This is a genomic window from Marinilabilia rubra, assembly GCF_003121985.1.
Classification (GTDB): Bacteria; Bacteroidota; Bacteroidia; order Bacteroidales; family Marinilabiliaceae; genus Marinilabilia; species Marinilabilia rubra.
This window is the reverse complement of record NZ_QEWP01000014.1, coordinates 1-115343: the sequence shown is the minus strand read 5'-3', so window position 1 is coordinate 115343 and position 115343 is coordinate 1. Positions and strand designations below refer to the sequence as shown.

The following is a 115343-nucleotide window of genomic DNA, read 5'->3' as shown; positions in this document are numbered from 1 at the left end:
CAATGCATTCTCTGCAATATCAAAATATTCGTCAGGTGGCGCAGGACAAACCGGGGCAATAGCGGCAAACAAATCAGCATAAGCCATTCCCATGAAAAGGGTGCCTCCGCCTCCCATTGAAAGTCCGGTGAGGTAAATCCGGTTCCTGTCAATATTAAAGTCTTTCCGGCATTTATCAATCACCTGAATCACGTCATCCTCCGGAATTCCTACATAGCCCATCGTGCCACGGGCATAAGGCGCTACAACGATGTACTGAACATTGTCCCACTCCGGAAAATAACGCGAAGCTTCAGCATCGCTTTCACCGGGCAGATTGGTTTTGCCAAAGACTCTTTTCAAAGCCAAACGGTGATTTGACATGGCACCATGAAGCATCACCAACAATGGATAAATTTTATCAGGATCAAAATCTTCAGGCAGATAAAGTGCGTAAGGTTGTTCCGAATCATCAATCTCCGAATAGAAAGTTTCTACCTGGGGACCAGGTTGGTAGTATTGCGCATTTGTTGCCATGAAGGTGCTGGCTGCTAAAAGAAATGAAAAAAGAAGTTTTTTTAAAGACATATCTGAAGGTTTTTGTTGTGTTTATTGAACATCCTTTCAAAAATAGTGAAAGTTTTTTAGTAAGAGTTTTATTTTGTTAGCTCAACATTCTTTTATTACACAACCCGAAACACAAAAACTTGCAACATGCCCTATTTATGGTAATTTTGTTCTCATGACAAGCCACAAACACATAGTTCCCTCGGTAGCAAAATCACAACGACTAAGCGACTACGGCCCGGGAATATTCCCCAATTTACCCACCAAATCTGCTTTCAAGAAAGCAATCAAAAAACAGGAGATTTATGTCAACGGACAGCCGGAAACCACCGGCCATTTAGTAAAGCCCGGAGAAGAAATTGCATGGCACGAACCTGACAAAAACCCGGGAAAGGTATTTCATATAGAGCTGGATGTTGTTTATGAGGACGAGCATCTTGCCGTTGTCAATAAGCCATCAGGGGTTGTAGTCAGTGGCAATCAGTTCCGCACCCTTGAAAATGCCCTTCCCGAACATCTGCAAATATCTTCACTGGCTGATGCACTGTCTTTTCCAAAACCCATTCATCGTTTGGATGCCCCAACCAGTGGACTGATCATAATTGCCAAAACCAGCAGCGCAAGGGTATATCTCAGCCGGCAAATGGAGAAAAAAAAGATTCAAAAGTCTTATCATGCCGTAGTTATGGGAGAAACGCCAGATAACTGGGAATCTGATCTGGCGCTTGAGGGTAAACCTGCAAAGACACTTTTTTCTAAAAGGTATTCCGTTCCATCCCTGAGAAGTCAGGCTTTAACTCTTACAAAAGCCATTCCTGTTACGGGCCGCACTCACCAGATACGCAAACACCTGGCAGCTGATGGTTTCCCCATACTCGGGGATAAAATCTATGGAAATGAAGGTCACATTTTAATGGGTAAAGGTCTTTTCTTATGTGCCACCGAAGTAAAATTTCTGCATCCCGAAACACATCAAATCATGCACCTCAACATCGATACTCCTCCCAAATTTCAAAAATTCATGATTGGTGAAGAAAAACGTTTCCAAAAGTACACTGATCGCTGACCACTGATTACTGACTACCGATCACTGACCACTGCCCAGGCACCTTATGGTCTCTACAACTTCCACATCGGGCTTAAAACCACAATCATAAATAGGCACCTTAGAGGCAATATCCAAAATTCGATCCAGATGCCGTCCGGTCATTTCTTTATCGTAAAAATGCTGAATGGCATTGGCCATAAATCGCATGGCAGCATTGGCACCATTCAGTTGCTTCAACTCATTTTGCAGTGACTGGCGTATCAGAAAAATTTCATTCAACTCAACAAATGATGGAGTTTGAGCATAATAAGGCATGGGGGTATTGAATATGTACCACTTATCGTTACCCTTATGCAACCAGAGCCGGTCATCATTAATCACTTTCGCCCCTTTTTCTTTCCATATACCTGCCATGGTACTTTTCCCGGTTCCTGAAACGGCTGTAAACAATCTCCCAACTCCATCATCATCAACACCTGAAGCATGAATTATAACGTCATTTTGCTGATGAGCCATTACAACCATCAGAATTGAACCCATTGGTTGAAACAGTGGATCAACCTTAATAACATTCCCTGTAACCTTAGGAACGAGAGATATTTCAAGAGTGTTTTTGTGGAAATCGATCAGACAAAAAGCCCTCAACAGGTGGGGATCATCATAAAACTCAACATGTATACCTGAATATCCGTCTCTACTTAAAATAGCCCATTTATAAGGAATTTCAGCACCTTCAAATGATTTTCCGGAGAGGACTTCCGAAAACCCCGTCAAATCTGTCTTTTCTGTTAAATAATAGAAGCAATGAAATTCCACATAATTCTCTGTCAGAGGAAAATCATACAGCGCACTGCCCAAAGGCTCCAAAAACAGCTTGGTGGAGCGTAGTGAAAAGTTAAGTTTTATGCCTGGCAGATATACATTCATAACATCTCTTTGTAAGGTGCTCTATAACTTTTAAATTGAGACCTTATCAATCACGCCTCGAGCCATCGCTTTCTCAATAAATTCCTCTACATCCAGCTTTAGTGTTGGTTCATCCACATCATAGCTCTTGAGCAGTTTTGCAATTACCTCGTCAACTGTTGCTGCTTCCACAAATGCTTTCAGAATGTCACCACCCACCTCATTAAGAGTGAGCACACTGGTCATATCGGCAACATTGTTGCTCAAAGGCACCATTACCATCTCACTGCCCATTTGGCGAGTCACAAATTTGTCTGAATTAAGTCGATAAAAAATCTTTTTCTGCTCCATATTTTTCTACTATAAAGCCATCCTGGCAAAAGGTGCAACCTCCTGACCAACAAATTCCTTTTTTTGATATTTAAACAATCCGGTAATAGCAATCATGGCGGCATTATCAGTGGTATAACCAAATTTTGGAATGTAGATATTCCAGCCATACTTCTCTTCCCCCTCCATAAAAGCCTGGCGCAAGCCCGAATTTGCCGATACCCCGCCTGCCAAAGCAATTTCCTTAATCCCAGTCTTTTTTGCAGCTGCAATTAACTTATCCATCAGAATATCAACAATGGTTTTCTGCAGGGAAGCGCACAAATCGTTTTTATGCCGTTCAATAAAATCAGGATCTTTTTTCACATTGTCACGCAAGAAATATAGAAAGGATGTTTTAAGTCCGCTAAAACTGTAATCAAAATTGGCAATTCGGGGTTTGGAGAATTCAAAAGCTTCCGGGTCTCCTTCCTGTGCCAGTTTATCAATCAGCGGACCTCCGGGATAGGGTAACCCTATTACTTTGGCACATTTATCAAAAGCCTCACCGGCGGCATCGTCAATGGTTTGGCCGATAATTTCCATATGCAGAAAATCATGAACCAGAACAATCTGACTGTTACCTCCGGATACCAAAAGACAAAGAAATGGAAATTCGGGAACTTCATGTTTTTGATCAGGTTCCTGGATAAAATGAGCTAAAACATGGGCCTGAAGATGATTCACTTCTATAAGTGGAATATCGAGCGCCAATGCAAATCCTTTTGCAAAGCTGGTGCCTACCAGCAATGATCCCATAAGACCCGGTCCCCGTGTAAAGGCAACAGCAGAAACATCTCCTGATTTAACGCCGGCATCCTTCATGGCTTTGTGTACAACCGGAATGATATTTTGCTGATGAGCCCGGGAAGCAAGCTCTGGCACTACACCTCCATATTCTTCATGCACCTTCTGCCCTGCAACCACATTGGAAAGTATGATATCTCCTTTGATGATGGCAGCCGAAGTATCATCACACGAGGATTCTATGCCTAGTATTATGGGATTCATATTGATGTATCATTTAATTTGGGTGTAAAGATACAATAGATCGATAGATTTTTGGATTTTTAGGTAATGGAATCTACCATAACCAGGTATCCTGATAGTCTATTTCGAAAAAACATTAACTGAAGGCCAAATAAAAAATGAAAGCAACTACCACAATACAAAAAATCAGTCACGTTAATAATGCATAACACTTAACGACATCTGATATAAACCCGGCGCTTCAAAAAAATTGTAACAAAAACCATTTCTCAAATTTCAAATTCATTATCTTTAGACCTCACAGAAAAAACATTCTTAATTATGCGATTTACGAAAAAGCCTCGATATGGGAGGGTTATTACAGGGCTTTCAATCGTTTTAACAGCACTAATTGCTACCCATACCATTAACGTGCATTTCCTGTGGTCAGCTATATTTATGGGGCTGGGAATCGTTCATTTCACCACGGGTTTTTTAATTGCCAGAAAAGAGCACAAAAGGGCCGGGCTGATAACAAAAAGATTGTTTAACAAATAGCCAATTTCTTGTTTATGGAAGTTACATTTGAAAAAGCAACCCTTAATGACCTGGTTGCTATAAAGGAAATTTATGATTATTACATCACTGAAACCACTGCTACTTTTCATACCCACCCCATAAGTTTTGAGGAACTGAGGGAGGTGATTCCTTTCTATGATAAAAGATATCCTTCTTTTCTTGTTAAGGTTGAGGACAAGACAGCAGGTTATTGTTACCTCTCTTCTTTTAAGAAAAGACAGGCATACGACCGCACTGCGGAAGCCACAGTTTATCTGAAGCCCGAATTTTGCGGACAGGGGATTGGCTTTAAAACAGTAACTTTTCTGGAAGAGGTTGCTAAAAAGAAAAACATCAAAGTACTTGTAGGTGTTATTACCGGAACCAACGAGAACAGCATTGCGCTCTTTGCAAAATGCGGCTTTGAAAAGTGTGCACACTACAAACAAGTTGGACAAAAGTTTGACGAGTTACTGGATGTGGTGGCGTACCAGAAAATTCTGGAATAGCAAAACATTTTGACCATTCATGGTCTGTCTGGCTTAAAGGGTAAAGGCAGACAAGTGTTTTTCCCCTTCACAATAGTTTAACGGAGTATTGAGATCATTTTTTTCACAAAAGATCACTCTGCTTTTTTGTCTTGTAAAAAATTATTGCATAAGGTACTTGTCAAATAGTCGAGAAAGTGATTTGGGTTCCCCAATTAAAGTTAGAACATCATGCTCCTGTAACACTGTATCTCCATGAGGGGCAAATGTTTCAGAGTCCCGCTCAATCAATGCCACCAGGACGCCGGAAGGCCATTCAACGGCTTTCAGGGGCTGCCCTATCATTCCTGCCTGCTCGGTACCGGGCAACAACCGAATGGAAAAAAAACGCTCATTATGAAGGAGATATTCTTTAATTTTCCGATGGCTTTTATGATCGAACATCTCTTCTACGAACTCCTCTCTTTCAATTACATCAACCAACCTGGACAACATTCTCAGCTGCTGCCGGGACTCAGCCGGCGGATTTACCAGGAAGAAAAAGACCCTGATGTAATCCTCGGAAGAAATGCCTCCTTTACCTACCGGCTTGCGTATGCCCCGGCTGGATAATACAATATGCAAAGAAGGATGATCCACCCCTTCACACTTACCATAAAGAATAGATACCTCTGGAATAATCAGGGCTGGTTCAATGGCCGATGTGGTCAAAAACTCATTCACCAGTGCTTCTTTACTTACATGCATTTCTGTTGAGAAAGTCTCGGATACAAAATCCACCAAATGTTCAAAATTCATCTCCCTTTCAATATTCGATATTCTTGCCCGCGCAATGGTTTCATCGAAAGGATCTCCCTGCCTGAGTCCTTTTTCCTTAAGAATGACCATGAATTCATTCTCCAGCTCTGAATACTGATATTTTCCTAACAGGGCAAACCAGTGAAAGATCGCTCCTTCACGTTTCACCTTCTCTCTGGCATAATAATAATACCACAAGAAAGAAACAGTCATTACAAAAAGGACAAACAATACTGAAATCCACCCCATATAAATGATCAGCACCAGTGAAATAAATATACCGGCTACCTGCATCCACGGATATAATGGTGACTTATAACCAGGATCGTAAGATTCAATATTGCTTTTCCGGAAAACAATGACAGAAAAATTGATCATCATAAAAATAAAAAGCTGAAAAGCACTGGCTATTTTAGCAATACCCTCTTCAGAAACTGTCAGAATAAGAATAAGGATAATGCCAGTAGTTAGCAATATTGAAAGATAAGGAGTCCCTGACTTCCCCACTTTGGTAAACTTTGGTGGAAATAACCTGTCCCGGCCCATAGCGAAGGGATATCTGGAAGAAGATAATAACCCCGCATTACCTGTGGAGGCAAAAGCTGCCATGGCTGCCCCTACCATCAGATAGGTTCCTGTATCGCCAGGCAACCATTTAAAAAGCAGTTTTGTGGCTGTCGCAGCAGGAGCCAGTTCATTGGCAAACTGAACGGGATCTATAAGCGCAACCATGATAAAGACCCCCAGAAAATAAACTGCACTGGTAACAACCAGGGACAACAACATGCCCATTGGGATATTTCGCTCAGGTTTTTTTATTTCCTCTGCCACGCTCGCCACTTTTGTTAATCCCAAATAGGATACAAACACAAAGCCTGCTGTAGTTATAACACCTTCGATACCATTGGTAAAGAAAGGGGTAAAATGTTCATTCATGGATGGGCCTTCAACTTTTTCAGTAAAAAAAACAGTATAAAGCCCATCGAAAATAAACATTCCCAGAACCACCAATAAAAAAACTATAAAGAAATTCTGCAGACCGGATGTCTTTTTTGCGCCAATCAGGTTAAGCCCCATAAATACCATGGTTGCAGCAACAGCAACCATTTTCACCGGGACATCCCAAAAAATGGCGGCATATGCACCTATACCAATAATGGCAAAAGCCGTTTTAAAAACCAGGGACAAATAGGTTCCAAGCCCTCCTATGGTGCCCATCAACGGACCCAAACTTCTGTCCAGAAAAAAATAGGCTCCTCCTGAACGAGGCAAAGCAGTTGCAATTTCTGCAATGCTGAACATCGCCGGCAAAATAAAAATTCCGGAAACCAAATAGGCGAAGAAGACCGAGGGACCAGTGTACTGCGAGGCCAGTCCGGGCAATAGAAAAAAGCCGGAACTAAACATAGCCCCGGTACTAATGGCAAAAACATCAAATAGTCCCAATTCCTTTTTTAAACGACTGTTTCCTTGCATAGGCGATACTTAAACTCTTTTAACCGCTCAACAGAGTCTTTTGTTTTAAAAAGACCCTGAGGAACAGCAACTGATCGTTCACTTTTGGCCAATAGACATATAATGCATACAATAAAAGAGATCAAACACTCAACTCCTTAATTAAATCAGAAATTTTGTCAATCACTTCATTTGACATCCTTTCCATTTTACCTCTAAGATCCATATGCTCTTTTACATACTGATGATCGGGGGTGACCGGAAAATCTTTGTTGTAATATTGCAATTCCTGCTCCTGGGTTTTAATCCTCCCCTGCATTTTCTTTAATTGTTGCTCATATTCGTCAATGATCATTTCCTCAACGGTATTGAGTTCGCCGTGCCCAAGGCCTTGGGAAATTTCTTCATTACGGTCACGAACAATTTTGAGATCGCGTAAAAACCATTCAATATGATTTTTCCACATTTTGTACTCAAAATCAAGATCTACCAAGTGTATTTTTCCTTCTTTCATGCTTTAGATTTTTTTTCATAAAAAAACAGGTCACTCGCTTTCTCCTCTTCCTACTCCTTTAAGATAATGGTTTTTTGTGAAATTTTCATCAGGAAAACAAAAGCTTTCAATGGGGGTATTGGTGACGCTTAATTACTGAAGATTTTGAAAATTTCGATTGTGCTTATTTCGTGCCTACGGCACTCTGGTCGTTTTGAGGTTACCCGTTTTCTACCGATATATCGTCCCTCCGGGACTTGGGAGTAAAATGATTCAGCATCCGGCTTAAGATGTTGCTATTTGAGAAAAACAATTCCAGACTACCAAGAAACTGTTTAAGTTTTTTCCTTTGGAATATTTTCGAGCCTTGAGCCCTTATACTTCGTCAAGGTTTCCTCAAATAGCGCTGCTATTCTCATCAATTTCGACCTATCAAAGAGCTCAATCCTTCAAAAAAATCTTCCAAAAAGAAGAATTTCAAACTCGTTGTCATATATCTAAAAAAAAATTTAGCACCCTACATATTTGCGCACCAAATCATCATAATTAGTCCAACCCACCATGTAAAAAAAGAGTACCCAACCCGGATACTCTTCTAATATTATCAATTAAGCATAAATGCTCCTCAGGCATTCATCAATGACACCTCCCTAACAATTTCAAAACCTCGCTCGATGGCTTTCTCGTTCATCGGAATCAAGTGATGATGTCTTTCGGGTAATGATTTCTTGAGACCTTTCAAAACATTTTCCATTTCCACCACGGGTTTAACTTTTAAAAAAGCCCCCAAAACAATCATATTCATAGTTTTGGTCGATTTCATACGAGATGCTTCCTCGGTTGCATCGATACGGTAGATATTAATGTCATTTCTCTCGGGATGATGCGTAATGCCATTTGAATCATATAACAACACCCCCCCCGGTTTCACTTTTGATTCAAATTTGTCGAGAGATTGTTGGTTTAGAATGATGGCAGTATCAAAAGAATGGAGAATGGGAGAGCTGATCCGGTCATCACTGAGTACAACGGTAACATTGGCTGTCCCCCCCCTCATTTCGGGACCATACGAAGGCATCCAGCTAACTTCCTTTTGTTGCATAACAGCTGAATAAGCCAGAATTTTACCCATTGATAATACACCCTGACCACCAAATCCCGCTATAATAATTTCTTCCTTCATAGTTTTTGGTTTTTATTCATCTTTAAAATCCCCAAGCGGATAAAATGGAAACATATTTTCTGCCATCCATTTATTGGATTCCACAGGGGTCATCTTCCAACCTGAATTGCAAGTAGAAACCACCTCAATCACCGAAGTTCCCTTTTTCTGCTTTTGATTTTCAAAAGCTTTAAGAAGGGCTTTTTTGGTCTTGCGCACTGCCGCAGGCGTATGAACAGCCTGACGAGTAACAAGAGATGTTCCGGGCAATTGGGCAAGAAGCTCAGTGATTTTCAATGGATTTCCATCCTGAGCAGGTTCCCGGCCAAAAGGACAGGTAGAGGATTTCATCCCTTTAAGGGTAGTTGGGGCCATCTGACCACCTGTCATCCCGTAAATACCATTGTTAATAAACAACATAATCATGTTTTCTCCGCGATTGCAGGCATGAATTGTCTCAGCAGTTCCAATGGCAGCCAGATCTCCGTCACCCTGATAGGTAAACACAATTTTTTCGGGCCACAACCGGTTGATTGCTGTTCCCACAGCAGGTGCACGGCCGTGAGCTGCTTCCTGCCAGTCAATATCTATGTAGTTATACATCAACACCGAACACCCAACCGGAGCAACACCAATGGTTTTATCCTGAACACCAAGCTCTTCTATAACTTCAGCAAGAATTCTATGAACCACACCGTGGCTACACCCAGGACAGTAATGCATTACATTATCTGTCAAGACCTTACTCTTTGAATAAACTAAGTTCTCAGGCTTTTTTATATCGTTAAATACTTCTGCCATACTATTTTCCTCCATTCAATTTTTGTTCCAGAGCGTTGGCTACCTCTTCGGGAGAATGAACAACTCCACCATAGCGCCCGAAATGCTCAACTTTCACTTTTCCTTCAACAGCCAGCCTCACATCTTCTACCATCTGTCCGCTACTCATCTCAACCGACAATACACCTTTCAATCCGCCACTTAATTCTTTAATTTTTTTAGACGGAAACGGATAGAGTGTAATGGGACGCAAAAGACCAGCTTTTATGCCTTTTTCTCTTAAAATTTCAATCGCAGCCGCTGAAATCCTGGCACTACTTCCATAAGCAACAATCAGATAATCTGCATCTTCAACATCGGTGAGTTCGTACCGGACCTCATTTTCCTCAATTTCACGATACTTGGCTTGAAGCTTATTATTGAAAGTCTCATGAGCTTCTGAATCCAGTTCAACCGACGTAATGATGTTTCTTTCACGATCGGGTCTTTTTCCGGTGGTGGCCCATGGGTGCATTTTTTCAATTTCTTCGTTGGTCCAGCGCTCCTTCTGTGGACTCAGTTCCACTTTTTCCATCATTTGACCAATCATCCCGTCGGATAAAATCATGGCAGGGTTACGGTATTTGAACGCAAGATCAAAACCCAACTCTACAAAATCAGCCATTTCCTGAACAGAAGCAGGAGCCAGTACGATTAATTTATAATCACCATGACCACCTCCTTTAACCGACTGAAAATAATCCGACTGAGAAGGCTGAATGGTTCCCAAACCCGGGCCTCCACGCACGACATTTGCAACCAGACATGGCAACTCGGCGCCTGCCATATAAGACAAACCTTCCTGCATCAAACTAATACCGGGACTGGAAGAGGAGGTCATTACGCGTTTTCCGGATCCTGCGCCTCCATACAACATATTTATCGAAGCGACTTCACTTTCTGCCTGCAAAACAACCATGCCGGTAGTTTCCCAGGGCCGTAAAGTCATAAGTGTTTCCATCACTTCAGACTGTGGAGTAATCGGATATCCAAAATATCCGTCGGCTCCACAACGGATGGCAGCTTCGGCAATGGCCTCATTGCCTTTCATTAACCTTAGTTCACTCATTTGCTATATAGTTTCTAAGTTCAGATTTTCTCTTAGCTGAGAGAAAATCATCAGACCATTTCTACTTTTTTTCGATATACTGTAATACAGCTATCCGGACAAACCATAGAACAGTTTGCACATCCGATACAGGCATCAGGATTTTCCATATAAGCATAATTATACCCTTTCCCATTCACCTCTTCTGCCAATTCAATTACACTGGTCGGGCAAGCCTCGACACAAAGTGAACATCCTTTACAGGTCTCAATGTCCACCTCAATTAATCCTATCATTTTTGCCATAATGAAATTGTTTATCTTTTTTTAAAGCATTACGAATTTAGATAAAAATTGTAATTCAACCTTATGACACCCGTCATTATTTCCTATAAACAAAGAGAATAAAGAGAATTACAATTTGTAAGCTTTTGAAAAATCAGGCACTTATCTCAGTTGTTTATATACATTCTATATTTTAAGAAAAAAATACACTTTTCTACTTCCAAATATATAATCTTTCCTTATTTTTTTAAAATTTCAGGTTATAGGTTTATTCATTATAAACTTCTGACTGAAAAAGTGCGAGTCGTTGGCCAAATTCCTCCATTTGATCCATGGATGTATGAGATACGCAAATTCTCAGACCCTCATTGCGGGAGCTTCCCGTTGTATCCAGAGTTATGGCACTGATGCCAAAGCGCAACAGCTCTCCCAACAACTGCTCACCTGAAAGTCCCGGGTAACTGATTGTAAAATAAAAACCGTCTGCCAAATCTTTCTCCTCATCTTTATCGTAAACAATTTTAAAGCCATTTTTGAGAAAAAGACTTTTCATCACCCCTGCTCTTTCACCATATTCTTTCACATAAGAACGAAAATCGAAACTTCCGTCATTGACTTCTTTCAGCAAAGCTGCAAAACCTGTCTGAGGAGAATGTGCAGTTCCTGCAGTGGAAGCATAAATGGCATCCTGAAGGATGGCACTCCCGAATTTATCACAATTGAAAGTATCGCCGAGATGAGGAAAACGTTTTTCAAACAGTGCATTTGAAATCAAAAGACTTCCAATCCGCTGACCGGCATAACTAAAAATTTTTGAACTGGAAAACAGAAGCACATAATTGTCAGTATATTTCCCAACCGTAGGCTGATAGGGGGGCTTTCCCGAAATACCGTAATCTTCCCTGAAATCCATTCCGAAATAAGCCAGATCCTCCATTACAATGACATCGTATTTATTGGCAAGATCGCCGATTATTTTCAATTCGGTATCGGTAAAACATATCCATGCAGGATTATTGGGGTTGGAATACAAAAATGTACTGATGTTTCTCTTCTTCAGATATGATTCTAATTTCTCCCTGAGTTTTTCACCACGATAATTATAAATATCAAAACTCTCATACTTCATTCCCTGTATAAGAATCTGACGTTTGTGAACCGGAAATCCGGGATCAATAAACAAGGTTGTATCTTTCTCTTTTTCGCGCTTATTGGCCACCATAAAAGTCACAAAAGATGCCTGCATTGAGCCCACCGTAGGTATGCAGCATCCCGGATTAATTTCAAGATCAAGAAAAAGTTTGGCAAACCGTGAAAGCTCATCTTTAAGTACTTTCACTCCTTCAATGGGAGGATAAACTGAAGAGACTCCTCTGGTAAGAGCTTCAATCTCAGCCTTAACTCCGGTGTCCGGGGTATTTAACCCGGGAACCCCCATCTCGGTACGAATGAAGGGTTTTCCGCACATTTCTTCCAAACGGTTGGCCAGTTGAACGATTTGGCGGATGGTACAAAAAGCCAGGTTTCTAATTCCCAACTCCTCTTTTAAGTTTTGCACAACTTCTTTCCCAATGGGAAATGGACTATTGTTTGACATTTTGCTTTCTTTTCAAATTTTGCTGCGAAACAGAAAATATTACTATCCCATTTTTCTTTTATCAATAACGCGGGTGGCCTTTCCTTCGCTCCGCTCAATGGTTTTAGGCTCAACCAGTTTCACGTTGACCGACAACCCAATAGTGCTCTCGATCTGGTTTTTAATTTTTTTACCCAGATTTTGGAGTTCACTGATTTTATCCTGATAAAACCGGTCCTCAACTTCCACATGCAGCTCAAGGGTATCCAGATTGTTTATGCGTTCCACTACCAACAGATAATGCGGAGTAGTTTCATCCATTTCAAGCAAAACACTTTCTATCTGAGAAGGGAAAAGATTAACACCGCGAATGATCAGCATATCATCACTCCTTCCGGTACATTTCTCCATTCTCACCAGGGTTCTTCCACACTTACAAGTATCATAATGGAGGCGTGTAAGATCCCGCGTCCGGTATCTGATTATTGGAAGTCCCTCTTTTGTTACTGTTGAAAACACCAATTCACCCAGTTCACCCTCCGGCAAAACATCCAATGTATCCGGGTCAATTATTTCGGGAATAAAATGATCCTCATTAATATGTAATCCGCACTGATATTCACAATCAAAAGACACCCCCGGGCCGATAATTTCACTTAACCCGTAAATATCAAATGCTTTTATCTGAAGCTTTTTCTCAATCTCGAATCTCATATTATCAGTCCACGGCTCTGCCCCGAAGATACCGACTTTCAATTTTAGATCTTCCCTGTCCAAAGAGCTTTCGTCGATGGCCTCTGCAAGGTAAGATGCATAAGAAGGGGTACATGCCAAAACCGTGCTCCCAAAATCATGCATCAATTGCAACTGACGTTTGGTATTACCCCCCGAAATGGGAATTACAGAGGCCCCAACTTTTTCACCTCCATAATGCAAGCCCAAACCACCTGTAAAAAGGCCATATCCATAGGCTATCTGAATAAAATCGTCTTTTCCCACACCGGCACCTGTTAAGGTACGGGCCATAACCTCAGACCAAACTGCAATGTCACGTCGGGAATACCCTACAACCGTCGGACGTCCGGTAGTTCCTGAAGATGCATGAAGCCTGATTATCTCACTCATGGGGAGAGCAAACAAACCAAAAGGATAATTATCGCGCAGATCCTGCTTTGTGGTAAAAGGAAGCAGTTTAAGATCATCTGCAGATTTGATATATTCAGGTCCCACACCAGCCTCCTGCATTTTTGCCCGATAATACGGAACATTATAATACACCCGGTCCACCGTTTCCCTCAACCTTTCACTCTGAATCTGCTTCATTTGATCGCGGGACATGGTTTCAAAATGTCTGTTCCAAATCGATGTTTTCATAGTAAAATTTAGAATTTATATAACTCACTGGCCGAAATCAATTCCATTTCATGTTTCTGAAACTCGTCAATCGTTTTCTGTACATTATCTGTTTTAAGCACTATAAAAGATTTATCTCCCGGAGAGAACCCATACAAATAGTCAATCCCAATTTGAGCCTCGGAGAGTATTTTCAATGTTTTAGACAATGCCCCCGGGGTATTGGGAGTGGCAAACGAAATCACCTCACTCACATTAACAGAAAACTGATTTTCTTTCAGGATCCTCCTGGCTTCTCCAGGATCAGATACGATCATCCTGAGAATTCCGAACTCAGAAGTATCAGCCAGACTGCATGCTGAAACATTAATATTGACATTACCCAAAATATCAAAGACTTCATGCATTCTTCCGGAGCGATTTTCCAGAAAAACAGATAATTGATTTATTATCATATAATTGATTTTTAAGATATCGAAGTTGAAAATTACAAAATTTTAACAACTATCCATTCTAAACAAGAGGAAACTTTTGTCAGCATTTTGCCTGAAGTACGGCAAAACCTTAACCCACAATACAAAATATTGACCGAACTCCAATCCTAGTGTCAAGTCAAGTGTAGAATTTCGGGTTAGCTGCCGCTATTTTTCACCTTGTGCAAATCAACAAAAAAGTAAGCATAGCCGAAGCTACGTGAGTCTTTTTTTTGAGAAGCACAAGGTAGAAAGAGCAAGGCTTGGCTCGTCAGACTATGCTTGACTTAACACTAGTTTAACAAAAATATACCCCTCTGAGACTTGCAAAAGCCCGGTCTTTTTTTTATCTTAAAATAAATAAAAACAGATCGTTAAATCTGGACAAATTAAGACATATGAAAAACTGTATTGAGATTATAAACCTTAATCAATAGATCGTTAGTCCCGATGCTTCGGGATAGATATTAGATTTAAGATAAATCATAACAAATTGATAATCCGAATGTTAGCTCAGGAAAACTATTGACCTGTAAACAATTGATTTAAAGCTTATTGCAATCCCGAACCATCGGGATAACGGACTATTATTAATAAACCATTTTTTTAAAATGTAAACAGCTGTTTTTCGGTACATTGCAAAAGATTAACGGAGTATTGTAAAGTAAAAAACACAAAAATTAATTCATTATGGAATCCAATGAACATTCAGTAAAAGTATTTTCAGGAACAGAGCAAGAAGCAAAAAACCTAAGAAAAAAACTTGAAGAACATAGCATTCCTTCCAAAATCAGAGATGAAATAGAAGATAAAGAACCGGAAGGATTGAGAGGTACACCTCCCGCTAATGTAAATCTCTTTGTCAACGGATCGGATATTAGAAAAGCCGATCCGCTAATTAAGGATTTTTTAAACGAGATACATCGATAACATTTTTTCACCCCGGTTTTGCCGGGGTTTTTTATGCCTCCGTTTTTGCACTGGTTTCTTTTAATAAAATAAACACATACAATCATCATTATTTTTAGAAAACATCGGTAGTTTGCATTATTTTTGCAACATACCAGGATCAGCCACCCGTATTTAGCCTGAATTTTTCTGAATAAAGTTTTGTAACGGTGTTCAATCAATGAAAATGTTTGCTAAAAAAAAGAATAATAAAACATCTGAAAACCGGTTCTAGCCTAAGAAACCTCACCTTTTCCCGAGTTAGATTTATTCGAATGTATTTTAAACAGGCAAAAAAGCCCAATAGCTATTAAAATAGATCGTTAGATTTCCTGCAGGCAGGCAAGATATGAGATAAAAATTTATCGTATAACCCTGAAAACCTGCTTATCACCCTAAACCAAAATACACCTACAAACATTTGATTACGAATGTATTGTAAAAATTCAACGGAGTATTGATTAAGAACAACAACAAAATATTACTCATCATCCTTGCAGTATTGGTAGGGATTCCATTTTTTGTGTCGGTAATACTCATGTTACCGGGCATCCAAACTCATATTGTCCATAAACTCACCGAGCGACTGAGTAAGGATTTCAACACAGAGATATCAATTGGCAGAGTTCAGGCATTGCCATTCTCCGGGATTGACATAAAAGAATTTCTGGTACGTGACCTAAATAATGACACACTGCTGTTCTCACCAACAGTTCATTCCGAAATCGATTATTTTTCCTTCTTTAAGAGGCACTTTTACATTGGTCGTGTAACAATGGAAAACCCTAAAGTTAAACTTTTAGAGTATGAAGATGGCATGAATTTCAGCTTTCTGATCGATTCGATTGGTAATAACAAATCCGATACATCCAAATGGCACTATTCAGTAAGAGGATTTGAGATAAAAAACGGTCAACTCATTTTAAAAAACTCCATTTTAAAGAATTCCTCTTTCAAAAGAGATTCGCTTGCATTTTCAGAATTGAACCTGAGTATATCCCGGACTTCAGGAGTAAATGACTCATTGGATTTCCATGTTAATCAGCTATCTCTGAAAGAGCAAAGCGGCCTGACGATAAAGAGTGCCGGAACAAAAGGCAAAATTCGCAGAGAAAAGATTTCAATTAATGATTTCTTCATCCGTACCGACGCCTCCGAAATAAGCATAAACCAATTGGATATTCCGGTCAATCCCAGGGAAAAGGGTAATGATCCGGAACGAAGGTTCAAAGCAAGTATTGAGCAAATACTAATTGCTCCCAGAGAAGCAGCTTTATTATTCCACAATATCCCCAAGCTGGACAAACCACTGGGGCTGTCCGGAGATATTTCAGGGTCTCTCAAGAATCTGAAAGGCCGGGATATTTTGATATCTCTGGGACGATACACCAGAATGCGTACTTCTTTTGACCTGACAGACCTGTCAGACTTCAAGGAAATGTTTATTTTCATGAAGGTTGAGAAACTGCAGACCACGGCAACAGATATCCAGCGTATTTTAGGCGAAAATAACGAAAATGGCGCCCCCTTGCCGGATGCCATAAAAAAACTGGGAATCATTCATTATTCAGGAAATTTAACCGGGTTTACAAGTGATCTGGTTGCTTTTGGAGATTTCAATACAGAACTGGGAATTCTGAAGACCGATCTTGGAATGAAATACTCAGAGCGCAACGGCTTTTCTTTTAGCGGAACCCTTAATACTCAAAACTTCCAGTTAGGAGAAGCATTCCCGGAAGAGAACAACACCGGTCACCTAACCATGAATGTGCAGGTAAAAGGTCAATGGAAGACCGAGACCAACTATTCCGCTCACCTGGATGGTAAAATTCGCGAACTGGAGTGGAAAAAACACCTGTATCAGGATATTGATTTAAACGGTTTGTTTACACACCAAAAATTTGATGGTTCTGTGGACATTAAAGATCCATACGGAACCTTAAGATTTGATGGAGAAGTAGATGCTTCTGGAAAAAAACCTGTTTTCAAATTCACGGCAGATCTTGAAAACATTATGCCCGACCGACTAAACCTGATTCCCAAATTAAAAGATGGCGTAATCACTATGTCTCTTGGTGCCAATTTTGAAGGGAGCAATCTGGACAACCTCTCAGGAGACATTGGCATTCATGACGGGCTGATCTTCACGCCACAAACATCTCTGACCATTGACACACTTTCGCTAAAAGCTTTTGAAGAAGGAGATGCAAAAAAAATCATATTAAATTCGGACTTTATAGAAGGTGAAATAAAAGGACAGTACAATTTCAACAAATTCCGACAGTCTTTTCTGGATATGGTAGCCCATTTTTTACCATCACTGGCCCATCAAAGACCAGGAAAAAAACTGCCTGTCAACCAATTTAACTTCAATTTCTCCTTTAAAGGTTTCGACAGGGCTTTGAAGATCATTTATCCGGATCTCAGAATGGCTTATAATGGTCATTTAAAAGGCCAGATTGATTCCGAAAAGCAAATTGTGGACATTAAAGCTGAGTTTGACAGCATCAGTTACAAGAATATTTCGGCGCGTGACATTGAATTTCATGCCAACACAAAAAGTGGTTCTGACATGAACATTATTGCACGGGCGGGAAAAATTGACCGTGCCAACACCATGTCACTTTACAATTTTTCTGTTCATCAAAAAGCAGGAAGAGATACCTTAAACATGAACGTATTCTGGAACAACTGGGGAAGTGTAACCAACAGTGGTGCTCTTTATACTTCAACAGCTTTCAGACGAGAAAAGGGAGATAAATTCTATTCTTCTACCCACTTACTACCATCCACCGTTATTTTACAAGATTCCATCTGGGAAATCAGTGAGGCGAAAGCTCTGTTCACTCCCAGTTCGTTCAGCATCCAGGGGCTGGAAATCTCCAACAAACAGCAAAGACTTGCCGTTAATGGTTTTCTGCACCGGGAATCAATGGATGGAATAAGGTTGGAAATGGACAATATTGACCTGGCGCAGTTTTTTGGAAAAGAGAGTGAATCCAGACATCAGATTGGGGGAATTGCAGATGGCAGCATAGAGTTAAAAGATTACTACCGAACTCCGTTATGGTCCGCTAATTTTTCAGTAGACCAATTCAGTTTTGACGGCGACACGGCAGGTTTCTTCACACTTGGTTCCAGATGGGATACAAAAAAAGAGGCTCTGGCAGTAAATACATCCTTAATGGATGGCAACCACAAGCCACTTGAGGGCAACGGTTACATTGATCCTTTACAAAACAATGTTGATCTGGAATTGAACCTTGACAGTTTCAACATTTCTTTTTTAGATACATTCATTGGACATATTCTTCAGGATTTCGATGCCTCAACATCCGGCAAACTTTATATAACAGGTTCTCTTGATCAACCTCATCTCACAGGCAAAGTGAATGTCGACCAAGGACGTTTTGATGTTGATTTGCTTCAAACGAGCTACGAAATAACAGATTCGGTATGGTTTTATCCCTACGAAATAAGATTTAAAGACCTGACAATAAAGGACCGACACAACAAAACCGGAACATTCAGGGGCTCTATTTTCCATGAGGGATTTGCAAATATGGTGTACAACCTTCAACTGGATGTGAAAGAAATGCTTGTCCTAGATACCCGACAGAAAGATAACCCGTTCTATTATGGAACAGTATACGGAAATGGAGAAATGGGTATTACGGGTGTTGCAAAAAACGTGGAACTCAACATCAGTGGAGAAACCCTTAATAGCACACGCTTTTTCATCCCTATGGAGGATACTGAAGAGGCTGTGCAAAGTAATTTCATCCGTTTCACGTCTAAAGATACCGGAAACCCACTCTTCAACAGCAATGAAGCAGAAAAGGACAATGAATACAAAGTCGACCTTTCAGGGCTTGAGCTGAATATGGAAATAGATGTCACCCCACAAGCCAAAATAGAAATCATATTCGATTCCGCTCTTGGCGATTTATTAAGTGCCACCGGTGGTGGGAATATCCAGATTCAAATTGACAGACAGGGAAACATCAGCTTCTTTGGGGATTATATTATTGACCGCGGAGAATACCTTTTTTCCCTTCAAAACCTTGTTAACAAAAAATTTGACATCAATAAAGGTGGAACTGTGTCGTGGCAGGGTGATCCCTATAAGGCAAGAATTGACCTGACAGCAGTATATAAACTGAAAGCCTCACTGGCTGATCTGGTAGGACCGATGGCAGAATACAACTCAATGGGTGGTCAGAATGACATTCAACGACGCATCCCCATTAATTGCAATCTTATGCTAAATGGGCCACTGGAAAAGCCCGGCATCAGATTTGGGATTGAAGCTCCTACCCTTACCGAAAGCCGGGAAAGTTACATGCTGGATTTCATTTCCTCGGAAGATGAGATGAACCGCCAGGTTTTATCGCTGTTGGTACTTAACCGTTTTTACACCCCCGACTACCTTAGAATGGGGGGTGATCAGGGCATGCAGACCAACAATGCCGCTCTGGTAACCACCACTGAAATGCTTTCCAACCAACTAAGCCGATGGTTATCCAACATCAGCAGCGATGTAGATGTGGGTGTTAGTTACCGGCCTGAAGACAACATCTCAAGTGAAGAAATTGAAGTTGCCCTGTCAACTCAGATGTTTAACAACAGGGTTACCATCAATGGCAACGTGGGCTATGGAAAATATCAAACCAATACAAGTAAGATGGTGGGCGACTTTGATATGGATGTAAAACTTAATCCAAGTGGTACCATTAGGGCCAAAGCTTACACCCGGTCTAATGATGATATCATATATGAAACCTCTCCAACAACACAGGGTATTGGGATCTCTTTCAAAGAGGAGTTTGATAAAATCACAGATCTGTTTAAAAAGTACTGGATGGCGATTACCGGAAAAAAGAAAAGTGATCAGTAGTCAGTTTTCGGTATTTACCCCCCAAAGAAATAGAGGCTGTCTCCACCGTAAAGATCAAGACAGCCTCCTTTATTCAGGGTTTGCTGAAAAACGCATATTCAACTAACTATTAAATCTTTAAATCATACCCACAAGCACTTAAATGCAAGGTTATTTCACAATTACTCAAATTTCTTTGCACTTGCATTTATGAAAATGGCTAATCAACAAAAGATTAACTATCCCTTGTTCTGGACAAAGCTCTCATCCTTGTTCCCCTCATCCCTCTTTTTCTGAAGCTACAGACTCAACTCTTTCCTTCAATAAAGACTGCACCTGATTAAATACATTTTCGGCAGTAAAACCAAATTTCTGATCCAGCACCTTATAAGGAGCTGAGAATCCAAATTTTGAAAGTCCCCAAACCTTTCCATTTTCACCGACCAATCCTTCAAGTGTGACAGGCAATCCGGCCGTCAAACCAAACCTTGGCACATCCGGAGGTAGTATCAAACGCTGATAAGAACGTTTCTGACTTCTAAATACGCCTTCCGAAGGGATGGATACCACACGTACAGCAACCCCTTCTTTCTCCAGCATCGCTGCACCTTCAACTAGAGTGGACACTTCTGAGCCACTTGCCAACAATACAATATCTGGAGAACCGTTTGAATCTTTGACAACGTAGCCCCCTTTTCTTGCCTGCAAGGCCTCTTCAACCCTGTTTCCGGGCAAATCAGTAATATTCTGTCTGGACAAAATCAATCCGGTGGGGGTGGAAGTGTTTTTTATGGCCATCTCCCACGCAACATTGGTCTCGGCGCTATCGGCCGGCCTTAAAACCACCATTGAGTTTTCACCTTCATGGTTTTCCAGTTTCTCCATCAGCCGTATTTGGGCCTCGTGCTCAACCGGTTGGTGCGTGGGACCATCTTCTCCGACACGGAAAGCATCGTGTGTCCACAAATAAACAACAGGCAGCTCCATAAGCGCAGAAAGCCTGACAGCAGGTTTCATATAGTCTGAAAAAACGAAAAAAGTACCACAAACAGGAATAACTCCACCGTGAAGAGCCATGCCATTCATAATACAAGCCATTGTAAGTTCGCTTACTCCTGCCTGCAGGAAACCACCTGAAAAATCACCTTTTGTAAATGCTTTGGACTTTTTCAGGAAACCATCAGTTTTATCTGAATTAGAAAGATCGGCGGATGAAACAATAAGGTTTTCAATTTCCCCTGCCATGGCCCCCAATACTGCAGATGATGCGGCACGTGTTGCCTGATTTTCTTTCTGGTCAATTTTTGAAAAATCAAAATCCCGGGTTTTTCCTGAAAAGAAGGAAGCAAGTTTCTCTGACAGTTCGGGAAATTCAGCTGCCCACGCTTTTTCTTCTGAAATGCGCTTCTGAACGTAAGAGTTCAGTTTCTCTTTGCGTTCGGCATAAAGTTCTTCAACCTCAGGGAATATGGTAAAAAGATTTTCCGGGTTCCCCCCAAGATTTTCTATCGTTTTGGCAAAATCAACTCCGGCAGCCGACAAGGGTTGTCCATGAGTCGAACATTGCCCTTCAAAAGACTCATTTTTAGCGGTTAGGCATCCTTTCCCCATCTTGGTCTTTCCAATAATAAGGATTGGTTTATCTTCAATGTTTTGCGCCTTTCTCAGGGCTGAACGTATTTCATTCTCGTCATTTCCGTCAATCGAAATCACTTCCCAGCCCCAGGCTTTATACTTGAGAGCAGTATCTTCATTGGTAACCGCATCAACTTTTGTAGAAAGCTGAATATCATTTGAGTCATAAAACATTATCAGGTTGCTCAACCCCAGATTTCCGGCAATTCGACCCACACCCTGCGAGACTTCTTCCTGAATACCGCCGTCAGAGATAAATGCGTAGGTTTTATGAGCCATCCATTCACCAAACCTTTCAACAAGGAATCTTTCTGTGATAGCAGCTCCCAATGCCATGGCATGTCCCTGGCCCAGGGGACCGGATGTATTTTCAATACCACGTGTCACATCCACCTCCGGATGGCCCGGGGTGGGACTGCCCCACTGTCTGAATTGTTGTAAATCCTCCATGGAAAAATAACCACTCAATGCCAGCACACTATAAAGCATTGGGGACATGTGTCCGGGGTCAAGAAAAAAACGATCCCTGTGAATCCAATGAGGATTATCAGGAGCATAATTTAAAAATTCACTAAAAAGAATATTTATAAAATCAGCACCACCCATTGCGCCCCCCGGATGCCCTGATTTGGCTTTTTCAACCATGGCGGCAGATAAAATTCGAATATTATCTGCTGCTTTTTGATGTATTGTCTTCATTATTTGTATTGTTATTAAATGATTAACATCTCATTATCAATAAAAAGGGCCTATTCTTTAGACACCATTCAAGAGAGTAACACCCTGTTTTGAATCGGGCTTAATAGGTCAATTTATCGGCATTATCCAACAACAGCTTTTCTGCTTCCACACTCCACAAGCCGGAATTCTTATCACATATCTCAGCCAGTTTACCATAGACAGGATTCTTATCTTCCAGTGAAGAAAAATCTTTAATGGCTGTTAATGGCATCTCAAGATGATTATATATCAATTTCTTTCCTCCGGGGATATTGGGCAGGTCAAGTGTGGTATCAATTACAGCATTGATTCCTCCGATATGAGTAACCAATCCTGCCGGATCCAATCCATTGCTCATTACCTGGAGTGCCTCCTTCATATCATCGGTATTACCACCACTGGTTCCCACAATATGAGTAAAAGCATAGTGAACATTATAGAAGTTCAATGTAGCCTTAAAATCGGGATCAGATGGGCCGGCAAAGAAATTCAGACAACCATCAAAAGCCAGGATTCCATCTGCCTGCTCTACTACTGGAGCAACAGGGGCAAATACGAACACATCATTGAAGCCTGTTCCACCGGAAACATCTCTTAACCCGGCAACAGGATCAGACATTTCGGCGGTATTCACATACCTGAGATCAATTCCCTGACTTTTGGCAAATTCTACACTATACAGGCAAGCCGCACGATCAAGCCTGGTCTGATCAATATCGGTAACCACCAGAAGAGATGGTTTACGATCGGAACGATTCAGCACATAATTTATGGCAGCAAGTCCCATCGGCCCAACACCGGCAAGAATGGCCATCTTCCCACCATCCACAATCTCCATTTCATGAATGTAAGATCCTGGCTTGGTATGATAATTGGCATGCATGGCTCCAATAACACAAGACAACGGCTCAGACAGTGATGCCGGATAAAACCCCTCACCTTCGTAAGTAAGCAAACATCCCAATTCCATAACCTCGGCCGGAATAATTACATAAGTAGCATCACCGCCAATAAACTGGTACGAATACCCGGGTGCACTCAAAACCCCAACCGGACCATCTTCATAATTAAGGGCTGGTTGAATAGAGAATTTCTTACCCACTGAAAACTGTTTTTCCCACTTTTTGCCAACTTCCACTATTTCACCGGCAAATTCGTGTCCAATAATAATGGGTTGTTCTTTTACATTATCAGGAATTCGCTTATGGTCGGTTCCCTGATTGGCAGCTTTGTAAGATGACATGCATATACTATCGCACACAACTTTTGCCAGTATTTCATCTTCTTTTATGGCAGGAAGTTCAAATTCTTCAAGCCTTAATTCTTTCTTTCCGTATAATCTGACTGCTCTTGTTTTCATGTTTTTGTTTTTGAGATTGAAATCTATTTTAACATCTCCTGACCACCTGTTACCGGCACAGCTTGTCCGGTTTCATATTCCTGCTCCACCACATACAGAACTGCTTTAACAAGATCTGAAACCTGGCAGCCCCTGCCGGCCGGAACCTGATTCTCATAATGGGCTTTGACATCAGCTACTGATTTAGCACCAGGAACTTTTCCGGCTTTCAGGTATTGTACAAACAAACCTTTCTCCGGATCACTCCATAATGGTCCGTCAAAGAAGTTTCCGGGGCAAATGGAATTAACTTTAATATTGTTTGGCATGAGTTCCAATGCGAACGATTGAGTCAGACCAATTCCACCAAATTTCCCTCCTGCGTAAGCGAAGTTTTTGTTGCTTCCCTTGAGTCCTGATTTAGAGTTTATCTGAATAAGATCCATAAAATGGCCGTTGTCAACAGAAGACTGTATCTTCATGATTTTGGATGCATATTTGGCACAATAGAAATAGCCCATGTAATTAACTTTTGTCATTAACTCAAAGGTCTCCGGCTCCATTTCATCCAATCCTCCGGCACGAAGAATTCCGGCATTACTAATCAACACATCCAATCCTCCAGATTCAAGAACAATCTTTTCCACCATTCTTTCTACTGAAGCGGGATCTGAGACATTTACTTCCACAAAAAAGGCTTTATTGGATTGCTTTTTAGCCTTCAGGCCTGACACCATCATATTTCCTGCTTCAGCATTCATGTCGGCAATAACAACATGTGCCCCCTTTTGGTACAACTCTTCGGCAATACCCCCACCAAATCCCTGTGCACCACCTGTTACCAAAACAATCCTATTGGCAATACGACGGTCAAAAGACTCTGGCTCACTCTCTTTAGCGACATTTTCAATGGCAATAACACCTTCGCCTTTAATCCACACGGCAGAAGGGGCCTTTTCATTAGTTTTAAACCAATATTCAAATGCCTTTACAAGAGATGGGTGATCCAAGTCAGAAGCAGATAGCTCTAAGATGGAATTTTCATCTATGCTTTCGTTTAATTCTTTCAGGTCATCAATCCCCTCAAATGAATTTTTCTCGGTTTTTATGAAAGTACGGCATGTTAGCAAACTACTTCGGGAAGCCAGCATGCGTATAGCCGGAACAATATTTGTCCAATCAATCATCTTTTTGTTTTTTATTAATTACACTTAATATCAATTTGTTCCCCAAATCAGAAAAAGAAGCGCGATCCTGCTGTTTAAATTCTCCTTTTTCATTCAAAACACCTTTACCGTTTTTGGCCAGTAAATACTGGTGTGCGGCAATAATACAGGCACCTTCGTAGTTTATTTTCTGCAATTCTTCATCCAAGGGAACCTCTCCTTTGGCCATCACCTCTACAGGCTGCTTTCCGGGACTGTTGTGCTCTGTTCCAAAACTGACAACAAACCCTTCGTCACGTAAAAACATGGCATACTCCTTCAATACCCCATGATCATTACGGGTGGGAATAAACTCTACCGACCAGACCCCTCTCTCCTTAAGCTTCTTAGCCACAAGAGACTTATCTCTTTCGAAATCAGTATATCCTTTTACTGCGTCGGCCAAAAATGGGTAAGTAGGAATGCCTCCCGCGTCGAGAATTATTTCGCGGATGGTGTCCCAGGCAGGAAATCCTTCAGGATTTTCCGGGACATAAGCCGGTTTCCCTGCTTTTAACAATGAGCCGCGAATTTCATTCTCTAATCCGGCTTCATCATCCAGGGATGAGGATACCTCTGTCCCCATTAATTTGGAAAAGAAAGATATTTTCTCCTCATCCCGGTTAAAAATCTGCTCTCCCAGCAATCGGATGGCCCGGGCCAAATGCCGCTCACGAACCAGGTTTTGGGCCAATTCCTTCTTCATCTGATCAAAATCAATTCGGAGATTATAACCTTTTGAAGCCATTAGCTTATTTACTTTTGAGGTCATCTCCCTGACATATTCATTCCCCTCTTTCCGCAGATTATCTAATTTGGTAAGCGTTGCCTGAGAAAAAATAACCGGATGTGCCAAACCTTTGCCGCTAAAATAAACACGACCGGGATTGCCCGGATCATTCACCTTGTGTCCGTTTGCCTCGTCTTCCGGGCTTAAGCCAATAAACTCGATATTAAACAATGGGAAAAGCCCCCTTCTAAATGACTCATCACACCAGGTTTGATAGGCGTCGAAGCTAAAAAAATCATTCACTCCCACAACACTTACCCCCTCTTCAGAAGCTTGACCAAGTACCTCTTCTTCAGACTCAAAAGCACTAAATGAATGAGGCGTATGCAAATGATTATTGACTTTTGGGATCCCACCGGGATTTGAAACACTCTGATTCGGGTCAAAGGATTTAAAGTAATCTACAAACTTCATGGTATATTCTCTGTTTTGATCCACTGAAAAAGCACAAATGGCAGGAAAACGTTTAATTCGACTCGAAGAAGTTCTGCTTTTGTTTTCGTTTTCTGAAAAACAGAACAAACTGCGCTGCCAGACAGTTGAAAATCCTGACATATAAAAGCATTCATGCGTTACCAGTGTTTTAATACATTAAAACCGGGCAACGCATGAAAAAACTAAACTCTAAAAAAGCTCATCTGTTAAAACCTTTTCAAAAAATCCGTTATCATTACTATTTTCTGCTGATTAAAAAAATACTATTCATTGATCATCACTCTATACACCTGACTTGCTTCTCCTTATCTGTTCTGCGTCTGTGAAGTTATTCTTAACAAGATGTCCTTCGAGTGGAACAATTTTCTCATGAATGGCATCAATAATCCAACCCGGCTGGGGGAAGAATGAATCCTCCAATTCGAAAGCAGGAGTAATCCAGTTTCTTGACCCCACCAAAACAGGAGGTGCGTCCAAATCGTCAAAAGCCAGTTCTCCAATATTACGGGCCAACTCATTAAGATAGGATCCTCTGCTGTTGGCATCACTTGTAAGGAGTATGCGTCCGGTCTTTTTTACCGATTCAAGAACAAGTTCATAATTAAACGGCACAAGCGAACGGGCATCAATAACCTCAGCTTCCATTCCATACTTCTCTTTAAGTTCATCAGCAGCCTTTAGTGCCACATAAAGAGTGGCACCTATCGACAAGATGGTAACATCTTTTCCTGCACGTTTCACATCAGGCTCTCCCAATGGCACTTCGTAATATCCCTCGGGCACCCCTTCTTCATGAAACTGTTCACCAATATCATAAATACGCTGACTTTCAAAAAATATCACCGGATCAGTACCTTGTAAAGCGGAATTCATAAGTCCTTTAGCATCATAAGGAGTAGCCGGGAATACAACCTTTAAGCCTGGAATATGGGCCACAAGTGAAGTCCAGTCCTGCGAATGTTGAGCACCATATTTTGACCCAACAGATACCCGCAATACCACTGGCATTTTCAACACATTGCCGCTCATGGCTTGCCATTTTGGCAACTGATTAAATACTTCGTCCCCGCTTCGCCCCAGAAAATCACAATACATAATTTCAGGAATCACGCGTCCACCGCACATTGCATAACCAATGGAAACACCTACAATAGCACCTTCAGCAATTGGAGAGTTAAACAACCGATGATATGGCAAGGCTTCCGTTAAGCCACGGTAAACCGCAAAAGCACCTCCCCAGTCACGATTTTCTTCCCCAAAAGCAATTAACGTGGGATCTTTATAGAACCTGTCAGCAATGGCCTCAAACAAACCATCTCTTAGTTGGTATTGCTTCATCTTGGAAAAGGGCTTCCCGTTTTTGTCAAAGGCGTAGCGTTCTTTTCTGGCAATCTGCTTAGCCCTTGGATTCTCCTCCAGTGGCATTAAAACTTCAGGCTCTCTGTCTTCCATCTTATCCAAAGACTCATCGGAGAACATCATCTCTCCAATCAATTCCGGATGTTTCGCCATATCCATTCGGGGAGATACTTTTTCGTCAATAGAAAGCTTGAACATTTCAAATATCAGGTTGTCAATCTCTTCAATAATATCATCCAGTTCTGCCTCTTTGGCTATACCTCCTTCAATGAGCTGCTTTCTAAAAGCACGGATACTGTCCTGGCTTTCCCAGGCCTCGATTTCTTCTTTAGCTCTGTAGGAAGATGCGTCAGAAGGAGAGTGCCCACTGTAACGATAGGTCAGTATTTCAAGGAGAACCGGCCCCTGTTTTTTATCAAGGACTTCTTTTTTTCTTTTGTAAGCATCAATCACTGCCAGCGGATTATATCCGTCCACTCGCTCGGCGTGCATCTGATCAGCATTAACCCCTGCGCCAACGCGGGCTGCGACACCATATCCCATAGTCTCACCGCAGGTCTGGCCGCCCATTCCATACTGATTATTCATCACGTTAATAATCAATGGCAAACCACCTTTCATATCACCTTCCCACAATTCACGGAACTGGTCCATTGCAGAAAACATAAGGCCTTCCCACACAGGGCCACAAGCCATGGATGCATCGCCGATGTTGGCCACAACCATGCCCGGTTTACGGTTTACTTTTTTATACAAAGCGGCACCTACTGCAATATCACCACTCCCACCTACAATGGCATTGTTGGGATACACACCAAATGGTGTAAAGAAGGCATGCATACTCCCCCCTAAACCTTTGTTAAAGCCGGTTTCACGTGCAAAAACCTCAGCCAATGTTCCATATACAAGAAAACGTTTGGCAAGATCCTTTACGCTCCCTTTGAAGTTGTCTTTAACGACATTCAATGTCATACCATCGAAAAACTCTGTCATCACTTTTTCCAACTCCTTCTCGTCCAGTTTCTCAATAGCACTAAGACCTTTGGCTAAAATTTCACCATGACTACGGTGAGATCCGAAAATAAAATCGTCAACATCAAGATTGTAAGCCATACCTACAGCTGCAGCTTCCTGTCCCATAGAAAGGTGAGCCGGCCCGGGATGATTGTATTCAACCCCTTTGTAGCCACCAGTTGTTTTTATGAGATTAAGCATATTCTCAAATTCACGGATTAAAGCCATATCATGGTAGATCCGCAAAAAATCCTCTTTTGAGAAATTCGCTTTCTCCTCTTCGAAAGTCTTGTTATACTGATTTACCGGAATCGGTTTAAATTCCAATTGACTGCTTTTCCGGGCTTCATCCGGATTTATAAATTGACTCTTAGGCATATTATTTGATTTTTATCTTACGTTTGATTTCAATTAAGATGTAAGAAAGATTAAACTTGACAGATAAGACTTTTGCTATACAAACAAAGCCTCTTTAAATATTTCTGAAACGGTGGGATGTGGAAAAACAATCTCCTGAAGCTGTTCTTGCGTCATTTCCATTTCAACGGCCATAACAGCACCGTATATCATTTCACTTGAAGGATTTCCGAGCATATGGACGCCCAGCACTTCCTTATATTTTTTACCCAAAAGAAGTTTAATAAACCCGGATCCGCCCTCGTTCTCAATGGTAAACCTACCGGCATAGGCCATCGGTAACTTCACCACATCATATTCAATTTTTTTGGCTTTGGCAGCTTCTTCAGTTAGCCCTACCCCCGAAAATTCGGGATTGGTATAAACGACCCCCGGAATGGCATTGTACCTCATATGGTCTTTTCGACCAGTTAGATTATTCACCACAACTTCTCCTTCTCGACTGGCTGTATGTGCCAACAACGAAAAACCTGTAACATCGCCGGCAGCATAAACATTGGGAATATTAGTGGCCATTTTCTCATTGACTTTTATCCCCCCTTTGAAGAGTTCAACACCCAAATTCTCCAATCCAAAACCTTCAACTACCGGACGGCGTCCTGTACTTACAAGTATTTTTTCAGAACTAATGCTGCGAACCTCCCCATTTGATTCGAAATGCACCAAACCACCATCAACCTTTGTCACTTTTGAAGAAAGATGAAAGTTGATGCCTTTTTTCTCAAATTGTTTTCTAAGTTCAGAACTCAGCTCTTTATCCATACCCATCAGTATTTCATCCAGCATTTCAATGACTGTTACAGAAACCCCCATACTGTTAAAGAAACTGGCAAATTCCAATCCGATGACACCTCCCCCTATTACAGTCAGCGATTCAGGCAGGGAGTCGAGTTGCAACGCCTCCCGGTTAGTGAGAAGATAATCGGATGACAATGATAATCCGGGAATGGGAGGGATGGCGGATTCTGAACCTGTACAAATCAATAAATTCTCAAGTTGATAAGTATCTTCTCCGGATTCAACCATTATTACACCGTCCTTTCGACCCTTAATAATGGCTTGGCCTTTTACAACATCCACATGATTGTGCTTCATTTTGGCACCGACACTGCCCACCATTTTTTTCACAATCTTATTCTTCCTTTTTAAAATCTTATCGTAATCAAAACCGACCCCCTCATTCAAAATTCCATATTTCGAACCGCCTTTGGCCTGATCGTACAATTTGGCTGAGTACAAAAAAGATTTTGTCGGAATACATCCTTCATTAAGACAGACGCCTCCGAGATCTTTTGCCTCGAAAATGACGACCTTCAGGCCCTTTTGACCGGCTCTTTCTGCAGCCACATATCCGGCAGGTCCTCCACCTATTATTCCTAACTGATACATATTTTTAGATAATTAGAGATTAGATAATTAGATAACAGAGATTAGAGGCTGAAGTTAGAAATTAGAGGTTTCTTCCTTATGTCTTAAAGCGCCCTTTAGACCTATTTCCAGCTTTTCCAATCTCCAACTTTTTCTTCCATTGATCCTGGACCGGACCGCTAAAAACTATCCACTGACTCTACTGCCTTCTGCCCACACCATCAATCTATCTCAAGGGTTTCTATTTCATTTGCAATTTGCTTAAGAAATCGTGTTGCTTCGCCGCCATCAAGGGCCCTGTGATCATAGGTAAGACTTAACCCCATGTATGGCACAAAACCATAAACACCATCTCCCATATCTTTTGGACGTGGCACAATGGTATTCACACCAAGTATAGCAACCTGAGGAAGATTAATTACCGGAGTAAACATTTCCACTCCGTAATTCCCAAGATTGGAAACAGTAAATGAAGCGCTTTGTGGTGCAAGAAGCTCCGGATCAACATTACCCTTATGGCATTTGGCTGCTACCGCCTTAAATTGATTACTAAGGCCTTCAATGGATAAATCACTGGCATTTTTAATGGTTGGCACCATTAATCCGCGCTCTGTATCAACAGCTAATCCCAGGTGTACCTGATTAAATAAACGCATTGAGTCGTTATGAAACTGAGCATTTACCTGAGGGAATTTTTTCAAAGCTTTAATAACAGCAAAGCAAACCATGTCATTAATGGTAATATTTGTGCCTTCCCCATTTTCGAGCTTCTTCTTGACTTTTTTCCGTAATGCCAAAACATTTCTTGCATCGGCTCCGAGATGGTGTGTCAATTGAGCAGAATTTTGCAAGGATGCATGCATCGATTTGGCAATGAGTTTGCGCATATTTGAGAGTGGTTTATCCACAAAATCATCTCCATAAACTGGGTTCGCTGCTCCCATATCTGTTGAAGTGACAATGCCCCCGGGTCCGCTTCCAATTGATGGAGCTTCCGCGTCAGATTCCCTGATTTGCTGCTTAGCAAGCTCTGTCATTGGCGGACGGGAATTTTGAACGGCCAATACATCCCGGTCAATAATACGTCCTTTAGGACCTGAACCTTTTATATCTTTTGTAGAAACACCTTCCTTTTCAGCCCTGTTTCGAGCACGCGGGCTAATACCTGAAGATTTCCCACTTAATTCTCCAGTTAATTTATGGGGAACAGAGTCTGTTTTAGATTCTGCTTTTGTTTCCTCAACTTCTTTTGGCGGTACCTCACTTGAAAAATCTTCAGATGCTGCACCTTCCGCATTACCATCCGGTGCAAATGATCCGGCATCTTCACCTTCTTCACCAACAACTGCAACATTGGTAAGCACAGGAACTTCATCCCCATCCTTAAAAAATATTTCCAACAAGGTACCCTCCACAGTTGCCTCTTCCTCAAAAGATGCTTTATCTGTTTCGTAAGAAAACAAAGTATCACCGGGGGAAACTTTATCCCCCTTCTTTTTGTACCATTCTGTAATAATACAACTTTCGACCGATTGCCCCTGCTTGGGCATAATTATAGGTGTAGCCATAAATACTTAAATTTTGTTTACAAACATAACAACACCTTCTTGTATATACAAGTTGTTTTTAATAATTCGCTTAAACACTGTTTTTATGCCACTTAACAACCTTTACAAGTTACTTGTATTATCATCTTCATGAATTTTTAGCATTTTTTGTAGCAGAAAATGCCAACCATTTTCTATTTTTAGGTGGTCATTGAAGAAAAATATAACATCACATAACCTTAAAAAATGAAAACAGAGGAAAAGCTACCATCACACAAAAAAGTTTATGAAACTTTGCGAAAACATATCAATGATCGAATGTATAAAGAAGGTGATCTTCTTCCTTCCGAGAATGATCTCTGTACCATTCACAATGTTACTCGCCCAACCGTCCGCAAAGCACTCGACAGACTGATGCATGAAGGATATATTAAAAAGAAACAAGGCAAAGGGAGCATCGTAATGGGGCAACCTAAGGGAGTGGGTATTCTATCGCTTTCAGGAACGACTTCTGCCGTAGGAAAAGAAAATCTTAAAACACATATCATTGTGAAGCCACAGATTCGTCAATGGGAAAATGCCTTTAGCTACCCACTGCGGGAGTCTGAGAAACAAGTGGGATGCATTTATTTTGAGCGTCTCAGGATCATGAACGAACAGCCAGTTTTTTATGACATTACAATGATTCCAAACATTAACCTCCCCAGGTTCACTAATCGAAGCTTAGAGAACAAATCACTATTCGACACCCTAAGGGTAAACTATCAAATTAACGTAACAGGTGGTGAACAGCGAATAATGGCCATTACTGCTAATCCGGAACTGCAGAAATTTTTCAATGTCCCCAAAGGACATCCTATACTCCAACTGGATCGAAAAATTGAAACCAGCAAAGACGGTTTTTTTATTTACAGCCAGGTTTTTTGCAATACTTCGGATTATGCCCTCTATGGAGTGTTTTAGCTTTATTGCAAAAAAAGGGGCTAAAGAATGCCCCTTCTGTTAGTTTTTTATCTCCTCCCAGGTACAAACTCCTTTTCCCACAAAGACATCAAGGTTCTCTTTTGTAACAGGAATTGATTTAACCTGCCTTACAGGAACATAAAATGAACCATTAAAAACCTCTCCATCTGAAAGTTCTTCTCCTGATTTATTTTCTTTCAACATTGATATAATCAACTCAGCTGCTTTTTGACCTAATTCCTTTCTGGGATGATGAAAGTAATTCCCAATTCTCCTCTGTAAATACTTCTCACAGCCTCCAATGTTGCACACTGACCACTTACAACAACATCATCCAAAGCCTCATCTTGCACTAACACATCAAGTACTCCCAATCCATTGCATCGTTGCAGCTAATTAGTGCATCAATATTGATTAGCTGCCGAAAAATATTTTAATTGCTAATCATTTTTTCCATTACTTCATCCAACTCAATACAGAACATATCGACCAATACCAAAACTACTTTTGCCAGAATGCACAGTAGTCTCTCATATAATGTTAGTTCTAATAAATTCTGCTGCACTTGCCTTTAGATTGCCCCAGTTGTCTCCTAATTTTCAAATCGTTTATTAAGCGTTAATATTATCTGGGTTATCAAAGCTAAAGTTGCATCAGTGATTTTACCGACAAAATCAGTATTTTGAGATTGACTTAAACCCAAGTATTGTTTTTATTCTTTGAACAGAACCTTTATTGTCCACCGAATTTAGTTTAGTTCGAAAGTTTGTGCAAAACTCAGGGTTGAGTCTGTTGTATACAATAATGCCCATTTCTTGGAATTTTAATATTTGATAAGGTACAAACGAACAGGATTACCTTTGAAATCAACTACCAGGGATGTATATTGTGATTCATGCTTCCGGGAATAGTGACCATTTTTTCGTGCATATCTTACTATTACAATATGGAATTGAGATTTTTGCCCTCAAGAAGACAAATGCGAGTATTTAATTTACTCATACCCAATTCATGGAGGCAACTGTTTTTAATCGACTTAATACCAACAATTATGGTATTATTGACAAACAAACTGTCTATTAATAAATAATCTGCAATAAAACCATTTCTTATGGCACGCTTTATAATCGATAAGCAATTTTGGGTTTTGGGTATGTCCAATTCTTTAACCCGCCTTGCACCCTGACACTTAATGTTCCTTTTCTTGGCAAATCGTTTTTTAGCCTCCTTTTTTGATATGCCACAAGTGCCTTTGCCTCCCTTTTTCAGGGTGCAGAAAGAAATCGGTGGAAATAAGACTTTTATTGTCCCTTTAACCAAGCGAAAACATTTTATACCCAAAAAAACATTTTCCCATGACATGGTTGTATACATGCCCCATGAATTCTAATGTTTTGCCAGTTTTATTTAAATCGGTATCATCAATAACAAAACATTCTGGTTCAGAGAAAGGATTACCTTTTTCTTCAACAGTTCATTTAAACTCTTTGACAAAAGGGCAAAGTAACCCCACCAGTTCATTCTGCAATTATTCATCAATCGATAAAATAGGTTATCATCAATTTTAGGCAAAAACGAAATACTTTCATTTCCACAATAAGTAAATTCTGCCTTTAACCGGAATAGCAAAAGTGAAACAATAAGAATAAAAACCCGCCATACTCGCTTTTTAGCTGACTCAAATAAACCCAGAAACCGACTTTGAAAGCTGATATTGGCTTGAGCACGGCCTCGTGTAAACTTTCTTATAACAAAGAACGTTTTCTAATTCGTTTAAATTTCCTATTTTGAATGACATAAGCAGTGGTTTTGCCATATTCTTACTTTTTTTTTGTAAATCCCTAAAGGACATTAAAATACAACTTAAAAACCACTGCTTTTTCAAATCTTTCATCTCCTTTCTTCAAGGGTCACAGAAGAGGGAAACTTCAGTTTATAACTACCAATCTATTCCACAAGACTCATTACAAATTCATAACTGTATGATTTACCTGTCAGCCTGTATTGATCATGCGTCCAGGCACCCCAACTATCATCGCCACCAACACCCAACTGTTTCAGGTCTACATCCACTGAGGTGAGATCACGAGGTTGCACATCATCGGTATGACGCTGCACGGGACGCTCCTCCCCTTCTTCCCAGCGACCATCGGTACGGCGTGGTGATTCAAAATCCTCAATGATGTTATGGTGTGCTGAGACCTCCAAAAGCTGTTTGCCGGTAAATTTAAGTCCCTGCCCCGCTTCATTGGTGATGCTCATCCAGCGTACATCGGTCTTGTTGCCGTTTTCCTGCGGACGCAAATAGAGCCAGTACTGATCGGCCACACTTCCGCTGTAGAGATCCACAAAAGCAGATGTCTTTCGATCCTGATAAGATTCGTGAGGACCACGGCCCAGCCATGCCATCTGATCATATTCCCGTGGCATATGCAATGTCATACCCATGCGTGGAATCTCGGGCAGATCGTCCCCGGCCATTTGAAACTGATTATCCACTTCTACCTCTTTATTGCCTTTTACCAGATAGGTACTGGTATAGTCACCTATTTTGTTTCCTTCCGCGTCTTTCAGATCAAACGCAAAGGTCACTTTCACCTGCCCTTCTCCGGCTTCTTCAACATTGGTATTGGTCACCTTCCGGTTCTCTCCTGCTTTTCGCCACATACGTGCTCTAACCGGCATATTATTGCCAAAGTCATTATCGGTGGGGGCACGCCAGAATCCGGGCTCAGGACCTTTCTTCAGGAGTTCTTTGCCTGATGATTGAAAACTGGTCATTTGACCCTTCTGCATATCGAAAGCGACTGCAAAATCATCGCCCGTAATGCTAAGCACGCCATCTTTGGTTTGATGTTCCAAAGCTGGTAAGGATTCTTCTGTTTTTGTCTTTGCAACATAAACAGGCAATTCAAACTGCTCTGCAGCCAGTTCTGTACCGGCCGGAACAAGTCCCATGGCATCATTCAGACTCGCTTTTACAGTCAGGAAATATTCTACCCCGGGCTGAGGCTCAAAGTCCATATGGGCAGAAACCTCTTTTTTGGCATCGGGCGCAAGTTCTAAATCAGAGAAAGTTCCCTCTTTCACTTTTTTGCCATCGCCTTTGATGATCCATGAAAACTGGAATTTTGAAGTATTCAGAAAATCGTATTTGTTTTCTATTTCGATGGTGCCGTTTTCCAGGTTGACCGGATGGAACTTGATATATTGATACACCTTTTTCACCTCTTCCAATGCAGGCTGTGGCTGACGGTCGGGATCCACCAGTCCGTTGAGACAGAAATTGCCATCGGATGGCACGGTATCAGGCCCAAAGTCTCCGCCATAGGCCCAGTATTCTTCCCCTTGTTCATTTTCGGTCAGCAGTCCCTGGTCAACCCAGTCCCAGATAAAGCCACCCTGCATCACATCATAAGACTCAATCACATCCCAGTAATCCTGTAGATTACCTACACTGTTTCCCATTGCGTGGGCATATTCACACTGAATGAGTGGTTTGCTGCCATCTTCTCTGGCATACCGTTCCATCCTTTCAATTCGCGCATACATTGGACAGAAGACATCTGTATTGCGGCCTCCATGGGCTTGCTCATACTGTACCGGGCGTGTATCGTCCTGTGCTTTCAGATAATCATAGGTAGCTTCGAAATTGATGCCGTTTCCAGCTTCGTTGCCCAGCGACCAGATAATGATGGAGGGCTGGTTTTTGTCCCTCTCAAACATATTTCTTGTTCGGAACAGGTGCGATGACATCCAGGCCGAGTCTTTGGCCAGTGATTCCTTACCATACCCCATGCCATGCGATTCGATGTTGGCTTCATCGATCACGTACAGTCCGTAGCGATTACACAACTCATACCAACGTTCTGGTTGCGGATAGTGGGAAGTACGAACGGCATTGAGGTTATGCTCCTTCATCGTTTTGATGTCTTCGATCATAGTGGCCTCATCCACCACATGTCCTGTTACATCATGGTGCTCATGCAGGTTGACCCCTTTGAGGTAAATATACTCCCCGTTTACCAACAGGTTGTTGCCTTTGATCTCCACGCGACGGAAACCCACATCCTGGCGGATCACTTCTATGACACCTCCGTTGGCATCTTTGAGGGTGATTACCAACTCATAGAGGTTGGGAATCTCGGCCGACCAGCGTTTTACATCATTGTATTCTGATGAAAAGGAGATCGCTCCATTGTCGGATTCCGCTGAAAAGCGTTCAACAAGATTTTCCCCATCCAGCAAACGGGCTTCTATGTTGACCGGAGTTTCTTCAGATACATTTACAATTTCTGCATCCACTTCAAATAGTCCGGTGGTATAGTCATCGGCCAGATTGGAGGTAACCCGGAAGTCACGAATATGCTGAGGATTGCGTGCCATCAGGAATACATCGCGGGTGATACCTCCCAGTCGCCAGAAGTCCTGGTCTTCGAGGTAACTGCCATCGCTCCATTTGTAAACTTCCACAGCCAGAGTATTTTCTCCAGGCTTCAGGTATTGGGTGATGTTGAACTCGGCAGGTGTTTTACTGTCTTCGCTGTATCCAACTTTCTGCTCATTTACCCATACATACATGGCCGAACTAACGGCTCCAAAGTGCAGGAAAATCTCTTTCCCGTCCCAGTTTTCAGGAATGGTAAAGGTACGTTTATACGATGCCACCGGATTGTAATGATCCTGAATCGTGGGTGGCGTCTTGGCATGCGGATACTTTACGTTGGTATAAATGGGGTAGGTATGCCCTTCCAGTTCATAATTGGAGGGTACCGGAATAGCACTCCAGTCACGGGTATCGAAATCATCCTTAAAAAAGTAGCAGGGACGCTCAGATGGATTTTCCGCCAGGTGGAACAGCCACTCCCCGTTTAGGGTTTTCAGCAAAGAGGAAGCCCACTTATTATCGGCATCTACCTCTGATGCATCGGCAAATGGCACATACCAGGCGCGGGGTGCCTCCCGGTTGATTTGGTTTACTGACGGGTTTTCCCAGTCGGCAGGCGACTTCTCCTCAAAAGGAACATCGCTGTAGTCTTTGTAGTTGGTGCAGGCCATTAACCAAAGACTCATGGCCATTACGAAAAGAGTTTTTTGCATAATAGTAATTAGTTATTATCAGTATACATTTAATTTCACTATTGTCCGGTAAACAATAGTATTTTCTACTTTGCGCTCAAGCCGCGCTGGCTTTTACTTTTTTTCAACAGCAAAAAAAAGTAAACAAAAAATGCCGTCGCTTAAATAAAATCTCTAAAAATCAGAGTCTTTTCCTAAAATCCGGAAACTCGCTTTGCTCAAACAATCCCGATTTCTTTACGGAAAAGACTCTGATTTTCTTCACGAGATTTTCTTAATGCGAAAAGCAAGCCCTCACCTAAGTAAAATTGGTCAAACGAATTGATTTTCATCAAATAGGCAAATTCGACAAATACTATAACCGGACACCAGTGATTTAATTTATCATTCCAACCAATGTTACCACCGAACGCTTTCCAATGGTTATCTCATCAGCAGGCATAGTTCCCTTTTGCAGGTCTTGAGAGGCACTGGTTGTATATGAATCAAACACATTGCCTTCAACGGAGAAAGCTTCTCCCAAACTCCCAATGTTAACCTGCTTATCCCTTTCAGAATAGTTGACAAAAACAACCACCAGTTTTCCTGATTGCGGATCTTTATAGGCCGAAAACATCAGGTTAGATGCCTGAAGCTCCTCTGATTTAGGAATGGAAAATCCGGATTTAACACGCACCATTCCAGGGCGAATAAACCTGGAGAAATTACCCAAGGCCCAAAGGAGTTTGGATTCCCGATAGAAACCATCCATCTTCAGTGTTTCAGAGTCGGGATGATGGGGGCCATTGATGCCATCATTTCCGTTGTCCAGGTATATTAATCCGTCTTTATAGTCATATTGCGATAATGCAGTCCACCAACTCCAGGATTGTGCATTGGCCAGAGTTAAATCGAAGTGAATAACGCGGGCCACATAAAGGGCAGTGCCAATGCCAAGATCACGCCCCCAGCCACCGCCAATATCATCAGTATTTTCCAGTATGCAAAATTCACTCTGCCAATATCCGGGAGCTCCCCCAAAAGTGTTTAATTTTCTTCCAAGGTTTTGTCGCACCCCTATAAGAGTTGGTATATTGGCAGTGGTAAAATAGCTATGTCCCAGAACCACATCTTTAACATTGTTCATGCCTCCAATGTAATCCGGGGATGTGGCACTAAAAAAGGCTTCCATTTGGTTTTGTCGTTCAGGCTTACCGTTCTCTCCGTAAAGAAACTGCAGCTCAGCGGCTTCAGGCAATATAATCTGAGTTTGCAGGCCTTTTTCATGGAGTTTTGGCGATAATTCCCTTACCAAGCCGGCAATATCCTGATTAGTGGCAGGTGAACCTTCCTGTCCGGGTGATTCCCAGTCCCATTGGGGTTCGTTTACAGGACTTAAATAATCAAAAGGAATTCCTTGGTTTTGAAAATGCTCGCTTACAGTTGCCAAAAACTCAGCATAATCATTCATTCGTCCGGCGTCCAGGTTGATGTTGTTCCCACCCGGAGAGTAAGCTTTCCCGTTTTTGGTATAATAAACCGGGGGACTAATGGCATACCCCAATACTGATTCAAGACCACGTTCTTTTGCGGCTTGAAGAAACCACTGCTGACCTTGTTGTTTTGACCAGTCATAGCTTCCATCTTCCGTAAGAAAACATTCTGCCCTTCGCCAGGAATTTTGAATATCACTCTCAACTCCCTGTTCTGCACTTCCGGCGCCAATGTAAAACCGCCAAAGAGAAAGCCCGATACCTTCGGGACTGCCATCCTCTTTTAAATCTTTGCTAAAAAGCAAATCTGCCATAGCATTTCGTTTCTCCAAAGGCCAGTTTTTACCAACAAACTGTACACGCCAGCTGTCAGATGCCCCAAAACCTTCCATCTCCTGCATTTCCACTGAGGGGTCGACAAAAATCAAATCTCCCTCTTTATTCGGATCTTCGTTATTGCCCCCTGAGTCTTTCTCGCAAGAAGAAAAGAGAAGGAATATCGAAGAAAATAATACTGCCCAGGATATCTTCATTCCAAAACTGTTTTTTTTATGAATAACATAACTTGTTTAAATTTTCCTAATTCTCAGCACCAAACACCACCTCTGCCCCTTTTAACCATGGTGATGAAAACGAGACTTTTGTAAATCCATGATCTTCAAACTTAATGTATGCGATCATGGTTCCATGATACACACGCTGCTTATTATCGTTGTAATTCCCCATATCAGTAGGGTCGCTACTTTCCAGACCTAATAATGTCGCAGAACCTTCTATCCGACAAGTAATTTCATTGTCTGAAAGATAAACAAGACGTCCCTTTGCATCCACTATCCGAAGTTCGATTTGAACAACGTCCCCGGGCTGCAAAGAAGCATCGTTCCACTTTTTGGCATCTATGGCATGGGGTCGTTCAGTCGTTTCCAGATCATCAGAAACAACCATCTCTTGCCCATTAAAACCTTTCACCTCAAGAATTCCTGGTTGATAAACCACATCCCACGTAATCACCCCCGTTTCTTCATCCCTCGTCTGTTCCTTACCAACCTCCTTTCCGTTAAGAAATAATCTTGCAGTTTCGCAATTGGTGTAACTAACTACCCGGATGGTATCTCCTTCTTCATAATTCCAAACCGAAGGTGCATCAATAAGCGGTTCCCATCTACCGTGAGGAACAGGGTAAGAACCCGCATAGATCATTGGTTGCTTTGTCCAGAGACTCTTGCGATAATACCCCCTGGGCTTCACAAACCCAGCCAGGTCAAGCAAGCCGGTAGTGAATCCGCGTGATGGCCATCTAAAAGATTCTCCAAGATAATTAATTCCGGTCCATAAAAACTGTCCGAAAATAAAATCATTGTCTCTTACAGCTTTCCAGGCAGCATAATCGTGTCTGTTTTCGCTGCCATAAAGAACGCGATTGGGATACGTTTCATGATCCTGTTCATACCTGCGTTCTGTATAATTGTAGCCTACTACATCCAGCGCGCCCGGATAATCGGTTTTATTCGACATCACCGGACCGGCCAGGCCGGCAGTAACAGGTCTGGAGGGATCGTATTCCCGAACAACTGCTGCCAGTCTTTTGGCAATAGCCCCGAGCCTTTCAGCATTGGGCTGATCTGGCTGATATCCTTTTGTATGTTGCTGTTGAATACCTTCCTCATCCAATACCGGATGCGAATAAGGATCGTTGGGATAATCCACTTCATTGCCTATGCTCCACATAAAAACCGATGGATGATTGCGATCCCTTAGTATCATATCGCGTAAATCTCTCTCTCCCCACTCTTCAAAAAACTCGTAAGGGCCTTGAAAAGCTGGTTCCCCCACGTTCCAACCATCAACCCACTTCTTTTTGGGAAATTCCCATTCATCGAAAGCTTCGTTCAAAACCAACAACCCTATTTCATCACATAAACTATATAAATCAGGTGCTTGTGGATTATGGCTGGTACGAATGGCATTGACTCCCAGAGATTTCAACTTCAACAACCTTCTCGTCCAGACTTCCCGGGGAACGGCACTTCCCAGGGTACCTGCATCATGATGGAGACAAACACCTTTTACCTTCATATTCTTGCTGTTCAGGGCAAATCCTGTGTCCGGATCGAACTCCAAACTCCTAATTCCCATTGGTGTAGTGGTCTGATCAATCAGATTATTACCTCTGAAAACTTTAGTCTCCAGTCGATACAGGTAAGGATTTTCCAGTGACCACAAGTGAGGTTTCCGGACTTTCAGGTTTTGAAGAATTTTCCCCTGGTTATGGGCATCTGCATTCAATTGATCCGATTGAGAAGCTACCAACTGATTGTTTTTGTTATAGATTTCCTGTTCTATAACCAGCGCTGCATCGTCAACGGTTGTATTTGAAATTCTGGTTTCAATCTCAATTTCAGAATTCCGGGGGTTGACATTTGTTGCTTGATAAAAAACACCCCATTGGGCTATATGTACCGGATTGGCATCAATCAGATAAACATCACGGTAAATACCCGATCCTGTATACCAGCGTGAGTCTATAGATTTACTATGGTCAACTCTGACTGCAACTGTATTTTCTTCACCAAAATCAAGATAGGGAGTAATATCGTACATATAGGATATATAACCATTAGGGCGCATTCCCACCAATTGACCATTGACGAAAACTTCTCCGTTTCGGTATATGCCTTCAAAATAAATATATATTTTGCGATCAGCCTTATCCTTAGGAACCTCAATGTTTTTTCTATACCATGCAATTCCCCCGGGAAGATAGCCCGTTGCACTAGCATGATGAGGACTGTATGGACCTTCAATGCTCCAGTCATGTGGTAAATCTAGTTCCCGCCATTCCTTATCATTAAATGAGGGATTTTCTGCCCCCTCAATGTCACCTTTTCTGAATTTCCATTGATCATTAATTTTCAATGCATTTCCGAAAGAAACCTGAGCAGATAGTGACGAGCAGTACAATCCTGCTAATATCAGCAAGCTAAATATTTTCAACATGGTTTTTTTGTTTAAAATTCATCTATAACACCGTATACAATGCGCTGAAACTTACTATGAATATCGTGACGGTTTTCGGGATACATCTGCAAGAGTAAAACAGCGACATAATCTTTTTGCGGATCGGCCCAACTGTAAGTGTCAAAAAAACCGCCAAACCCAAAGGATCCAACATCCATGGGTCCCTCTGCAGCGCCTTTATCATTTGTAACCCAGGCAGCAAAGCCCTGCTCGTATCCCCCCTCCTTCAGGGAAGTCTGTTTTGAAAGCATCATCTCAACATATCTTTCTCCCAGAATTCTGGTTCCTTTATAATCTCCTTTATTGAGAACCATCTCCACGAATCTGGCATAATCAGAAGCTGTAGAACATAGGTCAGCCCCTCCGGAGAAAGCCCTGCGCTCTTTTATCAGGGGATAATTCACTAATTCATAATTGCTTTTCCGGATGCCCACATCATTTGCACCGGGCTGATAAACTTTTACCAAACGGCCGACCTCCTCTTCCGGAATCAGGAAGTATGAATCAGTCATTTGAAGGGGACTCAGGATATAGTGCTGGATATATTTATCATAACGTATCCCCGATACTACTTCAATCAAATGCCCAAGCACATCGTAACTCATACCATAGGTGTATTTCTTCCCCGGTTCGTGCAACAAAGGAAGAGCAGCTATACGACGAACATTCTCAGCCAAAGTGCGATCATCATTGCCAAACCCTTCACTAACATTGTTTTTGAGCACCAAGGCATTGTACTCTTCATTTTGAAATCCATACCCGATACCGGATGTATGGGTTAGCAGCATGCGAATGGTAATATCTTTATTGGCGGGTGCAGCTGTAAAAGTAGAATCCTCGTTCACATGCAACAAAATCTTTGGATCATCAAATTCAGGAAGATACTTTTTCACCGGCTCATCCAATTGAATCAGACCTCTTTCGTATAGCTGCAAAACTGCAACAGCAGTCATGCCTTTTGTCATAGAGGCCATTCTGAAAATATCATTGGTATCCATTTCAAGCCGCTTTTCCATGTTCTTCCAGCCAAAAGCTTTATGGTAAACCACCTGTCCTTCTTTCACAATACATGCTACAGCACCTGGTATTTCATTATTGATGACTGCCCCATGCAAAAGAGAATCTAACAGATTGCTCCGGTAATTCACCCTGTTCCCCTTACCATCTCCCGATGTTTGACAAGAAGAAAGCCACGTACCTAAAACTACCAGCAAACAAATCGTCCACCTAAAAACAGAACTTTTCATTCGTTTAAAATTTTGTAATTTCCTGATAAGGAACTAATTAAAAATTTGAGAACGAATGAAACCGCTTCGTTCTCGCATGATTGAAGGTTATACATGTCCTTTTGTGACAGCGCTTGTCATGCTCGTTTAATTGCACACATTCTTTTTAAGAATGAGAAGGAGGCGGGAAAGATGATCCCGCCCCCTGAAAATGTTTTCACCTCGGCTTTATAAGATATTTTAATAACCTGGATTTTGAGAGATCACCCCGTTACTTCGATCAATTTCAGATTGTGGGATGGGCCATAATTCATGTCGCCCTTCCTGAAACAGGGTACCCTTGTCCTGGGGCTCCTCAGGATGGATTGTCTCGTAAGGATCGTTACTCTCATTAAGGTTGTACTGAACAAACCAGCCATTGGGGCCCATCGCTTCGGCAATCCTTGCTTTACCTGATACAGGATCAACCTGGCGGCGAAGATCGTAAAGTCTCAGGCCTTCCGATGCCATCTCCAGACGACGTTCTTTCCATATGGCATACAGAAGATCTGTACCAGACAAATCGTTTTTAGGTTCCAGATCCACCCTGGCCCTAATGGTGGCAATATCACTTTTGGCCTGAGATTCGTTGCCATTGTGATAAGCCGCCTCTGCTCTGGTCAGATACATTTCACCCAGTCGCAACATAATTTTCGGCAAAGGAATGTGGCGATCTTTCACCGTAAGTTGGCGTCGCATATCAATTGGCACATAATACTTGCGCCATACACGACCCGATTTATTCAAATCCACATCAAACTGGTAATTCGGGTTTTCTTCTTCATCGCCATATACCGGTTCTCCAGCAGTTATAATGGTGCTCTTGCGACGAATTTCATCACCTTCTGAAAGGTAAGCCTGTTCCAGGTGAGAAGAGGGCACACACCAGCCCCATCCGTCCATAATTTTATCTTCTTCACCCTCGGGCCAGCGTTCCCCGCGGGCACACATAACCACTGAAAAACGGTTACCTACATTGTAGTTTTGATTACTGTTGGCCTTAATTTCAAAAATTGACTCTACACCGTTGTGGTTGTAAACGCTCCAGATATCCACGAAATTAGGCTCCAAAGAGTAAGGCCCCTGTTGAATCACCGTATCGGCATGGGCGTATGCTTTGGGATAGTCTTCCATGAAAAGGAAGGTTCTGGCCAGTAAGGCATGAGCTGCCCATTTTGTAACCCGGCCAAGCTCGTCATTTCCATAAGAATCGGGAAGAACTGCTGTGGCTTCCTGCAAGTCTTTGACCACCTGCGCATAAACCTCAGATTTTGGGGAACGTTCTTTATTTAAACCTGATGTACCCTCTGGTTGTGTTATCAAAACCACATCTCCAAAGTTCTGTATCAGTTCCCAATAATTAAAAGCTCTGAAAAATTTAGCTTCAGCCACCAACCGCTTTTTCATTTCATCTGAGACAGGTGCATTCGGAATTTCATGAATAGCAATATTACAAGCCCCTACATTCAGATATTTCTGTTCATAAAAATCTGATAAAGGCCATGGAGCATTGGAGGCATCCACAAAATAGTGAGCAAAAGCATAGCTATCACTGTTATTTTGATGCAAATTGCCCATCCAGGCATCATCGGTCGACATAATATTATTAATTCTCTGAAATTGAGGCCACCAATCATCCCAGCCCGAGAAGCCTTTGTAAATGCCATTCACAAATGTCACCGCTTCCTGCTCGTTGGCAAAATAATTATCCAGATTCTGGGTTCCCCTTTCGTCTATCTCAATAAAATCGTCACATGAGACACCTGTAAGGAGCACCACTACCATTAGTATATTTAATAATCTATTTCTCATTTCGTTTTAATTTTTGATATTTGAATGTCCGCAAAAAACTCTGAGACTATGATTAAAAAGTAATGTTTGCACCAATCAGATAGGTAGGCAAAACAGGGTATGTCCAACCGGCAAATCCGAAATTTAAAACATCACCGGCTACTTCAGGATCTACTCCGGAATAATCGGTAACGGTTAAAATATTCTGACCGGAAACGTAGAAACGGCATTTGGTTAACCCAAGGGTGGTGAGTACATTTTGGGGTAGAGAATACCCCAATTGAATATTCTTTAATCGCATAAATGAGCCATCCTCCACATAAAAATCACTGAATCTTCCAAAATTCTGATTCAAATCGGTATGCGAAACCATCGGATATTGATTGGTACTTCCTTCTCCATCCCATGCATCCCCAAGTATACCTGAGATCACATTGTTATCAGATCCCTGCGTGTTGTAAAGATCACCTTTAGTCCAGTTTACAAGGTCATTACCAACACTTACATAAACATTGGCTACAAGGTCAAAATTGTCATAGGCCATATTCAGATTAAATCCACCGGTAAAGTCGGGCCACGGACTTCCAATTTTTGTGCGATCATTGCCCGTAAGAGAACCATCACCATCCACGTCTGCAAACTTGATATCTCCGGGTCTTGCCTGTGGCTGTATGAGAGATCCATGTTCGCTGGCATGAGCATTTACGTCAAACCAGGTCTGGAATATACCATCGGTTTTATAGCCGTAAAAATATCCCGGAACATCACCCTCCACTGTTTTAGTATATTCATCGTCTCCGTAAATAACCGGTGTAGCATTGGGTAAATCAGTCGCTTCCACAGCAACGGTGGTAAGCGTAATGCCTACATCGTATTTCAGTCGACCGTTGTGGTTGTGATAATTCAAGGCCATTTCAAGACCTTCAGACTTCATAGAACCCACATTCGACCAGATCTGGGCATCGTTTGGATATCCACTGTAATTGGGATAAGGCAACTGAAAGATCATGTCTTTGGTTTTCTTCTGGTAATATTCCAGAGAACCATCAATCTGACTTCTGAACAAGGTAAAATCAGTTCCCAGGTTGATGTCTTCAACAGTTTCCCATTTGATGTCTTCGTTTTTCATACTGCTGGGATAAGTGGTATTAACCAGTGCCCCTTGTCCGGGACCTAATACGTAATATCCCTGGCCAATCCCCGAAGTATAAACATTAGCAGGCAAATTCTGATTCCCAAGACGCCCCCAACCAGCTCTCAGCTTCCAGTCATCAATAAAATCAATTCCTGACATAAAAGCTTCATCTGAGATACGCCAGGCAACAGAAGCTGATGGGAAAGAGGCCCATTTGTTATTCTCCAGAAACTTTGATGAGCCATCCATGCGGTAAGTTGCAGTGAGATAATACCGGTTCATATAATTGTAAGACAAGCGGCCAAGGTATGACTGGATAGAAGTTCCCCATGAATTACCATTCACTTCCGGGTTCTCTGTTGCGGCATCTATTTCCCGCAAAACATCAGAGTTATTTGGAATTCCTTCTTTGGTTCCGTCGATGTAACGACCTTCCCATTTTTCCATTGTAGCTCCACCCATCAGAGATGCATTGTGCCCATTTGTCTCCAGAGAATAAGTCAATGTATTGGTCCAGTTCCAGTAGGAATTAAAATCATGGTTGCGATACACATAATTGATTTCATTTTTCTCATGTGCCCCGTCGATAACGAAATCAGGAACAAAATCATCACTGTGATTAAAGCTGAAATCTCCGCTTATTTGAGTTCTGTATTCCAATCCCTCAACAGGTCTCATCTCGGCATATGCATTGGTTCCCAGAGCATAATAACCACCTTCTCCAAAATTTCTGGCATCCCTTGCAATGGGGTTCCATGTGTAAGTATAGTAAGAACGTTGATAAATACTGAATTCATTCAAGCCTTCCCGTTCTGCTTCAGGACGAAGTACCGGAGTTACAGGATCTATCAGTAAATAGTCCTGATACCAGTCAGGTGTATTTTTCCAAACTTCACGACGAGGGTTGAGCATAACTCCTGCTGAAATCCAATCGGCAAAATCCCAATCAGAACTTAAGCGAGCTGTAAACTTCTTCCAATCGCCTGAATTGTAAAAAGATTCCTGATCATAGTAGTTCAAACTCACCGCAAACTTGTGCATTTCATTACCACCAGATGCCTGGAAACTAAAGTTACGTTGAGGGGACACTTTATTAACCCCTTCTCCCCACCAATCGGTTCCTTCGCCCAGGCTGGAGGGATCAGGAAAACGCTCTTCCAAACCACCGTTCACCAACGATTGGTTCATAATACGTCCATATTCAGCCGCATTGGCCATATCAAAAGGTTTTTCAAAAACCTGGAAACCATAGGATAAATCAGCAGAAAACTGTGTTTTACCAGCAGTACCACGCTTCGTTGTAATCAAAACAACCCCGTTGGAAGCCCTGCTACCATAAATCGCTGAAGCAGAAGCGTCTTTAAGCACCTCCATACTCTCAATTTCATTCGTATTTAAAAAATTAAGATTACTTCCCATAGGCACTCCGTCAACAACATATAGTGGATCGGTGGAAAGGTTCAGGGAGGTAAATCCCCTAATCAAAACCTTAGGCGCCGCCCCGGGCTGGCCACCTCCGGCAACCACCTGAACACCGGGGGCTTTACCCTGTAAGGCCTGCACGGGATTACCAACGGTCATGGTTTTCATTTCCTCACCCTTAACGGAAGTGATGGAACTGGTAAGATCACTCTTTTTGGCCTTTCCATAACCAATGGCAACCACCTCATCAAGTGCAACTACCGATTCCTGCATGGAAATATTGCGAAAAGAGGTATCGTCCCCCACCGGAACTTCCAGTTTATCAAAACCAATAAAACTAAATTGTAAAACATCAGAAGGACTGGCTTCAACCTGAAAATTTCCATCCACATCAGTGATCGTACCGGTACTGGTACCTTTAATCACAATAGACACTCCGGGCAAAGGCTCTCCGCCTGAGTCTGTCACTTTCCCCTGGATAAGGTTAGTCTGCCCTGTTACGGCCATTGCAAAGCAAAAAAAGACCGTCAAAAGCCATAATGATCTGTTTATATATTTCTTCATTTGATCAAAGTTTTCGTTTGTTTTTTCGGAATAATCAACAAGTCTTAAGTTTCAGAACAGCTTCTGCTCACTCCAAAACAAAACCTCTTATTGCATTCGAAATCCATTCATTAAAATTTCAGTATAAGCCACCGGATAACCGGGCTACGCATGCCCGGTATCCGGATGGAAAAACAAGCTTAGTTAACAGGCACCACTTTGGCCCTATTGAGGTGACTGTCGAAAGTCACTTTATAGGTCGTTCGCTCAGGAACATCCATATTTACGTTGTCTCCGCCTTTAAGGACAGTTTTTTCAGGATCTACAGACCGGTCAAATCTCCAGAATGGTTCCGGCCACCATCCCCATGGATGTTCAGGCTGGAAGATAAACTGAACGTTGCCCTCCATATCCAGGGTTTTGTAGAAGCGGTAATTATTTTCAGGATCACGTTCAAATTCGATGGCTGCCCATGTAGCCCAGTTTTGGTCGGGATATTCAGGAAATCCACTTCCTACAATACCCAGTTTTCCTACATATTCATTCTCAATATAGGTATCATCATCAGGATTTTCCATTTTGGGCTCAAAGTACCAATCATCAGGAACATATGTCTCGACATCATAAGTAAGATTCTCCAGATCAAGCGTGATTCTGTAATACCCTTTTTCATCCAGAATAATGGGCAATGCATTTTGCGGATCGTTGATTAGCTTGTCAGGATCATCGGGATCGAGACCATAACAATGAGGCGCAAAGCTGGTGGTTTGAGCCACAAACTTCACTTCGGTTCCGGGAGCCTCAGAATAATACTTTGCCTCAAAATTGTAAGGCGCTGTTTTAGAGATCAGCATAGGCACCCCAAACAAATCGGAAGTCAGTTCCTCATCTGTAGCCACATCGGCAAGATATAGCTTGTCAAAGTCAAAAGAAGCTTTCACCAGCCGACTCTCACTTACCATATTTCCGGCACTATCAGCCAGAATAAATTCAAAATTATATTCTCCTAATTCGGCAGGCAATGTTGCTGTAGCCTGATATTCATGAGCTACTTTTCCGGTACCCATAAACGAAATACTGTCGTAGTAGTTAATGGTAGATTCTTTAGCCACAAAGTACCCCAGTTGACGTGTGTCACTCAGCAAAGCATGTATATCAACAGGAATCTCACCCTCAGGTGCCAGGGTCAGCCCATTTACAGGACTTTGTACATCCATTGAAGGAGCTTCAAAATCGCCATCCATAAACACCTCAACTGTACGACTTACCGATCTGTCTCCCATATTGTACACGGTAACATTGATGGTATGTCCCTGATCGGGTGCATCTGCAGGAACTTTAAAATCATACCAGAGGTCGTAAGCTGTCACCAGTGAGTCATTGGTAGAAATTTCAATATCCCGGTTAAGGTACCAATCATCAATATTCAGATTGATTTTTTTAATCCCCACCTCATCGGAAACAGTACCTTCGATTCGAATGGTTCGTCCCTGCCGGGAATGAATTTCCTCAGCTTTTAGGTTCAAAACCGGGTCGCTGTCAACATCCCAGGTCTTGGTCTCGTCATCTTCACATCCCCAGAAAATAAGTCCGAAGAACATTGATGACAACAACAAAAAACTAAATACACTTTTTTTCATAAACCATTAATTATTTGGTTATAAACTACAATTTGATGATTTTATTTCTATTTCACGGAGCTCCTTAAAACGGGCAAGATTGTTTCGCTTCGCTCTATTGTTTCAATTTCAACACAAACGTTTTCACGCTTTTTGGTGCTACAACAAGATCGGTTAGTTCCGTTAATTCATATTGCAAATCAGATTTTTCGGAGGTTTCATATGCTTTCACCTTTTTCAAAAAACGGCCATCTTCCTCCAGGAATAGTTTTTCTGATTCGCCTCCATAATTTACTGCAACCACAACCAACTCATTAGTAGCTGTATTTTTATATCCGGAAACCATTAAAGAAACTGCCTGGTCTTCCAACGAAGCAGACTGTCCGTAACTAACCTCCACTCTTACCATCCCGGGTCTGACAAACCGTGAATAGTTCCCCAGAGCCCACATAAGTTTAGAGTCATGGAAATTGCCATCGTATTTCAATGCTTCATTATCCGGATGCTGTTGAGAAGGAATTCCCTCATTGCCGTTATCAAGGTAAATTAATCCGTCTTTATAATTGCATTGGGTCAGAGCTGTCCACCATTGCCATGAGGTCGCGTTGGCTATGGTCAGGTCATGATGAATAACACGGGCTACATAAAGCGCTGTTCCCATACCCAAATCTCGTCCGTGTCCGCTTTCGATGTCATCATTTTCTTCCAGAATACAGAATTCACTCTGCCAAAAATCCATTGCCGGATTAATACTGTCCAGAGAACTTCTAAGCTTTTGACGAATGTCAATGAGTTTCTCTACCGGCCATGTAGTGAAATAACTGTGCCCGGAAAACAGGGTAGCTACATTTCTGAATTGCCCGATATACATGGGGCTGTTTTCTGACAAAAACTCCCGAAATTGCCCTGAACTTCCTGCATATTGATCACCCTTCCGGTACAAAAACTGATATTCGGCAGCTTCTCCAAGAGCCATCTGTGTGTTCAATCCCCTCTTAGTAAATTCATGATCCAAAAAATGAGTGAAGAGAAACAGGTCTTCATTCGTGGCAGGAGTTCCTTCCTGTGAAGGATTACTCCAATCCCATTGGGGTTCATTAAAAGGACTTAGGTAATCAAAACCAAGACCTTTTGATTCAAAATACTCACAAACCTCAGCCAGAAAAGCAGCGTAATCATCCAGCTTATCTTCCTTTATATTTAAATGAGTCCGTTTTTTGGGAGAAAATGCTTTGCCATTTAAAGTGTAGTGCACAGGGGCTGAAATAGAAAACGCCATGGTATTTTCAACACCATGCTTATGAGCTTGTTTTAAAAACCATTGCTCCCCTTTTTGCTTAGACCAGTTATAAGTTCCATCCTCATTAAGAAAACATTCTGCCCTTCGCCATGGATTGTAAATTTCACTGCTGTCACCTTGCTCCATGCTACCGGCTCCTATATAAAAACGCCACATTGACAAACCGATTCCCAACGGATTGCCCTGATCATCCGTTTCCTTACTAAAAAGCCATTCAGCCATTTGGTTTTTTTTGTTTTGGGGCCAGTTGGCTCCCACAAACTGACAACGCCAGGAGTCCGAAGCACCAAAAGAATGCATGACTTGATATTCTTTATCTAAATTGATATTTATATGGCGCGATTCGGGATTTTTACCATATCCCGAAAAAACCAGTAAAAAAATAACCGAGAATAAAAGCGAAATCTTTTGCATCTGAATATTTGTTAATTTTTAAACAACACCATCAAAATAAGTTAACTTTTTACGATGAATGCATTAATTTTCATTCACAAAACCTTGTTTTTCGTGCATTTACAATTATTAATTTTTCTGCAAAAACATTTTTATGAGCTTGATCTTTAATTACTTGGGGTTTTTATTTAAATTTCATTCATCATTTTTCTTATTTTTGAATAATTTACAAGGTGAATAAATCTCAAATCCGGCAAAACAAAGCTTATTTTTAGCCATCTATTTCAAATCAATAGTCCGTTAAAAAAGCCTAAACGCAGAGACGCCATGTCGCAAAGTTTTTATTATCAGAGAGTTGATTTTGACATTAATCTTTGTGCAAATCACTCCTTTTCAATTGTTTATAATCCCGAAGCATCGGGGATAACGGAGTGTTGTCATATCGCAGAGCATGATCAAGGCAAAAACACAGACGCAAAAAGATTAAAAACGTAAATGAGTATCTGGTCTTATGCCCAACTTGAAAGCAGCCCCCACCGAGAAGGACGGCCTTGACCGGTGAGCCAAAAAAACAAGTGAAGATGGCGTTAAAAAATCTTTTCTGTTTGAGCCGACAGGCGAGTTTAAAAGATTTTAGCCATCAAACGCTGTTTTTTTGAGTGAAGCGATCACAGCCTTGACTTTTTTTGATTACTTTTTTGTGTCAAGACAAAAAAGTAATTGGGGTTTAAGGGGCAAAGCCCCTCTATATTTTCAATAAGGTAAATAACCGGATATTATAAAACATAAATACCATGATCACGACATCAATTATGAATCAAGGGTTAGTCCGTCTAACAAGCCTGATGCTAATCATGATTCCTCTTGTTTTAAATTTAAAGGCCCAAAGTCATTACGATATTGACATAATCAGCAGCAACCACGGTTTGCCCTCAGATGAGATAAATGATGTTTTTCAGGATTCGGAAGGTTATTTGTGGTTTTGCACCACCGAAGGACTCATCCGTTACGACGGTTATGAACTAAAATCATTTTCAATCGCTCATCATCATAGCAAAGGGCTTATCACCAACTCTTTCAACAAAATAAAAGAAGACTCAAAAGGTCTTTTATGGTGTGCCACTGACCGGGGAGTCGCAAGTCTTAATAAAGTGACAGAGCAATTCACTTTTTATAATACACAAACAAAGCCTCCTTTCAATCTCTCATACGACGTTTTAAACACCCTCGTCATCGACAAGGATGACAACATATGGATAGGCAGCTCTGGGGCAGGCGTCGAGGTTCTTTCCAGGGAATCCGGAATTATCGAGACTTACAACATATCACGCCAGGAGTGTGGAATGAATTCCAACTGGATTACCAATATTTACATTGATAAATCAGAAAATGTATGGATTGCTTCGTGGAAAGGAGCGTTGACTCAGATAAACAAATCCACCGGACAAATTAACACCTGGACCGGGAAAGATATCCTGCTGAACATCCCACACTTTTCACCCTTTTCCATGATACAAGGAAAAGCCAATGAATACTGGCTTGGACTTTGGGATGGCGGGCTAATAAATTTCACCTTGCAAAAAGATTCGATGATTGTAAAAAATCATCTCACCTACAAAGAAGACCAAAAATCCATTGCCGGAGACATCATCTATGACCTGGCATTTGACAAGGACAGCAACTTATGGGTGGGGACTCCCTATGGTTTAACAATGATGGAACAGCCGGCTCATCCATCACCCGTTTTTTATCAGTTTAGAAATAACATTCAAAATCGACGCTTATCGCAGAATGAAGCTTACTCTCTTTTATGTGATGCATCGGGCCTCATGTGGGTGGGCACATCGGGGGGAGGTGTAAATAAGATCGACAATAAAATTAAATTATTCACGCCCTATCAAATCCCGGATGTTTTTGTTTCACGGCAAAGTCAGTCGGTTTCTGCCTTTACCAAAACTCCTGAAGGAGAATTACTGATTGGTGTACGTAGTCTGGGATTTGGCGCTTATGACACCAAAACGGAAAGTTTCACTCATTATACCGAATTAATCCCTTTTAATAGATTACCCTCCGATCTTAACACTGTTAATTGCTTCCATTGGGACCAACAAGGAAACCTCTGGCTGGGAACACGGTACTCGGGACTCATTAAATTCAACCTACAAACAGGTCAATACCTGATCATTAACAAAACCACCGAGGCTTACGACTTCCCCTCAAGAGAAATATTTGATATTTATGAGGACCATCTGGGTTACCTCTGGATTGGCACAGAAAACGGTCTGTACAAAATAGTGCCTTTTCAACCGGAAAAATTCAGCAATTTCAGTGTTCTTCGTTACCAGTATAACCCGAACGATGCCGGGTCGTTAAGCAGTAACCGCATATCAAAAATACTTGAGGACCACCAAGAAAACCTGTGGGTGGCTACCTTTGATCATGGCATCAACCGACTGACATCTAATATCAGAACCCATTATCCGCTTATATTTGAGCAATACATGGCCAATAGCGAAAACGGACTAATAACCGACCACATCATCACGCTTTTTGAAGATGCGGACAAGCAACTCTGGGTTGGTTCGGGAGGAGGAGGCCTTTTTAAATGGGATTCCGAAAACAGTCATTTCATTCCTTTCAACAACCATGTATCCGGCAATATCATTTATAACATGGAACAAGATGCCGGTGGTAATCTGTGGATTGGTACCAACCGGGGATTAACCAGAATGAACACTGACGAAGGGCAGATTAAATCCAACTATTTTCTTCAGGAGAACGGACTTCAAAGCAATATATTTAACAAAGGAGCCAGCTATCTGGATAATGAAGGAAATTTATTTATCGGAGGAAACCGTGGCTTCAATTTCTTTGATCCGCTAAAGATAAAACCGGACAGCTTTATTCCTCCTGTAGTCATTACTGATATTAAAGTTATGGGGGAACCGGTCCAGAGCGCATCAGGTCCTGATGATCCTTTGATTTTAAACCACTTCAAAAACAACATCTCAATTACTTTTGCAGCCCTCTCATTCTCTCAGCCCGAAAACAATAAATACTCAGTCAAACTGGAAGGACTTGAAGACCGGTGGCGAGTAATGGATGCCAATACACGAACATTAAATTATGCAAACCTTAAACCTGGACAATATACCTTAAAAATAAAAGGCTCCAACAGTCACGGCTACTGGAACCCCCATGCAGAAAAGTTATTCATTAAAGTCAGACCAGCTCCTTACAAAACCTGGTGGGCCTTTACACTTTACTTCTTTTTGTTCGGTGGCATCATTGCTTTAATATTCCGAATGGAGCGCAAAAACCAACAGGTAAAACACGCCCTTCAAATTGAACATATAGAACGGCAAAAGTCCGAAAAACTAAATCATTTCAAACAGGGATTATTTGCCAATATTTCTCACGAATTCCTTACTCCTCTCAATATTTTATCATGCCTGATTGACGATTGGCGCCATCTTCGGAATGCTCCTAACGGAAAAGACCTTTCTCTGGCCGAACGAAATATAAACCGGCTAAACCGATTGAACCAGCAGTTTCTTTATTACAGTAAATCGGAAGTAGAACAACTCCCCTTAAGTGTGGCATCAGATAATCTGAACCAATTTGTACAAAATATATGTGACAACTTCACACCACTGGCAAGAAAAAAACACATTCAATTTTATTGTGAAATACAATGTCCGGAATCACCTGTTTGGTTTGATCATGAAAAACTGGACATTATTCTTTACAATTTGTTATCCAATGCCTTTAAATTCACACCTGAAGAAGGATCTGTCAATTTACAGCTATCTCTAAAAAAAGAGGGAAACCAAACACAGGCACTTTTCATTGTGAAGGACTCTGGTAGCGGGATATCTGCAGAAAAGCTCAATCTTATATTCAAACGATTTCAGTCCTTTAAATCGAAAAACAGCAATGGCAGTGGCTTTGGTATTGGACTGGCATTAACCAAGTCGATGATTGAAGCTCACAAAGGCACTCTAAGAATAGATAGTGTACCTGAAAATGGTACATCAGCCTTCTTTTCTATTCCCATCAACAAAAAAGCGTTCAGATCTGATGAAATTGTAACTCAGAAAAAAGGTCATCACTCAGAAAGTTTCATGCAGCCTGAAATCATTGAAGAAGAAACACTCTTAAGACTTAAAAACCTTCATCACGTTTTTGATGAAAAGCCTACAGTTCTTATTGTCGAAGACAATGCTGATTTCAGAAAAATCATAAAAAGTAACATTGAAAAATTGTTTTCTGTGCTGGAAGCGCCAAATGGAATAACCGCCTATGAAATGGCGTTAAACAGAAGACCTGACATCATCATATCAGACATTTTAATGCCTGCTATGGATGGACTGGAATTGTGCCGGAAAATAAAAAACAGCCAAACAACCACTCACATACCGGTAATTCTGCTTACTGCAAAATCTTCGGACGAGGAAAAGGCGGAAGGATACAGAGCAGGAGCCGACAGTTACATGTCCAAACCATTCAACATAAACACCTTACTGGCCAGAATGGAAGCACTACTCGAACAACAAAAAAGAACGTTGAACCGGATTGAAAAACAAAAAAAGCCGGCCACTGTCAGCAAAGTAACCACAAAAGATGATGCATTTTTACAAAAGGCCAGACAAGTGATTGAGAACAACCTTGCCAACCCTGATTTTTCGGTAAAATTGCTGGCCCGGGAGGTTTCCATGAGCAACTCAATGCTTTACCGAAAAATATCTGATTTACTGAACATTAACCCAAATACATTTATCAGAAAAACCAGAATGCTCAAAGCAGCCGAAATGATTGAGGAAGGTGATTTAACAATTTCGGATGTGGCTTTTAAATGCGGTTTTAAAGATGTGAGCTATTTTGGAGTGACTTTTAAAAAAGAGTTTGGGGTTACCCCTACTCAATATCAAAAGAAAAGTAATGGCGTAACCTAGTGTGACAATCACTAAATTCATTCACTAATTTCAGGCGCTTTTTTCCTTTCTGCTTCGTTGGGGCTTTTAACCATAGCTAAGGCTATGCTAAGCAAACCCCGCCTTGCATAAAGAAAAAAACCACAAAAAACTTAAGTAACCCAATTTAATAAATGTCACACTATTATCAAGTCAGTCTCAACCGACATCCTACCCTTGACATGACATTTTTTATTATGAATTGAGCACCTTCAGAGCAATAAAAGGGGTTATCCAAAAAGTCCAAATTTGAAGTCATTCTGAGCTTGTCGAAGAATCTGTTCGTTTAATAAGCAGAGGTTTAGGTTTCGCTCAACATGACACAGCCTTTGGTGTTTTATACTTTTTGGACACCCCATTTAACGTCAAAACTATTTCTCGAAGTATTTTAAAGGGAAAGCAATTATTAAACTGCTAATCGTCCATTGTTAACGTGCTCTTACAACTCAAACTGTTCTATATCTTCCCATTTAAGCGTCTTTTCCGGGGTAAAATCCTCACTATTCATATATTTTTGCAGACTCTTTCTAAGTTGCCTTGCCACAGGGCGTTCATCCAAATCTTCGGAAATATCCATAGAACAGAAAATCAGTTTTCCATCACCAATGCGGGCTTCAAATACATCAGCCAGCAGACGGTTTTTGGCAAAATTATCGACCACCTGAACGATAATTTCTCCATCGAAATCATAAGGCAGTTCAAGGGTTTTGGATCGTTTGCACAAATCCCACCACTGCCAGTCTGAGTGATATGATGTAGGAAATATCTTAAAAGCCTTATGGTTCTCATCCATCAACAACCCCATAGTTCCGGGCTGATCGGGAAAGTGAACAGGACTCCAGAAAACCGGCACAAACATTCCTTCAATGCCTTTCAGTGACTCAACATCCGGATTCAACAATACTTTTTTGCCGTGTTCCAACGCTTGTCTGGCTTCTGTAAAAGATCTTGTCACTACTAAATCAGTGGTATCAACCGATTTACCTGCAGGATAAACCCATATTTTCCAGGCATTCACAAATTCGCCATATTGCAATTCCAAAGTCAACTGTTGCGCTTCATCGATGGTTGAAAAATCAAAAGAAAATGACTCTTCCAGCTTTTGATTGCCAACAGGAATATCTTTAACACCCACATTTTCTTCAAACAATTGCTCTCCTGAAGAAGACTTCACTCTGCAGGTAAGAACCTCGCTCAAATCATTATTGCTGTAATTAACCACCTGAGGAATGGCCTTGAACACTTCATTGTTTTCATACACCGCTTTTTCGTATCTCAAAAGAGGCACTACGGGCGATGAAAAACGGGTAAACCACACCTTACTAACGGCACCTTTTGGATCCCAGAAAGCATCCAGCAAACCAACCAGGGCAGTTCCCTGTCCTGGAAAATCATGCAGATCCAGCAATTGAAAACCGCTTACAGGCTCTGTCTTCAGGGCCCGTTCTATCTCTTCTTTGTAAAGAACACCTGCAAAAGCACCGGTAGCTTTATGAAAGTCGGGAGCCATTTCCAGCATTCCGTTTTTCTCCATATCATTTCCGATAGCCTGGAAATTCAAAGGTAAAAGATTGCCAGTGTATTTAGCAGCTTCTGCCGGATCGGGGTAAACGGAATACTGACCTATTTCGTGCGTTATCAGCGGAACCTCAAGATGTCCTGCCGTGGCCTGATAATCTTTATCAAACGAGGGATATTCCACATTAAAAACCCCTTGTCCTCTCACCCATCCACTGTCGGTGTATTGGGTAATGAAAAAGTCATCGTAAGGCTCAGGGGCCTTTCCGTGCCCCTCCTGAAAAGTAAAAGCCGTAACACAATACAGATGACGGTTATCTCTGGATTTCAGACTATGTACCAGATCATTCAGCTGTTCAAAATCACCTTCAATCTCATTGCCCATCGACCAGAAACAGAAAGATGGATGATTGCCATACTCATCGATCATTCGCTGAGCTTCCTCCTTCAAGAACCTAACGGTGGCACTGTCTTCCCCAAAGGTTAGATTCCAGTAAGGCAACTCAGCCTGAAGATAAAATCCTATTTCATCAGCAGCCTCAAAAGCAGCCTCAGGAGGACACCAGGAGTGAAAGCGCAAATGATTAAGTCCCCAGTCCCGGGCAGTGATCATTAATTCTTTCCACTCTTTCTTTGACATTGGAGGATAACCTTTCAATGGAAAGATGCAACACTCCAGTGTGCCTCTCAGGAACAATGGACGGCCATTGATCATCATCTGATCACCTTCCCTTTTTATGGACCGCATACCGAAAGTTTCGGAAACGGCATCATTATATCCGCCTCCTTCAAAGCTAAGGTGAAGATCATACAAATGAGGATTGAATTCATCCCAGGCAACAACCTCCTCGTCATCCATCTCCACTGTAAGCGACACCAATTGTCTCTTCACATTGGCATTGATGGACTTACTGGCTTTCACAGGATTGGCATTGTCATTCTGAGAAAAAACCTCAACTTTCACATCCCCTTCAAAGTTCTCTCCGGTATTGTTATGTACCTCAAAGCTCAGGTTCAGTTTTTTCTGCTCCAAATCGGGGAAAACCTGTAATTTTTCGATACTCAATTTATCGGAGGCTTCAAGTTTCAGATCACCAATAACTCCGTTCCAGATTATCTGGGTAGCGTTTGTGTAAGCATGTGCCAACAGTTTTACACTGATATCATATTGCTTACGGTTATCAATCCGAATAGTCAGTCTTTGCTTTTGACCGGGCTTTAAGTACTCTGAAAAATCAAACCTGTGGGGAGCCACTAAGCTCTCTCCACCTCCAACTTCCTGTCCATCAACCCACACAGTGGTTTTCCATATCACCCTTTCAAGGTTCAATTCAACCTGCTTTCCGTCCCAGTTCTGAGGAACAGTAAACTCACGCGAATACCAGGCCGGCCCAACATAATCGTATTTTCTGGTGAGCCCAAGTAAAACCTCCTTCTTTAACTCCGGTTCCAGTGAAGTCGGTGTTCCAAATCCGGCATCATCCAGAGTCCCGGGAAGATTAATACTTCCCGGAAGATTCTGTTCATACCACTCACTATCAACTCCCACATCCGCACTATCCAAACGGAATTGCCATTCCCCGGCTAGCGAAAGCTCCTTTATCTCTTTACTTTGACAGCCTGCCATTGTTACAATGACCAGCAGAAGCAGTAATATATGTCTCATTGTGTCCTGATTTTAAAAATTATTGTACACTTTTTATTCTATTTGTTTCCCTGGCCATCTCCAAATGAATCTGTACTCCCTGATGGTTTACATTCAATTCGTAAGCTTTACTCAGAAAATAATCAGCCTTGTCGGTTTTCCCCTGTCCAAGGTATCCCAGACCAAGAAGATAATAACAGTGAATGGTATTCCTCACATTCAGATCCTCCTCCCACACCAGCAAATCGGGAAGCGAAACGGCAAAATAATCAATTTTAACCTCATCAAACAGATGCTTTTCCCCATAAGCAATGAGTTTGTTAAAACGGCTCATGGCTTCATCGGTGCGATTCAATTGCAACAAGGCCAATCCCTGATAGAAAATTTTATCCGGTTTCTGATCGTTGTAAAACATGGCATCAGAGGGAGTGTCCAGACCCTGAGAAGCGATTTCGAAACATTCGCGGGCTTTTTCCTTCTCATCTAAACCTTCGTACCCCAATCCCATGTAGTAGTAGAAATCATTTTCCTGAGCGCCATATAATTTGCCCTCACCCAGATTTTCGGGATAATAGAGCGTTTCTTTCATCAAATCCACCACTTTCTGATACTCTTTCACCTTAAGGGCTTCCCTGGCCAGTCCCAGACGGCAAATCTGGTATTGCGCCGGTACTTTTCCTTCTCCGCCTTCCCAGGGGTGGAACTTACGATCGGAGATTAAGTTTTTAGCCTTTTCATAATCTCCAATTTGATTATACAAGGTTACCAACTCGAGATAGAGATCGTCCCGGTAATCAAGGGCCTCGGGATGGGCCTCAAGAAATGCCAGTCTTTCGTTAAATGGTTTATTCAACTTCTTGTAAAGCTGATCCAATTCCATAACGATTCGGGGATCAGATGGTTCCAGATCATGCGCCAGCTCCAGTTCTTTAAGAGCAGCATCTTTTTGATCCAGCTTGTTGTAATAAGCCAGTGCAAGACTGCGATGCACTCTGTGAAAATCGGGATTGGAAGCCGCAGATTGCTCCCAGCACTCAATAGCTTCAGGATACTGACGCTTATCGTACCAGATATTACCTAGTAAATAAGCCGCATGCCAATCGTTTGCAGAAAACTTCAAGGCATCCGAGAGAATCAGAATCTCCTCAGGTTTGTTTGGAAAGAATTCGCCCTCAGCTCCGTCTTTGGCCTCTTCATAGTATTTATTCCTGGCTTCTTCATCGCCTAGTTTTGATGAAAACCACCCGGTATAATATTGATCCATACAGTCAGCAGGACAAGACTCTATCCCTACAAGAATGATACTGCGGGCTTCATCAAAAAAGCCGGCAGAGGCATATTCAAGAGCCAGTTCGCGGTAATTGTTATTGGCGTTCCGCATTAACTGATGCCAATAATCTTTATCTGATCCAGCGCCAGAAAGCAGTGCTTTTTCATACAGACAACCAAAATTAAAACCATCAATCACCAGACACTCTTCAGCCCACTTCTGAGCCTTTTGACTTTCACCCAGCTTTCTGAGCAAAACAGATTTCAAAAAGCGGGCACTGTGGTTGTGCCAGTTGGCAATGAGAGCTTGCTCTGCTTCACTGAGCGCTCGTTTAAACAATCCTTTTCTGGCAGAAATACGGGCCAGAAACAGGAACGAGACGCTTTTCCAGGCCGCATTCCAGGTAGCCTTATAGAAGCTGTCGTAAGCTTCGTCATAATTCCCTTGATAAAAGAGAGCCACCCCGCTGTTGTATAAAGGCTCCCCATCGTAAGGATTGGGGTTCCTCTCCAATTGGGTGTCGATGGCAGTCTGGAAATATGTCTTCGCCAATGCAAATTTGCCTCTGCGTAAGAACCACAAACCCATGGCATTGTTATTACGGATATCTTTAGGATCACGCTTTAATGCCTCCTGATAATAATCAACAGGCGAAAAGGTAGCATGACGATACTGCTCCAAATGCTGCCCCGTAAGAAATAGCTGTTCATTGGTGAGAATCTCGTGAGGCTCTTTGGCTGCTTTTGCAGGTTCGGCAGGTTTTTTTATCTCATCTTTTTCAGCCCTCCAACTGATAAGTTGCTCGCCACCGCCGTCATAAACCGCCACACATACATTGTCCATCAATGATGCATCTATATCCAACCGTTCTTCAAAAACCTTCTCCGGGGAAAGGGCAATTGTTTTTTCCCAAATTATTTTGGAGTCTTCTTTTAAAACAACTTTGGCATTTTCAAAAACCGAGGTTCCAAACAGTTTTAAAAGCAGCTTGCCTTGTTCGGGCTCAAGATTAAGCAACACATTCCGGTTGGCATTCTTTACAACACCCAACTCTCTATAGGGTAAAAATACCTGCTCAAAAGTCCTCTCCTCTCCAGGCATCAACCAGGTAAAGTCGGGCTGATTATCGGTAAATACACCGGCCATCAGCTCAATATATGGACCATCTTCGTCGGTCAGGTTTCTGTCCCAGGCCACGCCAAAATCGCCACAACCCCAGGTCCATTGTTTTTTACCGGGAGAAATATGATTATTGGCCACATGAAGAACACCAGCCTTTGTATCGTTTTCATAGCCTCCCACAAATTCGTATTTCGACTTAATAGCCATGTAGGACGTAGGTACCGGAAGATTTTTGTACCGTGATATATCCACGCCTGAAGAATAATCGACCTTGTAATAAGTTCCCGTAGCTATGGGGAATGTTGAAACATCCCGTTTACCGTGGTCAAAAACCGCATTTACATCGGGTGGAAAAACCGACTGGTAATGGTCGTTCACAGCTACAGCCGGATTGGCCCACCACAAAAACGTTTGCGGAAATGGCGTTCGGTTAAACAACTGTCCCTTAATTTCCAGATAGGCTCTCCCGGGGTGCAGGGTAAAACCAGCTGCGCCTTTTTGTCCAAACATGCGCTCAATCTCGTTGACCCAGACCGTGGCACTTCCATCTTCATTTTCCTCAATGCGCCAATCAACCGGCAAATAGGTAGACGGACGGTGGTGCTGTGGCCAGTTAAACTCAATTCCGCCCGATATCCAGGGACCGGTAAGCCCAACAAGAGCGGGCTTAATAACATGGTTATAGTAAACAAAATGGCGTTGTTTAATCTTATCCCATGCCATCTGAATTCTGCCTCCCAACTGGGGAAGTATCATCAGCTTCACATACTCATTTTCCAGATAGATGGCCTGATAAGCAACATCTTCCTTAGTATCGTAAATTTTCTCAATTACGGGATAAGGATATACCGCACCACTACTTCCCTGGTAAACTCTCTTTTCCAGAAAAATAGGGTTTTTATCGGGGTAACCGATACCGTATGTGGGAATGACCTCTTCCTGAGACCATACTTTTACATTTGATTTCATAATTATTTTGTTTTAAAAAAGTCATTTTAACAGGCTTGCTAAAAATAGAAAACTACTCTTTATCATTATATTACAAGAATAACGCATTAATAATGTGCAAGGAAATTTGAAACAACTTGAAGTTTTTTTGCACTTACTTTTTTTGATGAAATCTGGTTCTTCAAAATTTCAGGCTGAAGGCCTGATAGCAATATAGCCCAGGGCAACCGCCCTGGGTATGTAAATCCAACACAGCCACTCCCCCGCCCGTTTGGTCGCCTTGCGACCAAACGGGCGGGGCGGAGGAGAATGAGGAACTCATTCTTTCCCGGGGCGATTGCCCCGGGCTAAGTTGATTGCAGGCCTTCAGCCTGCTTCTTTTAACAATAATCTGATTCAATTTTTAGTTTTCTCAGTTATTCTCACCTTCAAAATACTCTTCAATCTCCTCAAGGGTCTTTCCTTTAGTTTCAGGCAGCTTCTTCAAAATAAATGAAAACCCTAACAGACAAATAAGTGCATACACCCAGAAAGTACCTGAGGCCCCTAACGAACTGTTAAGCAACGGAAAAGTATAAGTCAACACAAAACTGGCAATCCAAAGAGAAGAAGTACCAACGGACATGGCTGTTCCACGTATTTTATTGGGAAAGATTTCGGACAGTACAACCCATGTAATTGGCGCCAGTGACATGGCATAAATACCAATACCCAACACCACAAACAAGAGGACAACAAAACCATTCAATTCAAAGAAATAACTGCCTCCAAGTAAAAGGTAGGTCACTGCCAGTCCGGCCGATCCAAAGAGCATTAATTTTCTTCTTCCCCAAGAATCTACCGTTTTCAAAGCCAGAAAAGTAAACACCAGATTGACAATACCGGTAATAACAATATTGAAAAGCACATCGGTAACGCCAAAGCCGGCTGCCCTGAATATCTCTTCAGCATAATTAAAAACCACATTAATCCCCGACCATTGCTGGAATACGGCCAATACAATGCCTATCAGCAAAATGGGTCTTACCTTCACTGCCAAAAGATCTTTCAGTCTTACTTTTTGTGAATTTCCTTTTAAACTGTGCTTGATGCTATCAATCACTCTTTGTCCATAGTCCAGACCTCCTACTTTACTTAGAACTTTCAATGCTGCTTCATTCTTGTGATTTTTAGTCAACCACCTGGGACTTTCAGGGACAAAGAACATGAGGCCGAAGAAAAGTGATGCCGGCACCAATTCTGCCCAGAACATGAAGCGCCACCCCATTTGTCCGTTCCAGGAATTGAGGATAACCGTATCGGTGGCCCCTTCAGGAACTGGTTCAGCAATCAAATAATTGGCTATCTGAGCTGCCAGAATGCCAATAACAATGGTCAGCTGGTTGAGAGAGACAAAGCGTCCGCGCTTCTCAGCCGGCGCTACCTCGGCAATATAAATGGGAGAAATAGAGGATGCCAGTCCGATGCCTAAACCACCCAGGAGCCTGAACCAGATAAAAAGTGTAAAATCACTTGTCCATCCTGTTCCTAACGCAGAAAGTGTAAAAAGAAATGCGGCTACAATAAGTGATGGCTTTCGTCCGAACCGGTCACTTAACCAGCCTGCTCCCATGGCCCCTACAATACAGCCCAGCAAGGCGCTGCTCATGGCCCATCCCTGCAGGTACGGAGAATTCACAATATCAAAGAATCGTTCATAAAATGGTTTGGCACCGCCAATCACTACCCAGTCGTAGCCAAACAGGAGTCCTCCCATAGCTGAGACCAGGGTTATTCCCCAGATGTATTTAAAATTGTAGTTTTCCATTTATCGAAGTGTTTCCATTTTACTTATTACAATATCACATTAGAATCACATTACAAATGTAGATTACAAAAGGTCATATTAAAATGCCATTTTTTGCGATTACATGGATTTTCTTATTTTTAATCCAATAATCCATAATTTATGTCAATATTTGCACATGCAAACTACTAAGCACTGTATCTCTTGCATATAAAATAAAAAAACAGGCCTACACCTCCTGTTTTCAAATAATGATTGAATGAAATAAATTCAATTTATTCTCATTATGGTAAAAAAAATGGAAGGTTTTCCGGGAGAAATGATCATCGTTGTTCCGGGAAAAATAATTGAAGAAATAAAAAAGAATCCTTTGATCAATGGGTTGTACGTAACGGACATTGGTTTTTATCCCAATGCAAGGTTTCATTACCGCGACCGCAAGGAAGGGATTGAAGAACATATTCTGATTTATAACCTGGAAGGAAAAGGCACAATAAAAATAGGCTCAAAAGAGCATGAAATATTACCCAACCTTTTTTTTGTAATACCCGCTCATACTCCACACACTTACTATTCGAATGAGGAAAATCCCTGGAACATTTACTGGGTCCATTTTTCGGGGGAAAAATCGGACCTTTTTTCAAAAATAACGGGGCATATCAATGTCATCTCTCCATCGCCGGTTTCCCGAAAAAAGGAAAGAACCGAACTGTTCACAGAAATATTGGTAAACCTTTCGATGGGTTACAGCCGTGAAAATCTTGAATACGCCAACCTTTGCCTGTGGCATTTGATGGCTTCCTTCATGTATATCAATCAGTTCAGACAAATACTGAAAGGCAGCCAACCCGACTTTACAATACAAGCCATAAATTTTATGCGCGAAAACCTCAACAAACCCCTAAAGCTCGATGACCTGGCCCGTGACGCAGGATACAGTGCCTCTCATTTTTCAAAAATATTTTCCGAAAAAACCGGCCATGCCCCCATGGAATATTTTAATCAGTTAAAAATGCAGGAAGCTTGTCGCTGGCTGGATACTTCAACCTTAAGTGTAGCTGAAATTGCTTCTAATCTGGGCTTTTCAGATCCTTTCTATTTTTCCCGGACTTTTAAGCGCATTATGCTTCAATCACCCACCCATTACAGGAAAAGGAATTTCAAATAAAAATGAATTGTTCTTCTCCTTTTGCCTGGATTTTCACCCCGGTATTAACATGGGAGCGGTTTTCATCCGCCACTTATAGAATTCCTCCCCTCCTCCGTATGAGGCCCTCAGCCTCTGTTTGGCCTGGAATTAACAACAGTTTTCTACTCATTTCAAATCGTTTTAAAGTTCAACAATAGCTCGGTAACCAAGCGATAACCATTCCGGTAACCCTGCTTCTTCAATCGATTGATAAGCGCAATGTAAGTGGATTTTTCATAAAAAAATATTCCGGTAATCTTACATGAATTTCAGAAACAATCAACAAACAACTAATTATCAACACTCAAGAGGATCTGGTTTTTATTGCATTTGTTGAATCACCAACAAGGTTCAACCACCTAAACACCTGTCATCCGATAACTTAGCCCCGATCAGCAAAATTACAACCTCATTACCAAACCATTACAGCTAAAACACCTTAACATCCGGTATTTTATGGTTGTCTCTAACACCAAAATGCTGTTCACCCCACACGAGTATTCGACCAAATCTTCATTATTCGGTTCTGCTTCGCCCCTGCTCCGGGACAAATTCGAGGCAGATTCGTGGTTTGTTCGGTTGTTCTTCGGTTATCCTTCGCTTATAAGGGAACGAAGCCTGAACGAACAACAACCGAAGCTGTTACGAAGCAGGACCGAAGCAGTTTCGACGGCGGGACGAATGGTAAGCGAAGGGAAAATACTCATATGGTATTACTTAGACCATCATATTAAAAAAATTAAGTCCCGTCCGAAAAATAATGAAGATTTTAATTTAAATCCAGATCACATATAAGGAATCCGTGACGTAATATTCTCAAGCAGACAACGCAATCTTAAGTTTAAATGCTAGAAAGAACATAAAATAGCCCCTCAACAAAGCACCCAATAAAAAAAAGCTACATCATTTAAATGCAGCTTTTTAAAGCACTAATTAATCTCTATAAGCAAATGCTAAAAAAACAGAGTTAGGCTCTGCTAATCAACTACTGCAACCTCCCGCAACGATTTCTTTAAAAAGGTTTCGGGACCAATCCCTAAAAATAAGGATCCATTCTTTTGATCTCTCACTTGACCTCCCATGAATTCCTTATACCAATCCATCCAGGGATAAGAATAACCATATTTCTCTGCGGCATGTAAAACCAAACCGTCATCTCCTTTTTCCGGCATTGAAACTCCGAGATCTTGATAATAATTCTCACCAACAGTGTGCAACCATTCATGCACCCAAACTCCCGGATCATTGTTTTTATACCATGCTATCTTTTCATTTATATCTGAACCGGCATCGAATTTAATGGTAATATATCCGGTTTTAATCGGATCATTCATTGGATCAGTCCACGCCAAACCGAAATAAGAACTCTCAAAGCTACAATCTCCGTCCTGCTCTGGCCAAAACACAAAAACAGCATCATATTCTCCGGGTTTGATATCAGGAATCAACTCAGTTATTGAGTTTGGTTCCAGAGTAAACCAGGTATTACTCGCCTTGTGTAATCGAACCGGCAATTGAATATCTTTCCGTTCCACATCCCACTTCACTGTATTGTAAGTAAAAGATTCAAAATGATTTTCAATACTCCACATAAAAAACTCATAACCTGCATTTAACTCCTCTTTACTAAAATGAGAACTGCAAACCCCATTAGGAGAAGAACCTTTTACTTCATGGACTCCTACCCACAACGCCTTCCAAACTTTTGGGTCAGGTTGATCTTTTGTCGATAGGAATATTTCGGCATCTTCATCAACATCTATTTCTCTTCTAAAATATTGATTGGATCCGTCTGTTCCCACCCCAAAAACGTGCTCTCCTTTACCCACATTTAACTCTGCAGGAGTCATATTTCCAGTATTCTTACCATTCAGGTATACAACCCCCTTCTCCTCTGCTGTAATTTTAATAGTATAAGAGTTTCTAACTTTGCCCCCATCTGATGATGAACAGAAAGATAAAAATCCAATGAAACAAAAAAGCATTAATGCTTTGACATATCTCAACATATTCATGATCTATATTTTAAACTTTCTTTTATTACAAACTAAACAATAGCTTCCTCCTCCCCTTCCAAGTTTTAAAACACCTAAAAATATTAATGAGGGGCAGTTGTGGTTTAAATATCCAACTTTTGCCTGGAGGTAAAAGTTTTCATTCTTTCTCTATTTTAAAAAAGAGTCAAACAAAAAACAACTATATCATTCCCTTCTAATTAAGGACAGGATGCAACATCGCTGCCATTCCACCCCCTTTTTTAAGAAGGATTGTTTTTTTATAGCTATTGTCGACGATTACTTCATCCATTTTGAAATCGTTACCATGCCGGTTAGCATTAACACCATCAGTGTAAATAGTCATTTTATATTTTTGTCCATCGGGTAAGAATGACAAATCCACATCCACTGTTCGCTCATCCCAATCAATCATTCCTCCCAGATACCAATTCTTGCCATTTCTGCGGGCCATTAACAATTTATCACTAACCCTGGCCTCCAACACCACAGTTTCATCCCAAACCGTAGGGACATCACTTAAAAACGCCATAAACTCTGGCTCGTCATAATACCTTGTCGGACTGTCACAAAGCATCTGCACAGGACTTTCATAAACAACAAACATTGCTAGCTGATGGCATCGGGTCCCCATACTCATGGGGGTATCGAAAATAGGTTTGAAATCTTTCTCCTGGGCATTTTGCATAGAACCGGGAGTATAATCAAGAGGACCGGCCAACATTCTGCCAAAAGGAAGAATCAGATCATGTTCGGGCGTTTGGCGCATGCTCCATTTGAATTGTTCGCCTCCGTTTACACCTTCCCTGGTCATAACATTGGGATACATACGCCGAATTCCGGCAGGTTTATAAGAACCATGAAAATCCACCATCAATTTATGTTTAGCAGCCTCAGATGCAATACGATGAAAATAATTCACCATCCATTTGTCATCTCTGTCCATAAAGTCAACTTTTATGCCCTTAATTCCCCACGCTTCAAATTGATCCATCGCATCTTCCAATTGATCGTCCAATGTTTTCCATACACACCAAAGCATAAGTCCTACACCTTTATCTTTAGCATATGATGTTAATTCTTCCATATCAATCTCAGGAACAACTTCCATCAAATCCCCGAGTTTATACCAACCTTCATCCAACATTACATATTCCAATCCATATTCTGAGGCAAAGTCAATGTAATACTTATAAGTTTCGGTATTTATTCCTGCTTTAAAATCCACATTGTAGACATTATTAGCATTCCACCAATCCCAGGAAACTTTCCCCGGTGTGATCCAGGAAGCATCTTCAATTTTATTTTCAGAAGCCAGAAGGTAGGTCATCTGATTGGTAATCAAATCGGCATCATCCTCGGCAATTGCAAAAACCCGCCACGGAAAACTACGCTCCCCGGAAGTTTTCGCTATATAATGATATCGCTCAGTAATGGGAAGACGACGATCACTTAATTCTTTAAAATCCATGACCTCCTTGGGTAAATCACTTTTCAGATTTAAACCATTCGCTCCCTTTAACCAAAGTCCCGGGTAATCCTGCAAATCGGTCTCGGCAATAACCATTTTAGGCCCTTCAGAGGGTTTAAGAATTAATGGCAAGCTCGCCAAATATTCCCCTCCCAGTTCCTGAACTGATGTATAATCATAATAAACCTGATTATTGGATTGAAACTGCCTCTCACTCCCCCACCAGCACATGTAATTATCAGGAAATCTCATATTACATATTTCATCCAAAACAGTAATCTCTCCCGTCTTTTCAGTCTCGAAACGGTAAGCAATTCCCTCATTGAAAACCCGGAATGAAAGCGAAAAGCCTTTTTTAAAAAAAAGCCTCAACTCATTGAACCGATTGATTATTTCGGCTTCCTTTATTTTTACAACCGGTGTGATTGTTTCATCAACCTGTTGTCTTTTAGCCTTTACAACAATAGGGTCACCTCCCAGATGCTCATTTTCAAGTTGCATCCCTATTTCTGAGAGGCTAAAAAGCTCACCTCCATTAAAATTTACAGAAAAATGAATTACACTATCTGTACTTACAACGATTTCTATTTTTTTATCGGGAGAAGACAATCGATAATTATTTTGTTTTGCAGATGCCCTCCCGGCTCCCGCAACACACAAAACAATCAATATTAATAACTTATATTTCATATCAAACATATCTCTTTAATTAAAATTAGACATACCAATCTCCAAACCGGGAAAAACCCGGCTCAAATATCAACTATGGTTTCTACTTTTATTTTATCAGCTCAAGCTTGAGAGATTTAGATGGAACCGGATAGGAAGAGATCCAGACTTCAGGAGAAAATTGAAGATTTTCCTTGTCGTATCCCATAACAAACACTTCAATCTTCTTCCCCACATCTTCTTGATCAACAGGAATGTAGTAAGTATAATTTTCATCTCGTCGGGCGTTAACATACTCCCATGTATTGGATGGATAAGAAACAGCCCGGTCAGGTGCACCCACCAATTCACCTCCAATACGAGCAGCTGCATAAGCCCCTTCGACGCCATGCTTCCCCTTCAGTGCAACACACATGTAGCTATTGGGGGCAATTTCATCTAGTTCAAACGAGGCTGACCAAACTCTTTGCACCTCCATATTATCAGGATGGGCAAAAAGATTTGAAGCCCGCCAGGAGTCATTGTTCACTTTTACTCCGTTTTTTAAACCTTCGATTTCAACAATCCGCTGAGGGAAATCCTTAAAGCGAAAATACCGAACCGGCTCTTCCAGTCTGATCTTCATTTCCTGACCGGCAATGTAAGTTAACTGTTTCCATTCCTGTAAATCTGAAGAGACTTCAACATAATTCCCCTCGCCTCTCAAAAGAGGTTGTAAGGAGAAATCATCCGGCACATGAATAATCAGCTCATCCAGATACATTACTTTTCCCAAATCAAGGCGAAAACCTCCTCCTTTTACACGTTGATCTATTTTATATTTTTCCGAAGGCCAAAAACCTGTTGTCATATCTCCATCGAACAAATTTTTATCCCAAATTCCTCTTTCAACGAAAGTTTCCTGATTAAAGAAAGCGTTGCGGGCAGCCTTTACAGCCGGAATATCTGTTTTACCGGAACGTTTTAGTGAACGCACTTCAAGTGCATTATTGTCGGCTGCAAAAACAGTAGCTTCATAAAATGCTTCTTCGCTTCCAGTTTTACTTACCGGTTTCATTTCAGCCAATTTTCGATGAGGGTCTTTTTTAAGCTCTTTTCCTTCAAAATTTACTTTTACCGTTTTTCCCTTAACCAGTCTTGTGTCGGAACGCCCATTAAGCAAAACCTTACTATACTTATGATTTTGAGGTAGCCTTATCCGGGCTTTCTCACCAGGCATTCCCAATAATTTAATTTCAACCGGCTCCCCTTCGATATCACGAATCACCTTATAATCAACCCCATTAACCAATGGTTCATCTGGTTGAGCTGTTGTTGCCAGGAGCATACAAGCTCTGAAAGGATCAACCGTAACTTCAACTTTTTCTCCAAAATTAAACGCCCCTAAAACCTTCTCAGAAGGATGGAGTTGAAGAAGTGTCACTTTTTCACCGGCTGATAATCCTAATTCGTTATTCAAATTAACAACATAACTCGTATCATTCCAGCCAAGATTCCTTAATGTGATGAATCTTGTTTCTTCGTCTCCCCTTGCAACTGCATGCGGCCCATAGGATTTGGGTAATGTTTTAGCATTAACAAGAATATCCCCATATTTTTTATGAAGATTGAAAAAACGGGCTAATTGTGAGAATTCATCATCCCGAAGCAACCAGGGATTACCATACAATTCGGGAGATAGAATAAGCGATCGGTTAAAAGCCTGGAGAACAAGGTCATCTTCCCAAAAATCGAGACAAGAAGATAAACAAACACCATGATCCTCAGTAAGTCGCTTCAATTCCGGAGGCAATCCCCTAGACAAAGCCCCGGCTCTGTGGTGAGGCGCTGTACTGTTATTGGTCATAAACACATCAATATAGGTCTCGTATCCCTCCCACAAAAAAGTAGTAGCATAAGGTTTACCTTTATCCAGTCCCAAACGATGGTTTAATAGTATCAAATCAGGACTGTATTTGCGACACTTTTCCATCATTTTGATAAAAGCATCTTCTTTTTCGGGACGAAGCGGGCCACATACTGCATCAAACTTAAACAGTGCAAAATCATAATCCCTGCAAAGCTTCACCATCTCATCAATGCGTGCCTGTTCCTCTTCAGGAGTATTTCCAAAACCATCAGCCCCCCCCCAAACACCTAATCTAACACCCATCGATTTCGCTTGCTTATAAATGGGCTCAAAACCGTTGGGAAATTGCTTTTTAAATCTATCTGAATAAATGCTGCCATAAAACCGTTTCCCATCTATGGCTCCCGCATCCAAAGCATAAATATCTAACTGCATACCATACTCTTGCTTTAACCACTCAAAAAAAGCAAGATTTATCTTAGTCTGTTCCGCTGTGGCCCCCTCATTGGTATTGTTTATCCAACTAAAATATTGAGCCTTTGATGGTGTGTTTTCATCGGCACCGGGGTAAACACTCTTTTGCCCGGCCGTATTAACGATACCCAGAAAAAAACACACCAATAATAATATATATCCTTTCATATTACAATCTCTTAACACAATATCAACCCTTAATTTCTAAACACTTGTCTCGTTTAAACCATAAAAAACTTTCTTACGGGACCATTCAACTGCCCCGTAAGAAAGATTCTTTTACCATCCTTTATTTTGACTTATTTGCGACAGATCAATCTCTGCCTGAGGTATTGGCCATAAATAATGTTTTTCCGGGTCAAAAATCCGCTCTCCTCCGGAAAGGGTCACTTCTTCGCCTGATTCAGAATCAATGTAGGTCAGCCCTTCGGCCTCTCCGGGCATTACATTTTCAGCAATCTCCCAACGGCGGATATCAAACAATCGAATACCTTCAAATGCCAGTTCAACTCTGCGTTCACGCCGAACTATTTCTCTCAATTCACTCTGAGATTTCCCGGAAGAAACAGGAGGCATATTCACATCGGGACGCTGACGCACTTCGTTAATGGCATCATATACGGATTGGTCAATATCATTGGCTTCAATTTTAGCTTCTGCATACATTAATAACACCTCTGCATAACGCATTAACATATACTGAATCGAGCTATCCCAGTAATTAGACGTTTCAATATCATCCTGAGAAATATATTTAAGCCAATTATAACCGGTTGCGGTTTTATTCCATTGACCACCGGTTCCATCGGTAAGATCATCACCAGGTACTATTTCTTCACCTGGATATGAAGCACCGGGAATGGTATTATATACACCTCCCTGCCATTCACGTCCTGGATATAAGATTGAATGATGCAACCTAGGATCTCTGTTTTCATAAGGATTCTCCGGATCATAAATAGAGGTGGGGTCATTAATCGTCTTACCATCAATGGTTTCATAAGCATTCACCATGGATTGCAGCGGACACGAACAGCTCCACCCTCCTGCCGAATTGGGACCATAATTTGCCAACCAAAATTCTCCTTCATCCACATCTTTCATTACCTGAATGTCGAAAATGACCTCATTGCAGTCAACTCCTTTGTAATCAAATAAATTTGCATATTCAGGAAATAAACTATATACATCAGAGTCTATTACATCTTTAGCTGCTGCTGCTGCTTCTTCCCACTTTTCCTGCATAAGTAAAATTCTGCCTTTTAAAGTAAGAGCTGCACCTTTGGTAATTCGACCTCTATTGTCTTCGTTATAGCTGTCAGGCAAATCTGCAATCGCTTGATCCAAATCGATCAACAATTGATCAAGTATAGCGTTTTTATCTACACGTTGGCTTTTGGGTGAAGGCTTCAAGTCACCCTGGTCCCCATCAACCGGATCCATTTCCCCGGGATCAACACTTTCGGTCAAAAAAGGAACATCTCCAAATAAATAAACCAAATCCCAATAGAAGTAAGCTCTCAGAAAAGTAGCTTCTGCAATCAAGCGGGCCTTATAGTCCGGATCAATATCATCCACGCCATCAGCACCTTCTATCAAACGATTGGCTCTCATAATCCCTCTGTAACGCTCACTCCATCTATATTCCACATATCCGTCATAAGCGGAAGCTGTACCATTCGCAAGTTGGTAACCGGCATTCCATGAATGGTGATCCACTGCGTTGTCAGTCATAATCTCAACGCGTAACATATCAGTGCCGCTTCCATAGCTCACATTCCAGCTATTAAAACCGATAAGGTCATAAACAGCATTCAAAGCATACTCGAGATCTTTGGTTTGCTCAAAAAAAGTAGCTGAAGAAACCTGATCACTCGGAGTTCTTTCCAAAAAATCATCGCTACAATATGTAAAGCTTAGAATAAAAGCAAAAGCTATAATATATCTTGTTATTGTTTTCATTTTCAACTAATTTATCGTGTTTATAGCTTAAAAATTGATTTGCATACCTAAAATATAGGTTGAAACCGGAGGATAATAGCTGGGGCGTCCCTGGTATGTTTCCGGGTCCAGTCCCGACTCAACATCAGTAATGGTAAATAAATTAGTACCTCCGAGGTATAGCCTCAAACGATCCACTTTAATCTTTTCAAGAATGGAACCGGGCAGTGTATAACCTATCTGAAGGTTTTTCATGCGGATATAAGAAGCATCTCTTACCCAGAAATCATTATACAGAAAATTATTTTTATTGGATGCAGCCTCTAAGCGAGGGAAAGATGCATTCGGATTTTCAGGAGTCCATCTATCCAGGGCACGTGTAGTGGTGAAAATTTCAAAATTCGGTCCTTCATTGGGTGCTCCGTAAAAATAGTTTTCAGCCTTGAGAACACCCTGAAATGTGGCACTCAGATCAAATCCTTTGTAGGCAGCATAGAGATCGCCTCCAAAAGTATAGCGGGGAAGAGTATTACCTATAATGATTCTGTCTTCATCATTAATCTCACCATCCTCGTTTAAATCAACTAACTTAATATCTCCAGGCTTCAGATCGGACTGATTAGGTTGAGTCGGATGATTGTTTATTTCATCCTCAGATTGGAAAAGCCCGTCAGATTTATAGCCATACAATGCCCATGCTGGCTCTCCTTCTTTTAAAATCGTCCATCCACTGATAGATGCTTCTTTTCCCGACAAGCTGATTACTTCATTTTGAATATCAGACATATTGAAACCAACAGAATAATCAAATTCCCCAATTTTATTTCTGTGCGAAACACTTATTTCCCAGCCTTCATTGCGAATCTGACCTGCGTTGGATTCTGAAGCTTCAAGACCTACCATATTGGAAATGGGGAGTGTCATCAAAACATCCTTGGTGTCTTTAATAAAGTAATCGGCAACCAAATCAAATTTTCCATTCCATAAAGTCAAGTCAAATCCAATATCTGTAATTTCGGTAGTTTCCCAGGTAACATCAGTATTGGCATAATACCACTGAGAATATCCACTTACCTCCTTATCATTGAAACTGTAGTCATATCCCGAAAAAACAGGAGAGGTAAACCTGTAAAGCCCAATATTTTGATTACCTAACTGTCCCCAGGAAGCTCTGAATTTCAGATTATCCACAAAACTCAGTTCATTCATAAATCCTTCCTTCGAGACACGCCAGGCAGCAGAAAAAGAAGGGAAAAACCCCCATTTATTTCCCTTAGCAAACCGGGAGGAACCATCATACCTGAAATTGGCTTCAAGTAAATACTTCTGCTTAAAGTTGTAATTAAACCTGCCAAAGTAAGAAAGTAAGGCCCAATCTTCGCGATATCCACTATTATCCTTGGTCTCGGCATCACCTGTATTCAACTCTGCATAGTCATTGCTGTAAATATTTTTGCGCGACCCCCACAAATAATATGAATTGGACTCGATGGCCTCATAACCACCCAAAACATGGACATTGTGACCTTCAAATGATTTATCATAATCCAATAGCATTTTAAAATTAGTTTCGCGGGTCATCCAACGGCTATCATCCAGATCACTCGGGTACCACTCAGTCACCAGCCTGTCCTCATCAAAAGGATCATAAAATTTATATTCTGCTCTAAATGTATAGTTCCGGTTGTTTATACTTTTATAGGAAAAATCTGAAGTCAGCTTAAGTCCTGGAGTAATTTCAAAGTCAGCCCCTGTCTTGATATTAAGCGTTTCATACTGATCTTCATAACTCCCCCCAACTTCAAGATCTGCCAAAGCACTATTATTGTCTTTATTCAAGCCATACAGACCGCTGGGATATTTGGGGACTAGTACTGGTGAAGAACCTACAATGTCAGAAATGGCGTCTCCCAAACGAGAAGGCCGTTTGTTATCCCGGCGGTTAAAACTAATATCAGCCCGAAAATTCAAATTCTCATTTGCCGAAAGATCTGTGTTCAACCTCATCCCATACCGTTTACTATTGACATTCTTCATCATTCCATCCTGGTCAAGATAATTAACCGAAAACGCTATATTTGCATTTTCCTTACCCCCACTAATTCTCAAAGAATGTTTTTGCATTGGTGCTGTATTGAACAATTCCTCAAATAAATTAGTATACGGATACTTAATTGGATCATTCCCTGCAACAGTATTTTGAATATATTCCTCAGAATATTTAGGATTCTGTCCTGCATTTTCAAGAGCTTCATTAACAAGATTCAGGTAATCACCGGCTCCAACCAATTCGGGAAGCGTTGCCGGAGTCTGCCACCCCATGTGACCATCATAATTGACTGTAAACGCTCCCTCTTTTCCACGCTTTGTTGTAATTAAAACCACTCCATTTGCTGCACGAGCACCATAAATGGCAGAGGAAGCAGCATCTTTCAGGATAGACATACTCTCTATATCCGCAGGGTTCACCTCACTTATGGGCATCTCAATACCATCGACCAAAACCAAAGGATTACTTCCCGCCGAGAGGGATGTATTTCCGCGAATCTTGATGGATACATCTTCAGATCCAGGTGCCCCCCCTCTATCAATGACAGTAACGCCACTAGTGGCTCCCTGGAGTGCAAGCCTGGTATCCGGCACTGTTCTTTTTGTCAATTCCTCACCATCGACTGTGGCAACAGAACCTGTTAAATTGGCTTTTTTCTTGGTGCCATATCCCACAACTACAACTTCATCAAGGTCCAGAATCTGCTGCTTCATTACTACATTAAAGAAATCTTTATTCCCAATCTCTATTTTTCGGGGTTCCATACCAATAAAAGAAAACACCAACTCATTGGCAGCTTCACTCACATCCAGGGAAAAATTCCCATCCGATCCGGTAATAGTTCCATTGGTTGTTCCTTCTACCATTACAGTTACACCCGGGATAGGCTCTCCCTTTTGATCTTTTACCGTCCCGGATACTCTCTTTTCCTGGGGTACTCCCGGCAAATTCCCAATCACCATTTCCGAAGGAGACAAAACGATCTGCTTACCCATGACCGTATAAGAGACTGCTTCTTCGTTAAAGATTTGATCCAGAATAACACGGATCTCCTCACTGTTTGCCTCAACATCCACCTCTTTCTCAACATCAATCAAGCGATTGTTGTAAACAAAGAAAAATTCAGAAGACTTTTCGATCTCCTGCAAAACCTCTTTCACACGAGCATTTTTCATTTTAAGGCTCACCCTGGCATCCTGAGCATAGGAACCAGAAGCTATAGCCTGAAAGCTCACCAATAAAACTAAACCAATTGTTAACCTCATAATCAACATTAGTTTTCGCGGCAGAAACCCTGCAAAGTTTCTTCGCCATTCACGATAATTTTTCATAAATTTGAACTGTTTTACTATTAAACATTTACCTGTCTGCAAACAGGTACTAATTACAGGAAAGTGCTGCAACACTTTCCTGTTTTATTTTTTACTGGTGAGTTTCACCACCCGTTTTTCAAAGATGTTATCTGTTCCTTTCTCTGGTCTGCACACTTCATATTCTATGGGAGAAGATGTAGCTATAAGTTTTAGGAACTCATCCAGAGTCTCATTCAAAAATGTTCCGGTAATTCGATAGTCGAGCAAGACCTCATCTTCAACCTGATATTTCACGTTGTATTTGCGTTCCATCTGTCGTAATACAGAAGTTAAAGGTTCGTTGATAAATACCAGTTTTCCTTCTTTCCAGCTGATATAAGGTGCCAGGTTCTCTACCCCGGAGATATTGAAAGCACCTGATTTTTTTTCCAACCTGGCCACCTGCCCTGGTTTTAACTCAGATACAACTTTTTGCTCATCACTTTTTATGTCCAGTATTTGCACACTTCCTTCAACCAATGTAACTGAAACATCCGGATCGTTGGAATAGGCAGAAACATTATATTCGGTTCCGGTAACCTGAACCCCCAGACCTGTTTCGGTAGACACAATGAAAGGTTTTGTTTTGTTTGAGGCCACCACAAAATAACCTTCGCCCTTTAACTGAACCTCCCTTTTTTCAACACCTTGAAATGAGGAAGGAAAGGTTATCTCACTTTCAGAGTTTAACCAAACCTTACTGCCATCGGGCAAATCCACAATACTCTGAATTCCGGGAGGGGCAGACATGGTTGTCATGGCTATTGACTTCTCTCCTATATATTCTGAGAAGAAAAGCCCTGCAACAATCATTAATGGTAATATCAAAATTGCAGCAACCTTCGCAAAACCTGCATATAAACGACGAGTCAGCGAAGGTCCCGGACCTTCAATATTTATGCGATGATGAATTTGATCCAGCACTCTTGAAAACCGGTTTTTATCCCCTGAAAAACCTTCAGTTTGAATATCTCTCCAATGCTTATGCATAAAATCATTGAGCTCTCCCTGTCCGGAAAAACCTGCCAGTGCTTTTACAGCCTCTTTAAATTCGGCGGCTGTACATTCGCCTTTAATATATTTTCTTAAAATTTCTTTCATTTTATTGCCTTCTATTAACTACTACGCTGTAAAGATCGGGATCCCCTACGCACTAATAAATTATTTTTGACATTTTTTTACATCAGAGTGACTTTCAGGGAAAAAGAGGATGATTTTTTTTTAATGTGAGCTTTCAATTAAAAATTAACAGAACGCAGATGACCCAGATAAAAATGGTTTTCGCAGATAATATCCGCTTAGATCTGCCAGATCTGCGTGTTTAGCACTCTTTTTTTGTGAAAAAGTTAAAATAAATCTAATACGTTTTTTAGACAGCTTCCTCTCCTTGTCACTTAGTGTACACTGTGGTTGAATAAATGAACCGGCCTTGCCGGTCTGTCTGTAAAAACCACAGAGGACACCGGGTAACACCGAGGGTAAACTATTGTAACTTGGATTTATTCCCGGTCACAAGTAATAGAGAGTGAGGTTACCAGGAAAAAATGGAGCTGTATCAAAAAATACTCGTCCGAGACGAGAACCCTAAACCCACTTGTTGCAAACGAGAGGGAGTGGGAGGCATTTATACCCCCTCTCTGTGCTCCTCCACGTTCCTCTGTGGTTAAATAAAAAAAACCGGCATCGCCGGTTCGTCTGTAAAAACCACAGAGGGCACAGGGTAACACAGAGGACAAATTGTTGTAACTTGGAGTTGTTTTCAATATAACTTTGCGTCTTGGGGTCTCCGCGTTTAAGCTTTTTATCCTTAAGAAACAAACAAATGAAAGAACAACAGCCCCAGAAAGCCTCCGGAACCAAATTTGTCCTTAAAAAAAGCAAGCGCTTTGGTTAATTGGTTTTCAACCGTTTTTTCTGAAATCCCTAACTGTTGAGCTATTTCTTTATTGGTTAATCCCTTTTGACGACTCAATATAAAAACCTCTTTCCGTTTCACAGGCAGCTGATCAATGAGAGTTTTATATTCCTCTTCCAGAAAGCCAAAATCGGTTAATTCCTCTGCTCCAAGGTTATTGGAGACAGTAGCATTGCCCAAATATTCAAGATATTTTTTCTCTGTGGATTTTTTGCGAAAAAAAGAAATCACGGCATTTTTCGTGGCCGTGTAAATTAAAGGTTCTATGCGGGCATCTTTTTTAAGCCCGGCGCGGTGGTTCCATATATTAATAAAGACTTCCTGAACAATATCGTAGGCATCGTCCTGATTTTTAAGATAGGAAAGTGCAAATGCAAATATTTTTTCATGATAAAGAGCATATACCTCATCCAAAACGCTTTTATCTCCTTTTCTTAAACCTTCGCACAATTTTTGGTTTTCCATGGCATGACATAGTTGGTCTTTGATCAATTTCTGAGGATTAAGGACAACATTAAACGATTCCCGTCTTGCAATATTAACATTTTTTAGGGTTTTGACAATTTATTATACTCCCCTAACCCAGTTTAGCGCATATTTTTTCTGTGATTAAGTAAAAAATAACACGAAAAAATTGAATGTCATTTTCAAAACAAACCCAACACGCTCAAGTGCTGACATCTGTCCAATTAAGTTTTAATACACTTTCAAAGATATTTTTGATTTCTAACAATCTACGCAAGACCTTTGTACAAAAAGTTACTGTAAAGAGACCTTGCCATTGTCATTTGATCAAAGACCGATTCACAAGATCGTTAAATCCCGGAATATTTTATAATGGGAAGCTCCGGAACCGACAATTTACAAACTGATAATCAACACACTAAACAAGACATACATTCATATATTATCAATTACTTCGAATCTCTGATTCTGGCAACCTCACTCAAGCATTACTTTATTGCTTTTTCAATGAAAATAAAATAAATTGGGGATTAAAACAATTACCCCTCCTTTCAGAAAACAAGTTTGGCTGTCACAAGTTACTTTACCAGTGGGGTATTTCGAATTTATATCAAACCATTGTACCCTTTATACTTAAGTTTTTTGGTTAATGGAACAGTAAAAACAAAACCCATATATTTTCAAAACAGCCATTATCAATGAATAACCTTACTAGAATCAATAAAGTACTTATTTTCATACTGGCAGGCTTCGCTTTATTATATTTTGGATCGTCTTTTTTTATCCCCTTTTTATTTGGAGCATTTCTTGCTTCTCTGATGAAGCCTTTTTGCAAATTACTGGAGTCTTTAAAATTTAACAGACTTAGCGCCGCATTAACCAGCGCGCTTGTTGTTTTTATTATACTTGGAGGGGTACTGCTATTATTTGTTTTTCAGGCCAATCAATTTGTTTCAGATATAGGATCAGTAAAAGATCAGGCAAAAACCCTAATAGACAGCATTCAAGAGAAAATATCTTCAATAGCCAACATATCGGAAGAACAGCAGAAAGACTTTTGGATAGGAAGATCCAATCAAATTCTGGATCGTGTGGAGTCCATGGCAACCAATCTTATTAACGGAGTAGTAAGCGCCCTTAGTGGTCTGCTTATAATTCTGATTTATGTGTTCTTATTGTTGCTTTACCAGGACCGGATAGATGGCTTTATTATGATGTACACTCCTGATAAGAGCAAAAACAAGGTAAAGGAGATCACTGATCGCCTGAATAAAGTGGTATATCACTATCTGTGGGGACGCGCCAAAGTAATGAGTTTACTGGGAATAATGTATTATACAACATTTATCATTTTCGATTTACCCTATGCTTTGCTGATCACAATTTTCGGTGCCCTCATTACCATTATTCCATACTTAGGCCCGTTAATCAGTGGATTGATTCCCATCATATTCTCTTTTATCTTTTTTGACAGCCTGCCAAAGGCAGTAATTTTCTCGATTATAATTATGATAGAACAGCTAATTGAAAGTTATGTATTTGAACCCTGGATAATAGGACGTGAAGTAAAGCTGAATCCGCTAGTTGTAATTGTGGCCATAATTATAGGTGGCATGGTATGGGGAATAGCCGGGATGATTCTTTTCGTGCCCCTATTTGCCATGATCAAGATTATTTCAAACAACACTCCCGGACTGGAGCCTATCGGGTTCCTTCTCGGACAAAACAACAAAGATCAAGGACGTATAACCAACTAAAAAAAACAGATATGCTTGGATGGATTCTTATTTCAGTATTTGCGGCTATACTTTTTGCCCTGCTGGGCTTTACGAAAATAGCCAGAGGTTTTGCTGCCATAGCCAAAATCCTCTTTTATATTTTTGCAATCATTTTTATCATTACGCTTATAATTCATCTTTTAGTTTGATGCATTCCTCGTCTTAAAGACATAAAACAGGACTGGCATCTTGACAGAAACGAATTCAGACAAGCCTCCTTTGTCTTCTATTGGGAATAAGTAACCCCAATTTCATAAGTTGTTTGATTTGCTTATATTTGCTACTGTGAAACAAAAAATCATTTCCATAACACTTTTGCTGTCCTTTCTGACAGTTCTCCTTCATGAGATGGTGCCACATCATCATCATGAAGTTGAAGTGAATGAAGATTTTTCGGTTCACAGCCATTCCGGAAAACATGCTCATCATGCAGGGGACTCTCATCATGAACATGAAGAATCTCACTCTAATGACAGCTCTAATGACTCTGAATCTGAGCAACCTCAAAACTTTCCGCTGCATTTCCACCCCACCACCTTCGATGATTATGATTTTGCAAGGGTCGAAAACAGTCATCCAACTTCTCAGAATCTTTCGCTTCTGGCCGTTGAATTATTCGGCAATTTATCCCCATTAAATCCGGATCCACCCGAACATAAACAAATTAAATTTTGGAATCATACGATTCCTCTTTTCTCAATTTTCATCCCCGGGGTCATAGGCCTGCGGGCACCTCCCTTTTTTACCTGATATTTCTTTCAATAAGGTCCAGCAGCGCTTTCCCATTACTCATAAGGAACAAGAATAGAAGGAACCTGACGATTCCTGACATTGCAGTTCCAGTGTATTTGCTATCTGCCTGCTAAAGGACAATTTTTCAATATATCTTTTTTTAAACTTGCCCTGTCTCCGATGGGGGTAAAACCAATTTTATTATGAAGCGATTCATGTATCTTTTGGTGTTCTCTGTTTACATGGCTTTCATGGCTGCTTCGTGCGCAACAGGATCACAAAAATCAGATGATCATGGGCACGACCATGGCGCAGAAACTCACGAGCACGAGCACGTTGAACAAGAAGAATTTGTTGTTGGTGACAGCACAAATACTTCTGAAATGGAAGACCAACATGACCACGATCACGACGAACACGGTCATGAACATTAAAACCAGTTGAGGCTGTTTAAAAAGTCCATTTTTATCTGTGCCCCTTCGTGAGGGGCTCCGTAAACATTGCGTAACCAATTAAAATACAATGCTTGCATCGACAAGCATTGTATTTACCATCTTTAATATGTGACTTTTTTGACACCCTCATCTTTTAAAATAAAGCCTTCAAAAGATGAAAACATTGAAATATATTCCGATCATTTTATTTTTTGCACTCCTCATTTCGTGTAACGCAAGCAATAGCACAGGTGGGCACTCCCATGACATGGTGGGTGAACAGGAAGAGCAACACGATGACCACGCCCATGGGGCCGGAACGATTAGCCACACCTTATTTTCAAATAATTATGAGCTGTTCGTTGAATTTCCTGCATTGGTTGCAGGTGAGACAAGTGCTTTTGCAGCACATTTTACCAAACTCGATAATTACAAACCAGTTAAAGAGGGAACTGTTACGGTAAGCATCATCAAAGGAACCAAAGGCTTGCGCAATAGCGTGGAATCACCTGCATCACCAGGCATATTTCGTCCGGTCCTTCAACCCAAAGAGACTGGTACGTACAAAATGCTTTTGGAGCTAAGCAGCCCATCAGGAAACGTCATATTCGAGATTCCCGACATCCAGGTGTATGCTAATGCGGACGAGCCAGCCCATGCCGTTGAACCGGAAGAGAAAAGCGAAGCCGTTTCTTTCCTGAAAGAACAGGCCTGGAAAACTCAATTTGCCACGGAGGTGGTTAACCGCCAGCCTTTTTATTCGGTAATACGGACTTCCGGAAAGGTAAAAAGTCAACCTCAGGCCGAAACAACGGTGAATGCCCAGGCTGAAGGAACTGCAAACCTCATGGCCGCTTTAGGCGAGAACATTTCGAAAGGTGATTTACTGGCGGTTATCAGTGGTGCCGGAATTGAAAATAACCTGTCGCGCAAACTTAAAGAGAGCCAAATCGCTTTTGACAAAAGCAAGTCCGATTACCTCCGGACAAAACCACTGGCAGATGACCAGGTCGTTTCGCAGAAAGACTTTCTGGAAGTAAAGGCCCGTTACCAACAGGACTCCCTTCATTATTATCAAATGACAAAGCTAATCACCCAAGACGGACTAAAAATAACAGCTCCGCACTCCGGGTTTGTAAGTAATGTAAAAGTTAACAATGGAAATTTCGTAAAAAACGGAACTCCCATTTTAAGCATTACCAGCTCATCTCAAATACTGATCGAAACTTACGTCAATCAATCCGATTACAAAAAAGTTCCCGAAATATTTGATGCCCATTTTTCTATTCCAGAGAAGGGAAAGCCGGTAACATTAAAAGACATTCAAGGGAAGGTGATTGGTAAGAACCCATTTGTAAAGAAAAACAATACCCGGATTCCGGTCATCTTTTCCGGCAAAAACAATGGCGACCTAATGCCCGGAATGTTTTTGGAGGCTTATCTCAAAACGGGCTCTAAAGACAATGCCCTTGTAGTCCCCCTTTCCGCAATTCTCGAAGAGCAGGGACAATATTATGTATTTGTACAGACAGGCGGCGAATCTTTTGTAAAGCGTGAAATAACCATTGCCAATAACGATGGCATACGCGCAGAAATTAAGGAAGGATTAAAGTCCGGTGAGAGGGTTGTAACCCAGGGAGCTTACCAAATTAAGTTGGCCTCTATGGCTGGCGAGTTGCCGCTACATGGTCACACACATTAAAATACCGAAACACATGCTCAATAAAATAATTGACTACTCATTAAAGAATCGTCTTCTGGTGCTGTTTTCGGCCTTCATACTATTGGTTGGCGGAAGCTATGTGGCCACGCAGATGGATGTGGACGTATTCCCCGACCTCACGGCACCTTCTGTAGTAGTATTGACAGAAGCCCACGGAATGGCAGCAGAAGAAGTGGAACGGCTGGTAACCTTCCCCATCGAAACCAGCGTCAATGGTTCCACCAATGTCCGAAGAGTACGTTCATCCTCGGCAACCGGCATTTCCATCATTTGGGTCGATTTTGAATGGGATACAGATATCTTCAGGGCCCGGCAGATAGTCAGTGAGAAACTGGCTACAGTTGCCGAACGACTGCCCGAAAATGCTGGCAATCCCACCCTGGCCCCTCAGTCATCAATCATCGGAGAGATCATGGTGCTGACTGTTTCATCGGATTCAATCTCTCCCATGGAGCTTAGAACCATCTCAGACTGGCAAATCAGAAACCGCCTCCTATCCATCGGTGGAGTATCTCAGGTTGTAGTGATGGGCGGCGACTATAAACAGTACATCGTAGAGGCCGACCCTGAAAAAATGGACTATTACGATGTGGGGTTTTCTGAGCTCTTCGAAGCCTGTGATCATTTGAATCAGAATGCCACCGGAAGCTTCCTGAATGACTTTGGTAATGAATATGTGATTCGCGGAGTCATTCGCACCAACAATTTGGAAGACATTGGCAATTCAGTAGTAAAGATAAATGGCGGGAGTCCTGTTTCGGTCAATGATGTGGCTGATGTAAAGGTGAGCTCCTCTCCCAAAATCGGTGCGGGGTACTTGAACGGGGAGCCTGCAGTGGTAATGACCGTTTTAAAACAACCCAATACCAACACTTTGGTGCTCACTGAAAAAATTGATGCAGCCATTGCAGGACTGCAGGAATCACTACCAAAGCATGTCAATATCAGAACCGATGTATTCCGCCAGGCCGATTTCATCGACCGGGCCATAGACAATGTTACCCGTGCCCTGCTGGAGGGCGGTCTGTTTGTAACCATTGTACTTTTCCTGTTTTTGCTGAACTATCGCACCACAGTCATTTCACTGGTAGCCATCCCGCTTTCATTACTGGTTTCTGTCATTACATTAGAATTATTGGGACTGACCATCAACACCATGTCGTTGGGAGGTATGGCCATTGCCATCGGGTCGCTGGTTGATGATGCCATCATTGATGTGGATAATGTATTGAAACGGCTTAAGGAAAATGCCAGGCTGCCAAAACAGGAGCAGACACCAAAGCTCTCTGTTATTTTCAGTGCTTCCAAAGAAATCCGGGCCTCTATTCTTAATGCGACACTAATCATTATCGTGGCCTTTATCCCGCTCTTCTTCCTTACGGGAATGGAAGGTCGTATGCTCAAACCATTGGGTATTTCTTTCATTGTTTCGCTTTTTGCCTCATTGATTGTGGCCATCACTGTAACTCCGGTGCTCTGCAGCTACATGCTAACCGGCGAAAAACAGCTGGTAAAACATGAAACAGGCAGCCGATGGGTTCGCTGGCTCAATAGCAGATACGGCAAAGCCTTAAAAAGTTCGCTCAACTACAAAAAGTGGATGATTGGCTCAGCAGGTGTGCTGTTTATTGGTTCCATGTTTGTTCTGTTTAATCTGGGCCGAAGTTTTCTCCCCGAATTTAACGAAGGCATGCTGACGCTGAGTACGGTTAGTCAGCCGGGCATTTCGCTGGAAGAAAGCAACAAGATGAACCTGATGCTGGAAGAGGAGATGCTGGAAATGGATGAAATCAACACCATCGTAAGACGTACCGGACGTGCAGAACTGGATGAACACGCTCAGGGAGTATTTTCATCAGAAGTGGATGTTCCCTTTACCCTCGATGACCGTTCCAAAGAGGACTTTCTGGAAGAACTCAGAAGCCGCCTGGGAACCGTCCGGGGCATCAACATCACCATTGGTCAGCCTCTTTCTCACCGCATAGACCACATGCTCTCGGGAACCCGCGCCAACCTTGCCATAAAAGTTTTTGGCACCGATTTGCAAAAGATGTTCTCACTGTCGAAACAAATAAAAACCAATATTTCTGATGTGGAAGGACTGGTAGATGTGAATGTGGAACAGCAGGTTGAAATTCCCCAATTGCAAATCAAACCTAAACGGGAAATGCTGAAACAGTATGGCATCCCGATGAATGAATTTGCAGAATTTATTGATGTGGCATTTGCCGGTGAAAAAGTATCGGAGGTTTATGAAGGCAATATGAGCTTCGATTTGGTTTTGCGCTACAATGATCGCTACCGGAAATCAATAAACGCGGTTAAGAATACCCTGATAGACACACATGATGGGAATAAAGTTCCCCTGAAAGAAGTAGCTGACATCATCTCTGCGTCTGGTCCTAACACCATCAGCCGTGAAGATGTACAACGAAAAGTGGTGGTTTCTGCCAACGTGGCCGGACGTGATTTGCATGGTGTGGTTATGGATGTTCAGAGCGTCATCAATGAAAGCATTGATTTACCCGAGAATTATTTCATTGAATACGGCGGCCAGTTTGAGAGTGAAGAAAGGGCATCCGGAATGCTGTTTTACACCTCATTGATGGCGATTCTCATTATTTTCCTGCTCCTATACATGGAGTTCCGCAACCTCTCGGTTTCTGCCATCATCCTGCTGAATCTGCCTCTTGCACTCATCGGGGGTGTGGTAAGCATCTGGGCAACATCAGGAATGCTGAGCATACCGGCCATTATAGGTTTTATCACTCTGTTTGGAATTGCCACCCGCAATGGCATATTGCTGGTTTCGCGTTACAATCACTTGCTGGAAGATGGTGAGCCACTATACAAAGCAATCATTAACGGATCGCTGGATAGGCTAAATCCCATTTTAATGACAGCACTAACGGCAGCACTGGCATTAATTCCGCTGGCCGTAACCGGAGACAAACCCGGCAATGAAATCCAAAGCCCCATGGCAGTAGTCATCCTTGGGGGATTGTTCAGTTCTACCTTGCTGAATGTATTTATAGTGCCTGCCGTCTATTTTCTAATCAAAAAGAACAAAGAGATCGAAAAATGAAGAAATTTATATTATTAATTCTATTAATTGGTGCCTCAGCAAGTGTGCATTCCCAGGCCCTGACAGACTTCCTTCTAGAATTGGAGGAAAACAATCCGCAGTTGATTGCCCTGCAAAAATGGCTGAATGCTGAAGCTACCAAAGCCAAAACAGGAATTTATCCCGACAATCCTGAGGTCAGTTACAGCTATCTAACAGGAAGCCCCGAAGCCATTGGCAACCAGGAAGAATTTGAAGTTTCTCAGTCATTTAAGCTACCGGGCTATTACACCTCAAAATCTGCCATACAGCAATTAGGGTATGAACAAAAAAAAGTTTTGGTGGAGAAAAGAAAAAGAGAAATACTTCACTCCGCACGAAAAGCATGGTTTAACTTAATATGGCTTCACAAAAAAGAGAACTTACTGAAAACCAGAAATCAAAATGCAAAGGAACTGGTAGCATTAATAAAAAAAGGCTTTGATGGTGGCGAAATGTCAAAACCGGTTTACGATAAAGCACGGATCTTTGCCATCACCATTCAGAATGAGTGGCGAAAGACCAAAACCGAAATAGATATTACCCGCCATCAACTGGAAGCACTGAATGGCATGCAATCCATTCCTGAAACACCAAAAGAATATCCTTTTCAATGGCAATTACCTGACATGGATTCAATTCTAAATACATTGACGGCCACCCACCCGGAATTAATAATTGCCCGGCTCAACATCAAGCAGTCTGAGGAACAAATCAAACATCGACGCCTGGAAAGCTGGCCTTCATTTAATGCCGGATTTAAATCGGAAACCATTCTGGACCAAAAGCTGCAGGGGTTTCATGCAGGTATTTCAATACCACTGTGGCAAAACACCAATAAGGTAAAGTATGCCAAACTAAAAGTTGATCAGGAGAAGGCCCGTTTTATGCAAAAAGAATATGAAACAATGGTTCGTTTCAGAAAGCTTCACAATGAAGTACGTGCTACATGGGACAATTATCTGCAAATGCGCTCGCTAATGGACAATGAAGAGGCTTCAGCCGCCAGTTTAGTATTATTGGAATCGGGTCATATTTCTTTCGCAGAATACATGATGGACCTTGAAATGATTTACGATTCGAAGATGACATTTCTTCGAAATGAGAAAGATTATTTTGTTGGCCTATCACAATTGAAAGTATTCAGAAAGCCTTGATAAAAGCAAATTTAATTAACTAATCTATTCTCGAGACATATTAATGAGTGCATACGTGAAAGGGGTTTTCATAAGAAGACTCCTGTACGTTTGTACCTGGTTAGATTAAGACCGCTAATCAGAAATAAAATTTACTTCGCGGAGCAGGCCTCGAAGTATTCAAATATTCTTTCGATTGGCTGGCTTGCATATTTTGGCCCATCAACTTTTTCAGCATTCCCAAACTTAAGGAAAGCTATTACTCATTTTCTTTCGTTGGAAGAGTAAAATAAAAAACAGAACCATATCCCTTGACACTTCTTGCACCAACCTCTCCTCCCTGCCTGTCAATAAACTCCTTGCAGACCATCAACCCAAGGCCGGTGCCGGCTTCCTGATTGGTTCCCGTGGTACTGTCAATTTCTGAAGCCTGAAATAATTTGGGAAGTTTCTCTTTGGCAATACCAACACCATTATCTTTTACCGATACTTTTACGTAATCCTCTTCAATCTGAGTAAATATCTGAATAATCCCTTTTTCAGGAGTAAATTTAATGGCGTTGCTCAGAAAATTATTGAGAACAATGCGAACCAGATTTTTATCTGCCCTTACCAACAGCGGTGAACTCACATGCGTTTCTATTGTGATTTTTTTTGAGTAGGCCTGGTTTTCTGATAAGGACTGAATTTCTTCTATTAACTGAGATAAATCAAATTCAACAGGAGAAACAACTAATTTATTTTGCTGAGACCTTGCCCAATACAAAATATTATTCAACAGCTTGAATGTTTCTGTGACTGTCCGATGAATAACGCGTCTGTTTTTTTCTGCCTCTTCAAGATTACCTTCTTTTAAATCCAGTTCAAGCAAATCGGAGGCACCAAATAAAGCATTAAATGGATTTATTAAATCATGAGACACAATGGAGAATATCTGATCCTTGGCTCTGTTAGATTCCTGTAATCTGGCATTAAGTTTTCTCTTTATTCTGAATAACACAATAAACACAGCGACAACCAATAACAATAAAAAGATTACAACAAAGGCAAAGAACTGCACCCTGTGTTCCTTCTTCAGATTCTCATTGATGCGGTTCAAATCCTCTGATAACTTAAACCTGTTCTTAATCTCCTGCATGGTTTGATATTGCATCTCCGAATAGATGGAATCATAGACTGAAACATATTGCTGATAGCTTTCAAGAGCTTTCTGATACTCCCGGGTATCACTGTAAAAGTCGGCTTTAGCCTGAAGAATCTCCATAAGTTCCCTGGAAAGTTTGTTTTTCCCGGCCTCTTGAAAAGCTGTTTCCAAAAGTGCCTCCCCCTTTTGGGGATAGCCCGTTTTCCCAAAAATTCTTGCCATTCCCACCTGGGACTGAATTATTCCGGTGGGATAGTTTCTTTCCATGTTAATATTCAAAGCCTTTTGGTAGTATACCATAGCAGCCTCATTTTTCCCGGTTTGAAAGAAAACATCCCCAATACCCTGAAGTGAGAGCGCCATATACCTTTTGTTATCCAGCTCCCTATGTAACTTCCAGCTCTTCAGGAAATAATCCATGGCGTCTTGCTTTCGATTCATTGCCAGATAAGTCTGTGCAACTTCCAGATGGGCCGAAGCGAAACCTAATGAATCTTCTATATGGGAGCGGATTTGTATGGCTCTAAAGAAATAATCCAATGAAGCTGCATAATTCTCATTAAACCTGCCTACCTGACCAAGATTTATCAAACCATAGGCAATGCCCATTTTATGATCAAGTCTTTTAAATATCCCTAGTGATTTCTTGGAGTACTCACCTGCTAAAGCAACATTCCCTGTAAGATAGAAGGCATCTCCCAGATTATTGTAGACATATGCTATTTGGACTGAATCTTTTGTCTGAAGTGCCAAATTCAATGCATTGTTAAAAAACACTAATGAAGACTGGGGCTTATGCAAATAATGGAGGTTAATTACTCCGGAGTAGTTGTAGAGTTGAGCCAACTCATCCTTTAATTCATGGGCCCTGGCCAATTGTATTCCTTCAGTGGCAAGATCAATGGCCAATTCCGGATCTTTTTCCCTGTTATTCCAACAACGATCGGATAACTCCTGGACTTTCATTACCACATTAGCTGAAGAACCAGGGTCTTTATTTGACCCATAAGCATCTACAAACAAACCGCTTGCAAAGAACACCCATGCAAAAGCCAGGAAATATTTAAATTTTATTTTACCCATGTCCAAAAGCTGAGATCCTTTAAGTTGAAACAGGTCATTCAGCTCAAATTTTTTCAATTGAAAATACTCAAAGAATTGTACGTTGATTTATCTGTTTTGTTGTAAAAGTGATTAAAGAAAATATATAAATATGTAATAAAGTCACAAGATCCTTCAAAAAAAAGGCTTATAATTATTTGAAAACATTCAAAATTATGCAGTTTTATTGCTTTTGAACGATTCTTCTTCCCCATTTCATCACCCAAATATCTATATTTGGTTCCTCTATTTCCATAAAGGATTTCCATTTTTGATCGAATATTGTACCAATGAGAGAGCCAGCTACCAAAAAAGCCATAAAAAAATTTATATTACACCTTCACCCCCTTAAGATTGATAAACGAGCCATTGCCTTTAACCGGACATTTGGTCTGGGGGGAATAGCCGCCCTTCTGTTCACAATTTTATTCATCACCGGCATGATGCTTAAGTTTGTTTACATTCCTTCAGCCGGACAGGCTCATGACTCAATTCTTTCACTGAAAAATGACATCATATTCGGAAACCTGCTTCGCAACCTGCACTATTGGAGTGCGATGCTTCTTGTGGTAGTGGCTTTTCTTCATCTGGTAAGGGTTTTTTATTCCCAGTCACTTTTCTATGAGCGACGCAAGAATTGGCTCTACGGGCTTTTGCTGATGTTTTTGGTAGTCAGCGCCAATTTCACCGGTTACCTTTTACCCTGGGATCAGCTTTCATTCTGGGCTGTGACCATCATGACCAATTTATTGAGCTACATTCCTCTTTTCGGCGAAGGTCTTGCCGACTTGATAAGAGATGGAGATACCGTTGGTGAAACTACCTTGCTCAGATTTTATCATTTTCATACAGGCTTATTGCCATTGCTGATGGTGTTTTTCATGGCCATTCATTTTTGGTTGGTCAGAAAAGCCGGAGGGGTAGCGCTTCCCAAAATTGAGAAATCAAAGAAAGTCGACACTCATCCCCATCTTACCTATAAAGAAGCTTTTGTTGCTCTGATCATCATCATGGCCCTATTACTGTTCTCCATTTTTGTAGATGCTCCCCTTCTCGAAAAAGCCAAACCAACGGTGAGTCCCAACCCCAGCAAAGCTCCCTGGTACTTTATGGGCTTTCAGGAATTACTGATGCATGTGCATCCGGTTTTTGGGTCTTTTATTATTCCGCTGGCAGTAACAGTCTTTTTTATCGCTATTCCTTTCATTAAATATCAGGAAATAGAGCCGGGCGCTTGGTTTCATTCAAAAAAAGGCAGAAAAATGACCATTGCTTCAGCTGTTTTCTCAGCCATATTTACCTTTGCTTTTGCCATTATTAATGATGCCGTTTTTGACTTCAGCAATCGACTGGCGGAATGGCCGTCTTTAATTAGCACAGGGGTGCTTCCAACATTATTGTACCTGGCACCTGTAACTGCCTTTTTGTATTACTTTAAAATAAAACATAAAGCCAATCGCCCAGAACTGATGATTGGTGCTGTCACCATCATTCTTTCTGCCTACATCACCATGATGCTAACAGGAAGCTTACTGCGGGGTGAAGGCATGCAGCTTATTTTTTAATACCACAAAAATGTGGCAAAGAATCACTTGAATTGATTATCAGCAATGAAAAAATTAAAAATAAACAGGCGCAAGTTTTTCAAAAGATTTCTGTATTCACTGGTAACCCTGCAGTTTGTCTACATTTTGTTCAGGCTTTTTAAACCTCAAAAGGAAGCTGCCGACATTGAAAAATTTTATGATGCCGGTGATGTGTCTTTCTTCCAAAAAGGAAAGATGTACCCTTTTGGATCAGAGCAATTCTATCTTCACCGATTAACTGATGGCGGATTTCTTGCATTATCTTCCAGGTGCACTCATCTGGGATGTACCGTTCAATTCAACGCCAATAACAAAAGACTGGAGTGCCCATGTCATGCATCTGCCTTTAACACCAATGGCGAGGTCTTGTCTCCTCCCGCCACCAGAGCCCTGGATTATTACCCTGTGGTTTTTAAAAACAACCGGGTTTTGGTAGATGTCAACCATCCTGTCAGAAGAAATAAGCACGACAACTCACAAGTAAAGTACGTTTAAGCAATGGATCTTTCATCATATAAAAAAACTGCACGCATCCTGGGAGCAATTCTTGTTTTTATACTCCCGGCTTACCTGCTTCTTAAGGTAGCTTTCAGTAGCCCGGATCACTTACCCATCAAACAAAGAGCCGCTTTTGTGGGAAAAGAGAACTGCAAAGACTGCCACTTGGGGGAATACAACGACTGGGTAGGCTCCCACCACGACATGGCTATGGATGTGGCCAATGATTCCACTGTACTGGGGAATTTCTCAGACCAAACACTAGAAGGCCAGGGAAAAACCCACAAGATGTACAAAAAAGACGGACGCTTTTTGGTATATACTGATGGTGAAGATGGCAAGATGCAGGAATTTGAAGTAAAGTATGTTTTCGGCTATACGCCTCTTCAGCAATACCTGGTAGAATTTGACGGCGGACGACTGCAAACATTACCCATCACCTGGAATACGGTGGATAGCGTATGGTACCACATGGCAGATTCGATCTACAAAGATGAAAAAATCGATCATAACAACTGGCTGCACTGGACCAATCAGGCACAGAACTGGAATGGGATGTGTGCAGAATGCCACTCAACCAATCTGGTGAAAGGTTATGACCACCAAACAGATACCTACCATACCACTTACTCAGAGATTGATGTGAGTTGCGAAGCTTGTCACGGCCCCGGCTCCAAACATGTGGAATGGGCCAATCTGCCTGAATACTCGAGGGAGGATTTCACCAATTACGGACTGGAAGTAAAAACCAGTGGCATCGATCACGTTCAATATGTGGACAACTGCGTTCGCTGTCACTCCCGCAAAAGTTCGCTGGGTGATTTTGACCATTCCGTTGCCAGTATATACGACCATGTCATTCCGGATTTACCCGATGAACCCAGCTGGCATGTAGATGGACAAATTAAAGATGAGGACTATGTTTACGCCTCATTCCTTCAAAGTAAAATGTACGAACGGGAGGTGCAATGCAACGATTGTCACAATGTGCACAGCGGAGAGCGACTTTTTGATGGCAACGAACTGTGCTTTCAGTGCCATAGAAGTGACATTTATGATACTTACGACCACCATCATCACAAACAGGCCGGAGAACCGGGAGAGGCAGTTATTTCAGAATCGGGAGTAAAATTTGAAGTAGGCTCCGGCACCGACTGTGTCAACTGTCATATGCATGGTCAGTATTACATGGGTGTTGATTACCGCAACGATCACAGTTTTCGTATACCACGCCCCGACTTGTCCATTGAAAATGGCACGCCCAATGCCTGTAACCAGTGCCATGCTGAGGAAACCAATGAATGGTCGGAAAGATACATAACTGAATGGTTTGGAGAACGGAGAAGGTACCACTATGCTGAAGCCTTTGTTGCTGCCAAAGGGGGGCAACCGGAGGCGGCAACTGAATTGATTGCGATCGCGGAAAACGACCTTTACCCCCCAAACATCAGAAGTCTGGCAATCGAAGACCTCGGCACTTATTACCCCGATTCCCTGAAGCCTGTGATAGACAATTTCCTTAACCATATGAATCCGTCCTTCAGGTTATCTGCTATGCGTTCCATTCAGCAACAAACCGATCAAAACATTGACCGATTGCTTACCGGATTAACTGATGCCACCAAAGCAGTGAGGACAGAATCCGTTCAGCGATTGATGCAGGCAGGAGAAGACCGGATTCCCGGCAAATACAAGGACGCCTATCAAAAAGCGCTGGAAGAGTACAAACAAGTCCTGTTTTACAATGCCGATTTCCCCACCGGAAAATTGAATCTTGCTAATTTTTATTACAATCAAAATCAACTGAATCAGGCAGAAAAATACTACAAAGCCGCTCTTAAGCAAGATGGGGAACTGGTATTCATAAAGTTAAACCTGGCCTATTTGTACAACCGGTCCGGCCAAAACGAGCAGGCTGAAAAGCTATTTCGGGAATACATTAAAGATGCCCCCGAAGATGCAGATGCACTTTATTCATTCGGGTTGCTGCTCACCGAAATAGGCAAATATGATGAATCTTTAAGTACACTTCTCAAAGTAAAAGAAATGACACCCGAAAGACCGAGGGTCAATCACAACATCGCCATGATGTATGATTTCATGAACAACAAGAAACAGGCTGAACAATTTTTAAAAGAGGAGATTGAGGTTGCAGATAACCTAAACAGTCAAATGGAACTTCTGCGATATTACCTGGACAACAACTATGGAGAAAAAGCACTTAAGCTGGGGGAAGAAATACTCAGGAAATATCCCGATGCACAACAGGTGAAACAAGTTGTTGAACAACTCAGAAGTCAGATACAATAGAATCTACTAACAACTGTTAATCAGGAAAAATATTCAGATAATCCTATTTACAGCTCATGGTTTTGGGGGTAACTTGTTTTATTGTTTATAACAGTAATCCACAAAGCCATGAAGAAATCAAAAATCTTTAATTGCAAGGAAAAGTGCATGGTCGTTATTTTCATATTGGCTGCACTTTTCATCACCAATTGCTCTGAATCACCAATGGATGAAGAGGTTATTCAGAACACAGAGCTCAAAAGTGTCCGAATTTTCCCAAACTTTGTTGAAGGCGAATTTTATCACTTCAAAGGAATGGTAAATGATGATTCTATCGAGGTCATTATCCCAGAATACTGGAACGGATCATTTTTGGTTTACGCCCACGGGTATGTTGACCCGATTCTCCCGATCTCTTTGCCCAATGACAACATTGCCGGCATTCTCCTAAAAAACTTAATTACAAGTCCTGATCTTGGGTTTGCCTATGCCTCCACCAGCTACAGTGAAAACGGATTTGCCGTAAAAGAATCAGTAATGGACATTATGTTTCTGGGCAAAATGATCAAAGCTCATTTCAAACCTGAGAAAATATTTTTGGGTGGCGTTTCAGAAGGAGGGCTGGTTGCCATACAAACCCTTGAAAAAAACCAAAATGTCTTTGATGCCGGATTGGTGAGCTGCGGCCCTGTTGGCAATTTCCATGGGCAGCTTCAGTATTTTGGCGACTTCCATGTTTTGTTCAAACATCTTTATGCCATTGAACTGGCCGGCGTTCCTCCTGTAATGGGAGGCCCTGTAGACATTGGAAGTCCTGCACATGTTCCTACACAATTAATGCAAACCTGGGAATATGGAAACCTGAAAACTATCATTGGCGGAATCCTGGCCTCAAACATCGATAAATTAAAATTCCTTCTTCAGGTCGCCAATGTCCCTGTTATTGTTAATGATCTTACTGAAGAGCAATTAATTGGTGTTGCCATAGAAATACTTCGATTCAACATTATGGCCACCAATGATATGATAGAAAGGGTGCATGGTGTACCTTACGATAATACAGAAACTGTTTATGCGGGGTTATCAGAAGTGGAAAGAATTGAAGGTGACAAACAAGCCATCCACAGGGTAAAACTTCTTTACGAAACAAAAGGCACCCCCGGCGTTCCTGTTGTTTTCATGCACACTTTGGGCGATCACGTCGTGCCTGCATGGCATATGGTTGCTTATATGGAAAAAGTTTACATCAATGAGCTAACTGATAACGTGGAATATTTCCCGATTGCGTCTTACGGCCATTGTTACTACACACTTGATCAGGTAATGAATGCAGTATACACCATGATCGAAATGTCTAATTAACAAATGCGGCTCACTATCTGATAACTCTTTTGTCGGTTAAAAACGAAAATGGTTCAACCGATGTCCTTCCCAATAAAGGACATCGATTGAACCATCCACTCAAACCAAACACAAAATCAATATGTAAATTCAGTAATCTCTGATGTTTTATATCCTAAACGAACAGCTCTCGCATTTATTTTCTCACCGGGTTCCATTTTCACCGGTTTTGAGTACAATTGCCAGTGCTTTCCACCTATGTCATCTCCCTTTTGATAAGCAATGGAAGCCCCTTTAGTCGAAGAATTAAGCTCACAAAAACCTCCTTCAGATTTGGAAAAAATCACCTCAGCTGTTCCAGGCTGAACAAATCCTGGCCACATCATATTAACCAGATCGTGTTCAGGAATAAACCCTTTATCACCAGTTTCGAGTTGCCATGCGGCAAGGGCGGCCCTCAATTCTTCCAGTTTATCCTGATACTCCCGATTACCGGCCAGGTTATGCACTTCGTCCGGATCGTTTTTCAAATCATATAGTTCTTCAACAGGTTTGCTATCCATAAAGATGTAAGCGGCATCACCAGACAACTGCCCTTTTCGGTTCATCTCGAGAAGTAACCGTGTCATCTCAATTTGTTCGCGATAAAACAAACGATAGATCAATGGTAACTGAGGCATAAAGTTGCGAATGTAGACATAACGCCCATCAATTACGGAACGGCTCATATCAGTATGCTCATCAAAACGGTCGGCACTTCCAAAAGCGTATTTCCTGGGGGGAGTCTTTTTGTATTTACCAAGAAAAGCTTTCCCGTCCATGTATTCAGGCGGTTCAATACCTGCCAGCGACATTACGGTAGGGCCCAGATCCATCAAAGATACAATGTCTTTAACCACAGCGCCGGCCATCCTTTTATCAGGGAAGCGGACAATCAATGGCACTTGAAGTCCGGAATTCCCAACCGCTCTTTTCTGGCGCAAAAGCGGCCCGCCATGATCACTCCAAAAGAAGATAATGGTTTTATCCAGCAATCCTTCCGCTTCCAGCTTTTCCAACCAAGCCCCAATGTCTCTGTCCAGCTCTTCGATATTGGAATATTTTCTTCCTACATCTTTACGAACAACCGGAATATCAGGAAAGTAATCAGGAATCTCGAGCTCTGAAGGATCCACCAACATTGGATCATCAGCCTTTTTCCATATTCTTGACTCATGAGTAACTCCATTGTTAAAAACCGCAAAGAAGGGCATATCCTGCGGACGATTGTCGAAATGAGCATTACTCCCAACCTCATCCCAGGCAGTTATGGGACAATTAAACTGATAATCGCACTTTGCATTATTGGTACAATAATAACCGGCAGCCCTCAGATACTCTGTAAAACATTTCACTTCAGACGGAGGTACCACAGAATACTGAGGAACATTGCGGCCTGTTTTATCCAGTACCTCTTGATAGGTGTCATAGGTCTCCTCATCGGGTGACCGATACTCCCAATGAGGCCCGGTGCGCATATTGTGACTGCCAACTCGCACCGGATACATTCCAGTAATAATAGAAGACCGGCTGGGTGCACAAACCCCTACCGTAGAATAAGCATGTGCATAGGTAATGCCTTCACGGGCCAGACGATCAATGTTAGGTGTTTCAACGCCTTTGGCGCCATAAGCACCTATGGCAGGGCCAATATCCTCACAGCTGAGCCAAAGAATGTTGTACTTTGGTTCTGAGTTTCCGGCAATAGTTTCAGACGGAGCCAGAAAGAACAATGAAACGACACTGAATAACAATACCAAAACTCTATTTACTTGCATAATCAAAGATTTTTTGAATTACAATTTAAGGATTTTCTTTACCTCCACCTGATTCTTTGTTTTTATTTTCAGAAAGTAAATTCCTTTGCCCAGCCTGCTCAAATCAAGAGAATGAGAAATGCTGCCTTCTTCTAAAACCTTTCTTCCTTTCAGATTATAAATTTCAACCTTTTCAATCATGGCATCAGAACCGATATGCAGGATATTGTCGCGAACAGGATTGGGATACACGTTAAATTTTGAAGAGATAGTCTCAGGCACCGAAACATCATCGTCGTTTGTTGAAGTCCCCGCTGAAATTTTCAAATCATCAATCCAAACATTGGCAGTAAACCCGGTAGCAAGGTCGGCCGTATTAAAATAAACAAATAACCGGCCATTGGACAAGCTAACAGTATCATAAAATTCCTGATAAGAGGTGGAAAGCGTATGCCAGTTTTGCTCATCACGATCGGCCCCTATTTTAACAGAACCACTTCCTGCATTATCCGTTCGGGCCCGGTAAGATACAACATAAATGTCGTTGTCATAGATAGTCATATCAATGGTGCGGAGTTTAAATAAATCCCCACCATCAGCGGAATTTAATGCCTCCAGGTTAAACTTCAGGGCCTGACTGCCATCCTCAAGCCCGCTTTCATCAACAACCTGAGCAGAAAAGGCATTTACAAAATCACTTTTCCACACCCGTTCCCAAAAAGAATTCTCATTGAACCAAAAATCGTCATTAAAAGAAGCACCTGCTGAATAGTTTTCGAAATGCTCGATAAATGGCAATGTCAAACCTTGCTGAGCATTGTTTTGGAAAAACTGATAATTTTTAGTCCACCATTCCTCAGCCATGACTTTCAAGTCACTAACCACCTGAGAATAGCCGGGATCATCAGCCAGATTCCTGGTTTCCAACGGATCGGTCTGGTAATCATAAAGCTCTATTTTTTTTATTCTGTTTTCATCCCATGTTACAACATCGGGCCTGTCTCCAGAGCTGTTGAACCAAAGTGTTAAACGGTATCGGTCGGACCTAAAAGAATATCCTGAACCTCCACCCGATCGATACTCGGAAACGGCATAAGGTTCTCCTTGTAATGCTTCTCCTCTCAGGGCCGGTGCCAGACTTTGCCCCTGAAGTTTGGACTGAGGAACCTCCTGGCCTGCCAGATCACACACAGTGGGATAGATATCAACAAACTCAACAGGATCATTAACGACTCCGCTTGATCCTCCGGGTGCAGATACTATCAGTGGTGCCAGCAAAGCATTCTCAAAATTGGTATGTTTCCCCCATTGATTATGGTCTCCCAGATGATAACCGTGATCACCAAACAGCACAACAACGGTGTTTTTATCGAGTCCTGTAGCTTCAAGTTTATCCAGCAATTTCCCTACCTGAGCATCAATATATGAAACACTGGCATAATAACCGTGAAGAAGTCTTCGTTGAATTTCAGGGTCAAGAATATCATCCCCTCTATCAATGTCATCGAAAGTCCAGGGATCCGGGATATCGGTATACCCCATTGGTTCGGGTGTGTGATAAGCATAATCGGGACTGCCCTCTGCTATTCGCTGGAATTCGGCCAGTTCAAAAGTGGATGGATCATACAAGTCCCAATATTCTTTGGGAGCAATAAAGGGGATATGAGGTTTTTTAAAACCTACTGCCAGGAAGAAATTCTGATCAGCATTGATTGAAAGATCATCCAGTTTCGTTAATGCATCCAGACAAATCTGACCATCCACATACCCGTCATCTCCTACTCCTTCGGGTCCACACTCAGTAGCGGTATTGGCTGTTACACGGTATTTATTGCCTTTTACAAAGTCACCATACTCCGGCGGATAAGTATAATCGTTAGGATCGGTATAAGCAATTGACCAGGATTGCCGGTCATGGCCGTCATCCACATTCCGGGGATCAAAGATCTTACCGCAACCGGCGGTAACAAAACCTTTGCTTTTAAAATACTCAGGCAATGTGACCAGACCCGGACTTTCAATTCTCAATTGAGAAGAGAGATTCCTGATACCGGTACCATCAGGGGTTTGTCCGGTTAAGATACTGGCTCTCGAAGGCCCGCATACCGACCATTGACAATATGCATTGGAGAAAAGAATGCCCTGATCTGCCAGACGATCAATATTTGGGGATACAATTTGTGAACTGCCATAACAATTAAAAACCGGTTTTAAATCATCCACCGCAATAAAAAGCACATTATATTGATTTTTTTTACTCACAACAGAACTCTGAGCTCCATTCTTAACTGCAACAGCTTTTATGATAGCACCGGGAGGCGCCTGAAATGCCCCCGAGTATAAATTGGCACTTTCGTCAGGCACACTGCCATCCAGCGTATAATAAAAACTGGCACCTGCATCATCGGATGTAATGGTAATCTCAGCACCATCGTTCTCTATTACAGGATCCGAAACCCCAGAAGTCAACACCCAAAAGTTGACGCTGTACTTTTTGGCAGAAATTACAGAGTTATCCTCAAATGCGACCTCGTAAGGTTCAACCGCTGCCAGATTCTCAGGACCACCGCCAAAGGTAGAAGAAGTTTCCCCATTCACATAAAACTTTTTATCTCCCGCATCAATGCTGTTTGCGTAAAACTCGTACCCATATCCTTTGGACGGTGAATCACCACTCATATCCAATTTCACCGACTTATCGGTTCCTGAAGTGTTAACCACAACCACTCCAACTTCACCACTTGAAAATGTAGATGCATAAACGCTGACGTCAGGATGGTCAGAAGTAGCTTTCACCATTTGATCACCAAAGCATTTATTATAATAATGATAAGGAACGTAACTCTGGCGTGGTGTATAATCAGGCTGATCGGGGTCATCGACAGCCAAAAATCCTTTACTTTCCTGGTCTTCAACACTCCATTTCCATTCAGACACCCATAAATTGGCCATGCCATATCCATTCCGGATAAACTCTCCCAATAACTGGGATACAAATAAACCATTTACCATTGTACAGTTTAATGGTCCGCGGCTGTTAAATTCTGTCATCGCCACCGGGAAATAGTCCCGCGCTTTGGAAGTATATTTCTCAACACAGTTATAAAGCGTATTTTTTACTGATTCTACCTGCCCCACACTGCCCAGAATATTTTCAGCAGTAGCATCTTTTACAGAGGTAAAATAATTGTGCACCACCAAAAAGTCGGCATGGTTTTCCACCTCAGGCAACAATGAACTGTTCCAGGCATCATCTTCACGAGTCACCACCACCCCCACTTTAATTTCAGGATCAACCGCCTTCATGGCATCCGCAAATACGCAAAAGTCTTCACCATACTCCTTACCGGTAACGATGCTTCCGTTTACATCATAGCCCTCTTCCCACTTACCATAACACTCATTACCTATCTCCCAGTACTTAATACCAGCGCCATACTCCACATTTAATTTTCTTACAAAATCTGCTGCATAGCCAGCCGCCTGCTGAACTCTTGCCTCCCGGGTTCCTTCATCAGTCACACCATAACGGGCATAGAAGTAATTAACCACCACCGTTGCTTCGCTATTGGCGTTTTCTTTAAAATCCACAAACAAATCCGGAGTCATGGTATTTGTATTTGCACCATTAATACCATTTAATTCGATAAGAAATTCTGAAGGGATATTACCATCAAAAAAATACTTATTTGAACCACTGCCGGCAGGATAACGCATCGAACCAATACCGGCCCCGGTGTAAAGAGACGTTCTGTCAAGCTGATCATTACCGTTTCGGAAGGGCGTATTCACCCCAAAGTGAGTCGATAAAACCTTATTTATCGTAACACTTTTGTCAATCGAGATGGTTGCATCCGGGATATTGGAAGTTAGAAGGGTTTGAGGATTGGTGGAGGCAGGCAAAGAATAATACTTCTGTTGCCATTTATCCAGAAAAAAGTTATCAGACTGTCCGGATAAAAAATTAGCGACCATTAAAAACAGTCCAAAAATTAGATAGATTTTTTTCATAGCTATTTATAGATAAGTTTTCAGTTTTTATCATTTTTTAAAAATAAGCCAACCTAAAACCTCCCATCTCTACAACATCGTTCTTATTGGTTCTAAAAATCGTTCACCTAAGTCCTAAGCACTCCAAATCAACAATTAAACAAAACCAACATCTCAAAAAGAATCATTTTCACACCCCTTAAGAACGATCTTTATCGCCTGAAAAATTGTACCTCGTAATACATTTGCTCTATGTCGAATTTTTAACATTTATTATCATGAGAAAATCTACTAAAGTTTTAATGGCATTATTTTTTGGATTTTCGTTAATGGCGTCAGCGCAGATAGAATATGACACCTGGCCATTTAATGAAGATTTTGAAAGTGCTGATTATGTTGTCGGGAATCAGATTTTCAACAACACAGCCAATGAAGGAAGTGACAGCTGGTGGACCACAACGCCTCAGTTTTTCGATCGGTTCTGGCGTGAGAAATTCACTACTGAATACACACTAACTGTTGTTGAAGAGGCCCATGCCGGATCAAAAGCTGTTATGCTGGATCTGACTACACTAAGTGGTAAAGATTTTAAATTAAGATCTGTCAACATCCCCGAAGGTGACTATCAAATAACTCTTTGGGCCAAGACTGATGCTGCAGGCCTTGGAAACGCAAAAATCGGATTTTCAGGAGACGAAACCCAAATGGTAGATTTAACAGAGGTTTACCAGGAGTTCTCGGGCACCGCCAATGTTACGGCCAACCCAAACAACGGCACAACTCGTTTGAGCGTAATTTTCTTCAATAATGAGACCCTACCAGATGGCACCAATTACAAGGTATGGATTGACGACATTACTATTGATGAATATGTTGCCACCTCTATCAACAAAGTTTCAAAAAGCGATGTGAAGTTTTATCCAAATCCGGCCACATCAGAAATTAATCTGGAAACACCTGGGAAGGTTGAAAAAGTTGAAATTTACAGTCTTACCGGACAAAAAGTTAAAGAAGTGGAAACACCCAATTCAAAGGTTGATGTCAGCTCATTGAATGACGGTATCTATTTTATGACTATTTTAACCGAAGGTCAGAAAATCAACAAGAAATTCATTAAAGAATAGCCCGGAATTTTCTTGTATTTCGGAAGACGGGGCTGTCACAAAAGCCCAAATTTGGTGTCATTCTGAGCTTGTTGAAGAATCTGTTGGGATAAAAAACAGATATTTCAACTACCCTCAAAATGACAGCCTTTGGGATTTTAAACTTTTGAGACAGTCCCATTCTTTTAATAACATCCTCGCCCGCGAAAGTTGATATTATTTTTACTATTAGAACATGAAAAGAATCACCTGGAAGCTTGGAGGCTTAATAGCAAGCCTGATAATGATTGTTTCGCTGGGGACAGCCGAAGCTCAACAAAAGGACGAAAAACCCAACATCATATTATTTTATGTAGATGACCTGGGTTGGATGGATCTTTCCTGTCAGGGCTCTGAGTTTTATGAAACCCCGGCCATTGATAAGCTGGCAGAGCAAGGTGTGAGATTCACCCAGGCATATACGGCTCATCCCCGCTGCGTTCCGGCAAGATATGGAGTCCTTACCGGTCGCTACCCCGCCAGAGCCAAAGTACCGGGAAAAGGCAGCATCGGACTAAAACCTGAAGATTTCACCATTGCCGAAGCCCTTCAGGAAGGTGGATATAAAACCTTCTTTACCGGAAAATGGCATCTCCTATTCAACGACAAGGCCGGCAATATGCCCGAAAACCAAGGGTTTGACATTAATGTAGCCGGAGGGGCTGCAGGTGCTCCTCCCACCTATTTTTATCCTTACCGTAAAGGCGAAAAGACACCAGCCGGTCAAAAAGGTTACAAAAAGAAAGAATTACACGGACTGGACGAAGGCGGAAGTGAAGGCGAATACCTGACCGATCGGTTGACCCGTGAGTCGGTCAATTTCATGAAAGAGCACACTGCCTCCAACCCCGATCAACCATTCTTCCTTTACCTTTCACATTATGGTGTACATACACCATTTGAAGCAAAAAAAGAACTTATTGAAAAGTACAGGAAGAAACTAACAACCATGAAGTATGATCTTCCTGAATATGAAAAAACCATCACCGGAGACAATAAACTGAGACAGGATTTCCCTGTATATGCGGCCATGATTGAAAGCGTAGACCAAAGTATGGCTCGTATCTCTGCCACACTTGATGAATTGGGAATTGCCGATAATACAATTATCATCTTCACGGCCGACAACGGAGGCCTTTCAACCCGAGGCAACAACCGGAAACTGGCCACCTCCAATTATCCGTTAAGATATGGCAAAGGATGGCTCTACGAGGGAGGTATCAGAGAAGCCTTCATTGTAAAATGGCCCGGTGTAACCCAAGCCGGAACCCTGTCAGAAGCCATCGTTTCGGGGACGGATATTTATCCAACAGTTCTTTCTATGGCCGAACTTCCCCTCAGGCCCCAGGACCACTTTGATGGAGAGAACGTAGTTGAAGCCATCAAAGGGAAAGCCTTTAAACGTGAAAAACCTCTATTTTGGCACTCTCCGCTTGGACGCCCAAAACGTACTGGAGACGAAAACAGCAGTGCGGTAAGAATTGGCGATTACAAGCTGGTTGACTGGTACGATCAAAACCGGGTTGAATTGTTTAATCTGAAAGAAGATATTGGTGAAACCACTGATTTGAGCGAAAAAATGCCGGGAAAAACAAGCGACATGCTTCAAATTCTTCGCCACTGGCGAAAAGAGATAGATGCCTACGTTGGAAAGTAATCTACACCCGCAACTATAAAACCTTATTGTTAAATGAAGTTGGAAGTCATCAATTTCCAACTTCATTTTTCCCTTCAGCCTTCTCTTTAAGGAATTTTGAATAACCGGAGAAAACATCAACATCGATCCCCCTTCATACTATTAGATGAACAAAACAATAATAATTCTGCTCTTAGGTTTCTGCTTAATTATTTGCCAAACGAATACAAGCCGAGCTCAACTTAAAGAAAAAAAGGTTTTTCTGTTGGCAGGACAATCCAATATGGATGGCAGGGCGAATGGTGATAAAATAAACCCTGAAGATCTGGAAAGACTTGCCAAAATTTCCGATCGTATCCATTTTTATTACAACCGCAAACCGGTTGCACCCTTGAAGTTGACAACACCAAAGGAATACCATCAGAAAAAATTCAACATTACTCATTCATTTGGGCCGGAAATCTTCTTTGGTATTCAGCTGGCAGAAAGATTCCCTGATGAAGAATTTATTTTTATTAAAAGAGCAAAAGGAGGTACCTCGTTGTACGGATGCTGGAATCCGGAATGGACAGAAGAAAAAGCTGCCTTGGTTAACGAGGTTCATCAACCCAAATTATTTTACGATTTTATTGACTTCACAAATAACACTTTAACCAATTATCAACCTGACCAATACCAAATATGCGCCATGCTTTGGGTGCAGGGTGAAACGGACAGTGCCGTAAAAAAATGGGGAGAAAAACCGGCAAACACCTATGGAGCAAACCTTAAAAATCTTATTAAAACCACCCGGGACACCTTAAATGTGCCCAATCTTCCTTTTATCATTTTTCAGGTAGGAAACGGAAAGGTTGTGGATGGCATGAAAAAAGTTGCATATTCCGATGATAACACCTTCATAATCCCACAATCCAATAATCCGCATTCTGAGGATTTCTATGAAAAGAATCCTCCGCCCGTAGGACACTATACAGCAAAAAGCATGAAGAAAATAGGAATCGAATTTTTTAAGGTGTATGAATCCATTGTCAATGAGGATACGAATGCAATGGAAATTGCTGAAGTGCAGGACAAGAATTCAGAGAGAAACCATAATTAATAAAAAGATGAATCAGATATTATTTAAAGTAATCTTGGGAATAACAGTCATGACACTGTTTTCCTGCAAAACACAAAGCCAGGAATCATCACCGGTGAACGTGCTGTTTATTTCGGTAGATGACCTGAAACCCACCCTGGGAACCTATGGAGATGAAAAAGCCATTTCGCCAAACATTGACAACCTTGCAAAATCGGGTGTTCAATTCAACAATGCTTATTGTCAGCAAGCAGTGTGCGCACCCTCACGAATCAGTCTGTTCTCAGGTCTGCGCCCCGACAGAACCAAAGTGTGGGATTTAAAAACCCAGATGCGGGATGTTATTCCCAATGCGGTAACCATTCCACAATATTTTAAACAAAACGGGTATGAAACCGTCGGATTGGGAAAACTGATGCACGGCGCTAAAGATAACGATCCTGTTTCGTGGACCATTCCATACAAAAAAGACAATAAACTGGAATATGCCAAAGGTTTTAAATATCCGGCTAACGGCAAATACCAAAATCCGGAGACTCATAAAGCCATGAAAGAGGCCAAAAAACAAAAACTGGGTTGGAGGGCCACCAACCAGTATCTTAAAAAGCTGGATCTGGCCCCATCAGTGGAATGTATAGATATCCCGGACGATGCTTATGAAGATGGCGCCATTGCCAATGCAGCCATTGAGTTGCTTGATAGACTCCCTCAGGGAGATAAGCCCTTTTTCCTTTCTTTGGGCTTTCACAAACCTCATTTGCCTTTTTCGGTCCCCAAAAAATACTGGGATCTTTATGACAGGGATAAAATAGAACTGGCTGATTTTACTGATAGAGCTGAGAACAGTCCGGGTTTTGCCTATCACAACTGGGGCGAGCTTCGCAATTATTCAGACATTCCTCAGAAAGGAGATTTGATAACCGAAAAACAAAAGGAAATCATACATGGTTATTATGCTTCCGTTTCATATGTGGATGCCCAAATAGGGAAAGTATTAGAGAAACTAAAAGCATCAGGTCTGGACAAAAACACCATCGTTATTCTTTGGGGCGACCACGGATGGCACCTGGGCGATCACGGCATGTGGTGCAAACACACCAATTTCGAACAAGCCACCCATTCACCGCTCATCATATCTGCTCCCGGACTCAACGAAAATCTCAAAGCCAACACCATGACCGAATTCGTGGACATTTACCCAACCCTCTGCGAATTAACCGGCCTGCCGGTGCCTGAATTCACCGAAGGAAAAAGTCTGAAACCGGCATTGCTGAATCCGGAAACGCAAGTTAAGGATTTTGCCATCAGCCAGTACCCAAGAGGCGATAACCGAATGGGCTACTCTATGAGAACACAACGGTACCGCCTTACCCTCTGGATTGAAGGCCCATTTAGAGAAGCAGACGTACTTTCGTCTCCGCAAATTGAAAGTGTGGAGTTATATGATTACAAGAAAGATCCCAATGAGACGGTTTCGCTGGCCGGAAAAGAAGAATACAAAGAAATTGAAGCCAAACTGACCAATAAACTGATTAAGCTATTGCAAGATCAGCAAGCAAGTGGCAGGGCAGGCTGTTTCACTCCCTGTTAGCAGATTGATGGCTCCTGCCGTTCAACTTCGCCTTCCTGCCCGGCAGGAGAGGGTTCCCCTCCGACAGGAGAAGTTAGAAGATCCGGCAGGAGACCATAATATCCCGGCAGGAGATCATGATCAGGCGACAGGAGCGGTCAATGCATCGGCAGGAGACCATGATAAGGCAGCAGGGAGCGGGTGTTGCCCCGGCAGGAGACCATTATGTAGTGGCAGGAGACCACTTTTGTTTGACAGGAGTGTAATTCCTGAATTACAAAAAACACAGATTGCCGCTCGACTTTTTAATTATTTTTTAGCTTTCTGATGCTTTCGCCACTTTTTTAACTGATCGCGGGTACAGACCTCCTTAAAACCACCCCGGAATTCCTGATTAATTTTACTTTTGGCCTCTTTAAACTGATCAGTTCCTTTCTCCACATTATCTCTAAGAAGTTTTCGAGCCAGTATTTGCTGTGTTTTTAACTCAAGAACTTTGGCTTTTTGTGTATCATCAAGATCCATAACACGAGCCATCTCGGAAACTTCCTGATCAATTTTTTCTTTGGCCTTTTTACTGAGGTTTTGTGCTGATAAAGAAGAAAAGGCCATCAGCAATGTTGCAAACAGCAACCATGTAAACTTTTTTTTCATGACTTAAATATTTAATTAAAGTCTGTCCATAAAGTACCATTTGCTTCGTTACGCTTGCCGCCAAAATACTCATCCCGAAGCATCGGGACTCCGTGTTTGGCGGCTTCGCTCCCGAAGCATCGGGATCGCAACTGGCACTTTCTGATCAGACACATGTTAACTGAGAAACATTCCCGACTTTATAGACGGGCACTAATTAGTGAGTGGTTATTCATTTTTCTTTCACCCAGGCACCCGTTTCTTTTCGCCAGTTACGCACCAGTTTTAAAAGTGACCTGGTTACCTTGGGGCGTGACAAAGAAATATCCCTGATTTCGCCGGGGTCGTTGTCAAGATTGTATAGTTCCACCCTGTCGGCTTCATAAAAATCAATCAGTTTGTACTTTCCTTTCCTTACTGCCGTGCAACTGACATCCCCGGTTGCATGAGGCCTGGGAACCGGTGAATGCCAAAAAACCGCACGTTCAGATTCCGGATTTTCATTCCCTTTCAAAGCCCAGGTAAAGCTCTTTCCATCCACATGAGCAGAAGGCACCAAAGGCATATCTACCATATCCAGGATGGTAGGGAAAAAGTCGGTTCCGGTAACAATGGCATCAGAAACACTACCTGCCCTGGTAACACCCGGCCATTTAACAATCAGGGGTTCTCTGACACCCCCCTCGTACAAATGCCCTTTCCCGGCCCGCAAGGGATAATTGGAGGTGGCTACATTTCGGGGATTATAACCTCTGTTGGACAATCCTCCGTTATCGGAAAAGAAAATAATGATGGTATTATCCAGTTGTCCCAACTCTTTGAGAGTTTGTTTTATTTGCCCCAAACTTTCGTCCATGCTGTAAACCATGGCTGCATAAACCGGATCATCCTGATGCATTTTGGTCGTTCCGGTTCCTTCAGGGATAAAGGCCGGACCATCATACTTCATGGTTTTCAGTTTCGCTTCAAACTTCTTAACATGTTCAGCTTTGGCTTCTATTGGCTGATGAACGGCATAATGAGAGACAAATGCAAAAAACGGTTGATCCGTTGTATCGTTTTGGAAATGATTCCTGAGATAATTGGTGGTTTCCCGGGTAATCCTGTCGGTCAGATATTCTCCGGGTTCGCCCTCTTCCAGACCTTCGATAGGTGCTTTTTTAGTCGTGCGTTCACTCTCGTTGTAAGGAAAAAAGTAAGAAATGGGTGATCCGGCATGACCGCCGGCGATATTAACATCAAACCCCACATCTTCGGGAAAAGTTCCTGAGGTTGCCAGGTGCCATTTTCCGATAAAAAAAGTAGAATAACCCGCTTCTTTCATCGCATTGGCGATGGTAAATTCCCCTGGTTTCAGTTTGCCTGCATCACCCGGTCTAAGAGGGATATCCCCTTTACTGCTCTGAAGTTTCCCCTCTCCGGGGCCCGGCATTTGTTCCCTGGCAGGATACCTTCCGGTTATTAAAGAATATCTGGATGGTACGCAACGGGGGTGCGTGGCGTAGGCATCGGTAAAGCGCATACCTTCAGTTGCTAATTGATCTATATTAGGGGTTTCATAAAATTCCGATCCCTGATATCCGGCATCCATCCACCCCATGTCATCCACCAGGAAAAATAAAACGTTTGGTTTTTCCGGCTTGGCTTGTTGTTTCTCAGTAGCTTGACAAGCAGAAAGCAGTAAAAGGGAAGAAAAAAAGAAAAGGAATGATTTTTTCATGACTTAAGAATTAATCAAAACCCTGCTGCCCCGTTTTAGGGACAGCAGGTAAAAGGATTAGTATTGATCCGGATGTTTATAATCTCCGAAAGGTTTTTTAACGGTCTTTTTCAAAGGAATTTGAAGTCCGCCGGTCTCATCCAGCCAGTTTACAAGATCGGTAGCCAACTGCTTTGAAACATCCTGGTATTCTTCCTGTCCCATCAGATTATACATTTCAGAAGGATCATCCTGAATATTGTACAGTTCGTTTTGATCCCAGATGCCATGGTAACGAATGTATTTGTACTCATCCGTACGTACCCCAAAGACAGTAGGCGTCATTGGGAAATCGTACTCCCAGAAATATTCATAATAGATTCTTTCGCGCCATCCTGACTCATCCCCTTTTAGAAGCTGAACCATGGATTTTCCTGGCATATAATCAGGCTTTTCCAAACCTGCTACCTCCAAAACAGTGGGAGCAACATCCACATTCTGCACCATGCGGTCGATCGGTTCACCACCTTCAAATATTTCCGGACAACGAATAAGCATGGGAACTTTAACAGATTCCTCGTAGAAATGACGTTTGTCAATCAGTCCGTGTTCTCCCCAACTGAAGCCATTATCTCCCATGTAAATAACCAGGGTCGACTCATCAAGGCCGTTCTTCTTCAGCCATTCCATCACAGCTCCAACACTCTCGTCAACCCCCATGAGAGTTTCACAATATTTCTGCACCAACTCATCGAACTCCCCGTCGCCATGGTACATGTAGTCAACACCATGCCACGAATGTCTCTGGTCTTTGACCCACTCAGGCCACTTCAGCTCTTTATATTCATCATCTTCTGTCTGATAATAAGTATCCGGTTTCTCGATGGTTTTACCCGCATACATCCCTTCATGGCGTTTGGCAGGTTTAAAATGAGCATGAACCGCTTTATGAGAAAGATACATAAAGAAGGGCTTCTCTTCATCTCTGTTATCCAACCATTCCAAAGCATGTTCGGTCAACAAGTCGGTAATATACACAGAGTCATCGTATTGTACCCGTTCGCCATTAATATTCAGATTAGGTGCATAATATTCACCCTGTCCTTTGAAACTTTCCCAATGATTAAATCCGGGACGTGGATGGTCTTCCTCATCGCCCATGTGCCATTTTCCGAAAAAGCCTGTCTGATAACCTGCCTTTTGAAGGTATTGAGGAAAGAAAACAAGATTCCCGGGATTGGGAGCCACATTATCCACAATCGTATGCTCATGAGAATATTGACCGGTAAGGATACTGGCCCGGCTGGGAGAACAAAGAGAGGTGGTAACAAAAGCATTCTCCATGTAAGCCCCTTCCTCAGCCAACTTGTCCATATTTGGGGTTTTAAGCCAGGGCACTTTCCCTGTAAATCCCATATAATCGAATCGGTGATCATCGGTAAGAATAAAGATCACATTTCTTTTTTGAACATCAGAAACCACAGGAAGATCAAGGTTTTGTTGATTCTGCTCTTCCTGCTTTGTTTCTGACGGGCCGGCACAACCCCAAACCAGGCCGGCCAATGCGGTAATTAATAAAATTCTTTTCTTCATTTTGAATAATTAAAACTCGAATGATTGACAGATTAAATTACTTCACTTTCACATCCAAAATCCGGATTTCATAATCTCCTTTATCCAGAAACTGAATTTTAAAGTCCCACTCACCGGTTTCAGGAAAAGGGAAATAGAGTTTTTCAGACTGCAGCTGATTTCCGGTCTTGATCTTTCTCACCACCCGTTCTCCATTCACCGGACCACAGGCAAATTTTATATTACCGCCTTTGGCCTCTAATTTCAAAATCAATTTTTGCCCCTCCCGGAAGTACAAAGGCTCTTTGGTTTGCACCTGAATGTCCCAGTTGTTTTCTCCCAGCTTATCTACAGTTGCTTTCAGTCTACCGTTTTTTGTATCAAAAGCCACTTTAGCACCATTGCGGGCAATGATTTTCCAGTTCTGACGAAATGTCTGATCAAATGAAATACCTTCAGGATCTGCAGAGGCTTTCTTTTTCATTCTTGCCTCACCGGTTGTATTAGTCTCTTTTCCCTGAGGAATGCTTCCGGCACCTTTCAATTCCTGATTCTGCTGCTTTACAAATTCACGAAAATAATCCATCAGGCGATCCCGAACCTCCAGGTATTCACGATCTTCATAAAAGTTTTCAGTCTCCAGCGGATCTTCCTGGTAGTCGTATAATTCACCTGCTACAATCAGATTTTCGTCAAGGGGATCGAAAGTGCGGTAATCATTTTCTAACCAAAGGGTAAGACGGTAGCGATCGGTGCGAATGGAGTAACCATTGGTTTTACCCCTTGAAAACTGACTTACAGCGTACTCCTTTATTCTTGTATCAGGATCACTCAATACAGGCTTCAGACTTTCCCCCTGAAGATGTTCCGGTATATCAAGTCCGCTGATATCACAAAGGGTTGGGAAAATATCCAGAAACTCAACTGGATGATGATACTTTACTTCTCTTTTACCCTTTGGGGTAGTTATGATGAAAGGCACTCTGGTCGCCTGTTCAAAATTGGTATGCTTGCACCACAAAGCATGATCGCCCAGATGCCAGCCATGATCGCCCCACAACACAACGGTAGTGTTCTTATCCAGTCCCAGTTCTTTAAGGCGCTTCATTATTCTGCCAACCTGTGCATCAATAAAGGATACAGCGGCATAATAGCCATGAATCAGTTCGCGTTGCTTGTCCTCGCTAAGCTTTTTGGTGAAAATATCAGAAAATGAATCAATTTCAGGAATATCGGTATATGACTGCAATTCTCCGTGTTTGTGATAAGCCAGATCAACTCCGTTCTTCACGGCATGCTGATATTCTGCCAGTGGAACTTCATCTCGCTCATACAAATCCCAGTATTTTTTTGGAGCCGCAAAAGGAAGGTGAGGTCTTTTAAAGCCAACCGCCAAAAAGAAAGGCTCATCCTGACCGGCCAGATCTTCCATATATTTTAAAGCATTATTGGCAATCTGTGTATCCATGTAAGCATCATCCTCCACATCGGCACACTCAGTTGAAGGTTTGAAATGCTCCCGAATGTACTTCGAAACATTTTTGACCCCCTTTTCCTGCGCTTCTTTTCTCAATTCATCAACCCGCTCTTTGGCTTCAGGCAATGCATAATAAGACAAAGCCGGTTCCCCATATTTCTCAGGATAAGTGTAACGGGCACTTTCAGAATACGGCACAGACCATGAGGGTGCATCGTAATTGTTACCCACACATCGGGGATCGTAAATTTTTCCAATGGCCACACTTGCATACCCGTTTTCCTTATAATACTGCGGTAACGTCAAAATATCAGGATTCACATCCCTCATGCGGGTTTTCAAATCCCAAACCCCTGTATAGTCTGGTCGCATACCGGTCATCAAACTGGCACGCGAAGGTCCGCAAACCGCACGCTGGGTATGTGCATTGGTAAACAAAGTACCTCCTTCTGCCAGTTGATCGATATGAGGCGTTTGGGCAAATTCGTCTCCATAACTGCCAATCACCGGCTTAAGGTCATCCACGGCAATGAACAAAACATTGCTTTTCTTTTGGGCAAAAGCAGATGTGGCTGCCAGTAGCCCTATTCCCAGTATTAAATTCTTAAGATTCAACTTCATAATTACAATAGATTTAAATAACAGACTTCGGACTGATTATTCATAAATTGAGTCTATACTCCAATTAACAGATTAATTCAACTCAACAATAACCTCATTGATGTCCCGGCTTATTTCAAAAGGAATTACATTGCCTTCAATCTCCTGCCCGTTTAGGATAAGTCTTTTTACACCAGATCCCCTTCCTCCGGGTTTAACGGTAATACTAAAATTTTTGGCTCTTATCTTTCTGAGTACGCGGTACTCATTAAAATCGCCAGGCACACAAGGATCAATCCTCAACCCGTCATAATCAGGCTGAATTCCCAGGATGTGGCGGGTAATGGCATAATAGTTCCAGGCTGCTGTTCCTGTGAGCCAGCTGTTTTTGGCTTCCCCGGGTTTGAAGGCATCTTTTCCGGCAATCATCTGGGCATACACGTATGGCTCTGTGCGGTGCAGATCGGAGATTTCTTCCAGGTAGGCAGGACAAATCTTTTTGTAATACTCCCAGGCTCTTTCACCACGGCCAATATTGGTCTCACCGATCATGATCCAGGGGTTGTTATGGCAGAAGATTCCGGCATTTTCCTTATAACCGGCCGGATAGGTGGAAATCTCTCCATACTCCACCA

The 115343-nt window shown here is 41.8% G+C and carries 71 protein-coding genes and 1 pseudogene (1 of these 72 running past the window's edge); 24 read left to right on the top strand and 48 right to left on the bottom strand.

Going from position 1 to position 115343, the window contains the following annotated elements; genetic code table 11:
- Window positions 1-567: the 5' end (the start) of a carboxylesterase family protein gene (locus tag DDZ16_RS15565; protein ID WP_109265412.1), read on the bottom strand. Its footprint begins 1128 nt before the window's first position; only the first 567 of its 1695 coding nucleotides appear in the window; the start codon lies at window positions 565-567; the stop codon falls past the left edge of the window.
- A 154-nt stretch (window positions 568-721) separates the two neighbouring features.
- Between DDZ16_RS15565 and DDZ16_RS15560 the strand changes: the two genes are divergently transcribed.
- Window positions 722-1612 (top strand): RluA family pseudouridine synthase, encoded by an 891-nt coding sequence (locus DDZ16_RS15560; RefSeq protein WP_146192248.1) that lies wholly within the window; start codon window positions 722-724, stop codon window positions 1610-1612.
- Between the two features lie 21 nt (window positions 1613-1633).
- Here DDZ16_RS15560 and DDZ16_RS15555 read toward each other — a convergent pair whose 3' ends face one another.
- Genes DDZ16_RS15555 through tsaD form a run of 3 tightly spaced genes read right to left on the bottom strand, consistent with a single transcriptional unit; the run spans window position 1634 to window position 3880 of the window.
- Entirely contained in the window at window positions 1634-2521 is an 888-nt protein-coding gene (locus DDZ16_RS15555) for a hypothetical protein (RefSeq protein WP_109265410.1), read from the bottom strand.
- 30 nt (window positions 2522-2551) lie between these two features.
- Complete coding sequence (locus tag DDZ16_RS15550) at window positions 2552-2851, bottom strand: PqqD family protein (protein WP_109265409.1); 300 nt, start codon at window positions 2849-2851, stop codon at window positions 2552-2554.
- A gap of 9 nt (window positions 2852-2860) precedes the next feature.
- Window positions 2861-3880, bottom strand: coding sequence for a tRNA (adenosine(37)-N6)-threonylcarbamoyltransferase complex transferase subunit TsaD (gene tsaD / locus DDZ16_RS15545; RefSeq protein ID WP_109265408.1), 1020 nt, complete (start codon window positions 3878-3880; stop codon window positions 2861-2863).
- 300 nt (window positions 3881-4180) lie between these two features.
- Between tsaD and DDZ16_RS15540 the strand changes: the two genes are divergently transcribed.
- Window positions 4181-4396, top strand: a complete 216-nt coding sequence (locus DDZ16_RS15540; protein WP_109265407.1) for a hypothetical protein — start codon at window positions 4181-4183, stop codon at window positions 4394-4396.
- Window positions 4397-4410: 14 nt separating this feature from the next.
- Window positions 4411-4905 (top strand): GNAT family N-acetyltransferase, encoded by a 495-nt coding sequence (locus tag DDZ16_RS15535; protein ID WP_109265406.1) that lies wholly within the window; start codon window positions 4411-4413, stop codon window positions 4903-4905.
- A gap of 141 nt (window positions 4906-5046) precedes the next feature.
- On the opposite strand, the gene DDZ16_RS15530 is transcribed toward DDZ16_RS15535, so the two are convergent.
- The 9 genes from DDZ16_RS15530 to DDZ16_RS15490 form a co-directional block, all read right to left on the bottom strand.
- Complete coding sequence (locus DDZ16_RS15530) at window positions 5047-7158, bottom strand: amino acid permease (RefSeq protein ID WP_109265405.1); 2112 nt, start codon at window positions 7156-7158, stop codon at window positions 5047-5049.
- 121 nt (window positions 7159-7279) lie between these two features.
- The gene (locus DDZ16_RS15525) at window positions 7280-7651 is read right to left on the bottom strand and encodes a hypothetical protein (protein WP_109265404.1); all 372 of its coding nucleotides are present in this window, start codon (window positions 7649-7651) and stop codon (window positions 7280-7282) included.
- 604 nt (window positions 7652-8255) lie between these two features.
- A complete protein-coding gene (locus tag DDZ16_RS15520) occupies window positions 8256-8813 on the bottom strand; it encodes a 2-oxoacid:acceptor oxidoreductase family protein (protein WP_109265403.1) in 558 nt (185 codons plus the stop codon).
- Between the two features lie 12 nt (window positions 8814-8825).
- Window positions 8826-9608 (bottom strand): thiamine pyrophosphate-dependent enzyme, encoded by a 783-nt coding sequence (locus DDZ16_RS15515; RefSeq protein WP_232526756.1) that lies wholly within the window; start codon window positions 9606-9608, stop codon window positions 8826-8828.
- A complete protein-coding gene (locus DDZ16_RS15510; protein WP_232526754.1) occupies window positions 9595-10680 on the bottom strand; it encodes a 3-methyl-2-oxobutanoate dehydrogenase subunit VorB in 1086 nt (361 codons plus the stop codon). The genes DDZ16_RS15515 and DDZ16_RS15510 overlap by 14 nt, the downstream gene beginning before the upstream one ends.
- Before the next feature lie 50 nt (window positions 10681-10730).
- Window positions 10731-10964 carry a 4Fe-4S dicluster domain-containing protein gene (locus DDZ16_RS15505; protein ID WP_109265401.1) on the bottom strand — a complete coding sequence of 78 codons (234 nt, stop codon included), beginning with the start codon at window positions 10962-10964 and terminating at the stop codon, window positions 10731-10733.
- 247 nt (window positions 10965-11211) lie between these two features.
- The gene (locus tag DDZ16_RS15500) at window positions 11212-12540 is read right to left on the bottom strand and encodes an aminotransferase class I/II-fold pyridoxal phosphate-dependent enzyme (RefSeq protein WP_109265400.1); all 1329 of its coding nucleotides are present in this window, start codon (window positions 12538-12540) and stop codon (window positions 11212-11214) included.
- 42 nt (window positions 12541-12582) lie between these two features.
- Entirely contained in the window at window positions 12583-13893 is a 1311-nt protein-coding gene (locus DDZ16_RS15495; protein ID WP_109265399.1) for a phenylacetate--CoA ligase, read from the bottom strand.
- Between the two features lie 8 nt (window positions 13894-13901).
- Window positions 13902-14327 (bottom strand): acetolactate synthase, encoded by a 426-nt coding sequence (locus DDZ16_RS15490; protein WP_109265398.1) that lies wholly within the window; start codon window positions 14325-14327, stop codon window positions 13902-13904.
- Window positions 14328-15035: 708 nt separating this feature from the next.
- Here DDZ16_RS15490 and DDZ16_RS15485 point away from each other — a divergent pair.
- A complete protein-coding gene (locus tag DDZ16_RS15485) occupies window positions 15036-15275 on the top strand; it encodes a hypothetical protein (protein WP_109265397.1) in 240 nt (79 codons plus the stop codon).
- 475 nt (window positions 15276-15750) lie between these two features.
- The gene (locus DDZ16_RS15480; protein ID WP_232526752.1) at window positions 15751-20190 is read left to right on the top strand and encodes a translocation/assembly module TamB domain-containing protein; all 4440 of its coding nucleotides are present in this window, start codon (window positions 15751-15753) and stop codon (window positions 20188-20190) included.
- Between the two features lie 258 nt (window positions 20191-20448).
- On the opposite strand, the gene DDZ16_RS15475 is transcribed toward DDZ16_RS15480, so the two are convergent.
- From DDZ16_RS15475 to DDZ16_RS15445, 7 genes are all read right to left on the bottom strand, one after another.
- Window positions 20449-22503 carry a transketolase family protein gene (locus DDZ16_RS15475; RefSeq protein WP_109265396.1) on the bottom strand — a complete coding sequence of 685 codons (2055 nt, stop codon included), beginning with the start codon at window positions 22501-22503 and terminating at the stop codon, window positions 20449-20451.
- Window positions 22504-22603: 100 nt separating this feature from the next.
- A complete protein-coding gene (locus tag DDZ16_RS15470; protein ID WP_109265395.1) occupies window positions 22604-23884 on the bottom strand; it encodes a zinc-binding dehydrogenase in 1281 nt (426 codons plus the stop codon).
- A 23-nt stretch (window positions 23885-23907) separates the two neighbouring features.
- Window positions 23908-25050 (bottom strand): SDR family NAD(P)-dependent oxidoreductase, encoded by a 1143-nt coding sequence (locus DDZ16_RS15465; RefSeq protein WP_232526750.1) that lies wholly within the window; start codon window positions 25048-25050, stop codon window positions 23908-23910.
- A complete protein-coding gene (locus DDZ16_RS15460; RefSeq protein ID WP_109265394.1) occupies window positions 25043-26413 on the bottom strand; it encodes a hypothetical protein in 1371 nt (456 codons plus the stop codon). Before DDZ16_RS15460 ends, DDZ16_RS15465 begins: the two co-directional genes overlap by 8 nt.
- Before the next feature lie 162 nt (window positions 26414-26575).
- Window positions 26576-29044: an alpha-ketoacid dehydrogenase subunit alpha/beta gene (locus DDZ16_RS15455; protein WP_109265393.1), complete on the bottom strand. Its 2469-nt coding sequence runs from the start codon at window positions 29042-29044 to the stop codon at window positions 26576-26578.
- A gap of 75 nt (window positions 29045-29119) precedes the next feature.
- Window positions 29120-30472, bottom strand: a complete 1353-nt coding sequence (gene lpdA / locus DDZ16_RS15450) for a dihydrolipoyl dehydrogenase (protein ID WP_109265392.1) — start codon at window positions 30470-30472, stop codon at window positions 29120-29122.
- Window positions 30473-30672: 200 nt separating this feature from the next.
- A complete protein-coding gene (locus tag DDZ16_RS15445) occupies window positions 30673-32019 on the bottom strand; it encodes a dihydrolipoamide acetyltransferase family protein (RefSeq protein WP_109265391.1) in 1347 nt (448 codons plus the stop codon).
- A gap of 225 nt (window positions 32020-32244) precedes the next feature.
- Here DDZ16_RS15445 and DDZ16_RS15440 point away from each other — a divergent pair, with 225 nt between their 5' ends.
- A complete protein-coding gene (locus tag DDZ16_RS15440; RefSeq protein WP_109265390.1) occupies window positions 32245-32961 on the top strand; it encodes a GntR family transcriptional regulator in 717 nt (238 codons plus the stop codon).
- 39 nt (window positions 32962-33000) lie between these two features.
- Here DDZ16_RS15440 and DDZ16_RS20770 read toward each other — a convergent pair whose 3' ends face one another.
- From DDZ16_RS20770 to DDZ16_RS15395, 10 genes and pseudogenes are all read right to left on the bottom strand, one after another.
- Window positions 33001-33177, bottom strand: a complete 177-nt coding sequence (locus DDZ16_RS20770) for a hypothetical protein (RefSeq protein WP_158275686.1) — start codon at window positions 33175-33177, stop codon at window positions 33001-33003.
- A 220-nt stretch (window positions 33178-33397) separates the two neighbouring features.
- Window positions 33398-34759 (bottom strand): annotated as a pseudogene (locus tag DDZ16_RS21180) (IS4 family transposase); the annotation flags it as partial.
- 149 nt (window positions 34760-34908) lie between these two features.
- On the bottom strand, window positions 34909-38061 hold the full coding sequence (locus DDZ16_RS15430; RefSeq protein ID WP_109265389.1) for a glycoside hydrolase family 2 TIM barrel-domain containing protein: 3153 nt from the start codon (window positions 38059-38061) through the stop codon (window positions 34909-34911).
- Between the two features lie 355 nt (window positions 38062-38416).
- Window positions 38417-40045: a glycoside hydrolase gene (locus tag DDZ16_RS15425; RefSeq protein WP_109265388.1), complete on the bottom strand. Its 1629-nt coding sequence runs from the start codon at window positions 40043-40045 to the stop codon at window positions 38417-38419.
- Window positions 40046-40091: 46 nt separating this feature from the next.
- Window positions 40092-42509 (bottom strand): sugar-binding domain-containing protein, encoded by a 2418-nt coding sequence (locus DDZ16_RS15420; RefSeq protein WP_109265387.1) that lies wholly within the window; start codon window positions 42507-42509, stop codon window positions 40092-40094.
- Between the two features lie 11 nt (window positions 42510-42520).
- Window positions 42521-43777: a serine hydrolase domain-containing protein gene (locus DDZ16_RS15415; protein ID WP_109265386.1), complete on the bottom strand. Its 1257-nt coding sequence runs from the start codon at window positions 43775-43777 to the stop codon at window positions 42521-42523.
- Between the two features lie 219 nt (window positions 43778-43996).
- The gene (locus DDZ16_RS15410) at window positions 43997-45607 is read right to left on the bottom strand and encodes a RagB/SusD family nutrient uptake outer membrane protein (protein ID WP_109265385.1); all 1611 of its coding nucleotides are present in this window, start codon (window positions 45605-45607) and stop codon (window positions 43997-43999) included.
- A 52-nt stretch (window positions 45608-45659) separates the two neighbouring features.
- Window positions 45660-48707: a SusC/RagA family TonB-linked outer membrane protein gene (locus tag DDZ16_RS15405; protein WP_109265384.1), complete on the bottom strand. Its 3048-nt coding sequence runs from the start codon at window positions 48705-48707 to the stop codon at window positions 45660-45662.
- A 179-nt stretch (window positions 48708-48886) separates the two neighbouring features.
- Complete coding sequence (locus DDZ16_RS15400; protein ID WP_109265383.1) at window positions 48887-50326, bottom strand: hypothetical protein; 1440 nt, start codon at window positions 50324-50326, stop codon at window positions 48887-48889.
- Between the two features lie 94 nt (window positions 50327-50420).
- Window positions 50421-52019 (bottom strand): glycoside hydrolase, encoded by a 1599-nt coding sequence (locus DDZ16_RS15395; protein WP_109265382.1) that lies wholly within the window; start codon window positions 52017-52019, stop codon window positions 50421-50423.
- A 773-nt stretch (window positions 52020-52792) separates the two neighbouring features.
- Here DDZ16_RS15395 and DDZ16_RS15390 point away from each other — a divergent pair.
- Window positions 52793-56953, top strand: coding sequence for a hybrid sensor histidine kinase/response regulator transcription factor (locus DDZ16_RS15390; protein WP_232526748.1), 4161 nt, complete (start codon window positions 52793-52795; stop codon window positions 56951-56953).
- A gap of 457 nt (window positions 56954-57410) precedes the next feature.
- Here DDZ16_RS15390 and DDZ16_RS15385 read toward each other — a convergent pair whose 3' ends face one another.
- The 3 genes from DDZ16_RS15385 to DDZ16_RS15375 all read right to left on the bottom strand — a co-directional run bounded on the left by DDZ16_RS15385 (window position 57411) and on the right by DDZ16_RS15375 (window position 65281).
- Entirely contained in the window at window positions 57411-60155 is a 2745-nt protein-coding gene (locus DDZ16_RS15385) for a glycoside hydrolase family 2 protein (protein WP_109265380.1), read from the bottom strand.
- A 19-nt stretch (window positions 60156-60174) separates the two neighbouring features.
- The gene (locus DDZ16_RS15380; protein ID WP_109265379.1) at window positions 60175-63495 is read right to left on the bottom strand and encodes a DUF5107 domain-containing protein; all 3321 of its coding nucleotides are present in this window, start codon (window positions 63493-63495) and stop codon (window positions 60175-60177) included.
- Window positions 63496-63886: 391 nt separating this feature from the next.
- Window positions 63887-65281 (bottom strand): sugar porter family MFS transporter, encoded by a 1395-nt coding sequence (locus DDZ16_RS15375; RefSeq protein ID WP_109265378.1) that lies wholly within the window; start codon window positions 65279-65281, stop codon window positions 63887-63889.
- A 265-nt stretch (window positions 65282-65546) separates the two neighbouring features.
- On the opposite strand from DDZ16_RS15375, the gene DDZ16_RS15370 reads away from it, so the two are divergent.
- Window positions 65547-66428 carry an AraC family transcriptional regulator gene (locus tag DDZ16_RS15370; RefSeq protein WP_109265377.1) on the top strand — a complete coding sequence of 294 codons (882 nt, stop codon included), beginning with the start codon at window positions 65547-65549 and terminating at the stop codon, window positions 66426-66428.
- A 998-nt stretch (window positions 66429-67426) separates the two neighbouring features.
- Here DDZ16_RS15370 and DDZ16_RS15360 read toward each other — a convergent pair.
- From DDZ16_RS15360 to DDZ16_RS15330, 7 genes are all read right to left on the bottom strand, one after another.
- Window positions 67427-68464, bottom strand: coding sequence for a PEGA domain-containing protein (locus DDZ16_RS15360; protein ID WP_109265375.1), 1038 nt, complete (start codon window positions 68462-68464; stop codon window positions 67427-67429).
- Window positions 68465-68660: 196 nt separating this feature from the next.
- Window positions 68661-70625 carry a glycoside hydrolase family 97 protein gene (locus DDZ16_RS15355; RefSeq protein ID WP_158275685.1) on the bottom strand — a complete coding sequence of 655 codons (1965 nt, stop codon included), beginning with the start codon at window positions 70623-70625 and terminating at the stop codon, window positions 68661-68663.
- An 88-nt stretch (window positions 70626-70713) separates the two neighbouring features.
- Entirely contained in the window at window positions 70714-73095 is a 2382-nt protein-coding gene (locus DDZ16_RS15350) for a hypothetical protein (RefSeq protein ID WP_109265373.1), read from the bottom strand.
- A 111-nt stretch (window positions 73096-73206) separates the two neighbouring features.
- Entirely contained in the window at window positions 73207-74889 is a 1683-nt protein-coding gene (locus DDZ16_RS15345; RefSeq protein WP_109265372.1) for a RagB/SusD family nutrient uptake outer membrane protein, read from the bottom strand.
- Window positions 74890-74916: 27 nt separating this feature from the next.
- Entirely contained in the window at window positions 74917-78249 is a 3333-nt protein-coding gene (locus tag DDZ16_RS15340) for a TonB-dependent receptor (protein WP_109265371.1), read from the bottom strand.
- 84 nt (window positions 78250-78333) lie between these two features.
- Entirely contained in the window at window positions 78334-79371 is a 1038-nt protein-coding gene (locus DDZ16_RS15335) for a FecR family protein (protein WP_109265370.1), read from the bottom strand.
- Window positions 79372-80077: 706 nt separating this feature from the next.
- Window positions 80078-80650, bottom strand: coding sequence for an RNA polymerase sigma factor (locus DDZ16_RS15330; RefSeq protein ID WP_109265369.1), 573 nt, complete (start codon window positions 80648-80650; stop codon window positions 80078-80080).
- A gap of 698 nt (window positions 80651-81348) precedes the next feature.
- On the opposite strand from DDZ16_RS15330, the gene DDZ16_RS15325 reads away from it, so the two are divergent.
- The 7 genes from DDZ16_RS15325 (at window position 81349) to DDZ16_RS15295 (ending at window position 89577) form a co-directional block, all read left to right on the top strand.
- Entirely contained in the window at window positions 81349-82407 is a 1059-nt protein-coding gene (locus DDZ16_RS15325; RefSeq protein WP_109265368.1) for an AI-2E family transporter, read from the top strand.
- 11 nt (window positions 82408-82418) lie between these two features.
- Entirely contained in the window at window positions 82419-82577 is a 159-nt protein-coding gene (locus DDZ16_RS21130) for a DUF1328 family protein (protein ID WP_109265367.1), read from the top strand.
- Between the two features lie 136 nt (window positions 82578-82713).
- Window positions 82714-83178, top strand: a complete 465-nt coding sequence (locus DDZ16_RS15315; protein WP_146192247.1) for a hypothetical protein — start codon at window positions 82714-82716, stop codon at window positions 83176-83178.
- 185 nt (window positions 83179-83363) lie between these two features.
- Window positions 83364-83594: a hypothetical protein gene (locus tag DDZ16_RS15310; RefSeq protein ID WP_109265365.1), complete on the top strand. Its 231-nt coding sequence runs from the start codon at window positions 83364-83366 to the stop codon at window positions 83592-83594.
- Window positions 83595-83769: 175 nt separating this feature from the next.
- Window positions 83770-85296, top strand: a complete 1527-nt coding sequence (locus tag DDZ16_RS15305) for an efflux RND transporter periplasmic adaptor subunit (RefSeq protein ID WP_109265364.1) — start codon at window positions 83770-83772, stop codon at window positions 85294-85296.
- Between the two features lie 13 nt (window positions 85297-85309).
- The gene (locus DDZ16_RS15300) at window positions 85310-88402 is read left to right on the top strand and encodes an efflux RND transporter permease subunit (protein ID WP_109265363.1); all 3093 of its coding nucleotides are present in this window, start codon (window positions 85310-85312) and stop codon (window positions 88400-88402) included.
- Window positions 88399-89577 (top strand): TolC family protein, encoded by a 1179-nt coding sequence (locus DDZ16_RS15295; protein ID WP_109265362.1) that lies wholly within the window; start codon window positions 88399-88401, stop codon window positions 89575-89577. The genes DDZ16_RS15300 and DDZ16_RS15295 overlap by 4 nt, the downstream gene beginning before the upstream one ends.
- A gap of 238 nt (window positions 89578-89815) precedes the next feature.
- Here DDZ16_RS15295 and DDZ16_RS15290 read toward each other — a convergent pair whose 3' ends face one another.
- Window positions 89816-91840, bottom strand: a complete 2025-nt coding sequence (locus tag DDZ16_RS15290) for a tetratricopeptide repeat-containing sensor histidine kinase (RefSeq protein WP_109265361.1) — start codon at window positions 91838-91840, stop codon at window positions 89816-89818.
- A gap of 251 nt (window positions 91841-92091) precedes the next feature.
- Between DDZ16_RS15290 and DDZ16_RS15280 the strand changes: the two genes are divergently transcribed.
- The 4 genes from DDZ16_RS15280 (at window position 92092) to DDZ16_RS15265 (ending at window position 97536) form a co-directional block, all read left to right on the top strand.
- Window positions 92092-93366: a cytochrome b N-terminal domain-containing protein gene (locus tag DDZ16_RS15280; protein ID WP_109265359.1), complete on the top strand. Its 1275-nt coding sequence runs from the start codon at window positions 92092-92094 to the stop codon at window positions 93364-93366.
- Between the two features lie 45 nt (window positions 93367-93411).
- Entirely contained in the window at window positions 93412-93882 is a 471-nt protein-coding gene (locus tag DDZ16_RS15275; protein ID WP_109265358.1) for a QcrA and Rieske domain-containing protein, read from the top strand.
- 3 nt (window positions 93883-93885) lie between these two features.
- Window positions 93886-96195, top strand: a complete 2310-nt coding sequence (locus tag DDZ16_RS15270) for a cytochrome c3 family protein (protein ID WP_109265357.1) — start codon at window positions 93886-93888, stop codon at window positions 96193-96195.
- Window positions 96196-96303: 108 nt separating this feature from the next.
- Entirely contained in the window at window positions 96304-97536 is a 1233-nt protein-coding gene (locus DDZ16_RS15265) for a hypothetical protein (RefSeq protein ID WP_146192246.1), read from the top strand.
- Window positions 97537-97652: 116 nt separating this feature from the next.
- On the opposite strand, the gene DDZ16_RS15260 is transcribed toward DDZ16_RS15265, so the two are convergent.
- Both DDZ16_RS15260 and DDZ16_RS15255 read right to left on the bottom strand, forming a co-directional pair.
- Window positions 97653-99332 carry a sulfatase family protein gene (locus tag DDZ16_RS15260; RefSeq protein ID WP_109265355.1) on the bottom strand — a complete coding sequence of 560 codons (1680 nt, stop codon included), beginning with the start codon at window positions 99330-99332 and terminating at the stop codon, window positions 97653-97655.
- Between the two features lie 18 nt (window positions 99333-99350).
- Entirely contained in the window at window positions 99351-103322 is a 3972-nt protein-coding gene (locus tag DDZ16_RS15255; protein ID WP_109265354.1) for a sulfatase-like hydrolase/transferase, read from the bottom strand.
- 257 nt (window positions 103323-103579) lie between these two features.
- Between DDZ16_RS15255 and DDZ16_RS15250 the strand changes: the two genes are divergently transcribed.
- The 5 genes from DDZ16_RS15250 to DDZ16_RS15230 all read left to right on the top strand — a co-directional run bounded on the left by DDZ16_RS15250 (window position 103580) and on the right by DDZ16_RS15230 (window position 109055).
- Window positions 103580-104425, top strand: a complete 846-nt coding sequence (locus DDZ16_RS15250; RefSeq protein ID WP_109265353.1) for a T9SS type A sorting domain-containing protein — start codon at window positions 103580-103582, stop codon at window positions 104423-104425.
- A gap of 214 nt (window positions 104426-104639) precedes the next feature.
- Window positions 104640-106100: a sulfatase gene (locus DDZ16_RS15245; protein ID WP_109265352.1), complete on the top strand. Its 1461-nt coding sequence runs from the start codon at window positions 104640-104642 to the stop codon at window positions 106098-106100.
- A gap of 145 nt (window positions 106101-106245) precedes the next feature.
- On the top strand, window positions 106246-107178 hold the full coding sequence (locus tag DDZ16_RS15240; RefSeq protein ID WP_109265351.1) for a sialate O-acetylesterase: 933 nt from the start codon (window positions 106246-106248) through the stop codon (window positions 107176-107178).
- 7 nt (window positions 107179-107185) lie between these two features.
- Window positions 107186-108748, top strand: coding sequence for a sulfatase (locus tag DDZ16_RS15235; RefSeq protein ID WP_158275683.1), 1563 nt, complete (start codon window positions 107186-107188; stop codon window positions 108746-108748).
- A gap of 7 nt (window positions 108749-108755) precedes the next feature.
- Complete coding sequence (locus DDZ16_RS15230) at window positions 108756-109055, top strand: hypothetical protein (protein ID WP_109265349.1); 300 nt, start codon at window positions 108756-108758, stop codon at window positions 109053-109055.
- On the opposite strand, the gene DDZ16_RS15225 is transcribed toward DDZ16_RS15230, so the two are convergent.
- The 5 genes from DDZ16_RS15225 to DDZ16_RS15205 all read right to left on the bottom strand — a co-directional run.
- Window positions 109037-109381 (bottom strand): hypothetical protein, encoded by a 345-nt coding sequence (locus tag DDZ16_RS15225; RefSeq protein ID WP_146192245.1) that lies wholly within the window; start codon window positions 109379-109381, stop codon window positions 109037-109039. The genes DDZ16_RS15230 and DDZ16_RS15225 overlap by 19 nt on opposite strands.
- Window positions 109382-109592: 211 nt before the next feature.
- Window positions 109593-111080, bottom strand: a complete 1488-nt coding sequence (locus tag DDZ16_RS15220; RefSeq protein WP_109265347.1) for a sulfatase — start codon at window positions 111078-111080, stop codon at window positions 109593-109595.
- Between the two features lie 57 nt (window positions 111081-111137).
- Window positions 111138-112652 (bottom strand): sulfatase family protein, encoded by a 1515-nt coding sequence (locus DDZ16_RS15215; protein WP_109265346.1) that lies wholly within the window; start codon window positions 112650-112652, stop codon window positions 111138-111140.
- 37 nt (window positions 112653-112689) lie between these two features.
- On the bottom strand, window positions 112690-114729 hold the full coding sequence (locus tag DDZ16_RS15210; protein WP_109265345.1) for a sulfatase: 2040 nt from the start codon (window positions 114727-114729) through the stop codon (window positions 112690-112692).
- A 72-nt stretch (window positions 114730-114801) separates the two neighbouring features.
- Window positions 114802-115343 (bottom strand): GH36-type glycosyl hydrolase domain-containing protein (locus DDZ16_RS15205; RefSeq protein WP_394340325.1); only part of this gene is annotated, 542 nt, incomplete at its 5' end.

Excerpts from the sequence above, each read along its gene's own strand:
- DDZ16_RS15295 (WP_109265362.1), top strand. The coding sequence starts at position 88,399 with ATGAAGAAATTTATATTATTAATTCTATTAATTGGTGCCTCAGCAAGT.
- DDZ16_RS15495 (WP_109265399.1), bottom strand. The coding sequence starts at position 13,893 with ATGAAAACATCGATTTGGAACAGACATTTTGAAACCATGTCCCGCGAT.
- DDZ16_RS15230 (WP_109265349.1), top strand. The coding sequence starts at position 108,756 with ATGGCTCCTGCCGTTCAACTTCGCCTTCCTGCCCGGCAGGAGAGGGTT.
- DDZ16_RS15560 (WP_146192248.1), top strand. The coding sequence starts at position 722 with ATGACAAGCCACAAACACATAGTTCCCTCGGTAGCAAAATCACAACGA.
- DDZ16_RS15300 (WP_109265363.1), top strand. The coding sequence starts at position 85,310 with ATGCTCAATAAAATAATTGACTACTCATTAAAGAATCGTCTTCTGGTG.
- DDZ16_RS15265 (WP_146192246.1), top strand. The coding sequence starts at position 96,304 with ATGAAGAAATCAAAAATCTTTAATTGCAAGGAAAAGTGCATGGTCGTT.
- DDZ16_RS15510 (WP_232526754.1), bottom strand. The coding sequence starts at position 10,680 with ATGAGTGAACTAAGGTTAATGAAAGGCAATGAGGCCATTGCCGAAGCT.
- DDZ16_RS15255 (WP_109265354.1), bottom strand. The coding sequence starts at position 103,322 with ATGAAAAAAATCTATCTAATTTTTGGACTGTTTTTAATGGTCGCTAAT.
- DDZ16_RS15385 (WP_109265380.1), bottom strand. The coding sequence starts at position 60,155 with ATGAGACATATATTACTGCTTCTGCTGGTCATTGTAACAATGGCAGGC.
- DDZ16_RS15555 (WP_109265410.1), bottom strand. The coding sequence starts at position 2,521 with ATGAATGTATATCTGCCAGGCATAAAACTTAACTTTTCACTACGCTCC.
- DDZ16_RS15250 (WP_109265353.1), top strand. The coding sequence starts at position 103,580 with ATGAGAAAATCTACTAAAGTTTTAATGGCATTATTTTTTGGATTTTCG.
- DDZ16_RS15470 (WP_109265395.1), bottom strand. The coding sequence starts at position 23,884 with ATGAAAACAAGAGCAGTCAGATTATACGGAAAGAAAGAATTAAGGCTT.
- DDZ16_RS15475 (WP_109265396.1), bottom strand. The coding sequence starts at position 22,503 with ATGAAGACAATACATCAAAAAGCAGCAGATAATATTCGAATTTTATCT.
- DDZ16_RS15415 (WP_109265386.1), bottom strand. The coding sequence starts at position 43,777 with ATGAAAAGTTCTGTTTTTAGGTGGACGATTTGTTTGCTGGTAGTTTTA.
- tsaD (WP_109265408.1), bottom strand. The coding sequence starts at position 3,880 with ATGAATCCCATAATACTAGGCATAGAATCCTCGTGTGATGATACTTCG.
- DDZ16_RS15210 (WP_109265345.1), bottom strand. The coding sequence starts at position 114,729 with ATGAAGTTGAATCTTAAGAATTTAATACTGGGAATAGGGCTACTGGCA.
- DDZ16_RS15360 (WP_109265375.1), bottom strand. The coding sequence starts at position 68,464 with ATGAATATGTTGAGATATGTCAAAGCATTAATGCTTTTTTGTTTCATT.
- DDZ16_RS15530 (WP_109265405.1), bottom strand. The coding sequence starts at position 7,158 with ATGCAAGGAAACAGTCGTTTAAAAAAGGAATTGGGACTATTTGATGTT.
- DDZ16_RS15400 (WP_109265383.1), bottom strand. The coding sequence starts at position 50,326 with ATGAAAAAAAGTGTATTTAGTTTTTTGTTGTTGTCATCAATGTTCTTC.
- DDZ16_RS15370 (WP_109265377.1), top strand. The coding sequence starts at position 65,547 with ATGGTAAAAAAAATGGAAGGTTTTCCGGGAGAAATGATCATCGTTGTT.
- DDZ16_RS15350 (WP_109265373.1), bottom strand. The coding sequence starts at position 73,095 with ATGAAAGGATATATATTATTATTGGTGTGTTTTTTTCTGGGTATCGTT.
- DDZ16_RS15355 (WP_158275685.1), bottom strand. The coding sequence starts at position 70,625 with ATGAAATATAAGTTATTAATATTGATTGTTTTGTGTGTTGCGGGAGCC.
- DDZ16_RS15540 (WP_109265407.1), top strand. The coding sequence starts at position 4,181 with ATGCGATTTACGAAAAAGCCTCGATATGGGAGGGTTATTACAGGGCTT.
- DDZ16_RS15225 (WP_146192245.1), bottom strand. The coding sequence starts at position 109,381 with ATGAAAAAAAAGTTTACATGGTTGCTGTTTGCAACATTGCTGATGGCC.
- DDZ16_RS15490 (WP_109265398.1), bottom strand. The coding sequence starts at position 14,327 with ATGATAATAAATCAATTATCTGTTTTTCTGGAAAATCGCTCCGGAAGA.
- DDZ16_RS15335 (WP_109265370.1), bottom strand. The coding sequence starts at position 79,371 with ATGAAAGAAATTTTAAGAAAATATATTAAAGGCGAATGTACAGCCGCC.
- DDZ16_RS15425 (WP_109265388.1), bottom strand. The coding sequence starts at position 40,045 with ATGAAGATATCCTGGGCAGTATTATTTTCTTCGATATTCCTTCTCTTT.
- DDZ16_RS15420 (WP_109265387.1), bottom strand. The coding sequence starts at position 42,509 with ATGTTGAAAATATTTAGCTTGCTGATATTAGCAGGATTGTACTGCTCG.
- DDZ16_RS15380 (WP_109265379.1), bottom strand. The coding sequence starts at position 63,495 with ATGAAATCAAATGTAAAAGTATGGTCTCAGGAAGAGGTCATTCCCACA.
- DDZ16_RS15485 (WP_109265397.1), top strand. The coding sequence starts at position 15,036 with ATGGAATCCAATGAACATTCAGTAAAAGTATTTTCAGGAACAGAGCAA.
- DDZ16_RS15505 (WP_109265401.1), bottom strand. The coding sequence starts at position 10,964 with ATGGCAAAAATGATAGGATTAATTGAGGTGGACATTGAGACCTGTAAA.
- DDZ16_RS15245 (WP_109265352.1), top strand. The coding sequence starts at position 104,640 with ATGAAAAGAATCACCTGGAAGCTTGGAGGCTTAATAGCAAGCCTGATA.
- DDZ16_RS21130 (WP_109265367.1), top strand. The coding sequence starts at position 82,419 with ATGCTTGGATGGATTCTTATTTCAGTATTTGCGGCTATACTTTTTGCC.
- DDZ16_RS15280 (WP_109265359.1), top strand. The coding sequence starts at position 92,092 with ATGAGAGAGCCAGCTACCAAAAAAGCCATAAAAAAATTTATATTACAC.
- DDZ16_RS15430 (WP_109265389.1), bottom strand. The coding sequence starts at position 38,061 with ATGCAAAAAACTCTTTTCGTAATGGCCATGAGTCTTTGGTTAATGGCC.
- DDZ16_RS15340 (WP_109265371.1), bottom strand. The coding sequence starts at position 78,249 with ATGAAAAATTATCGTGAATGGCGAAGAAACTTTGCAGGGTTTCTGCCG.
- DDZ16_RS15260 (WP_109265355.1), bottom strand. The coding sequence starts at position 99,332 with ATGCAAGTAAATAGAGTTTTGGTATTGTTATTCAGTGTCGTTTCATTG.
- DDZ16_RS15215 (WP_109265346.1), bottom strand. The coding sequence starts at position 112,652 with ATGAAGAAAAGAATTTTATTAATTACCGCATTGGCCGGCCTGGTTTGG.
- DDZ16_RS15270 (WP_109265357.1), top strand. The coding sequence starts at position 93,886 with ATGGATCTTTCATCATATAAAAAAACTGCACGCATCCTGGGAGCAATT.
- DDZ16_RS15240 (WP_109265351.1), top strand. The coding sequence starts at position 106,246 with ATGAACAAAACAATAATAATTCTGCTCTTAGGTTTCTGCTTAATTATT.
- DDZ16_RS15515 (WP_232526756.1), bottom strand. The coding sequence starts at position 9,608 with ATGGAGGAAAATAGTATGGCAGAAGTATTTAACGATATAAAAAAGCCT.
- DDZ16_RS15330 (WP_109265369.1), bottom strand. The coding sequence starts at position 80,650 with ATGGAAAACCAAAAATTGTGCGAAGGTTTAAGAAAAGGAGATAAAAGC.
- DDZ16_RS15465 (WP_232526750.1), bottom strand. The coding sequence starts at position 25,050 with ATGATTGATTGGACAAATATTGTTCCGGCTATACGCATGCTGGCTTCC.
- DDZ16_RS15375 (WP_109265378.1), bottom strand. The coding sequence starts at position 65,281 with ATGGAAAACTACAATTTTAAATACATCTGGGGAATAACCCTGGTCTCA.
- DDZ16_RS15440 (WP_109265390.1), top strand. The coding sequence starts at position 32,245 with ATGAAAACAGAGGAAAAGCTACCATCACACAAAAAAGTTTATGAAACT.
- DDZ16_RS15275 (WP_109265358.1), top strand. The coding sequence starts at position 93,412 with ATGAAAAAATTAAAAATAAACAGGCGCAAGTTTTTCAAAAGATTTCTG.
- DDZ16_RS15520 (WP_109265403.1), bottom strand. The coding sequence starts at position 8,813 with ATGAAGGAAGAAATTATTATAGCGGGATTTGGTGGTCAGGGTGTATTA.
- DDZ16_RS15525 (WP_109265404.1), bottom strand. The coding sequence starts at position 7,651 with ATGAAAGAAGGAAAAATACACTTGGTAGATCTTGATTTTGAGTACAAA.
- DDZ16_RS15310 (WP_109265365.1), top strand. The coding sequence starts at position 83,364 with ATGAAGCGATTCATGTATCTTTTGGTGTTCTCTGTTTACATGGCTTTC.
- DDZ16_RS15390 (WP_232526748.1), top strand. The coding sequence starts at position 52,793 with ATGATCACGACATCAATTATGAATCAAGGGTTAGTCCGTCTAACAAGC.
- DDZ16_RS15325 (WP_109265368.1), top strand. The coding sequence starts at position 81,349 with ATGAATAACCTTACTAGAATCAATAAAGTACTTATTTTCATACTGGCA.
- DDZ16_RS15550 (WP_109265409.1), bottom strand. The coding sequence starts at position 2,851 with ATGGAGCAGAAAAAGATTTTTTATCGACTTAATTCAGACAAATTTGTG.
- lpdA (WP_109265392.1), bottom strand. The coding sequence starts at position 30,472 with ATGTATCAGTTAGGAATAATAGGTGGAGGACCTGCCGGATATGTGGCT.
- DDZ16_RS15455 (WP_109265393.1), bottom strand. The coding sequence starts at position 29,044 with ATGCCTAAGAGTCAATTTATAAATCCGGATGAAGCCCGGAAAAGCAGT.
- DDZ16_RS15395 (WP_109265382.1), bottom strand. The coding sequence starts at position 52,019 with ATGCAAAAGATTTCGCTTTTATTCTCGGTTATTTTTTTACTGGTTTTT.
- DDZ16_RS15535 (WP_109265406.1), top strand. The coding sequence starts at position 4,411 with ATGGAAGTTACATTTGAAAAAGCAACCCTTAATGACCTGGTTGCTATA.
- DDZ16_RS15345 (WP_109265372.1), bottom strand. The coding sequence starts at position 74,889 with ATGAAAACAATAACAAGATATATTATAGCTTTTGCTTTTATTCTAAGC.
- DDZ16_RS15220 (WP_109265347.1), bottom strand. The coding sequence starts at position 111,080 with ATGAAAAAATCATTCCTTTTCTTTTTTTCTTCCCTTTTACTGCTTTCT.
- DDZ16_RS15500 (WP_109265400.1), bottom strand. The coding sequence starts at position 12,540 with ATGTCAAACAATAGTCCATTTCCCATTGGGAAAGAAGTTGTGCAAAAC.
- DDZ16_RS15460 (WP_109265394.1), bottom strand. The coding sequence starts at position 26,413 with ATGTCAGGATTTTCAACTGTCTGGCAGCGCAGTTTGTTCTGTTTTTCA.
- DDZ16_RS15235 (WP_158275683.1), top strand. The coding sequence starts at position 107,186 with ATGAATCAGATATTATTTAAAGTAATCTTGGGAATAACAGTCATGACA.
- DDZ16_RS15305 (WP_109265364.1), top strand. The coding sequence starts at position 83,770 with ATGAAAACATTGAAATATATTCCGATCATTTTATTTTTTGCACTCCTC.
- DDZ16_RS15405 (WP_109265384.1), bottom strand. The coding sequence starts at position 48,707 with ATGAAGAAATATATAAACAGATCATTATGGCTTTTGACGGTCTTTTTT.
- DDZ16_RS15445 (WP_109265391.1), bottom strand. The coding sequence starts at position 32,019 with ATGGCTACACCTATAATTATGCCCAAGCAGGGGCAATCGGTCGAAAGT.
- DDZ16_RS15410 (WP_109265385.1), bottom strand. The coding sequence starts at position 45,607 with ATGAGAAATAGATTATTAAATATACTAATGGTAGTGGTGCTCCTTACA.